Annotated in this window: 123 protein-coding genes, 4 pseudogenes and 1 other annotated feature (2 of these 128 only partly in view); of the genes and pseudogenes, 105 read left to right on the top strand and 22 right to left on the bottom strand. The window is 34.7% G+C overall.

Going from position 1 to position 115,343, the window contains the following annotated elements; genetic code table 11:
- From epsC to B9Y54_RS03450, 6 genes are all read left to right on the top strand, one after another.
- On the top strand, positions 1 to 304 hold the 3' portion of the coding sequence (gene epsC / locus B9Y54_RS03425) for a serine O-acetyltransferase EpsC (protein ID WP_085558970.1). 212 nt of this gene lie to the left of the window's left edge; only the last 304 of its 516 coding nucleotides appear in the window; its start codon lies beyond the left edge, outside the window; the stop codon is at positions 302 to 304.
- Positions 305 to 345: 41 nt separating this feature from the next.
- A complete protein-coding gene (gene cysS / locus B9Y54_RS03430) occupies positions 346 to 1,755 on the top strand; it encodes a cysteine--tRNA ligase (RefSeq protein ID WP_085558971.1) in 1,410 nt (469 codons plus the stop codon).
- Entirely contained in the window at positions 1,715 to 2,173 is a 459-nt protein-coding gene (locus B9Y54_RS03435) for a Mini-ribonuclease 3 (RefSeq protein WP_085558972.1), read from the top strand. Before cysS ends, B9Y54_RS03435 begins: the two co-directional genes overlap by 41 nt.
- Positions 2,174 to 2,261: 88 nt before the next feature.
- Positions 2,262 to 3,014 (top strand): 23S rRNA (guanosine(2251)-2'-O)-methyltransferase RlmB, encoded by a 753-nt coding sequence (rlmB, locus tag B9Y54_RS03440; RefSeq protein ID WP_234987932.1) that lies wholly within the window; start codon positions 2,262 to 2,264, stop codon positions 3,012 to 3,014.
- A 35-nt stretch (positions 3,015 to 3,049) separates the two neighbouring features.
- Entirely contained in the window at positions 3,050 to 3,574 is a 525-nt protein-coding gene (locus B9Y54_RS03445; protein WP_085558974.1) for an NYN domain-containing protein, read from the top strand.
- A gap of 99 nt (positions 3,575 to 3,673) precedes the next feature.
- A complete protein-coding gene (locus tag B9Y54_RS03450) occupies positions 3,674 to 4,270 on the top strand; it encodes a sigma-70 family RNA polymerase sigma factor (RefSeq protein ID WP_085558975.1) in 597 nt (198 codons plus the stop codon).
- Between the two features lie 157 nt (positions 4,271 to 4,427).
- Here B9Y54_RS03450 and B9Y54_RS03455 read toward each other — a convergent pair whose 3' ends face one another.
- From B9Y54_RS03455 to B9Y54_RS03465, 3 genes are all read right to left on the bottom strand, one after another.
- Complete coding sequence (locus tag B9Y54_RS03455; RefSeq protein WP_085558976.1) at positions 4,428 to 5,408, bottom strand: polyprenyl synthetase family protein; 981 nt, start codon at positions 5,406 to 5,408, stop codon at positions 4,428 to 4,430.
- 42 nt (positions 5,409 to 5,450) lie between these two features.
- Positions 5,451 to 5,990: a Gx transporter family protein gene (locus tag B9Y54_RS03460; protein WP_085558977.1), complete on the bottom strand. Its 540-nt coding sequence runs from the start codon at positions 5,988 to 5,990 to the stop codon at positions 5,451 to 5,453.
- Positions 5,991 to 6,070: 80 nt separating this feature from the next.
- On the bottom strand, positions 6,071 to 7,930 hold the full coding sequence (locus B9Y54_RS03465; protein WP_085560497.1) for an NAD(P)/FAD-dependent oxidoreductase: 1,860 nt from the start codon (positions 7,928 to 7,930) through the stop codon (positions 6,071 to 6,073).
- Positions 7,931 to 8,541: 611 nt separating this feature from the next.
- Here B9Y54_RS03465 and B9Y54_RS12275 point away from each other — a divergent pair.
- The 3 genes and pseudogenes from B9Y54_RS12275 (at position 8,542) to menA (ending at position 10,946) form a co-directional block, all read left to right on the top strand.
- A complete protein-coding gene (locus B9Y54_RS12275) occupies positions 8,542 to 8,706 on the top strand; it encodes a hypothetical protein (RefSeq protein WP_159446045.1) in 165 nt (54 codons plus the stop codon).
- Between the two features lie 179 nt (positions 8,707 to 8,885).
- Positions 8,886 to 9,954: pseudogene (locus B9Y54_RS03470) on the top strand (FAD:protein FMN transferase).
- A 47-nt stretch (positions 9,955 to 10,001) separates the two neighbouring features.
- On the top strand, positions 10,002 to 10,946 hold the full coding sequence (menA, locus tag B9Y54_RS03475) for a 1,4-dihydroxy-2-naphthoate polyprenyltransferase (RefSeq protein WP_085558978.1): 945 nt from the start codon (positions 10,002 to 10,004) through the stop codon (positions 10,944 to 10,946).
- A 146-nt stretch (positions 10,947 to 11,092) separates the two neighbouring features.
- Here menA and B9Y54_RS03480 read toward each other — a convergent pair whose 3' ends face one another.
- Positions 11,093 to 12,478, bottom strand: a complete 1,386-nt coding sequence (locus B9Y54_RS03480) for an ISNCY family transposase (protein ID WP_085558979.1) — start codon at positions 12,476 to 12,478, stop codon at positions 11,093 to 11,095.
- A gap of 188 nt (positions 12,479 to 12,666) precedes the next feature.
- Between B9Y54_RS03480 and rpmG the strand changes: the two genes are divergently transcribed.
- The 4 genes from rpmG to B9Y54_RS03500 all read left to right on the top strand — a co-directional run bounded on the left by rpmG (position 12,667) and on the right by B9Y54_RS03500 (position 14,348).
- Positions 12,667 to 12,819: a 50S ribosomal protein L33 gene (gene rpmG / locus B9Y54_RS03485; protein ID WP_085558980.1), complete on the top strand. Its 153-nt coding sequence runs from the start codon at positions 12,667 to 12,669 to the stop codon at positions 12,817 to 12,819.
- A gap of 35 nt (positions 12,820 to 12,854) precedes the next feature.
- Positions 12,855 to 13,034 carry a preprotein translocase subunit SecE gene (secE, locus tag B9Y54_RS03490; RefSeq protein ID WP_085558981.1) on the top strand — a complete coding sequence of 60 codons (180 nt, stop codon included), beginning with the start codon at positions 12,855 to 12,857 and terminating at the stop codon, positions 13,032 to 13,034.
- Positions 13,035 to 13,204: 170 nt separating this feature from the next.
- Positions 13,205 to 13,753, top strand: a complete 549-nt coding sequence (nusG, locus tag B9Y54_RS03495) for a transcription termination/antitermination protein NusG (protein ID WP_085558982.1) — start codon at positions 13,205 to 13,207, stop codon at positions 13,751 to 13,753.
- A gap of 145 nt (positions 13,754 to 13,898) precedes the next feature.
- The gene (locus B9Y54_RS03500; RefSeq protein WP_085558983.1) at positions 13,899 to 14,348 is read left to right on the top strand and encodes a hypothetical protein; all 450 of its coding nucleotides are present in this window, start codon (positions 13,899 to 13,901) and stop codon (positions 14,346 to 14,348) included.
- Positions 14,349 to 14,558: 210 nt separating this feature from the next.
- Here the strand turns inward: B9Y54_RS03500 and B9Y54_RS03505 are convergent, their stop codons facing one another.
- Positions 14,559 to 15,968 (bottom strand): ISNCY family transposase, encoded by a 1,410-nt coding sequence (locus tag B9Y54_RS03505; protein ID WP_085558984.1) that lies wholly within the window; start codon positions 15,966 to 15,968, stop codon positions 14,559 to 14,561.
- Between the two features lie 222 nt (positions 15,969 to 16,190).
- Positions 16,191 to 17,576 (bottom strand): ISNCY family transposase, encoded by a 1,386-nt coding sequence (locus tag B9Y54_RS03510; RefSeq protein WP_085558985.1) that lies wholly within the window; start codon positions 17,574 to 17,576, stop codon positions 16,191 to 16,193.
- A gap of 237 nt (positions 17,577 to 17,813) precedes the next feature.
- On the opposite strand from B9Y54_RS03510, the gene rplK reads away from it, so the two are divergent.
- The 10 genes and pseudogenes from rplK to B9Y54_RS12480 all read left to right on the top strand — a co-directional run bounded on the left by rplK (position 17,814) and on the right by B9Y54_RS12480 (position 30,682).
- A complete protein-coding gene (gene rplK, locus B9Y54_RS03515; RefSeq protein WP_143062498.1) occupies positions 17,814 to 18,239 on the top strand; it encodes a 50S ribosomal protein L11 in 426 nt (141 codons plus the stop codon).
- A 97-nt stretch (positions 18,240 to 18,336) separates the two neighbouring features.
- A complete protein-coding gene (rplA, locus tag B9Y54_RS03520; protein WP_085558987.1) occupies positions 18,337 to 19,029 on the top strand; it encodes a 50S ribosomal protein L1 in 693 nt (230 codons plus the stop codon).
- A 47-nt stretch (positions 19,030 to 19,076) separates the two neighbouring features.
- Positions 19,077 to 19,204 (top strand) — a sequence feature (ribosomal protein L10 leader region).
- A gap of 58 nt (positions 19,205 to 19,262) precedes the next feature.
- Positions 19,263 to 19,766 carry a 50S ribosomal protein L10 gene (rplJ, locus tag B9Y54_RS03525; protein WP_085558988.1) on the top strand — a complete coding sequence of 168 codons (504 nt, stop codon included), beginning with the start codon at positions 19,263 to 19,265 and terminating at the stop codon, positions 19,764 to 19,766.
- 76 nt (positions 19,767 to 19,842) lie between these two features.
- Positions 19,843 to 20,208 carry a 50S ribosomal protein L7/L12 gene (rplL, locus tag B9Y54_RS03530; RefSeq protein WP_085558989.1) on the top strand — a complete coding sequence of 122 codons (366 nt, stop codon included), beginning with the start codon at positions 19,843 to 19,845 and terminating at the stop codon, positions 20,206 to 20,208.
- A gap of 90 nt (positions 20,209 to 20,298) precedes the next feature.
- A complete protein-coding gene (locus tag B9Y54_RS03535) occupies positions 20,299 to 20,904 on the top strand; it encodes a class I SAM-dependent methyltransferase (protein WP_085558990.1) in 606 nt (201 codons plus the stop codon).
- A gap of 319 nt (positions 20,905 to 21,223) precedes the next feature.
- Entirely contained in the window at positions 21,224 to 24,787 is a 3,564-nt protein-coding gene (gene rpoB / locus B9Y54_RS03540) for a DNA-directed RNA polymerase subunit beta (RefSeq protein WP_085558991.1), read from the top strand.
- Between the two features lie 181 nt (positions 24,788 to 24,968).
- Positions 24,969 to 28,580, top strand: a complete 3,612-nt coding sequence (gene rpoC / locus B9Y54_RS03545; RefSeq protein WP_085558992.1) for a DNA-directed RNA polymerase subunit beta' — start codon at positions 24,969 to 24,971, stop codon at positions 28,578 to 28,580.
- A gap of 768 nt (positions 28,581 to 29,348) precedes the next feature.
- Complete coding sequence (locus B9Y54_RS12460) at positions 29,349 to 29,579, top strand: hypothetical protein (RefSeq protein ID WP_200805347.1); 231 nt, start codon at positions 29,349 to 29,351, stop codon at positions 29,577 to 29,579.
- Between the two features lie 2 nt (positions 29,580 to 29,581).
- Positions 29,582 to 30,337, top strand: a pseudogene (locus B9Y54_RS12705) (hypothetical protein).
- A 99-nt stretch (positions 30,338 to 30,436) separates the two neighbouring features.
- Positions 30,437 to 30,682 (top strand): hypothetical protein, encoded by a 246-nt coding sequence (locus B9Y54_RS12480; RefSeq protein WP_200805350.1) that lies wholly within the window; start codon positions 30,437 to 30,439, stop codon positions 30,680 to 30,682.
- Between the two features lie 221 nt (positions 30,683 to 30,903).
- Here the strand turns inward: B9Y54_RS12480 and B9Y54_RS03555 are convergent, their stop codons facing one another.
- A complete protein-coding gene (locus tag B9Y54_RS03555; protein WP_085558993.1) occupies positions 30,904 to 31,662 on the bottom strand; it encodes a prepilin peptidase in 759 nt (252 codons plus the stop codon).
- Between the two features lie 312 nt (positions 31,663 to 31,974).
- Here B9Y54_RS03555 and rpsL point away from each other — a divergent pair, with 312 nt between their 5' ends.
- The 44 genes from rpsL to ltrA all read left to right on the top strand — a co-directional run bounded on the left by rpsL (position 31,975) and on the right by ltrA (position 59,835).
- Positions 31,975 to 32,388 (top strand): 30S ribosomal protein S12, encoded by a 414-nt coding sequence (gene rpsL, locus B9Y54_RS03560; RefSeq protein ID WP_085558994.1) that lies wholly within the window; start codon positions 31,975 to 31,977, stop codon positions 32,386 to 32,388.
- A 65-nt stretch (positions 32,389 to 32,453) separates the two neighbouring features.
- On the top strand, positions 32,454 to 32,924 hold the full coding sequence (rpsG, locus tag B9Y54_RS03565) for a 30S ribosomal protein S7 (protein ID WP_085558995.1): 471 nt from the start codon (positions 32,454 to 32,456) through the stop codon (positions 32,922 to 32,924).
- Between the two features lie 114 nt (positions 32,925 to 33,038).
- On the top strand, positions 33,039 to 35,123 hold the full coding sequence (gene fusA, locus B9Y54_RS03570) for an elongation factor G (RefSeq protein WP_085558996.1): 2,085 nt from the start codon (positions 33,039 to 33,041) through the stop codon (positions 35,121 to 35,123).
- Positions 35,124 to 35,250: 127 nt separating this feature from the next.
- Positions 35,251 to 36,441 (top strand): elongation factor Tu, encoded by a 1,191-nt coding sequence (gene tuf, locus B9Y54_RS03575; protein ID WP_085558997.1) that lies wholly within the window; start codon positions 35,251 to 35,253, stop codon positions 36,439 to 36,441.
- A gap of 224 nt (positions 36,442 to 36,665) precedes the next feature.
- A complete protein-coding gene (locus B9Y54_RS03580; RefSeq protein WP_085558998.1) occupies positions 36,666 to 37,688 on the top strand; it encodes a branched-chain amino acid aminotransferase in 1,023 nt (340 codons plus the stop codon).
- A gap of 409 nt (positions 37,689 to 38,097) precedes the next feature.
- A complete protein-coding gene (rpsJ, locus tag B9Y54_RS03585; protein ID WP_085558999.1) occupies positions 38,098 to 38,406 on the top strand; it encodes a 30S ribosomal protein S10 in 309 nt (102 codons plus the stop codon).
- 28 nt (positions 38,407 to 38,434) lie between these two features.
- On the top strand, positions 38,435 to 39,070 hold the full coding sequence (gene rplC / locus B9Y54_RS03590) for a 50S ribosomal protein L3 (RefSeq protein WP_085559000.1): 636 nt from the start codon (positions 38,435 to 38,437) through the stop codon (positions 39,068 to 39,070).
- A 25-nt stretch (positions 39,071 to 39,095) separates the two neighbouring features.
- Complete coding sequence (gene rplD / locus B9Y54_RS03595) at positions 39,096 to 39,719, top strand: 50S ribosomal protein L4 (protein ID WP_085559001.1); 624 nt, start codon at positions 39,096 to 39,098, stop codon at positions 39,717 to 39,719.
- Positions 39,719 to 40,003: a 50S ribosomal protein L23 gene (gene rplW / locus B9Y54_RS03600; RefSeq protein ID WP_085559002.1), complete on the top strand. Its 285-nt coding sequence runs from the start codon at positions 39,719 to 39,721 to the stop codon at positions 40,001 to 40,003. Before rplD ends, rplW begins: the two co-directional genes overlap by 1 nt.
- Before the next feature lie 36 nt (positions 40,004 to 40,039).
- The gene (rplB, locus tag B9Y54_RS03605) at positions 40,040 to 40,873 is read left to right on the top strand and encodes a 50S ribosomal protein L2 (protein WP_085559003.1); all 834 of its coding nucleotides are present in this window, start codon (positions 40,040 to 40,042) and stop codon (positions 40,871 to 40,873) included.
- 53 nt (positions 40,874 to 40,926) lie between these two features.
- The gene (gene rpsS / locus B9Y54_RS03610; RefSeq protein ID WP_085559004.1) at positions 40,927 to 41,205 is read left to right on the top strand and encodes a 30S ribosomal protein S19; all 279 of its coding nucleotides are present in this window, start codon (positions 40,927 to 40,929) and stop codon (positions 41,203 to 41,205) included.
- Positions 41,206 to 41,225: 20 nt separating this feature from the next.
- Complete coding sequence (rplV, locus tag B9Y54_RS03615; RefSeq protein ID WP_085559005.1) at positions 41,226 to 41,582, top strand: 50S ribosomal protein L22; 357 nt, start codon at positions 41,226 to 41,228, stop codon at positions 41,580 to 41,582.
- A gap of 3 nt (positions 41,583 to 41,585) precedes the next feature.
- A complete protein-coding gene (gene rpsC / locus B9Y54_RS03620; protein WP_085559006.1) occupies positions 41,586 to 42,242 on the top strand; it encodes a 30S ribosomal protein S3 in 657 nt (218 codons plus the stop codon).
- A 2-nt stretch (positions 42,243 to 42,244) separates the two neighbouring features.
- A complete protein-coding gene (rplP, locus tag B9Y54_RS03625; RefSeq protein ID WP_085559007.1) occupies positions 42,245 to 42,679 on the top strand; it encodes a 50S ribosomal protein L16 in 435 nt (144 codons plus the stop codon).
- A complete protein-coding gene (rpmC, locus tag B9Y54_RS03630; RefSeq protein WP_034551718.1) occupies positions 42,669 to 42,863 on the top strand; it encodes a 50S ribosomal protein L29 in 195 nt (64 codons plus the stop codon). Before rplP ends, rpmC begins: the two co-directional genes overlap by 11 nt.
- 27 nt (positions 42,864 to 42,890) lie before the next feature.
- On the top strand, positions 42,891 to 43,157 hold the full coding sequence (rpsQ, locus tag B9Y54_RS03635) for a 30S ribosomal protein S17 (protein WP_085559008.1): 267 nt from the start codon (positions 42,891 to 42,893) through the stop codon (positions 43,155 to 43,157).
- A 52-nt stretch (positions 43,158 to 43,209) separates the two neighbouring features.
- The gene (gene rplN / locus B9Y54_RS03640; protein ID WP_085559009.1) at positions 43,210 to 43,578 is read left to right on the top strand and encodes a 50S ribosomal protein L14; all 369 of its coding nucleotides are present in this window, start codon (positions 43,210 to 43,212) and stop codon (positions 43,576 to 43,578) included.
- Between the two features lie 36 nt (positions 43,579 to 43,614).
- Entirely contained in the window at positions 43,615 to 43,926 is a 312-nt protein-coding gene (rplX, locus tag B9Y54_RS03645) for a 50S ribosomal protein L24 (RefSeq protein ID WP_085559010.1), read from the top strand.
- Between the two features lie 26 nt (positions 43,927 to 43,952).
- Positions 43,953 to 44,492 carry a 50S ribosomal protein L5 gene (gene rplE, locus B9Y54_RS03650; RefSeq protein WP_085559011.1) on the top strand — a complete coding sequence of 180 codons (540 nt, stop codon included), beginning with the start codon at positions 43,953 to 43,955 and terminating at the stop codon, positions 44,490 to 44,492.
- Positions 44,493 to 44,510: 18 nt separating this feature from the next.
- Positions 44,511 to 44,696, top strand: coding sequence for a type Z 30S ribosomal protein S14 (locus B9Y54_RS03655; protein WP_085559012.1), 186 nt, complete (start codon positions 44,511 to 44,513; stop codon positions 44,694 to 44,696).
- Positions 44,697 to 44,728: 32 nt separating this feature from the next.
- Positions 44,729 to 45,127, top strand: a complete 399-nt coding sequence (rpsH, locus tag B9Y54_RS03660) for a 30S ribosomal protein S8 (RefSeq protein WP_085559013.1) — start codon at positions 44,729 to 44,731, stop codon at positions 45,125 to 45,127.
- Between the two features lie 31 nt (positions 45,128 to 45,158).
- Positions 45,159 to 45,695 carry a 50S ribosomal protein L6 gene (gene rplF, locus B9Y54_RS03665; RefSeq protein WP_085559014.1) on the top strand — a complete coding sequence of 179 codons (537 nt, stop codon included), beginning with the start codon at positions 45,159 to 45,161 and terminating at the stop codon, positions 45,693 to 45,695.
- Positions 45,696 to 45,748: 53 nt separating this feature from the next.
- The gene (gene rplR / locus B9Y54_RS03670; RefSeq protein WP_085559015.1) at positions 45,749 to 46,108 is read left to right on the top strand and encodes a 50S ribosomal protein L18; all 360 of its coding nucleotides are present in this window, start codon (positions 45,749 to 45,751) and stop codon (positions 46,106 to 46,108) included.
- A 20-nt stretch (positions 46,109 to 46,128) separates the two neighbouring features.
- Positions 46,129 to 46,629 (top strand): 30S ribosomal protein S5, encoded by a 501-nt coding sequence (gene rpsE, locus B9Y54_RS03675; protein ID WP_085559016.1) that lies wholly within the window; start codon positions 46,129 to 46,131, stop codon positions 46,627 to 46,629.
- Between the two features lie 17 nt (positions 46,630 to 46,646).
- Complete coding sequence (gene rpmD, locus B9Y54_RS03680) at positions 46,647 to 46,826, top strand: 50S ribosomal protein L30 (RefSeq protein ID WP_085559017.1); 180 nt, start codon at positions 46,647 to 46,649, stop codon at positions 46,824 to 46,826.
- Positions 46,827 to 46,867: 41 nt separating this feature from the next.
- Positions 46,868 to 47,308 (top strand): 50S ribosomal protein L15, encoded by a 441-nt coding sequence (gene rplO, locus B9Y54_RS03685; protein ID WP_085559018.1) that lies wholly within the window; start codon positions 46,868 to 46,870, stop codon positions 47,306 to 47,308.
- Positions 47,308 to 48,606 (top strand): preprotein translocase subunit SecY, encoded by a 1,299-nt coding sequence (gene secY / locus B9Y54_RS03690; RefSeq protein WP_085559019.1) that lies wholly within the window; start codon positions 47,308 to 47,310, stop codon positions 48,604 to 48,606. Before rplO ends, secY begins: the two co-directional genes overlap by 1 nt.
- Positions 48,607 to 48,665: 59 nt before the next feature.
- Positions 48,666 to 49,319 (top strand): adenylate kinase, encoded by a 654-nt coding sequence (locus B9Y54_RS03695; protein ID WP_085559020.1) that lies wholly within the window; start codon positions 48,666 to 48,668, stop codon positions 49,317 to 49,319.
- 268 nt (positions 49,320 to 49,587) lie between these two features.
- The gene (gene infA, locus B9Y54_RS03700) at positions 49,588 to 49,806 is read left to right on the top strand and encodes a translation initiation factor IF-1 (RefSeq protein ID WP_034551736.1); all 219 of its coding nucleotides are present in this window, start codon (positions 49,588 to 49,590) and stop codon (positions 49,804 to 49,806) included.
- A gap of 35 nt (positions 49,807 to 49,841) precedes the next feature.
- On the top strand, positions 49,842 to 49,955 hold the full coding sequence (rpmJ, locus tag B9Y54_RS03705) for a 50S ribosomal protein L36 (RefSeq protein WP_047393235.1): 114 nt from the start codon (positions 49,842 to 49,844) through the stop codon (positions 49,953 to 49,955).
- Between the two features lie 29 nt (positions 49,956 to 49,984).
- Positions 49,985 to 50,350 (top strand): 30S ribosomal protein S13, encoded by a 366-nt coding sequence (gene rpsM, locus B9Y54_RS03710; protein ID WP_085559021.1) that lies wholly within the window; start codon positions 49,985 to 49,987, stop codon positions 50,348 to 50,350.
- A 25-nt stretch (positions 50,351 to 50,375) separates the two neighbouring features.
- Positions 50,376 to 50,762, top strand: coding sequence for a 30S ribosomal protein S11 (gene rpsK, locus B9Y54_RS03715; protein ID WP_085559022.1), 387 nt, complete (start codon positions 50,376 to 50,378; stop codon positions 50,760 to 50,762).
- A gap of 73 nt (positions 50,763 to 50,835) precedes the next feature.
- Entirely contained in the window at positions 50,836 to 51,780 is a 945-nt protein-coding gene (locus B9Y54_RS03720; RefSeq protein WP_085559023.1) for a DNA-directed RNA polymerase subunit alpha, read from the top strand.
- A 26-nt stretch (positions 51,781 to 51,806) separates the two neighbouring features.
- Positions 51,807 to 52,187, top strand: a complete 381-nt coding sequence (gene rplQ, locus B9Y54_RS03725) for a 50S ribosomal protein L17 (RefSeq protein WP_034551741.1) — start codon at positions 51,807 to 51,809, stop codon at positions 52,185 to 52,187.
- Positions 52,188 to 52,582: 395 nt separating this feature from the next.
- On the top strand, positions 52,583 to 53,422 hold the full coding sequence (locus tag B9Y54_RS03730) for an energy-coupling factor ABC transporter ATP-binding protein (protein ID WP_085559024.1): 840 nt from the start codon (positions 52,583 to 52,585) through the stop codon (positions 53,420 to 53,422).
- Positions 53,398 to 54,276, top strand: a complete 879-nt coding sequence (locus B9Y54_RS03735) for an energy-coupling factor ABC transporter ATP-binding protein (protein WP_085559025.1) — start codon at positions 53,398 to 53,400, stop codon at positions 54,274 to 54,276. The genes B9Y54_RS03730 and B9Y54_RS03735 overlap by 25 nt, the downstream gene beginning before the upstream one ends.
- On the top strand, positions 54,273 to 55,070 hold the full coding sequence (locus tag B9Y54_RS03740) for an energy-coupling factor transporter transmembrane component T family protein (protein ID WP_085559026.1): 798 nt from the start codon (positions 54,273 to 54,275) through the stop codon (positions 55,068 to 55,070). The genes B9Y54_RS03735 and B9Y54_RS03740 overlap by 4 nt, the downstream gene beginning before the upstream one ends.
- 85 nt (positions 55,071 to 55,155) lie before the next feature.
- Positions 55,156 to 56,004, top strand: coding sequence for a tRNA pseudouridine(38-40) synthase TruA (truA, locus tag B9Y54_RS03745; RefSeq protein WP_085559027.1), 849 nt, complete (start codon positions 55,156 to 55,158; stop codon positions 56,002 to 56,004).
- A complete protein-coding gene (locus B9Y54_RS03750; RefSeq protein WP_085559028.1) occupies positions 55,970 to 56,476 on the top strand; it encodes a GNAT family N-acetyltransferase in 507 nt (168 codons plus the stop codon). Before truA ends, B9Y54_RS03750 begins: the two co-directional genes overlap by 35 nt.
- Before the next feature lie 66 nt (positions 56,477 to 56,542).
- Positions 56,543 to 56,776, top strand: coding sequence for a hypothetical protein (locus B9Y54_RS03755; protein WP_085559029.1), 234 nt, complete (start codon positions 56,543 to 56,545; stop codon positions 56,774 to 56,776).
- 50 nt (positions 56,777 to 56,826) lie between these two features.
- Positions 56,827 to 56,997: a hypothetical protein gene (locus B9Y54_RS12280; RefSeq protein WP_159446046.1), complete on the top strand. Its 171-nt coding sequence runs from the start codon at positions 56,827 to 56,829 to the stop codon at positions 56,995 to 56,997.
- Between the two features lie 154 nt (positions 56,998 to 57,151).
- A complete protein-coding gene (gene rplM, locus B9Y54_RS03760; protein ID WP_085559030.1) occupies positions 57,152 to 57,595 on the top strand; it encodes a 50S ribosomal protein L13 in 444 nt (147 codons plus the stop codon).
- A gap of 13 nt (positions 57,596 to 57,608) precedes the next feature.
- The gene (gene rpsI, locus B9Y54_RS03765) at positions 57,609 to 58,001 is read left to right on the top strand and encodes a 30S ribosomal protein S9 (RefSeq protein ID WP_034551750.1); all 393 of its coding nucleotides are present in this window, start codon (positions 57,609 to 57,611) and stop codon (positions 57,999 to 58,001) included.
- Between the two features lie 550 nt (positions 58,002 to 58,551).
- A complete protein-coding gene (gene ltrA, locus B9Y54_RS03775; protein ID WP_085559032.1) occupies positions 58,552 to 59,835 on the top strand; it encodes a group II intron reverse transcriptase/maturase in 1,284 nt (427 codons plus the stop codon).
- A 300-nt stretch (positions 59,836 to 60,135) separates the two neighbouring features.
- Here the strand turns inward: ltrA and B9Y54_RS03780 are convergent, their stop codons facing one another.
- The gene (locus tag B9Y54_RS03780) at positions 60,136 to 60,456 is read right to left on the bottom strand and encodes a hypothetical protein (RefSeq protein WP_085559033.1); all 321 of its coding nucleotides are present in this window, start codon (positions 60,454 to 60,456) and stop codon (positions 60,136 to 60,138) included.
- 281 nt (positions 60,457 to 60,737) lie between these two features.
- Here B9Y54_RS03780 and B9Y54_RS03785 point away from each other — a divergent pair, with 281 nt between their 5' ends.
- From B9Y54_RS03785 to B9Y54_RS03815, 7 genes are all read left to right on the top strand, one after another.
- The gene (locus B9Y54_RS03785; RefSeq protein WP_085559034.1) at positions 60,738 to 61,283 is read left to right on the top strand and encodes a hypothetical protein; all 546 of its coding nucleotides are present in this window, start codon (positions 60,738 to 60,740) and stop codon (positions 61,281 to 61,283) included.
- 20 nt (positions 61,284 to 61,303) lie between these two features.
- The gene (locus tag B9Y54_RS03790; protein WP_085559035.1) at positions 61,304 to 62,695 is read left to right on the top strand and encodes a hypothetical protein; all 1,392 of its coding nucleotides are present in this window, start codon (positions 61,304 to 61,306) and stop codon (positions 62,693 to 62,695) included.
- Positions 62,696 to 63,008: 313 nt separating this feature from the next.
- Positions 63,009 to 64,340, top strand: a complete 1,332-nt coding sequence (locus B9Y54_RS03795; RefSeq protein WP_085559036.1) for an MATE family efflux transporter — start codon at positions 63,009 to 63,011, stop codon at positions 64,338 to 64,340.
- A 313-nt stretch (positions 64,341 to 64,653) separates the two neighbouring features.
- The gene (locus tag B9Y54_RS03800) at positions 64,654 to 65,697 is read left to right on the top strand and encodes an NAD(P)/FAD-dependent oxidoreductase (protein WP_085559037.1); all 1,044 of its coding nucleotides are present in this window, start codon (positions 64,654 to 64,656) and stop codon (positions 65,695 to 65,697) included.
- A 25-nt stretch (positions 65,698 to 65,722) separates the two neighbouring features.
- Positions 65,723 to 66,745: an ABC transporter substrate-binding protein gene (locus tag B9Y54_RS03805; RefSeq protein ID WP_085559038.1), complete on the top strand. Its 1,023-nt coding sequence runs from the start codon at positions 65,723 to 65,725 to the stop codon at positions 66,743 to 66,745.
- Between the two features lie 25 nt (positions 66,746 to 66,770).
- Positions 66,771 to 67,838, top strand: coding sequence for a FecCD family ABC transporter permease (locus tag B9Y54_RS03810; RefSeq protein WP_085559039.1), 1,068 nt, complete (start codon positions 66,771 to 66,773; stop codon positions 67,836 to 67,838).
- A gap of 3 nt (positions 67,839 to 67,841) precedes the next feature.
- Positions 67,842 to 68,600, top strand: a complete 759-nt coding sequence (locus B9Y54_RS03815; protein WP_085559040.1) for an ABC transporter ATP-binding protein — start codon at positions 67,842 to 67,844, stop codon at positions 68,598 to 68,600.
- Positions 68,601 to 68,746: 146 nt separating this feature from the next.
- Here the strand turns inward: B9Y54_RS03815 and B9Y54_RS03820 are convergent, their stop codons facing one another.
- Complete coding sequence (locus B9Y54_RS03820) at positions 68,747 to 69,979, bottom strand: MFS transporter (protein ID WP_085559041.1); 1,233 nt, start codon at positions 69,977 to 69,979, stop codon at positions 68,747 to 68,749.
- A gap of 334 nt (positions 69,980 to 70,313) precedes the next feature.
- Positions 70,314 to 70,904, bottom strand: coding sequence for a hypothetical protein (locus B9Y54_RS03825; RefSeq protein WP_085559042.1), 591 nt, complete (start codon positions 70,902 to 70,904; stop codon positions 70,314 to 70,316).
- Positions 70,905 to 71,160: 256 nt separating this feature from the next.
- On the opposite strand from B9Y54_RS03825, the gene B9Y54_RS03830 reads away from it, so the two are divergent.
- A complete protein-coding gene (locus B9Y54_RS03830; protein ID WP_234987804.1) occupies positions 71,161 to 71,544 on the top strand; it encodes a helix-turn-helix domain-containing protein in 384 nt (127 codons plus the stop codon).
- A 486-nt stretch (positions 71,545 to 72,030) separates the two neighbouring features.
- Here the strand turns inward: B9Y54_RS03830 and B9Y54_RS03835 are convergent, their stop codons facing one another.
- The gene (locus B9Y54_RS03835) at positions 72,031 to 72,879 is read right to left on the bottom strand and encodes a MurR/RpiR family transcriptional regulator (protein ID WP_085559043.1); all 849 of its coding nucleotides are present in this window, start codon (positions 72,877 to 72,879) and stop codon (positions 72,031 to 72,033) included.
- Between the two features lie 694 nt (positions 72,880 to 73,573).
- Between B9Y54_RS03835 and B9Y54_RS03840 the strand changes: the two genes are divergently transcribed.
- From B9Y54_RS03840 to B9Y54_RS03890, 11 genes and pseudogenes are all read left to right on the top strand, one after another.
- Positions 73,574 to 74,572 (top strand): D-isomer specific 2-hydroxyacid dehydrogenase family protein, encoded by a 999-nt coding sequence (locus tag B9Y54_RS03840; protein ID WP_085559044.1) that lies wholly within the window; start codon positions 73,574 to 73,576, stop codon positions 74,570 to 74,572.
- A gap of 17 nt (positions 74,573 to 74,589) precedes the next feature.
- Positions 74,590 to 75,693 (top strand): iron-containing alcohol dehydrogenase family protein, encoded by a 1,104-nt coding sequence (locus tag B9Y54_RS03845; RefSeq protein WP_085559045.1) that lies wholly within the window; start codon positions 74,590 to 74,592, stop codon positions 75,691 to 75,693.
- Positions 75,694 to 75,704: 11 nt separating this feature from the next.
- Positions 75,705 to 76,541, top strand: a complete 837-nt coding sequence (locus tag B9Y54_RS03850) for a PTS mannose/fructose/sorbose/N-acetylgalactosamine transporter subunit IIC (RefSeq protein WP_085559046.1) — start codon at positions 75,705 to 75,707, stop codon at positions 76,539 to 76,541.
- A gap of 19 nt (positions 76,542 to 76,560) precedes the next feature.
- Positions 76,561 to 77,417 (top strand): annotated as a pseudogene (locus tag B9Y54_RS03855) (PTS system mannose/fructose/sorbose family transporter subunit IID).
- Between the two features lie 23 nt (positions 77,418 to 77,440).
- Positions 77,441 to 77,947, top strand: a complete 507-nt coding sequence (locus B9Y54_RS03860) for a PTS sugar transporter subunit IIB (protein ID WP_085559047.1) — start codon at positions 77,441 to 77,443, stop codon at positions 77,945 to 77,947.
- 84 nt (positions 77,948 to 78,031) lie between these two features.
- Positions 78,032 to 78,913 carry a Yip1 family protein gene (locus B9Y54_RS03865; RefSeq protein ID WP_085559048.1) on the top strand — a complete coding sequence of 294 codons (882 nt, stop codon included), beginning with the start codon at positions 78,032 to 78,034 and terminating at the stop codon, positions 78,911 to 78,913.
- A gap of 88 nt (positions 78,914 to 79,001) precedes the next feature.
- Complete coding sequence (locus B9Y54_RS03870; protein WP_085559049.1) at positions 79,002 to 79,445, top strand: PTS sugar transporter subunit IIA; 444 nt, start codon at positions 79,002 to 79,004, stop codon at positions 79,443 to 79,445.
- A gap of 19 nt (positions 79,446 to 79,464) precedes the next feature.
- Positions 79,465 to 80,535: a mannonate dehydratase gene (gene uxuA, locus B9Y54_RS03875; protein ID WP_085559050.1), complete on the top strand. Its 1,071-nt coding sequence runs from the start codon at positions 79,465 to 79,467 to the stop codon at positions 80,533 to 80,535.
- A 32-nt stretch (positions 80,536 to 80,567) separates the two neighbouring features.
- Positions 80,568 to 81,215, top strand: a complete 648-nt coding sequence (locus B9Y54_RS03880; protein WP_085559051.1) for a bifunctional 4-hydroxy-2-oxoglutarate aldolase/2-dehydro-3-deoxy-phosphogluconate aldolase — start codon at positions 80,568 to 80,570, stop codon at positions 81,213 to 81,215.
- Between the two features lie 229 nt (positions 81,216 to 81,444).
- Positions 81,445 to 82,167, top strand: coding sequence for an HAD family hydrolase (locus B9Y54_RS03885; protein WP_085559052.1), 723 nt, complete (start codon positions 81,445 to 81,447; stop codon positions 82,165 to 82,167).
- A 275-nt stretch (positions 82,168 to 82,442) separates the two neighbouring features.
- Positions 82,443 to 82,625, top strand: coding sequence for a hypothetical protein (locus tag B9Y54_RS03890; protein WP_090005141.1), 183 nt, complete (start codon positions 82,443 to 82,445; stop codon positions 82,623 to 82,625).
- A gap of 393 nt (positions 82,626 to 83,018) precedes the next feature.
- Here B9Y54_RS03890 and B9Y54_RS03900 read toward each other — a convergent pair whose 3' ends face one another.
- Together B9Y54_RS03900 and B9Y54_RS03905 are read right to left on the bottom strand one after the other, a co-directional pair.
- Positions 83,019 to 83,768: a TraX family protein gene (locus tag B9Y54_RS03900; RefSeq protein WP_338064580.1), complete on the bottom strand. Its 750-nt coding sequence runs from the start codon at positions 83,766 to 83,768 to the stop codon at positions 83,019 to 83,021.
- A gap of 157 nt (positions 83,769 to 83,925) precedes the next feature.
- Entirely contained in the window at positions 83,926 to 84,510 is a 585-nt protein-coding gene (locus B9Y54_RS03905) for a GNAT family N-acetyltransferase (protein ID WP_085559056.1), read from the bottom strand.
- Positions 84,511 to 85,042: 532 nt separating this feature from the next.
- Here B9Y54_RS03905 and B9Y54_RS03910 point away from each other — a divergent pair.
- Both B9Y54_RS03910 and B9Y54_RS12285 read left to right on the top strand, forming a co-directional pair.
- Complete coding sequence (locus tag B9Y54_RS03910; protein WP_085560498.1) at positions 85,043 to 86,392, top strand: MATE family efflux transporter; 1,350 nt, start codon at positions 85,043 to 85,045, stop codon at positions 86,390 to 86,392.
- Between the two features lie 245 nt (positions 86,393 to 86,637).
- Positions 86,638 to 86,778 carry a hypothetical protein gene (locus B9Y54_RS12285; protein ID WP_159446047.1) on the top strand — a complete coding sequence of 47 codons (141 nt, stop codon included), beginning with the start codon at positions 86,638 to 86,640 and terminating at the stop codon, positions 86,776 to 86,778.
- A gap of 314 nt (positions 86,779 to 87,092) precedes the next feature.
- Here the strand turns inward: B9Y54_RS12285 and B9Y54_RS03915 are convergent, their stop codons facing one another.
- Both B9Y54_RS03915 and B9Y54_RS03920 read right to left on the bottom strand, forming a co-directional pair.
- Entirely contained in the window at positions 87,093 to 88,565 is a 1,473-nt protein-coding gene (locus B9Y54_RS03915) for a C69 family dipeptidase (RefSeq protein WP_085559057.1), read from the bottom strand.
- 402 nt (positions 88,566 to 88,967) lie between these two features.
- Positions 88,968 to 89,570: a nitroreductase family protein gene (locus tag B9Y54_RS03920; protein WP_085559058.1), complete on the bottom strand. Its 603-nt coding sequence runs from the start codon at positions 89,568 to 89,570 to the stop codon at positions 88,968 to 88,970.
- Between the two features lie 151 nt (positions 89,571 to 89,721).
- Between B9Y54_RS03920 and B9Y54_RS03925 the strand changes: the two genes are divergently transcribed.
- Positions 89,722 to 90,159, top strand: coding sequence for a MarR family winged helix-turn-helix transcriptional regulator (locus B9Y54_RS03925; protein ID WP_085559059.1), 438 nt, complete (start codon positions 89,722 to 89,724; stop codon positions 90,157 to 90,159).
- 138 nt (positions 90,160 to 90,297) lie between these two features.
- On the opposite strand, the gene B9Y54_RS03930 is transcribed toward B9Y54_RS03925, so the two are convergent.
- Positions 90,298 to 91,542 carry a dicarboxylate/amino acid:cation symporter gene (locus tag B9Y54_RS03930; protein ID WP_085559060.1) on the bottom strand — a complete coding sequence of 415 codons (1,245 nt, stop codon included), beginning with the start codon at positions 91,540 to 91,542 and terminating at the stop codon, positions 90,298 to 90,300.
- Between the two features lie 409 nt (positions 91,543 to 91,951).
- Here B9Y54_RS03930 and B9Y54_RS12145 point away from each other — a divergent pair, with 409 nt between their 5' ends.
- Complete coding sequence (locus B9Y54_RS12145) at positions 91,952 to 92,155, top strand: hypothetical protein (protein WP_090005139.1); 204 nt, start codon at positions 91,952 to 91,954, stop codon at positions 92,153 to 92,155.
- A 338-nt stretch (positions 92,156 to 92,493) separates the two neighbouring features.
- Here the strand turns inward: B9Y54_RS12145 and efaA are convergent, their stop codons facing one another.
- The gene (efaA, locus tag B9Y54_RS03935) at positions 92,494 to 93,417 is read right to left on the bottom strand and encodes an Mn/Fe ABC transporter substrate-binding lipoprotein EfaA (RefSeq protein WP_085559061.1); all 924 of its coding nucleotides are present in this window, start codon (positions 93,415 to 93,417) and stop codon (positions 92,494 to 92,496) included.
- A 214-nt stretch (positions 93,418 to 93,631) separates the two neighbouring features.
- Between efaA and B9Y54_RS03940 the strand changes: the two genes are divergently transcribed.
- Positions 93,632 to 94,507, top strand: a complete 876-nt coding sequence (locus tag B9Y54_RS03940) for a DUF1295 domain-containing protein (RefSeq protein WP_085559062.1) — start codon at positions 93,632 to 93,634, stop codon at positions 94,505 to 94,507.
- A gap of 441 nt (positions 94,508 to 94,948) precedes the next feature.
- Here B9Y54_RS03940 and B9Y54_RS03945 read toward each other — a convergent pair whose 3' ends face one another.
- The gene (locus B9Y54_RS03945) at positions 94,949 to 95,992 is read right to left on the bottom strand and encodes a response regulator transcription factor (protein ID WP_159446048.1); all 1,044 of its coding nucleotides are present in this window, start codon (positions 95,990 to 95,992) and stop codon (positions 94,949 to 94,951) included.
- 328 nt (positions 95,993 to 96,320) lie between these two features.
- Here B9Y54_RS03945 and ptcA point away from each other — a divergent pair, with 328 nt between their 5' ends.
- The 7 genes from ptcA (at position 96,321) to B9Y54_RS03980 (ending at position 105,815) form a co-directional block, all read left to right on the top strand.
- Complete coding sequence (ptcA, locus tag B9Y54_RS03950) at positions 96,321 to 97,319, top strand: putrescine carbamoyltransferase (RefSeq protein WP_085559064.1); 999 nt, start codon at positions 96,321 to 96,323, stop codon at positions 97,317 to 97,319.
- 137 nt (positions 97,320 to 97,456) lie between these two features.
- Positions 97,457 to 98,818 carry an APC family permease gene (locus B9Y54_RS03955; protein WP_177173730.1) on the top strand — a complete coding sequence of 454 codons (1,362 nt, stop codon included), beginning with the start codon at positions 97,457 to 97,459 and terminating at the stop codon, positions 98,816 to 98,818.
- Between the two features lie 17 nt (positions 98,819 to 98,835).
- Complete coding sequence (gene aguA / locus B9Y54_RS03960) at positions 98,836 to 99,936, top strand: agmatine deiminase (protein WP_085559065.1); 1,101 nt, start codon at positions 98,836 to 98,838, stop codon at positions 99,934 to 99,936.
- A 489-nt stretch (positions 99,937 to 100,425) separates the two neighbouring features.
- Positions 100,426 to 101,439, top strand: coding sequence for a LacI family DNA-binding transcriptional regulator (locus B9Y54_RS03965; RefSeq protein WP_085559066.1), 1,014 nt, complete (start codon positions 100,426 to 100,428; stop codon positions 101,437 to 101,439).
- Positions 101,440 to 101,522: 83 nt separating this feature from the next.
- Positions 101,523 to 101,687: a hypothetical protein gene (locus B9Y54_RS03970; RefSeq protein ID WP_177173728.1), complete on the top strand. Its 165-nt coding sequence runs from the start codon at positions 101,523 to 101,525 to the stop codon at positions 101,685 to 101,687.
- A gap of 54 nt (positions 101,688 to 101,741) precedes the next feature.
- Positions 101,742 to 103,361, top strand: a complete 1,620-nt coding sequence (locus B9Y54_RS03975) for a glycoside hydrolase family 13 protein (protein WP_085559067.1) — start codon at positions 101,742 to 101,744, stop codon at positions 103,359 to 103,361.
- Positions 103,362 to 103,484: 123 nt separating this feature from the next.
- Entirely contained in the window at positions 103,485 to 105,815 is a 2,331-nt protein-coding gene (locus B9Y54_RS03980; protein WP_085559068.1) for a glycoside hydrolase family 65 protein, read from the top strand.
- 109 nt (positions 105,816 to 105,924) lie between these two features.
- Here the strand turns inward: B9Y54_RS03980 and B9Y54_RS03985 are convergent, their stop codons facing one another.
- Positions 105,925 to 106,563, bottom strand: a complete 639-nt coding sequence (locus B9Y54_RS03985; RefSeq protein ID WP_085559069.1) for a YczE/YyaS/YitT family protein — start codon at positions 106,561 to 106,563, stop codon at positions 105,925 to 105,927.
- A 44-nt stretch (positions 106,564 to 106,607) separates the two neighbouring features.
- The gene (zwf, locus tag B9Y54_RS03990; protein WP_085559070.1) at positions 106,608 to 108,062 is read right to left on the bottom strand and encodes a glucose-6-phosphate dehydrogenase; all 1,455 of its coding nucleotides are present in this window, start codon (positions 108,060 to 108,062) and stop codon (positions 106,608 to 106,610) included.
- Positions 108,063 to 108,413: 351 nt separating this feature from the next.
- Here zwf and B9Y54_RS03995 point away from each other — a divergent pair, with 351 nt between their 5' ends.
- The 5 genes from B9Y54_RS03995 to B9Y54_RS04005 all read left to right on the top strand — a co-directional run bounded on the left by B9Y54_RS03995 (position 108,414) and on the right by B9Y54_RS04005 (position 111,090).
- Positions 108,414 to 109,325, top strand: a complete 912-nt coding sequence (locus B9Y54_RS03995; protein ID WP_085559071.1) for an AEC family transporter — start codon at positions 108,414 to 108,416, stop codon at positions 109,323 to 109,325.
- Positions 109,326 to 109,659: 334 nt separating this feature from the next.
- Complete coding sequence (locus B9Y54_RS12150) at positions 109,660 to 109,839, top strand: hypothetical protein (RefSeq protein WP_090005060.1); 180 nt, start codon at positions 109,660 to 109,662, stop codon at positions 109,837 to 109,839.
- A 176-nt stretch (positions 109,840 to 110,015) separates the two neighbouring features.
- A complete protein-coding gene (locus B9Y54_RS13130) occupies positions 110,016 to 110,156 on the top strand; it encodes a sigma factor-like helix-turn-helix DNA-binding protein (protein WP_200805351.1) in 141 nt (46 codons plus the stop codon).
- A complete protein-coding gene (locus tag B9Y54_RS12485) occupies positions 110,149 to 110,403 on the top strand; it encodes a sigma factor regulator N-terminal domain-containing protein (protein WP_200805352.1) in 255 nt (84 codons plus the stop codon). The genes B9Y54_RS13130 and B9Y54_RS12485 overlap by 8 nt, the downstream gene beginning before the upstream one ends.
- A gap of 24 nt (positions 110,404 to 110,427) precedes the next feature.
- Entirely contained in the window at positions 110,428 to 111,090 is a 663-nt protein-coding gene (locus tag B9Y54_RS04005) for an anti sigma factor C-terminal domain-containing protein (RefSeq protein WP_200805353.1), read from the top strand.
- Between the two features lie 177 nt (positions 111,091 to 111,267).
- On the opposite strand, the gene B9Y54_RS12290 is transcribed toward B9Y54_RS04005, so the two are convergent.
- Positions 111,268 to 111,675 (bottom strand): hypothetical protein, encoded by a 408-nt coding sequence (locus B9Y54_RS12290; RefSeq protein WP_085559072.1) that lies wholly within the window; start codon positions 111,673 to 111,675, stop codon positions 111,268 to 111,270.
- A 1,337-nt stretch (positions 111,676 to 113,012) separates the two neighbouring features.
- On the opposite strand from B9Y54_RS12290, the pseudogene B9Y54_RS04015 reads away from it, so the two are divergent.
- Positions 113,013 to 113,567 (top strand): annotated as a pseudogene (locus B9Y54_RS04015) (tyrosine-type recombinase/integrase).
- A gap of 678 nt (positions 113,568 to 114,245) precedes the next feature.
- On the opposite strand, the gene B9Y54_RS04025 reads toward B9Y54_RS04015, so the two are convergent.
- Entirely contained in the window at positions 114,246 to 114,920 is a 675-nt protein-coding gene (locus tag B9Y54_RS04025; protein ID WP_085560500.1) for a serine/threonine protein kinase, read from the bottom strand.
- 382 nt (positions 114,921 to 115,302) lie between these two features.
- On the opposite strand from B9Y54_RS04025, the gene B9Y54_RS12910 reads away from it, so the two are divergent.
- Positions 115,303 to 115,343 carry the 5' end (the start) of an ATP-binding protein gene (locus B9Y54_RS12910; protein WP_256205824.1) on the top strand. It continues 259 nt past the right edge of the window, so 41 of the gene's 300 nt are visible here — the first part of the coding sequence; it begins with the start codon at positions 115,303 to 115,305; its stop codon lies beyond the right edge, outside the window.

Below are 115,343 nucleotides of genomic sequence, written 5' to 3' on the forward strand. Positions count from 1 at the left end.
GATTATTGGAAGAAGATTATTTATTGATCATGGAATGGGAGTTGTAGTAGGAGAAACAGCTATTATTGGTGACGATGTTGTGATGTTTCACGGAGTAACATTAGGTGGAACTGGCAAAGACGAAGGGAAGAGACACCCAACTATTGGCAACAATGTCTTGCTTTCAGCTCATGTCCAAGTTATTGGACCGATTACTATTGGGAATAACACTAAAATTGGTGCATCAGCTGTTGTATTGAAATCTATGCCTGCAGATGTAACAGCTGTCGGAATGCCAGCTGAGATAGTGAGATGGCATAAATAAATGAATAATTATCTGATACTTTTAAAGTGAGGAGATTAATAATGATAAAAATATACAATACTTTAACAAGAGAAAAAGAGGTTTTTACGCCGTTAGAACCAGGTAAAGTAAAGATGTATGTTTGTGGTCCAACAGTGTATAATTACATTCACATCGGAAATGCTCGTAGTACAGTAGCATTTGATACCGTAAGACGTTATCTAGAATACCGAGATTATGAAGTAAGATTTATCTCTAACTTTACGGATGTAGATAACAAAATCATTCGTGCAGCTAAAGAACTTAATGTAACAGCTCCAGAGGTAGCTGATCGTTTTATTGAGGCTTATTATAAAGATACTAAAGCTCTAGGTGTTAGAGACGCAACAGCTAATCCGCGAGTAATGGACAATATTCCTGAAATAGTCGACTTTATAGCGGTTCTAATTGAAAAAGGATACGCATATGCCGTTGATGGAGATGTATATTATAGAACGCGTAAATTCAAAAAATATGGAAGATTAAGTGGGATATCTATTGATGAATTAGAAGTTGGAGCTAGTAAACGAACGGAATCGAGTGAGAATGATAAGAAAGAAGATCCTTTAGATTTTGCTTTATGGAAGGCTGTCAAGGCAGATGAAATTAATTGGGAATCTCCTTGGGGGCCTGGTCGACCGGGTTGGCATATTGAGTGTTCAGTGATGGCAACTAAATACCTGGGTGACACCATTGATATTCACGCAGGAGGACAAGATTTATCTTTTCCACATCATGAAAATGAGATAGCTCAAAGTGAAGCTAAAACGGGTCACACATTTGCTAATTATTGGATGCATAACGGATTTGTGACAATGGATAACGAAAAAATGAGTAAGTCTCTTGGAAACTTTGTGTTGGTGCATGATATGATAAAAGAAATGGATCCTCAGATTCTGCGATTCTTCATGGCTACTACGCAATATAGAAGACCGATTAGTTACAACGAGGCGACGATTGAAGAGGCTAAAACGAATTTAAATAAACTAAGAAGAGCATTTGATAATATTTCTTACCGTTTAATAGATGCGTCGAAAGCTTTACTTAGCGATTCAGATTATTTAAAACAACTAGCAGTAATAAAAAACCAGTTTATTGAAGAAATGGACGATGATTTTAATTCAGCAAATGGAATTACAGTTATTTATGAACTAGTAAAATTAATGAATATCTACAGTGAACAAGATAACGTTTCAGAAGTAGTTTTAAAAGCTATGCTTTCACAATTCAAAGAGCTAATGCAAATTTTTGGCATTACTTTTGGTACAGAAGAATTGGTTGATAATAAAATTGAAGAATTAATTGAAGAAAGAAATACTGCGCGATTAAATAAAGATTTTAAACGAAGTGATGAAATTAGAGATTTACTAAAAAAGGAAGGAATTATTTTAGATGATACCCCACAAGGAACAAGATGGAGAAGAGAACAATAAAGAAGAAATAAATAAAGATTGGTCTTTATTAAATGGTCTAGCCTTAGCGTATGTAGGAGATGCTATTTACGAAATTTACATTCGTGATCATTTAGTTGAAATTGGATTTACACGTCCTAATCAATTGCATAAAACGGCAACGAAGTATGTTTCAGCTAAAGCACAAAATATGCTGATGCATGAAATGTTAGATGAAAAAGAGTTGTTGACTGAAAAAGAAATCGAGATGTATAAGCGTGGCCGAAATTCAAAAAGCCATACAACAGCAAAAAATGCAGATGTTATCACGTATCGTACCTCGACAGGGTTTGAAGCATTGATGGGATATTTGCATTTATCAAAGCAAACAAAACGACTGGAAGAATTAATTAATTGGTGTATTCACACTGTGGAGGTAAAAAATAATGTCCAAAGATAAACGTACATTTAACAAGCAAAATACCAATCAAAAGAGGCCATCTAAACCTGTTAGAGCTGGAAGAGAAGAAAATGCACCAATTGAATCTATGGAGGAAGAAGAGCATCAACAAGATTTAGTTGCAGGTCGACTACCTGCAATAGAAGTCTTGAAATCTGAACGAGATATTAATAAAGTCTTCATTCAAGAAGGGTTAAGCGGCTCTAAAATGGATGAAATTCAAAAACTTTCTAAAAAAAGAAATGTTCAAATTTCTTATGTACCGAAAACGAAACTAGACCGATTAGTAGAAGGTGTGGTACATCAAGGAGTAGTTATTGCCGCTGCAGCATTTCAGTATGCAACAATCGATGACTTATTTGCTGCTGCTGCTGCAAAAGGAGAAGATCCGTTCTTTATTATTTTAGACGGTGTGGAAGATCCTCATAACCTGGGTTCAATTATGCGTACGGCTGATGCAAGTGGAGCTCATGGAATCATTATTCCTAAGAGACGTGCTGTTGGTTTAACCGCAACGGTTGCCAAAGCTTCAACTGGAGCAATAGAACACGTCCCTGTAGCTCGCGTAACGAATTTAACTCAAACAATTAAAGAATTAAAAGAACGAGGAATTTGGTTTTATGGAACAGATATGGAAGGTCAAGATTACCGTAAATGGGAAACAAGTATACCATTAGCATTAATAATCGGAAACGAGGGAAAAGGTATCACTCGGCTGGTTAAAGAACAGATGGACGGTATGTTAACTATACCGATGACCGGTCACGTTCAAAGCTTAAATGCTAGTGTTGCTGCAAGCTTATTGATGTATGAAGTTTTTAGAGGTCGTCATAAAATCTGAATGAGAAAATGATGAGGAAAGGAGGGGGAAATTTCATGAAAAAAGAATTGTTAATTATTGACGGATATAATATGATAGGTTCGTGGCCAGAATTAGTGAAATTAAAAGATAAAGATAAGATGGAAGACGCTAGAGAACTGTTGCTTCATGAATTAGCGAATTATCAACAATATACAGGTATTGAAACCCGTATAATATTCGGTGCTCAACTTGTTCCTGGCATCCAAAAATCATATAAAAAATATACATTAACGGTTGTTTTCACGAAAGAAGGAGAAACCGCGGATAGTTATATTGAAAGGATTATTGGAGAAGAAAATTTATTAATTACGCAAGTGACAGTTGCAACAAGTGATCTTGCGGAGCAGTGGTTGGTTTTTCAAAAAGGAGCACTACGTAAATCTGCTAACGAACTCTATAAAGATTTACAAACGGCTAAAAAAGCGATTGCTTCAGATGCAAAGGAATATCATTTTCAGCAATACCGTCGCAACTCACCATGGAACCGCCTTCAACTGGATAAACTGGAAAAACTGAGAGATGATTTGACTAAAAGATAAATGAGGTTTGTCTCATTTTTTAGAAACTTTCGAGAATAGTAGACTCAAAAAAATTATTTTTTTGAATTTTACAGTTAATTATCTTAAGGAGGAAAATAAATGCTAGAGAACGATGACCTTTTTACACAAATGAGTGATAACGAAATAATAACGGTTATAAAAAATGGAGATAATACTCCTTTTGATGTTATTTTTAGGCGCTACCATGCTTTGTCTGTAAAGATAACGAAAGATTTTTATTTGAAAAGTTTTGAGTCAGATGATTTTTTGCAAGAAGCTAGAATGGTTTTTAACAAAACCATTCATACTTTCAATAGTGAAAAAGGTCACACGTTCGGTAATTTTTATAAACTAAACTTAAAACATCATATATATAGTCTTGTTCGTAAAGACATGGCAAAGAAAAGAATAATTGAAAAAAATGCTGAATCACTAGAAGAAATGTTAGAAAGCCAACAAGGTATGCAGTACATACTACAAGGGAAGGATCAATTGCCAACAATCGAAATACTTCAAGTTCGAGAAAGACTGGCTGATTATCAAGATACATTATCAGAATTCGAACAACGTGTATTTTTAGATTTTATTCACAATAAAGATGTTGAGTCAATTTCATCTAATTTGAATTGCGACGCTTTACAAGTTAAGAATGCTTTAGATCGTTGTAAGCGTAAGCTAAAACAATTACTTGAGTAAGAATAGATGCTGAAAATGAAAGCGTATACTTTCTTGATTTAGAATAATATCATTTAAGCAAAAAAATGTCTACTATTCTTGCAAGTTTTTAAATAATAAGAGCCTTATAAAAGATGGATATCTTTTATAAGGCTCTTATTATTTAACTAGCCATTGGCTAGATATGACGCTCTAATAAAGATAATGTTATTTTTTTTATTTGTTCCTTTTCTTTTTGATCAGGCAACTGTTCTATTCGTTTCATCGCTTTTTGAGTATATTTTTCAGCCAATTGTTTTGCTTTCTCTAAACCATTTAGTCTAATGACTAACTGCTGAATTTCTTTAGCATCTGATTCAGTTAGTTGTGCTTCTTTATCGATAAGTTCTTTTAGACGTGCATTCTTTTCTTGAAGTGCAAAAATCAAAGGAGCGGTATAAATACCTTGACGAACATCTTCTAAAACAGGTTTTCCAAAGACGATAGAGGTTTGAGAATAATCTAAGATGTCATCAATTATTTGAAAGGCCATTCCAATATGACTACCAATATAATAGCTATTTCTAGAAAATTTTTCTGTTTGTCCACCATTCAAGGCACCTGAGTAACAAGCAAGAGCGAATAATTGGGCCGTTTTCCCAGAAACTTGAGTTAAATAACTTCGAATAGATATATTTTTATTATAGCGTAAATACATTTGATCTAACTCACCCATTAGAATGCGTTCCATACCGCGAGTATTTACTTCAACTTGTTCTGTTGGATCAGCATAGTTAGATAAGAGACGAAAACAAACAGTGAAGAGGTAATCTCCAGCATAGACGGCTACATCTTTTCCGTATTGAGCTTGGAGACTAGGTACTCCTCGTCTTAGAGGAGAGTCATCAACAATATCGTCATGAATTAACGTAGCTGTATGGAGGAGCTCGACTGCAGCTGAAAGTGCAAGAGTTCGCTCTACTTGTTGATTGTCACCAAATTTTGAGAAAAGTAATGTATAAGCTGGACGGATCATTTTTCCACCGCGATAAATACTCTCTAAAAGTACGGTCTCGATTTCTTTATTGCGTAAACGAATTTGTTTAGCCATTAAGTGTGTAACTGATTCTAATTCTGCTTGCAATTCTGAATAAGGTTCCCAGAAGGAGGACACAGACATCCTTAACAACTCCTTTCTATGTTTGAGTGAATGAGTCATTTTTTAACTGTTAATTTTATCGTAATAAATAACTCTAAATTCTCTAAGTGTTTGAACATGTTCCATTAAGTAATTGGCTGCAATTCCGATAGCAATACCAGATAAAATACCCATAAAGGATAAGATAGGTAAGTACAGCATAACTGTCCAAGTTTGAGAGATCCAGCTAGCAACAGCTAATTGTCCAGTATTGTGTAAAATTCCTCCGGTTGCACTAATTCCAATGATGCTAACATACTTTGGTCCCAATTGTTTCACTGCTAACATGCCTAAATAACTTAATAGGGTACCAGCAAAGCTGTATAAAAAAGTTGAGAGTGTACCTCCTAATAAAGTTGTCATAATCAATCGAATCCAAACAACAGTAAAACTATCTTTTAAAGGAAGAGTGAACAACGCGATAATCGTAATTAAGTTAGCAATTCCTAGTTTTGCTCCTGGAGCAAATGTAAATGGAAAAGGAATGCTTCGCTCAACTAAACCCAAAATAACAGCTTGAGCAGCTAACAAAGCAATGTAAACAATTTTTTGGTTTTTTGTCATCGGAATAGTTTCCCTTCTTTTTAAAAATTAAAATAGAGTGAAGGCAGATGTAAACTGCACCCACTCTATTCGTGTAAAACCTATGCTTTTTTATTATACAATGAAGACGGTGTTCCGTACCACCATTTTCCTGCTATTTTTTGAAGCCATGGAATAATGTAGTAATCTAAACCAAATGCACGCCCAGAACCGTTCATTAATGCAATGGCAACGAAAACAAACCAGATATTAACCCAATAAAACATTCCTGATAAAGAGAAACTTGCAACTAGAATAATTGTTAAAGCACTTAATAACCAAACAAGTAGCCCACCAATAAGAGCTAAACCAATAGCAATTTCAAGAAGCGTCATTACTTTTTGAAAAATCAAAGCAACTTCTGGCGTAGGAATCATAACTTTCATAATACTTTCAAACCACTCGGGCGATTTTGAGAAGACCGTCATCGGTTCTTCTCCATAAGCATAGCTTAAGCCAAAGATTGGTTTGGCTGCTTCAGCTTCTGTGTAAGTGGCTGAAGCACCAGCTGTAGCGTCCTGTAACCAAGAGAAAGGTAGGGCAACTTTACTACCAAACCAACTATCTGTTCCGAATAAACCGAAGGCTTTTTTAAGTCCTTCAAAAAGCCACATGCTACCATAAAATATCCGTAAAGGAACACTCCAAAGAACATTTCCATAACGTGATAGATGGCCACGGAATAGATTGCGCTGATCTTTAATATGGAAAAATTCATGGAAGATGTATTGTGCCGCATAATAACCAGAACGAATGCCAAAGAAATAATATAAGTTGACTAAATGTTTCATTAAAATAGCAAAGAATCCACTTAAATGAATAACGTCTCCTAAATGTGCAACACCATAAGTTGAACCGATTGAGACCATAAATCCTTGATATTTACCTGAATAGACTTTCTTTTCCGTTTGTTCAATATCAGCAATAATATTATCAGCAGCCGTATGACCAGTTTGTTCAGCAGCTTGAACAATTTGAGGTGTTGGTGTGTCTTTAAATTCTTCATAATAAACTAAATCTCCAACAACGTACACTTGCTTTAGTCCTTTAGCTTCCATATATTCGTTAGCCACTAAGCGACCTGCGCGGGCCGCTTCCATTTCGAAACTTTCAGTATCTGTATTGGCTTTAACACCAGCAGTCCAAATTAAAGTGTGTGTCGGTATTTTCTCATTTGACTTCAAAACAATATGATCTGACTCAACAGCAATAATAGGAGAATTTTTCAATAATTTAATACCTTTTTTAGCCATATAAACTTCCGCTTTATCTGCATCTTTACGAGTAATCATATTTAAAATGGTTGGAGCAGCTTCAACGACCATCAAATTAATTTCAGAAGAATCAATTTTATTATCTTTTGCTAATCGCTTCTTCCAATCCATTAATTCACCAATCATTTCAATTCCTGTAAAACCAGAACCACAAACAACAAAGTTCAACATGGCTTTCCGCTTAACCGCGTCTCTTTCAACAGCAGCAAGAGCAACCGTTTCTTTTATATGATGTCTTATTTTTAAAGCGTCTTCTAATGACCATAGTGTAAAGGCATTTTCTTTTACTCCGGGAGTTCCAAAATCATTAGGCTCTCCACCCATAGCTAAAACAAGGTAATCAAAAGGAAATGCACCGTTCTCTGTTAAGACGATTCTTTTATCTTGATCAATTTCAGTTACGCTATCTGTAACTAAAGAAATATTTTTTAATCGGCAAAATAACCGTTGCAAATCAAATTTAATGGCATCTTCTTCCACTCTATCACCGGCTACCTCATGTAATTCGGTCATGTATGTTTGATAAGAATAGCGATCAATTAGAGTAATGTTTATCTCTGGATTTTTTTTAAAACGTTTAGCTAATTTTTTTGTAGCAGCGAGGCCTGCAAAACCCGCACCAACAACAACAATATTTTTCGAAGCTATTTTTTCCACCCCTTATTATTATAATAATGGTTAAGTAAATAAAATATCCATTGTAACTAATGGGATAAGTATAAAACGAGCGATTTAAGTTAGTTAATTAATTCACAAACTATATAAAAGTAAGTATACTAAAAAATAACGTCTTTGTCTATATTCATTTGGGTCAAAAAATAAAAATGATGGAAAAAATCTATTTTCAAAAAAATTGTAAAAAATGTATAAAACTAAACAGTGATCAATGATACTACTTTTAGGTGTTCCTTTACTTCTTGTGAATAAAATATTAATGTGGGGAAGAATAGACTGAAAAAAGGGTGGTAAATCATTATGAAAATTAAAAAAGATTTAAGTTAACGAATGTTATTTTTTCAATGATTTTCTTAGTTGCTTGTGGTAGCAATGACAAAACAAAAGAAGAAAGTTCAAAAGTAGCTGTTGGAGAATCGTAAGACGGTACATACAAATTAGAAGAGAAGAATTTAGATGAAAATGCCGTGAAAGTTGATTTCTCACTAATTGTTAAAGACGGAAAATTAAGAGAATCATTTAGGTATGATTCTCTTAATAAAGACGACAAATTAAAAATATAAAACGAAGTTTATCAAGTAGCAATGGTAGAAAAATTAGGAACAGGTCCTGCTGATTATACTCCTGAATTAAATAATGACTTAGTAGCTGAAGGTGATTCAGTTGAAGGTGAGGTTGTTACAGGAGCAACTCATTCAGCAGAAGCATTTAAAACATGCGCACAACAACTAGTTGATGCAGCTAAATGAGGCAATACAAAACTAATCATAGTAGACAACAAAGTAGAAGAATAGTCTTTTCTTTTTTTATTTAATAAACTAAACTGACAAGGTCTTAGATTAATTATTCAGATTTTGTTGAAATTTTCTGTTCACTTTAATCAGTAATTTTGATAGGATGGTTTAAACTAAACAAAGGAGCGAGCGCAATGAAAGTTGAAAAAAATTGGAAGGGGTTACTTCTTTTATTTAGTGTAGGACTCATTATTTCTGGGTGTAGTATGAAAGAGAAAAAAGAAGTAAGCGGTCTAGTGAATGAACCATATAGTAGAACAGAATTTTTAATGGGGACAGTAGTAAATGTGAAAATTTACGACAAAGGCAAACAAGAAGTGTTAGCAAGTGTCTTTGATCGAATTGAAGAGCTATCTGAAAAGATTACAGTAAATGATGGAGAATCAGAAGTTGAAAAGATAAATAATCAAGCCGGTATCGAGCCAATAGAAGTCTCTGACGATGTTTATTCTTTATTAAAAGCTGCATATAGATATAGTAGTGATAGCGATGGTACTTTTGATATGACAATCGGTCCGTTAACGAACTTGTGGCGCGTTGGCTTTGAAGATGCTAAAAAACCAACCCAACAAGAAATTGAGACTTCATTAGCTTTAATAGACTACAAAAAAGTAACATTAGATGATGAGAAACAAACAATTTTTCTAAAAGTCTGATAAAAAAATGCGTTTAGACTTAGGCGCTATTGCAAAAGGATATATTACAGATGAAGCAGTAAGTAACTTGAAAGCCAACGGAGTAAACACGGCAATTGTTGATCTAGGAGGTAATATCTATGTTTTAGGGAATAGCCCTCGGGCTAAAGGCGCTGACTGGAATGTAGGAATTCAAAACCCTTTTGAGGCACGTGGCGAAGTAGTAGGTTCGATTCCAATAAGTGATAAAACGGTAGTGACATCGGGTATTTATGAGCGTTTTATTGAAGCAGATGGAAAAAAATACCATCATTTACTTGATCCGAAAACAGGATACCCTTTTGATAATAGTCTAGCTGGAGTTAGTATTGTTGCAGAAAAATCGATAGACGGTGATGGACTTTCAACGGAAGCTTTTTCTAAAGGATTAGAAGGCGGACTGAACTTTATTAACCAAAGTAAGGAGATAGAGGCTGTTTTTATAACAAAAGATAAATCTATCTATTTATCTAAAGGACTGAAGGATCTTTTTAGAATAAATGATGACGAGTTTATTTTGAAAAATTAACTGCAAAAAGAATTTAATACCATTCTTACGAAAGAAGGAGTACTTCATTGACACTGACTGTTTTTTTAAAACTTGTTGAGATACAGACAAAAATTGCTAGTTTATTTCCATTTTTATTAGGCGCTTTATTCTCTCGCACATATTTTAAGTCTTTTAATTTAGTGAATACACTTATGTTTTTTACAGCGATGCTGCTATTTGATAGGACGACAACAGCTATTAATAATTTGATCGATTATCAAAAAGCGAAAGATAATACGTACAAGAAAGAAGTCAATATTATCGGACAACAGAATATTTCTGAAAAAATAGTAATTCGGATAATCATTATTATGCTAAGTATTGCTTCACTACTAGGTCTATGGTTAGTCTATCAAACAACAATCTTGTTGCTCTTTATGGGAGGAGCCTGTTTCATTATCGGTATTTTCTACACATTTGGTCCGGTTCCAATTTCAAGAATGCCATTGGGAGAAATACTTTCTGGATTAGTTATGGGATTTGGGATTTTCTTTATTACGGTTTATGTAAATATAGAGTCGAGTGTGCTGTTAGACTTAGTTTTTCAAGGAACGACGTTTCTTCTAATAGGCAACTACCTCGCTATTGCAAAAATAGCATTTGTTTCACTGCCAACAGTCTTTTTAATTGCAAATATTATGTTAGCTAATAATATATGTGACTTAAATCAGGATATAGGTAACCATCGGTATACATTGCCTTTTTATATAGGTAAAAAGAATGCTGTTTTATTATTCAATCTGTTAATGTATGTTTCCTACGTCATTATTATTTTAGTAGTAGCTTTCAAATTAATGCACCCGTTAGTACTGTTGATCTTAGTTACAGTTATTCCGATTAAGAAAAATCTTCATGAATTTAATCAAGAACAGATAAAAGAAAAAACATTTTCTGTTGCGATTAAAAATATTTCCATCTTTAGTGGAGCAGAAGTTTTACTTTTAACTGCTAGTTTATTATTTGTTCAATAGGCAAAATAACTTTTTTGTTATTTTAAAAAATAAAAAGAATAATGTCAAGCGAAAGAGAAAATGTCCTAAAACCAAGGGTCACATTAATGCAAGCTTTTACTTCGCAAAAGCTTGCATTAATGTGACCAAATTTGTTAAAATTAGTCTTAAGCTGTTTGTTCAGCTTCATACTCTTCGAGTGTTTTTCCGACACTACGAAGATATCTTTTGAAAGACTCTAGTTTCCACGGGTGAGATTGTAGGGGAATATACTGGCGTCTTTCTTTTTTTTGCTCTGGAATCGAATCAAATTCTTGTGAGTAGTAGTCATGTTCTTTCAGTCTCCTTGTTGTGTATATTTTTTCAGCTATATTTACATAGATATTTCCATTAAACGCTTCGATAATTAGCACCTTTGATCTTCGCGTAAAGTATCTATCTTCACTATCTTCCGTAGGCAGGTAATAGTTATTTTGATAACGAATATGATGCCCACTATCCACTTTTCTATTAGCTACTCGTGCTAATAATAAATTGATTTCTGATTTAGTTGGTGCATTTTCATAGATGGATTCCTTCGTTTTATTACCAAACTTCTTATTAAAAGTTCTAACCCATTTTATTAAAAAGTGATTGGCTTCCTCCATAGACTGTATTCCAGCTAATTCTAAATCTACAGGAAGTCGCGATTGAACAGTCCCGTTTAAACGCTCTACACGGCCCTTAGCTTGTGGTATAGACGTGGTATTAACCTCAATACCGAGTTGATGACAGGCAAAACCAAACTGGGTAAATGTATCTTCTTCAACCGCTCTCATGGCTTTTGATGTGTATTCAAAAACAGTTCGTTTATCTGTTAAAAAAGCTAAGGGGATGCCTTGTTTCGTTAGGATTTGATTGAGCACATGATAATAGCCCTTGAGTGTTTCTTGCGTATCGAAATAAGCCCCAACGATGTTACCAGAAGCGTCATCAATAGCTAAATGAAGATGTGCCACATCTTTACCAAACCAGTTATAGGAGCTGGCATCCATTTGAATAAGCTCCCCCTGATATTTCTTTCTAGGACGGCTAGGATGGCTTTTTTCGGGTAACTCCATTTGATCTTCTGCTCTTGGAACCAGTGGGTTCTCAACCTCTTTTTTTCCTTTCATTGATTTAGCTTTGATTCGAGCTTTTATTTTCTTACGCGTTTTTCTTTGAGTTTTAGGTGATAGAATATGAGCTTGATATAAAATACGGCGAATAGTCGTATCAGTGTAACAGATGTCATGATCTTCCTTCAAAATTTCAGTAAAATGCTTCACGTTAGGTTTTATCTTAAAACTTTGATAGAGCTCAATTACTTGTTTTTTTGTTTCCTTAGGCACGGCGTGCTTAGCTATTTTTCCTCTATTACCGTGTGAAAAAACACCTTTTCCTCCTTCTTGATATTCTTGAATTAATCTGTTGACTTGCCTCATCGAGAGCCCAAGTTCAATACAAGCTCTCTTTTTGTCCTTTCTTTTTTCTGCCACAGCTTTTATTGCTTTATATTTCTTATCTTCATTCATCGTTAGTAGGATCCTTTTCATTAGTTTATTTTATCATTTTGGGACATTTTATGCTTCGACCTACTTAGGACATTATCACGTTCGAACGATATTATTTTAAAAAATAAAAAGAATAATTGACACTTTAGCAAAGTGGTGTTAAATTTAATGAGATTTCACTCGTTAAAATAGAAAGTATAGGTGAAAAAATGACTGTTAAAAAATCTGCCCTAGCTTGTTCGATTTGTGGATCTAGAAACTATTCTAAAAAAGTGAATAGTGCTGGACGTACGGAAAGACTAGAAGTAAAGAAATTTTGTAAATATTGTAATCAGCACACGATACATCGTGAAACGAAATAAAAAGTAGTTTAATGAATTGTTCGGAGGGAATAGACATGAGTAAAATAAAAGGTTTTTTGGGTGGCGTAAGTCGTGAAATGAAAGCTGTCACTTGGCCGACAAGTAAAGAATTAAAAAGAAACACAATTATTGTGTTTGGAGTTTGTCTGTTATTTACGATTTTCTTTATGGTTGTTGACTTCGGAATTGATTCTATTCTTGATTTAATTTTATAAAACGGCCAAAATTACTGGTGAGTTCACCTGAAAGATGGTATACTTGCTGCAAATAAAGGGCTTGCCAAAACCTTCCTAGTCTTAACGAAGGTTTTTTTGTATGACTTAAACTAATGACAAGTTTTGACAATAAAAACGAATAAGGTAACGAATAGATAGGAGAGATAATAGTGGAACAAGTTGAAATTGAAAAACACTGGTATGTTTTACATACCTATTCAGGCTACGAAAATAAAGTGAAACAAAATATTGAGTCACGTGCGAATAGTATGGGAATGGAAGATTATATCTTCCGCGTTGTTATCCCTGAGGAAGAAGAAACAGAAAAGAAAAATGGGAAAGATAAAGTAACAATGAAAAAAACATTCCCCGGGTATGTACTAGTAGAAATGATTATGTCTGATGATTCTTGGTATGTGGTTCGTAATACTCCAGGTGTAACAGGTTTTGTCGGTTCTCACGGAGCTGGGAGTAAGCCAGCTCCGCTACTAAAAGAAGAAATTGAAGTTATCTTACGTCGTTTAGGAATCAGTTCACGCCATAAAGAAGTTGAATTCGAAGTAGGCGAGTCTGTTACTATTATCGAAGGTGCTTTCAGTGGAATGGTCGGTAAAATTACTGAAATTGAACGAGAAAAAGCTAAATTAAAAGTAAATGTAGAGATGTTTGGTCGCGAAACAAGTACAGAACTTGATTTTGAACAAGCAGATAAACTTTAAAAAAGACTACTAGCCTTTTGTGAAAAGTGATAAAACCAGAATGAAATGGTTTCTTCTCATTTTGCAAAAGGTTTTTGTTGTCATCCTGATAGAGTAGTTGGCTTTGATCTGAAGGATAAAGACGAGTTAGAAGCGGAGGAACTTTATGAAGGCTCTTATTTTATGGTTGGCTAGTTTAGTTAATGAAATACATGATCAAATTTCTTTGCGGGTCGGAATACAAATGACAGATAAAGAATTGCATTTTTGGGTAATCGGACTAGTAGGTATTGCATTCTTTCTATTAGTTTATCCTATTTTTAAGTGGATTGATAAGTTTAAATTTAAAACGACGATACTAGCATTTATCTACACATTTACTGTAATGATTGTTTTAGTTTTTGCGATTGAAATCCAACAAGCTATTACTGATCGAGGACAGATGGAGTTTAGTGACGCTGTAGTAGGGCTTTGGGGATTTATAGTACTCTTTTTTATCTATAGCATAGTTGCGGGGATTGTCTACGGCTTCGTTCAATTCCTAAAAAGACCAAAAAATAAAAAGACTACTAGCGAATCAACAACACCTTTGAAAAAATTTCGTTCAAAAAAATAAAAAAGGTGAATTAAGACTGTCAATGATAAATGAAAATGTCCCGTTTTTATATAATAATGAGTTTGGATTATCAACCCTTTTTACTCGCTTTCGCAGATTAACGACCGCGCTTCGCTTGCTAAAGTTGTTCAGGATAATTCCTTCAAAAACCATGAAGCAACCATCCTAAACAACTGCTATAAAAAAGCTATACAAAATTGGTTCGCTACTTTATTTGAGTAAAGCACCTTTTTTTATAGCTTCTTTTTGTTTTTTATTTCTAAGATAACGATCATAGGATGGTTTTTTCCAAGGATGAGATAAGGCCGGTATTACTAATTGAGTCTTTCTCGCTCTTACAGGTTCATCTAATTCTTTCGATACTTCTTCATGTAATAAAATTTCTTGTAAGGAAAACACCGAATTATCAACGCTAGCGTATAACTCATTTCCCTTTGTATGGATAATCATGACGCTTGTTTTTGGAGTAAGTAAAACCTGCTGGTTTTGATCATGCAAGCGATAAAGCTTATTTTGATACTTCACGCCATGACCTTTTTGGATAATTCGTTGCGAAAATCGAGCGAGTATATGATCCAAAATGACTGTTTTTGGTAGCTTTTCAAAAGCACTTTTGCTATCCTTGAGCTGTAAAGCAAATTTGGCATTATATGTAGGAATGTAATGCTTCAAAAATAGATTTGCTTCATCGATTGATTGGATAGAACATAAGGCCATTTCTTGAAGGAGACGATCTTGGAGTGTATTCCAAAGCCGTTCTATTTTTCCTTTTGCTTGAGGGATACTAGTTGTACGTAAGTTTATTCCTAAAGTATGGCAGGCATATCCAAATTGTGTAAAAGTATCCTTTTCTTCAGAAGGGTGCTTTTCTTGTTTATAGATAAAAACCGTACGGTTATCTGTTAAAATTTCGTAAGGAATACCGTAGTTGGTCAAAAATTGCTCCGTCACTTCATAATAAGCGTCTAGCGTCTCCTCCTTATCAAAACGGGCTCCTACTATAATCCCAGTTGCGTCATCGATTGCAGCGTGTAAATGAGCATATGACCCGTTTTTAAACCAATCATGAGAGGAAGCGTCCATTTGAAGCTGTTCGCCAAAGTATTTCTTGCGAGAACGACTTGGATGAGCCTTCAATGTATCTACATAATCTAATTCATTTAATACCTGACATTTTTTTTTTGTTAGTACTTGTTTATGTTGTTCCTTTTCTTGCAATTCCTTATGTTTTTTTCTTTTTGTTTGTCGAAAAGCACGTGGGGATAAGAGATTTTTTTCATACAATAAGTTTCGTACCGTTGTGTATGAGACTTGGATATTTTCTACTTCAACTAATTTCTCAGTAAAGTGTGTAAGATTGAACGCTTCATATTTCTTGTTGTAAAGCGTAATAATTTTTTTCTTAGTTTCAGGTGTTAAACCAGTAGAAGGTTTCCGATTCTGATTCCCATGTCTAAAGCCGCTTTTACCTTCTGTCTGATAAACCCGAATTAATCGATTGATTTGTCTACGAGATAGAGCTAACTCGACTCCTGCACGAGCTTTGGAAATTTGTCCATTGTTTATTTTTTTTATGGTCTTATATTTTTGTTCTTCAAACATCTTTAGGTGAACTCCCATCAAATCACTCCAATCCTTCTAGATTAGAGTAACGTAGTTACGGGACATTTTCATTTGTTAACTATTAAGACATTATCATTTGTTAATGACAAAAAAAATAAAAAAGGTGAATTAAGACTGTCAAGCGAAAGAGAAAATGTCCTAAAACCAAGGGTCACATTAATGCAAGCTTTTACTTCGCAAAAGCTTGCATTAATGTGACCAAATTTGTTAAAATTAGTCTTAAGCTGTTTGTTCAGCTTCATACTCTTCGAGTGTTTTTTCGACACTACGAAGATATCTTTTGAAAGACTCTAGTTTCCACGGGTGAGATTGTAGGGGAATATACTGGCGTCTTTCTTTTTTTTGCTCTGGAATCGAATCAAATTCTTGTGAGTAGTAGTCATGTTCTTTCAGTCTCCTTGTTGTGTATATTTTTTCAGCTATATTTACATAGATATTTCCATTAAACGCTTCGATAATTAGCACCTTTGATCTTCGCGTAAAGTATCTATCTTCACTACCTTCCGTAGGCAGGTAATAGTTATTTTGATAACGAATATGATGCCCACTATCCACTTTTCTATTAGCTACTCGTGCTAATAATAAATTGATTTCTGATTTAGTTGGTGTATTTTCATAGATGGATTCCTTCGTTTTATTACCAAACTTCTTATTAAAAGTTCTAACCCATTTTATTAAAAAGTGATTGGCTTCCTCCATAGACTGTATTCCAGCTAATTCTAAATCTACAGGAAGTCGCGATTGAACAGTCCCGTTTAAACGCTCTACACGGCCCTTAGCTTGTGGTATAGACGTGGTATTAACCTCAATACCGAGTTGATGACAGGCAAAACCAAACTGGGTAAATGTATCTTCTTCAACCGCTCTCATGGCTTTTGATGTGTATTCAAAAACAGTTCGTTTATCTGTTAAAAAAGCTAAGGGGATGCCTTGTTTCGTTAGGATTTGATTGAGCACATGATAATAGCCCTTGAGTGTTTCTTGCGTATCGAAATAAGCCCCAACGATGTTACCAGAAGCGTCATCAATAGCTAAATAAAGATGTGCCACATCTTTACCAAACCAGTTATAGGAGCTGGCATCCATTTGAATAAGCTCCCCCTGATATTTCTTTCTAGGACGGCTAGGATGGCTTTTTTCGGGTAACTCCATTTGATCTTCTGCTCTTGGAACCAGTGGGTTCTCAACCTCTTTTTTTCCTTTCATTGATTTAGCTTTGATTCGAGCTTTTATTTTCTTACGCGTTTTTCTTTGAGTTTTAGGTGATAGAATATGAGCTTGATATAAAATACGGCGAATAGTCGTATCAGTGTAACAGATGTCATGATCTTCCTTCAAAATTTCAGTAAAATGCTTCACGTTAGGTTTTATCTTAAAACTTTGATAGAGCTCAATTACTTGTTTTTTTGTTTCCTTAGGCACGGCGTGCTTAGCTATTTTTCCTCTATTACCGTGTGAAAAAACACCTTTTCCTCCTTCTTGATATTCTTGAATTAATCTGTTGACTTGCCTCATCGAGAGCCCAAGTTCAATACAAGCTCTCTTTTTGTCCTTTCTTTTTTCTGCCACAGCTTTTATTGCTTTATATTTCTTATCTTCATTCATCGTTAGTAGGATCCTTTCATTAGTTTATTTTATCATTTTGGGACATTTTATGCTTCGACCTACTTAGGACATTATCACGTTCGAACGATAAAAAAATAAAAAAGGTGAATTAAGACTTGTTCTATGGCATTAAAGATGCTATAGTCAATTAGTACGTTTTTACGTATGAAAAAATGTGGGAGGGGAAATCTTAGCCCCATTAACCACATCGCGGACTCATTCAAGGAGGTATGTCACGTGGCCAAAAAAGTTGTTAAGTTAGTTAAATTGCAGATTCCTGCAGGAAAAGCAAGTCCAGCTCCACCAGTAGGTCCAGCTTTAGGTCAAGCGCAAGTGAACATCATGGGATTCTGTAAAGAATTCAATGCACGTACGCAAGATTTAGGTGGATTACTGACACCAGTTGTTATTTCTGTATATGAAGATCGTTCATTTACATTTATTACAAAAACACCGCCTGCGGCTGTTTTGCTTAAAAAAGCTGCTGGTATTGAAAAAGCATCCGGTGAACCAAACAAGAAAAAAGTTGCAACCGTTACAAGTGCACAAGTACAAGAAATCGCTGAAACAAAAATGCCTGACCTAAATGCTGCAACTGTTGAAGCTGCTATGCAAATGGTAGAAGGTACTGCACGAAGCATGGGAATTACTGTCGAAGGTTAATCCCGAAATACGCTTCTCAGTGTCTCTCGTCTAGAATAAGACGAGGATCAAGTGGGAGGTAAAACCGTTATAACCACAATCAAGGAGGAATAAAAACATGGCTAAAAAAGGTAAACAATATTTAGCAGCTTTAGAAAAAGTAGATGTTGAAAAACTTTATACTGTAGAAGAAGCTGTAGCTTTGATAAAAGAAACTAGCTTTGCTAAATTTGATGAAACTATTGAAGTAGCATATAGACTTGGTGTAGATCCTAAGAAAGCTGACCAACAAATTCGTGGTGCAGTTGTTCTTCCAAACGGAACGGGTAAAACACAAAAAGTTCTAGTTTTCGCTAAAGGCGACAAAGCAAAAGAAGCAGAAGCAGCTGGAGCAGACTATGTCGGCGAAGCTGAATTAGTTCAAAAAATCAATGGTGGATGGTTTGATTTTGACGTTGTTGTAGCAACACCAGACATGATGGCTGAAGTTGGCCGTTTAGGACGCGTTTTAGGACCCAAAGGTTTAATGCCTAACCCTAAAACAGGTACTGTTACAATGGATGTTACAAAAGCAATCAATGAAATTAAAGCTGGTAAAGTTACTTACCGCGTAGACAAAGCAGGAAACGTTCATGCTCCTATCGGAAAAGTATCATTTGATACAGCTAAATTAATTGAAAACTTTGGTACAATCAATGACACAATGCTTAAAGTAAAACCTTCAACTGCTAAAGGTCAATATATCAAAAATATATCAATCACTAGCACATTTGGACCTGGCGTTAAAGTTGACGCTAATACATTTGCATAAAAAATAATAAATGTCTTGACCTAGGCGATTTGTCTTGTTAAAATCGTCTAAGTTAAGTACTATTACCGAAGACAGTAGGTGGCCTTGTGCCTTAAATTCCTGCCGAGGATGATATGTGAAAGCATACAACACTCCCTCTATGTCTACGGTGACATGGAGTTTTTGCGTTGTGCAGACTGTTTAAGTTGGCTACACGAAAAGATTCCATCAATCGATCGGGAGGTGAAAATTTAATGAGTCAAGCAGCAATCGCAGAAAAACAATTGCTTGTTGAAACAGCAATGACACAATTCCAAAATGCAGCATCAGTTGTAGTAATGGATTACCGTGGATTAACTGTTCAAGAAGTAACTGAATTACGTAAACAATTACGTGATGCAGGTGTTGTAATGCAAGTAATCAAAAATTCTGTTTTAAGTCGTGCAGCGCAAGCAGCAGGTTTAGAAGGAATGGACGATGTTTTCAAAGGACCTACAGCTATTGCTTTTAGTAATGAAGATGTTATTGCACCTGCAAAAATTATTGCAGAATTCGCTAAGGTGGCATCAGCTTTAGAAATTAAAGGTGGCGTAATCGAAGGCAAAGTATCATCAGTAGAAGAAATGAACGCTCTTGCAACATTACCAAATCGCGATGGTTTACTATCAATGTTACTATCTGTACTTCAAGCTCCAATTCGCAATACTGCTCTTATTATCAAAGCAGTTGCAGAATCAAAAGAAGAAGAAGTAGCTTAATAAAAAAAACCGTTCTTTTGGCAATATGAAAAGAAAAAGTACAAAAAAAACTAACCAATAATGGAGGAATATAACAATGTCATTAAACATTGAACAAATCATTGCTGATTTGAAAGAATCAACAGTATTAGAATTAAACGACTTAGTAAAAGCTATCGAAGAAGAATTTGGCGTAACTGCTGCAGCTCCTGTAGCTGCTGCTGGTGGAGCAGAATCTGCTGCTGCTGAGCAAACAGAATTCACAGTTGAATTAACAGCTGTTGGAGACGCAAAAATTAAAGTAATCAAAGCAGTTCGCGAAGCAACTGGCTTAGGTTTGAAAGAAGCTAAAGCTTTAGTTGACGGCGCACCTGCAGCAATTAAAGAAGATATTTCTAAAGAAGACGCTGAAGCAATGAAAGAAGCTCTTGAAGCTGCTGGCGCAACTGTAACAGTTAAATAATTCAACCACTTATGTTGAAAATTTTTGAGACACGCAGTTCGCTGCGTGTCTTTTTTAATCATAAAAAGTAGAATAAGGAGTTTTTTTAAAATGGCAGATCATTACTTTACAAACAAACCTAATACTGAAAGTGAACAGTCAGCTTGGACATACAAATTACGCGGACATACGTTTAAATTTGTAACAGATTTAGGTGTTTTTTCTAAAAAAACCGTTGATTTTGGCTCTCGTTTGTTAATTGAAACAATTGACTTAGATAACATGGTGGAAGGTGACATTCTAGATATAGGCTGTGGATATGGACCGATGGGACTTTCTTTAGCTAAAGAAGCTTCTGAAAGAATGGTCGAGATGGTAGATGTTAATGAACGTGCGTTAGGGTTAGCGAAACAAAATGCTTCTAACAATCGGATTAGCAATGCGAAAATTCATCCTTCTAATATTTATCAACAAGTAAAAGGCGATTCTTTTGCTGCAATTATCAGCAATCCGCCCATTCGTGCAGGGAAAAAAGTTGTTCACGAAATATTGACAGGGTCTTTCGATCGCTTAAGAACGCAAGGAACATTAACTATCGTCATTCAAAAGAAGCAAGGAGCGCCTAGCGCAAAAGAAAAGATGATAGAGACCTTTGGAAATGCAGAAATTTTAATAAAAGATAAAGGATATTGGATTATTCAAAGCATAAAGAATTAAAATAGAGAACAAGGCAATTTTAATTTCGTCTTGACTGTTTGATTTATTTGATGTAAAATAATCTAATGCAATCAGTGTGTAGATTAGAGTAAGAGTGTTCTGAAATATTGTCCAGAACACGCTTTTTAACGAAAACAAAAGAAAATGTGATTTTTATTTTAAAGTTCACGACTCTTTTGGTTTTTTTTTGTCAAAAAATAGGTTAATTTATGCGATGTTACGCAATGTTAATATTTGACATTTAAATGTAATATAAGCGAATGAACTAATTTTGATTTTCTGAAAAGCACATTCAAAACAATTTTAAGGGGTGAATAGGTTGGCAGGCCACTTAGTAAATTACGGAAAACACCGTACACGTAAAAGTTTTGCGCGAATCAGCGAAGTTTTAGAACTTCCAAATTTGATTGAAATTCAAACCAATTCCTACCAATGGTTCTTAGACGAAGGCTTACGCGAGATGTTTAAAGACATTTCTCCGATAGAAGACTTCGCAGGAAACCTTTCATTAGAGTTCTTGGACTATCAATTACAAGAGTCAAAATATACAGTTGAAGAAGCTCGTTCTCATGATGCTAATTACTCAGCGCCTATTTATGTAAAGTTACGTCTAATTAATAAAGTAACAGGAGAAGTTAAAGATCAAGAAGTTTTCTTTGGCGACTTCCCACTGATGACAGATATGGGTACTTTTGTTATCAACGGAGCTGAACGAGTCATTGTTTCTCAATTGGTTCGTTCACCAGGTGTTTACTTTAATAGTAAATTAGATAAGAATGGTAAAGAAAATTTTGGAACAACTTTGATTCCAAACCGTGGAGCATGGTTAGAATATGAAACAGATGCAAAAGATATTTCTTATGTCCGCATTGACCGTACTCGTAAAATTCCTTTATCTGTTCTAGTTCGTGCATTAGGCTTTGGCTCAGATGACCAAATTTTTGAAATCTTTGGTGATAATGAAAGTCTTCGCTTAACAATAGAAAAAGATTTGCACAAAAATGCAAGTGATTCACGTACAGAAGAAGCCTTAAAAGATGTGTATGAGCGTCTACGTCCAGGCGAACCAAAAACAGCAGATAGCTCAAGAAGTTTATTAACTGCTCGTTTCTTTGATCCAAAACGTTATGACTTAGCTAATGTAGGCCGTTACAAAGTAAACAAAAAGTTGAATTTAAAAACACGCCTATTCAATCTGACATTAGCTGAAACGCTAATTGATCCAGAAACTGGCGAAATATTAATCGAACAAGGAACACTTTTAGATCGCGATCATATGGATATTTTAGATCCTTACCTTGATGCTGGTTTAAACAGTGTAACTTACTATCCATCAGAGGACGCGGTAGTAAAAGATCCAATTTTATTACAAGTTGTAAAAGTAGTCTCTCCAAAAGATCCTGAGCGCGTAGTTAATGTTATCGGGAACAGTGTGATTTCAACAGAGATAAAAAATGCTACACCTGCTGATATTATTGCTTCAATGAACTACTTCTTTAATTTGCAAGAAGGAATTGGCCACGTAGATGATATTGACCATTTAGGCAATCGTCGTATTCGTTCAGTTGGTGAGTTATTACAAAACCAATATCGTATTGGCTTGTCTCGTATGGAACGTGTGGTTCGTGAAAGAATGTCTATTCAAGATATGGCAACTGTTACACCACAACAATTAATCAACATTCGTCCAGTAGTTGCAGCAATTAAAGAGTTCTTCGGTTCTTCTCAATTGTCACAATTTATGGATCAAACCAATCCTTTAGGCGAGTTAACACACAAACGTCGTTTATCGGCCCTAGGACCCGGTGGTTTAACTAGAGACCGTGCCGGTTATGAAGTTCGAGACGTGCATTACTCGCATTATGGCCGTATGTGCCCGATTGAAACTCCTGAAGGACCAAACATTGGATTAATTAACAGTCTATCAAGTTACGCTAAAATAAATAAATTTGGTTTTATTGAAACACCTTATCGTCGTGTAGACCGTGAAACGGGTAAAGTAACCAATCAAATTGATTATTTAACAGCCGATGAAGAAGATGCTTATGTAGTAGCTCAAGCAAATGCAAAATTAAATGATGATGGCACATTTGCGAATGAAAATGTTCTTGCTCGTTATGTTGAAGAAAACTTGGAAGTCCCTATTAGCCGAGTGGACTACATGGACGTATCACCTAAGCAAGTAGTAGCAGTCGCAACAGCTTGTATTCCTTTCTTGGAAAATGATGATAGTAACCGTGCCCTAATGGGAGCCAACATGCAACGTCAAGCGGTTCCTTTGGTCAATCCGCAAGCTCCTTTAGTAGGAACAGGTATGGAATACGTAGCCGCAAAAGACTCAGGTGCTGCAATTATCTGTCAAAATGATGGAATAGTTGAGTACGTAGATGCTAAACAAATTCGCATCCGTCAAAGCAATGGTGCATTAGATAAGTACGCTGTCACAAAATTTCGTCGTTCAAATGCTGGAACTTGTTACAACCAACGCCCAATTGTTGCTAAAGGTGATCGCGTAGATAAAGGCGAAATTTTAGCAGATGGATCTTCAATGGAAAATGGGGAAATGGCATTAGGTCAAAACCCACTAGTAGCCTTCATGACTTGGGAAGGGTATAACTACGAAGATGCGATTATCATGAGTGAACGTTTGGTTAAAGATGATGTGTACACTTCTATCCATATTGAAGAATATGAATCAGAAGCTCGTGATACAAAACTTGGACCTGAAGAAATCACTCGCGAAATTCCAAACGTTGGAGAAGACGCATTAAAAGATTTAGATGAAATGGGTATCATTCGTATTGGTGCTGAGGTACGCGATGGCGATTTATTAGTTGGTAAAGTAACACCTAAGGGAGTAACTGAACTATCTGCTGAAGAACGCTTATTGCATGCTATTTTTGGAGAAAAAGCTCGTGAAGTACGTGATACTTCTTTACGTGTACCACATGGTGGAGGCGGAACGGTTCATGATGTGAAAATCTTTACACGTGAAGCTGGCGATGAATTATCTCCAGGAGTAAATATGCTTGCTCGTGTGTATATTGTTCAAAAACGTAAAATCAATGAAGGAGATAAAATGGCTGGACGTCATGGTAATAAAGGGGTTGTCTCTTTAATCATGCCAGAAGAAGATATGCCATTTATGCCTGATGGAACACCAGTAGATATCATGCTGAACCCATTAGGAGTTCCTTCACGGATGAACATTGGACAAGTGCTAGAGTTGCATATCGGTATGGCTGCTCGTCAATTGGGTATTCATATCGCTACACCAGTATTTGATGGAGCGAACGACCAAGATGTCTGGGAAACCGTTAAAGAAGCAGGAATGGCTGCAGACGCTAAGACTGTTTTATACGATGGAAGAACAGGACAACCGTTTGATAACCGTATTTCTGTTGGAGTTATGTATATGATTAAGTTAGCCCACATGGTTGACGATAAATTACATGCACGTTCAACTGGACCTTACTCATTAGTTACACAACAACCATTGGGTGGTAAAGCTCAATTTGGTGGACAACGTTTTGGAGAGATGGAAGTTTGGGCGCTTGAAGCATATGGGGCAGCTTATACGTTACAAGAAATCCTTACCTACAAATCAGATGATGTCGTTGGTCGTGTGAAAACTTATGAAGCTATCGTTAAAGGCGAACCGATTCCGAAACCAGGAGTTCCTGAATCATTCCGTGTACTAGTTAAAGAATTACAGGCATTAGGATTAGATATGAAAGTATTAAATGCTGATGATGAGGAAATCGAACTACGTGACATGGATGATGACGATGACATTGTAAACATTGATGCTTTAAGTAAATACGCTGAAGAACAAGAAAAAGTTCGTGCAGCTGCAGCTGAAGTAGAAAGACTAAAAGATTAAGACGCTGAACGCTCTATCAAGCTCTGAGAGAAAAATGGAAAAATACCTTAAGAGGCAACTGCTTCGAGGATAGTTTTTCATTTTTCTCTTAGAGCAAGAGTGTGAAGTTTAATTTAAAAATAATCCAGAAAAAAGAGAGCAAGATAGGGCAGCTCGAAAAAAATAAAGGGAGGTAGGCCCCTTGATAGACGTTAATAATTTTAATAGTATGCAAATAGGCTTGGCTTCTCCAGATAAGATCCGCAGTTGGTCTTATGGAGAAGTAAAAAAACCAGAAACCATTAACTATCGCACATTAAAACCTGAACGTGATGGACTATTCTGTGAACGTATTTTTGGACCTTCAAAGGACTGGGAATGTGCTTGTGGAAAGTACAAACGGATTCGTTACAAAGGGATTGTTTGTGATCGCTGTGGGGTTGAAGTTACTCGCTCAAAAGTACGTCGTGAGCGTATGGGACACATCGAATTAGCAGCGCCAGTTACTCATATCTGGTATTTCAAAGGAATTCCAAGTCGAATGGGACTTGTCTTAGACATGAGCCCGCGTGCACTTGAAGAAGTTATTTATTTTGCTTCTTACGTGGTTACTGAACCTGGAAACACTCCAATGGAAAGAAAACAGTTGTTAACCGAAAGAGAATACCGTGAACGCCGTGAACAATACGGAAATGAATTCCAAGCTGCAATGGGAGCAGAAGCTATCAAGCAATTGCTAGATGACGTAAACGTAGAAAAAGAAGTTGGCGAGCTAAAAGAAGAACTAAAAACAGCTCAAGGACAAAAACGAACACGTGCTATTCGTCGTTTAGATATCTTAGAAGCATTCCGTAACTCAGGAAATCATCCTTCATGGATGGTTATGGACGTTATTCCAATTATCCCTCCAGAAATCCGCCCAATGGTTCAATTAGAAGGCGGACGTTTCGCAACAAGTGATTTAAATGACTTGTATCGTCGTGTTATCAATCGTAATAACCGTCTAAAACGTCTATTAGACTTAATGGCTCCAAATATTATTGTTCAAAATGAAAAACGTATGTTACAAGAAGCCGTTGATGCTTTGATTGATAATGGTCGCCGTGGTCGCCCTGTTACTGGACCAGGAAACCGTCCTTTAAAATCGTTATCTCATATGTTAAAAGGGAAACAAGGGCGTTTTCGTCAAAACTTACTAGGAAAACGTGTCGACTATTCTGGCCGTTCAGTTATCGTAGTTGGTCCAACTTTGAAAATGTATCAATGTGGCTTGCCTAAACAAATGGCTATTGAACTATTCAAACCATTTGTTATGCGTGAATTAGTTGCCCGCGATATTGCTAGCAATATTAAGAATGCTAAACGCAAAATTGATCGTCAAGATGACGCTATCTGGCCTGTTTTAGAAGAAGTTATCCGTGAACATCCAGTACTATTAAACCGAGCACCGACACTTCATAGATTAGGTATCCAAGCATTTGAGCCTATCTTAGTTGAAGGTAAAGCGATTCGTCTTCACCCACTAGTTTGTGAAGCTTATAATGCCGATTTCGATGGTGATCAAATGGCTGTCCATGTACCATTAAGTGACGAAGCACAAGCTGAAGCACGTATGTTGATGCTAGCTGCTCATAACATCTTGAACCCTAAAGATGGTAAACCAGTTGTTACTCCATCACAAGATATGGTTTTAGGTAACTACTATTTAACGATGGAAGAAGAAGAGCGCGAAGGCGAAGGTATGACATTTAGTAGTTTAAATGAAGCCTTAATCGCTTACCAAAGTGGCTATGTACATTTACATTCACGTGTTGGTATTCGTTCAATCGATATTCCAGGTAAACCATTTACTGAATGGCAAAAAGATAAAATGCTAATTACAACAGTTGGTAAATTAATTTTTAACGAAATCATGCCAAATGAATTCCCATATTTGAATGAGCCAACACAAAGCAACCTTGAAGTTGCCACACCAGATAATTATTTTGTTGAAATGGGAACAGATATTCCAGCTCATATTAAAGAGCAAGAATTAGTTAAACCATTTAAGAAAAAAAATCTGGGTAATATCATTGCTGAAGTCTTCAAACGATTTAAAATCGCTGAAACTTCAAAAATGTTAGATAAGATGAAAGATTTAGGATACAAGTATTCTACAATTGCTGGAATCACTGTAGGTATCTCTGATATTGTTGTTTTAGAAGAAAAGCAACACATATTAGAGGAAGCTCATGGCCAAGTAGATAACATAATAAAACAATTCCGTCGTGGTCTGATTACGGATGAAGAGCGTTACGAACGTGTTATCGCTGTTTGGAATGCTACAAAAGATCGCATCCAAGTCCGACTGATGGAAAGTTTAGATGACCGCAACCCAATCTTTATGATGAGTGACTCTGGTGCCCGTGGTAACATTTCCAACTTTACACAGCTTGCTGGTATGCGTGGATTAATGGCAGCACCGAATGGTCAAATCATGGAGTTACCTATTACATCTAACTTCCGTGAAGGTCTCTCTGTTTTAGAAATGTTTATCTCTACTCATGGAGCCCGTAAAGGAATGACCGATACAGCTCTAAAAACGGCTGACTCAGGTTACTTGACTCGTCGTTTAGTAGACGTAGCACAAGACGTTATTATTCGTGAAACAGATTGTGGAACGGATAGTGGACTTGAAATTATGGCAATTAAAGACGGAAATGAAGTCATTGAGCCTCTTGAAGAGCGTTTATTAGGTCGTTACACTCGTAAAACAGTTATAAATCCTAATGATGGATCAGTTATCATTAAGAGCAATGAGATTATTACAGAAGATATTGCTAAACAAATCATCGATGCTGGAATTGAATCGATTACGATTCGTTCAGTCTTCACATGTAATACTAAACATGGCGTATGTAAGTACTGTTATGGTCGTAACTTAGCAACTGGTTCTGAAGTTGAAGTTGGTGAAGCAGTTGGAACAATCGCTGCTCAATCAATTGGTGAGCCAGGAACCCAGTTGACAATGCGTACATTCCATACCGGTGGAGTTGCTGGAGATGATATTACTCAAGGGCTACCTCGTATCCAAGAGATATTTGAAGCTCGTCATCCTAAAGGACAATCAGTCATTACTGAAGTAACAGGGGAAGTTATCTCAATCGATGAAAATCCTGCAGATCGTACTAAAGAGGTAACTATTAAAGGTGAAACAGATACGCGTAGTTATCAAGTTCCGTTTATCTCACGCATGAAAGTGGCTGAAGGAGATATCATTGAACGCGGTACTCGCTTAATTGAAGGTTCAATTGATCCTAAGCAATTACTAAGCGTAAGCGATGTTCTATCTGTTGAAAATTACTTGTTAGGTCAAGTTCAGAAAGTATACCGTATGCAAGGAGTAGAAATCGGAGATAAACATATCGAAGTAATGGTCCGTCAAATGTTACGTAAAGTTCGTATCATGGATCCAGGTGAAACAGATGTTTTACCAGGTACTTTAATCGATATTCATGACTTTACAGAAGAAAATAACAAGACATTAATGGCCGGTGGCGTGCCAGCTACAGCTCGTCCAGTCTTATTAGGAATCACAAAAGCATCATTAGAAACAAACAGTTTCTTATCTGCTGCATCATTCCAAGAAACGACTCGTGTCTTAACAGATGCTGCAATCCGCGGCAAGCGCGATCCGTTATTAGGATTGAAAGAAAATGTTATCATCGGTAAAATTATTCCGGCTGGTACTGGAATGGCTAAATACCGTAAAATGGAGCCTAAAGGTGTTGGCGTCGTAAGTGAAAATGTTTACAGCATCAATGATACTAAGTAAGGCGAAATAAATTGAATAATGATGAAAAGCAGTTCAACTGATTCCTAGAATCGGTTGAACTGCTTTTTTTTGGTTCGATAAAAAAACGAACATTTAATTGTTAAGAGTCGTTTAATATTAACTAAATGTTATATTTTTTCTTAACAAAGGACATTGTTTTGATGAAAATAAGATCATTACTTTGAAAAGAAAATGCTTTCGAACACATGTATATATTAGTGACTTACAAATTTTTACAAGGTAGGAAACTAGAAGAATTGGACACTTATTTACATTTTTATAAAATAAATAATAAAAGTATTCCTGATGAGATATAAAAAAGATTGGAGGGTTCTACAAGTGACCGATATAGTGAAATCAAGCGATTTAAAGTTTAGTAATTATCCGCAAAAATCAGATGGGGGAAGCTTGTTAATCGAGTTCTTGTAGGAGAAAAAAGATAAGAGGCACTTAAAAGAGACGAAATGCTTCCAAGAATCAGCGTTGATCTAGAAGCTGTCATTACGACAGAAATGATTATTATTGGTGTCTTGTCTCTAAACGAAGGATTTATGAACGAGAAAGACTATAAATGAGTCTTAACAAAAGGCAGATTAGAAAATGGAACAATTTGACCTGTTCCACTAAGTTTCGCACCAAAAGAAAAACAGAATAAAGGGATGATTCGTTCTTTAAAAGAAAATGCTTAGGTAGCTTTAATAAACAAGTATAATACGGTTATTACGCTACTACTTGTACAAGATATTTTTAACTGCGACAAAGAATTTCGTGCATTCCATCTATATTGGTACGACAAATCGTGATTATCTTGGTGTAGATGCTGTTCATCGCCGGATGGGCAATATTGCTCTTGGAGGACCAACTCAGTTAGTGAACCGTGTCATTTGGGGACCATTCAAAGACATCCGTATGGAAACTAACGATGCATGGTATAAATTTTATGAAAAAATTTCGTTCTGTTGCTGGTCTTATTACAGGAGCCAATCCTTTACATCGTAGACATGAATGTATTCATAAAAAATGTATTAGAAGAAGTGGATGGGCTATTGATTCAGCTACTTGTTGAAATGACAAAGAGGGAATATATATGTTATGAGCACCGTATGATGTCTTACAAAAGTGTTCTAGAAACCCATTATCCCAAAGAACGCACAATATTATCACCTCTTCGCGTGACCTATATATTTGCATGTCCTCGCGAAACGGTATTGCATGCATTAACTATGAAAAATTAGGGTTGTACACATGCTCTAATCGGGCGTGATCATGCAGGGATTGGTGATTACTACGATAAGTATGCTAGTCACTCAATTTTTGATTAGCATTCGCCTCAAGAGATAGGGATTAATATTCCTTTATACCATGAAGTGTTTTATTGCACTCACTGTGATAATCCAACTACAAACCAAACGCGTCCACATAATGAAAGTTACCGCATTAATATTTCTGGAACAGTACTTTATGATCTTTTACGCCATGGAATCATGCCACCAAGAGAAATCGTGCGCCCTGAATCTGTCCGAATCGCTATCCAAGGTGTTCAATCTAATGGCTTAAATGAGATTTATGAGGCAATGGTCCCAGTAGAAAAAACTTTAAGTAAAGTATTCCCATATTATATCGAACGTATTGGAATCGTCGGAGTAAAGCGGTATAAAAAAATAGTCATTGAAGATGTAACAAATTCAGATTTATTGCTCACGAATATAAATACGCGAGACCGTGCAAGTAGTGTCTATCAGGGTGTGTTTGACTAGCATAGTCATGTCTCTGATACAAATAGAAACATGCAGAATCCACGGATAGAAGAAGTGCATTTAAATATGAAATGCCAACAAGAAATTCTTATTTAAGATTTGAAAAAGAAAGCAGAACTAGCCTCAGATGTACCTTCTGATAAATTTATGTATCAAGATAAAGAAGAAACACAGCGAGAATTGGATGCAGCTCATCAAATTTTAAATGATCTTCCGTCTCCCTTAATCAAAGAAGAAGTTAACTACCGTAAGTGTAACACCCCTTCACATGCCCGGTATCGTGGAGACGACGAACCAGATGTGTCAATAAAAAGTAAAAAAACAAAAGTTAGCATTAAAGGATAAATGGAAAAAAAGTTAGCCCGATTAATTTATCTGAGAAAGGAGTGGAATTTTCACTTCGCTTCTTTCTTAGATAATTGTGAATACTAGCATGTTCAAGTACTTGAAGAAACTAATTAACTAAAGCTTGAAAAGGCAACATGCCGACGCTAAATTACTTGGTGAGGTTTACTCGTGTTAACGGTAATAAAAGCGACAATCAATTCTTTCTTTAAATCAATTAATTAAAAAAGCGAGTAAAAAATAACTTGAAAATTTTCTCCGTAGAGCGCAACAATAAAAGAAGCTAAGAAGATAAATGGAGCAAATGGGAAAGGTGTATGTTTTGAAATTTTTTTAAGAGCAAAGAGACCGAGACCGAATACTAAACTGCTTAGACAAGCAATAAATAAAATGAATAAAGTTAACTCAAAACCAAAAAATAGACCTAAAATACCAAAAAGTTTTACATCCCCCCCTCCTATCCCTTGGCTAGTAAAGCAATAGAAAGCATAAAATAATAAGAAGAAACTAATGCCACTTATAAAGTAGTAATATAAAGGTAGAGGGTGAAACCACAAGCGCACAATTATGGTTGATGAAAAAAATAAAAGCATTAAAGAATCAGGTAATAGGAAATAATATAAATCACTGATAAAAAATATAATGCCAAAAGCAATTAAAAAAAAGAGTAATAGAATTTCTTTGGGTTGATTTATAAATCGAAAAAAAACTAAAACAAAAAGTAATCCGGTTAAAGCTTCGGTGAAAGGATATAAAAAAGAAAATTTTGTATGACAATGACGACAATGACCTTTTTGTATAACATAAGAAAAGAAGGGAATCAGTTCAAGAGTTCCAAGATAATGAAAGCAATTAGAGCAAGTTGACCGTGGATGAATTATGGAATGGCCAATTGGGAATCTTAATCCAATAACCATGAAAAAAGAACCGAAACAAGCTCCGATCATCCAAATAGAAAAAATAAGCAATATATGAATCATATTTTATTTCCTCTCCTATCTTTGAGAGTATAGTGTATCAATTTAAATATACGTTGTTGTCTTCAAGGAAATTTAAAAATTTGAAATAAAAAAAGTTGAAACATTTGTTGACAAAGAAAAAATGACGTGGTATGATTCACAAGGTGCTTTTGTATACAGATTCCTATCTATCGGTCGTTCTGACTGGTACAATGGCCAAACGTTCCATAAGCAAAGTTGGTTGCGATTTGCAGCACTATTTTTTTGCTGGAAAAAGAACCGCCTGGATGTGTGGACTAGAAAAGATAAATACAGGAAAGGAGGAAATTACCAATGCCTACTATTAATCAATTAGTTCGTAGCCCTCGCAAATCTAAAGTCGGAAAATCAGAATCTCCTGCTTTAAACAGAGGATACAACAGTAAAAGAAAAAAACAAACAATCGTAAACTCACCTCAAAAACGTGGTGTATGTACTCGTGTGGGAACTATGACTCCTAAAAAACCTAACTCAGCGTTACGTAAATATGCACGTGTTCGTTTATCTAACTTAATTGAAGTAACAGCATATATTCCGGGAGAAGGACACAACTTGCAAGAACATAGTGTTGTACTTATCCGTGGAGGACGTGTTAAAGATTTACCAGGAGTACGTTACCATATCGTTCGTGGTGCTTTAGATACATCTGGTGTTGCAGATCGTAAACAAAGTCGTTCTAAATACGGGACTAAAAAACCTAAGAAATAAGCTTTTTCTTAAACTAACTATAAAATATAACAAAACTAAAACTATTTTTGAAAGGAGGAATTTGGATGCCTCGTAAAGGTCCTATTACTAAACGTGATGTTTTACCAGATCCGATTTATAATTCTAAATTAGCTACTCGTCTAATCAACCGTTTAATGGTTGATGGAAAACGTGGAAAAGCTGCTACAATTCTTTACAACGCTCTTGAAGTAGTTAAAGAACAAACTGGCAACGATCCTATTGAAGTATTTGAACAAGCAATGAAAAATATCATGCCTGTTATTGAAGTTAAAGCTCGTCGTGTTGGGGGTTCTAACTACCAAGTGCCAGTTGAAGTTCGTCCAGACCGTCGTACTGCATTAGCATTACGTTGGTTAGTAAACTATTCACGTCTACGTGGAGAAGATACTATGGAACAACGCTTAGCTAAAGAAATTATGGATGCAGCAAACAATTCAGGTGCTGCTGTTAAGAAACGTGAAGAAACACATAAAGTAGCAGAAGCTAATAAAGCTTTCGCTCATTACCGCTGGTAAAATTTTCCAACAAAAGGCTTGGTTTTTGTTTTTTGAAGACCATGCCTTTATTGGAAAAAATGTGTTTTTTTTAATACAATAAAAATCTAAAAGAAAAAGGGGTGTTAGTGCAAAATGGCAAAAAGAGAGTTTACTCTAGAAAATACCCGTAATATTGGAATCATGGCCCATATCGATGCTGGTAAAACAACAACGACTGAGCGTGTCCTTTATTATACTGGCCGTATCCATAAGATTGGTGAAACCCATGAAGGGGCTTCACAAATGGACTGGATGGCACAAGAACAAGAACGTGGTATTACAATTACTTCTGCAGCTACAACTGCAGCTTGGAAAGGTCACCGTGTAAACATTATTGATACTCCAGGTCACGTTGACTTCACTGTTGAAGTTGAACGTTCTCTTCGCGTATTAGATGGTGCTGTTGCTTTACTAGATGCTCAATCAGGTGTTGAACCTCAAACTGAAACAGTTTGGCGTCAAGCAACAACTTACGGTGTACCTCGTATTGTTTTCATTAATAAAATGGATAAAACTGGAGCTGACTTCTTATATTCTGTAGGAACGATTCATGACCGTTTACAAGCTAACGCTCATCCAATCCAATTACCCATTGGTGCTGAAGATAACTTCACAGGGATCATTGATTTAGTGAAAATGAAGGCTGAAATCTATGAAGATGATTTAGGGATTAATATTCGTGAGGAAGAAATTCCTGCTGAATATCTAGAATTAGCTGAAGAATGGCGTTTGAAATTAGTTGAAGCGGTTGCTGAAACTGACGAAGACTTGATGGAAAGATACCTTGATGGGGAAGAAATTTCTCAAGAAGAATTGAAAAAAGCTATTCGCGTTGCAACGATAAAAGTTGATTTTTATCCAGTACTTTGTGGATCAGCATTTAAAAATAAGGGTGTTCAATTAATGCTTGATGCAGTTATTGATTACCTACCATCACCACTTGATGTTGAAGCTATTGAAGGTGTACTTGTTGGAGATGAAGAGCGTGTTTTACGTCATGCAGATGACAGCGAGCCTTTCTCAGCTCTTGCGTTTAAAGTTATGACAGATCCATTTGTTGGACGTTTGACTTTCTTCCGCGTATACTCAGGTACTTTACAAGCTGGTTCATATGTTCAAAACTCATCTAAAGGTAAACGTGAACGTGTTGGCCGTATCTTACAGATGCACGCTAACTCACGTAGCGAAATTCCTGAAGTGTTTGCTGGCGATATCGCTGCAGCTGTTGGATTGAAAAATACAACAACTGGTGACACTTTATGTGATGAAAAAGATCAAGTTATCTTAGAGTCAATGGAGTTCCCAGAACCCGTTATTCAAGTAGCTATCGAACCTAGATCTAAAGCTGATCAAGATAAAATGGGTGTTGCGTTACAAAAACTTGCTGAAGAAGATCCAACTTTCCGCGCTGAAACTGACCACGAAACTGGCGAAACAATTATTGCTGGTATGGGTGAGTTACACTTGGATATCATTGTAGACCGTATGAGACGTGAATTTAACGTTGACGCTACTGTTGGTGCTCCACAAGTTTCTTATCGTGAGACATTCCGTGGTTCTACTAAAGCCGAGGGTAAATTCGTTCGCCAATCTGGTGGTAAAGGTCAATACGGTCACGTATGGATTGAATTCTCACCAAATGATGAAGGAAAAGGTTTTGAGTTTGAAGATGCAATCGTTGGTGGTGTGGTTCCTCGTGAGTACATCCCAGCAGTTAAAGCAGGATTAGAAGCTTCATTAGATAACGGTGTTCTTGCTGGGTATCCATTAGTCGATATCAAAGCAAAACTTTATGATGGTTCATACCATGACGTTGACTCAAATGAGACAGCCTTTAAAGTTGCTGCATCAATGGCACTTAAGAACGCTTCTAAAAAAGCAAGCCCAGTAATTCTAGAACCAATGATGGCTGTTGAAATTACAGTTCCTGAAGAATATTTAGGGGATGTAATGGGACATATTTCTGCACGTCGCGGACGTATCGAAGGTTCTGAAGCACGTGGAAACACAACAATTGTTAAAGGAACAATTCCTTTGGCTGAGATGTTTGGCTATGCTACTTCTTTACGTTCTTCAACACAAGGTCGCGGAACTTTCTCTATGACATTTGATCATTACGAAGATGTTCCTAAATCTATTTCTGAAGAAATTATCAAGAAAAATGGTGGAGAAGCGTAAGCTTCTTTATCGATTGTTAAGTATTGCTTTTATTAGGAATACTAGGTATACTTTTTACGACTGATGAGATAAATTCAATTTTATTCATCAAAAAATTAAAACTCAATTCGAGGAGGAAATTACTAAAATGGCAAAAGAAAAATATGATCGCTCAAAACCACACGTTAACGTTGGAACTATCGGACACGTCGACCATGGTAAAACAACTTTAACAGCTGCTATTACAACTGTATTAGCTAAAAAAGGATTCAAAAGTACTGCTACAGACTACGCTTCTATTGATGGTGCTCCAGAAGAGCGCGAACGTGGAATCACAATTTCAACGTCTCACGTTGAATATGAGACTGCAGATCGTCACTACGCTCACGTAGACTGCCCAGGCCATGCTGACTATGTTAAAAACATGATCACTGGTGCTGCACAAATGGATGGAGCTATCTTAGTGGTATCTGCTGCTGATGGCCCTATGCCTCAAACACGTGAACACATTCTATTGTCTCGCCAAGTTGGTGTTCCATACATCGTTGTTTTCTTAAACAAAGTAGATATGGTTGATGACGAAGAATTACTAGAATTAGTTGAAATGGAAGTTCGTGACTTATTATCAGACTACGATTTCCCAGGAGACGACACTCCAGTTATTGCTGGTTCAGCTCTTAAAGCATTAGAAGGCGTTGCAGAGTACGAAGATAAAATCATGGACTTGATGGCAGCTGTAGATTCTTACATCCCAACACCAGTTCGTGATACTGAAAAACCATTCATGATGCCAGTTGAGGACGTATTCTCAATTACTGGACGTGGAACAGTTGCTACAGGTCGTGTAGAAACTGGACAAATCAAAGTCGGTGAAGAAATCGAAATCATCGGAATCCACGAAGCAACTACTAAATCAACTGTAACCGGAGTTGAAATGTTCCGTAAATTGTTAGATTTTGCTCAAGCAGGAGATAACATTGGTGCATTATTACGTGGAGTTGCACGTGAAGATATCCAACGTGGACAAGTATTAGCTAAACCAGGCTCAATTACTCCACATACAAAATTTACAGGTGAAGTTTATATCTTATCTAAAGAAGAGGGTGGACGTCATACTCCATTTTTCGCAAACTACCGCCCACAATTTTACTTCCGTACAACTGACGTAACTGGTGTTGTTGAGTTACCAGAAGGTACTGAAATGGTTATGCCAGGAGACAACGTTACAATTTCTGTTGACTTGATTGCTCCTATCGCTATTGATCCAGGTACTAAATTCACTATTCGTGAAGGTGGACGTACTGTTGGAGCCGGCGTTGTAGCATCAATCGAAAAATAATTAATTATTTTTTACAGTAATAAGGGACTTTGTCAAAAGGCAAAGCGTGATCATATGAAAAAAGACCGCATCGAATCTGATGCGGTCTTTTTATGTCTAATTTTAACTTAATAAATCAGCTACATAGATGAATAGTAGATAATAAAAAATGATAAATAAAATTAAATGATATTTTTTGCAAACATGTTATACTAAAATTTATCAGAAGATGAGGAGAATATAAAATGAAAAAATCTATAGAATTAGACTGGGCTAACTTAGGATTTAATTACATTAAAACAGACTATCGCTACATTTCATATTGGGGAAAAGGAGAATGGGATGGAGGAACTCTGACCGAAGATAATACGGTGCACATAAGTGAAGGTTCAACAGCATTGCATTATGGTCAAACAGTTTTTGAAGGGATGAAAGCTTACCGAGCAAAAGATGGCAGTATTAATTTGTTTCGTCCAGAAGAAAACGCAAAACGGATGCAGCGTAGTTGTAGAAGACTGTTGATGCCTGTAATTTTAACAGATGTTTTTGTTGAAGCAATAAAAAAAGTTGTAAAAGCAAATGAAGAATATATTCCGCCATATGGCACTGGCGGTTCATTATACATTAGACCTTATATGATTGGAATCGGTGATAATATCGGTGTCAAACCTGCGGAAGGTTACTTATTTTCAATCTTTTGTATGCCAGTAGGAGCTTATTTCAAAGAAGGATTGGTTCCAACAAATTTTTTAGTTTCGGAATACGATCGTGCTGCCGGAAATGGCACGGGGGCAGCTAAAGTTGGCGGAAATTATGGTGGAAGTTTACTTCCAGGAAGTCTAGCGCGTGAAAGAAACTTTAGTGATGCTATTTATCTTGATCCAATTACTCACACTAAGATAGAAGAAGTAGGAGCTGCTAATTTTTTTGGTATTACAAAAGATAACCAATTTATCACACCGTTATCTCCTTCAATTTTACCAAGTATTACGAAGTATTCTTTATTGTATCTAGCCGAGAAACGGCTAGGATTAGAAGCAAGAGAAGAAGATGTCTTCGTTAATCAATTAGATCGATTTACAGAAGCAGGAGCTTGTGGGACCGCAGCAGTGATAACGCCTATCGGTGGAATACAATATAAAGATGATTTCCATACGTTTTATAGCGAAACAGAAACTGGACCAATTATAAAAAAATTATATAATGAATTAACCGGTATTCAATATGGTGATGTTATAGCACCAGAAGGCTGGATTATAAAAGTTTAAAGATTTCGTGCTTAGTAAAAAAATAAGAAAAATAAGATTGTTTAAGTAGACAAATAAAGTATTGTGAGTTACGATAAGAGGCGTTGGCAAAATCTTATCGTGGCCTTTTATATTTGGGAGAAAAAACTTCTTCTATAGTATAGAATGTTACAGATAATAAGATGTTTTGGCAGAACATCAAAAAAAATAGAAAAATAATTAAAAAAGTCTTGAAAGATAAAGATACATCTTGTATAATTGGACAGGTGCAGATTTTATCGGATAAATCGTACTGGGTATTTCGAAAGAAAACCAACGGCTATGAAACGAGAAGTTGCGACACACCCGGCCGCTTTGCCACGGCGAGTGCATCGGAAAATTTTCGTGGAGCAAAGTCTAATTTCTAAGACTAGGCGAAGGAGGGAAAATGATGGCAAAACAAAAAATTCGTATTCGTTTAAAAGCGTATGAACATCGCATTTTAGACCAAGCAGCGGAGAAGATTGTAGAAACAGCAAAAAGAACTGGTGCTAGCGTGTCTGGTCCAATTCCATTACCGACAGAAAGAAGTCTTTATACCGTGATTCGTGCGACTCATAAATATAAAGATTCTCGTGAGCAATTTGAAATGCTTACACATAAACGTGTGATTGATGTTATCAATCCAACACCTAAAACTGTTGACGCGTTAACAAAACTTGATCTACCGTCAGGCGTAGATATCGAAATTAAACTTTAATAAAAATTAAAAAAATGGAGGTGTACTCATGACCAAAGGAATCTTAGGCAAAAAAGTAGGGATGACACAAGTGTTTACTGAATCAGGCGAATTAATCCCTGTAACAGTTATCGAAGCAACACCAAACGTTGTTTTACAAGTTAAAACAATGGAAAATGATGGATACGAAGCAATTCAATTGGGTTACCAAGACAAACGCGAAGTATTATCAAACAAACCTGCAAAAGGACATGTAGCAAAAGCAAATACTGCTCCTAAGCGCTTCATTCGTGAATTTGACGATGTTGAGCTTAGTGAATACGAAGTGGGTAAAGAAATTCGTGTTGATAGTTTCAAAGCTGGAGACATCGTTAACGTTACGGGGACAACAAAAGGTAAAGGATTCCAAGGTGTTATCAAACGTCACGGACATAGTCGTGGACCAATGTCTCACGGATCCCGTCACCACCGTCGTCCTGGTTCATTGGGTGACGCTAACGCAGCGCGCGTATTTAAACAAACATTATTACCTGGACGTATGGGCGGAAACCGTATAACAATTCAAAACCTTGAAGTTGTACGTGTAGATCTAGAGAAAAATGTTATCCTTATTAAAGGTAATGTGCCAGGAGCTAAAAAATCCTTAATCCAAATTAAATCTGCTTTTGAAAAAGTAGCTAAATAATTAACTAAGAGAGGAGGAACAAGGAATGCCAAAATTAGCATTATACAAACAAGATGGTACTCAAAATGGTGAAGTTACTTTAAACGACGCTATCTTCGGTATCGAACCAAACGAAAACGTTGTGTTTGATGCAATCATCATGCAACGTGCTTCATTAAGACAAGGGAATCATGCAGTTAAAAACCGTAGCGCAGTCTCCGGTGGTGGACGTAAACCATGGCGTCAAAAAGGAACTGGTCGTGCCCGTGCAGGGTCAACTAGATCTCCTATCTGGCGTGGTGGTGGAATTGTCTTCGGACCGACTCCACGTTCATACAGCTACAAACTTCCTAAAAAAGTTCGTCGTTTAGCAATTAAATCTGTTCTTTCTACTAAAGTAATTGATCAAGATTTAATCATTGTTGACGCGTTGAACTTTGATGCACCAAAAACTAAAGAGTTTGCACAAGTGTTAAAAAATCTAAACGTTGATACAAAAGTATTAGTAGTTGTTGAAGACGGTAATGATTTTACAATGTTATCAGCACGTAATCTTCCAGGTGTTACAGTAGTAGCAACTGACAACATTAGTGTATTGGATGTTGTATCTCATAACAAAATGATTTTGACACAAACTGCTCTTACTAAGGTAGAGGAGGTTCTTCAATAATGGATGCACAAGACGTAATCAAGCGCCCGGTTATCACTGAAGCTTCAATGGTAGCTCAAGAGGACAAGAAATTTACTTTTGAAGTAGATGTCCGCGCTAGCAAAACAGAAGTAAAAAAAGCAGTTGAAGAGATTTTTGACGTTAAAGTTAGAAAAGTAAATATTATGAACGTACGCGGAAAGTTAAAGCGTCAAGGTAAATTTGCTGGTTACACAAAAAAACGTCGTAAAGCAATTGTATCATTAACAGCTGATTCTAAAGAAATCCAATTTTTTGAAGCGTAAGTAAAGCTTTAAAATAATATTCAGGAGGGAAAACACGTGGCGATTAGAAAGTATAAACCTACTACAAACGGTCGTCGTAATATGACTGGTTCAGATTTCGCTGAGATCACTTCAACAACACCTGAAAAGACTTTGTTGGAGCCGAAAAAGAGAAACGCTGGTCGTAATAACGATGGTAAAATTACTGTCCGTCACCGCGGTGGTGGCCATAAACGCAATTACCGTGTGATCGACTTTAAACGTAACAAAGACAATGTCATGGGAATTGTTAAAACAATCGAATACGATCCAAACCGTTCTGCAAACATTGCATTAGTGCAATACACAGATGGAATTAAGACGTATATCATTGCACCAAAAGGAATAGAAGTTGGACAACACCTATATTCTGGAGAAGAAGCAGATATCAAAATTGGTAATGCGTTGCCTTTAGCAAATATTCCTGTTGGTACTGTTATTCACAACATTGAGTTAAAACCTGGAAAAGGTGGACAATTAGTACGTTCAGCTGGAACTAACGCACAAGTGTTAGGTAAAGAAGGCAAATACGTGTTGGTTCGTTTAAACTCAGGCGAAGTTCGTATGATCTTATCAACTTGTCGCGCAACGATTGGTTCAGTTGGTAATGAGCAACACGAATTAATTAATATTGGTAAAGCTGGACGTTCACGTTGGTTAGGTAAACGCTCAACTGTTCGTGGATCAGTAATGAACCCGAATGATCACCCACACGGTGGTGGTGAAGGTAAAGCTCCAATCGGACATGCCGGTCCAATGACTCCATGGGGCAAGCCTGCTCTTGGATTGAAAACTCGTAACAAAAAAGCTCAATCAGATAAATTCATTGTACGTAGACGCAAGAAAAAATAATTTGAGTAAATCAGCGTAAGCTGGTTTACTACTAGCGGAAAGGAGGTCCAAACATGGGTCGTAGTCTTAAAAAAGGACCTTTTGTAGATGATCACTTGATGAAAAAAATGGACGCATTAGCTAAAAGCGAAAAGAAATCAGTTGTTAAAACTTGGTCTCGTCGTTCAACAATTTTCCCGAGTTTCGTAGGATACACAATTGCTGTCTATGATGGACGCAAGCATGTTCCTGTTTATGTACAAGAAGACATGGTCGGACACAAATTAGGCGAATTCGCACCAACAAGAACATACCGCGGTCACGCTGCGGATGATAAAAGAACTAGACGTTAATATCGAGGGGAGGTATACTCATGCAAGAACAAATTACAGAAGCTACAGCTACAGCAAAAACTGTTCGTATTGCACCTCGTAAAGTTCGTCTAGTTGTCGATCTTATTAGAGGAAAAAGTGTTGGAGAAGCTATTTCGATTTTGAAATTCACTCCACGCGGGGCATCACCAGTAGTTGAAAAAGTGCTAATGTCAGCTATAGCGAATGCAGAACACAACTACGATTTAGATGTAGAAAACTTGGTAGTTAGCGAAGCTTACGTTAACGAAGGCGCAACGATGAAACGTTTCCGCCCTCGTGCAAAAGGTTCAGCAGCACCAATCTTGAAGCGTACAAGCCATATTACAGTAGTGGTATCAGAGAAAAAGGAGGGATAATCTGTGGGTCAAAAAATTAATCCAACGGGCTTACGTATAGGCATAATTCGTGATTGGGATGCTAAATGGTATGCAGAAAAAGAATATGCTAACTATTTACATGAAGATCTACGTATCCGTGAATACATTGCTAAAAAACTTAGTGACGCTTCAATTTCTCAAATTGAAATAGAACGCGCTGCTAATCGTGTAAATGTTTCACTTCATACTGCTAAACCGGGCATGGTTATCGGTAAAGGTGGTTCAGAAGTTGATTCTCTACGCAAAAAATTAAACGAGCTTACAGGCAAACGTGTCCACATCAACATCGTGGAAATTAAAAATCCTGATTTAGATGCTAAATTAGTTGCAGAAGGTATTACTACTCAACTAGAAAGCCGTGTTGCTTTCCGTCGTGCTCAAAAACAAGCAATCCAACGCACAATGCGTTCTGGCGCTAAAGGAATTAAAACAATGGTTTCAGGTCGTTTAAACGGTGCAGATATCGCTCGTAGCGAAACTCACTCTGAAGGATCAGTTCCATTACACACATTGCGTGCCGATATCGACTACGCATGGGAAGAAGCAGATACTACTTATGGTAAATTGGGCGTTAAAGTCTGGATTTATCGTGGAGAAATTCTTCCAACAAAAAAGAACGCTGAGAAAGGAGGGAAATAATCATGTTAGTACCTAAACGCGTGAAATTCCGTCGTGAATTTAGAGGTAAAATGCGTGGCGAAGCTAAGGGTGGAAAAGAAGTTTCTTTTGGAGAATACGGCTTACAAGCTATCGATTCACAATGGATTACTAACCGCCAGATTGAAGCAGCACGTATAGCAATGACACGTTATATGAAACGTGGTGGGAAAGTATGGATTAAAATTTTCCCTCATAAATCATACACGTCTAAAGCAATCGGAGTACGTATGGGTTCCGGTAAAGGAGCTCCTGAAGGATGGGTAGCACCAGTTAAACGTGGAAAAATCATGTTTGAAGTTGGTGGCGTATCTGAAGAAGTAGCTCGTGAAGCATTACGTTTAGCTTCTCACAAATTACCCGTAAAAACGAAAATTGTAAAACGTACAGAAATTGGTGGTGAATCGAATGAAGGCTAATGAACTTAAAGAGTTATCCACTGCTGAAATGGTTGAAAAAGAGAAAGAATATAAATCTGAACTGTTCAACTTGCGATTCCAATTAGCAACAGGCCAATTAGAAAACACTTCTCGTTTAAGTGAAGTTCGCAAATCGATTGCACGCATTAAAACTGCGTTACGTCAAGCTGAGTTACAAAAATAGTTGACTAGCAAAGGAGGTTACCAAGCAATGAATGAAGAACGTAATCAACGTAAAGTTTATCAGGGCCGTGTTCTTTCAGATAAAATGGATAAGACAATTGTTGTCGTAACAGAAACTCAAAAAAGACATAGTAAATATGGTAAACGTGTTAAATACTCTAAAAAATATAAAGCACATGATGAAAACAATGTAGCCAAAATTGGCGATATCGTAAAAATTATGGAAACTCGTCCATTATCTGCTACTAAACATTTCCGTTTATTAGAAGTGGTACAAGAATCAGTTATTATCTAATTGACTTTAAAGATAAGAAGTCAATTTTTAAATCCGAAAGGAGGATACTATTGTGATCCAATCAGAATCCCGTCTAAAAGTTGCAGATAATTCAGGAGCACGTGAAGTGCTAGCTATTAAAGTACTTGGCGGTTCAGGCCGTAAAGTAGCTAATATTGGTGACGTAATCGTTTGTAGTGTGAAGAACGCTACACCAGGCGGCGTTGTCAAAAAAGGTGAAGTTGTTAAAGCTGTTATTGTTCGTACCAAAACTGGCGCTCGTCGTGCAGATGGTTCTTACATCAAATTTGACGAAAATGCTTGTGTAATCATTCGTGACGATAAAAGTCCGCGTGGAACACGTATCTTTGGACCTGTTGCACGTGAACTACGTGAGAACAATTTCATGAAAATCATTTCGTTAGCACCAGAAGTTTTATAATATCCAACCATCCACTATAAGGAGGTGCAAGAAAACATGTACATCAAATCAGGCGATAAAGTTAAAGTGATTACTGGTAAAGATAAAGGAAAAGAAGGCATTATTTTAAAAGCTTTCCCTAAAAAAGATCAAGTAATTGTTGAATCAATTAACATGGTGAAAAAACACCAAAAACCTAGTCAATTGAACCCACAAGGTGGCATTATTGAAATGGAAGCTCCAGTTCACGTTTCAAACGTTATGCTAATCGACGCTTCAACAGGCGAACCAACACGTGTTGGTTATAAAGTTGAAGATGGTAAAAAAGTACGTATTTCTAAAAAAACTGGTGAAGTTTTAGATAAATAAACTATAAGGAAGGAGGGACAATCCGAATGAACCGCCTTAAAGAAAAATATACGAATGAAATTACACCATCTATGATGGAAAAATTTGATTACAAATCAATTATGGAAACTCCAAAAGTTGACAAAATTATTATTAACATGGGTGTCGGTGATGCCGTATCAAACGCTAAAAACCTAGATAAAGCTGTTGAAGAATTAACCGCTATTTCTGGACAAAAACCAATGATTACTAAGGCTAAAAAATCAATCGCTGCTTTCCGTTTACGTGAAGGTATGCCAATTGGTACTAAAGTTACTTTACGTGGAGAAAGAATGTATGATTTCTTAGACAAATTAGTTACTGTTTCTCTTCCTCGTGTACGTGACTTCCACGGCGTAAGCAAAAAAGCTTTCGACGGACGTGGGAACTACACTTTAGGAGTTAAAGAACAATTAATTTTCTTAGAAGTTGACTACGACAAAGTAGACAAAGTTCGAGGAATGGATATTGTTATTGTAACAACTGCTAAAACAGATGAAGAATCACGCGAACTTTTAACACAACTTGGAATGCCATTCCAAAAATAGAAAAAGGAGGCGAACTACGTGGCTAAAAAATCAATGATTGCTAAGAACAAACGTCCTGCAAGACACTCAACTCAAGAGTACACCCGTTGCGAACGTTGTGGACGTCCACACTCAGTTTATCGTAAATTTAGACTTTGCCGTATTTGCTTCCGCGAACTTGCCTATAAAGGACAAATTCCCGGCGTGAAGAAAGCAAGCTGGTAAGACGATACTTGCATAAAGGAGGCTAAAAACAAATGGTCATGACAGATCCAATCGCAGATTTTCTAACTCGCATTCGTAATGCCAACATGGCACGTCACGAATCATTAGAATTGCCTGCTTCAAAAATCAAAAAAGACATTGCTGAAATTTTAAAACGTGAAGGTTTTATTAAAAATGTTGAATATATGGAAGATGACAAACAAGGTGTTATCCGCGTTTTCTTAAAATACGGAAAAAACAACGAACGTGTTATCACTGGATTGAAACGTATTTCTAAACCTGGTTTGCGTGTTTACGCTAAATCTGGTGAAGTGCCTAAAGTTCTTAACGGACTAGGTATTGCAATCGTATCAACTTCTGAAGGTGTATTCACAGATAAAGAAGCTAGATCTAAAAATGTTGGCGGAGAAATCTTAGCTTACATTTGGTAATATAGATAAATAAACAAGGAGGTGCACAGCTGTGAGCCGTATCGGTAATAAAACAATCACTGTCCCTGAAAACGTAACTGTTACTCGTAATGAGAACGAAGTTACCGTTAAAGGACCAAAAGGTGAGTTGACTCGCTCTTTCAGCCCTGTTATTACAATGACTGTAGATGGTAACGAGATTTCTTTTTCACGTCCTAACGACTTAAAAGAAAATCGTGCGATGCACGGAACAATGCGTGCTAACCTAAACAACATGATTGTTGGTGTAACTGTAGGTTTTGAAAAAGTTTTAGAATTAATTGGTGTAGGGTACCGTGCGCAATTGCAAGGCAACAAACTTGTAATGAACGTTGGTTACTCTCATCCTGTAGAATTCGATATTGAAGAAGGAATTACTGTTGAAGTTCCTGCAAATACTAAAGTTATCATTAAAGGATCAAATAAAGAACGCGTTGGCGAATTAGCTGCGAATATTCGCGCTATCCGTCCACCAGAACCTTACAAAGGCAAAGGAATTCGTTATGTTGGCGAAGTCGTACGTCGCAAAGAAGGTAAAACAGGTAAGTAATTCTTATTACTTAGCTGCTTAAAACTAACAAAAAAGAAAAAGAGGTGACAATTGTGATTAATAAACCAGACAAAAACAAAGTACGTTTGAAGAGACATTCACGTGTACGTTCAAAAATTTCTGGTACTGCAGAGTGCCCACGTTTAAACGTTTTTCGTTCTAATAAAAATATCTACGCTCAATTAATTGATGACGTAGCGGGTGTAACGCTAGCAAGCGCATCTTCATTCGACAATAAAGACATATCAGGCGAAACTAAAGTGAACCAAGCGACAGTTGTTGGGGAAACAATAGCTAAATCAGCCGTTGAAAAAGGAATTAAAAAAGTAGTCTTTGACCGTGGTGGATACCTTTACCATGGCCGTGTGCAAGCTTTAGCTGAAGCTGCTCGCGAAAATGGACTAGAATTTTAAAAAAAGGAGGAATACCACACATGGTTTACATCGATCCAACACAATTGGACTTAGAAGATCGCGTTGTTTCTATCAACCGCGTAACTAAAGTTGTAAAAGGTGGACGTCGTCTACGCTTTGCTGCATTAGTTGTTGTAGGAGATAAAAACGGACACGTAGGTTTCGGTACTGGTAAAGCTCAAGAAGTTCCAGAAGCTATCCGTAAGGCAATTGAAGACGCTAAAAAAAATCTTATTCAAGTGCCTATGGTAGACACTACGATTCCTCATCAAGTTATCGGACGCTACAGTGGCGGTAACATTTTAATGAAACCTGCTAAAGAAGGTTCTGGAGTATCTGCTGGCGGACCTGTCCGTGCAATCTTAGAACTTGCTGGAGTATCAGACATTACAAGTAAATCTTTAGGCTCAAGCACACCAATTAATATGGTTCGTGCAACAGTTGATGGTTTAATGCAATTAAAACGCGTTGAAGAAGTTGCAAGACTTCGTAATAAATCTGTAGAAGAAATTCTAGGATAAAAGGAGGACAATAAGAAATGGCTAATTTAGAAATCACTTTAAAACGTAGCGTTATCGGACGTCCTCAAAACCAACGTGATACAGTAAAAGCTTTAGGTTTGAGAAAAACCAATAGTTCTGTAGTAAAGCCTGCTAATGAAGCTATCATTGGTATGGTAAAAACAATTTCACATTTAGTGGACGTTAAAGAAGTCTAAAAAAGAACGAAATCTTTTATTGAAGGAGGTGCCCAATCTATATGAAACTTCATGAATTAAAATCTGCCGAAGGTTCTCGTAAAGAACGCAATCGCGTTGGTCGTGGATCTTCATCAGGCAATGGTAAAACTTCAGGTCGTGGTCAAAAAGGACAAAACTCACGTTCAGGTGGTGGCGTACGTCTAGGATTCGAAGGTGGACAAACACCATTGTTCCGTCGTTTACCAAAACGTGGATTTACGAACATCAACCGCAAAGAATATGCAATTGTCAACCTTGAAACATTAAACCGTTTTGAAGATGGTACAGAAGTAACACCAGCAATGTTGGTCGAATCTGGTATCATTAAAGCTGAAAAATCTGGGATTAAAGTTTTGGGTAACGGCCAAGTTGAACGTAAACTAACCGTTAAGGCAAGCAAATTCTCTCAAGCAGCTAAAGAAGCTATCGAAGCTGCTGGTGGTTCAATCGAGGTGATTTAATGTTCACACTATTGAAGGATGCTTTTCAAGCAAAGGACATTAGGAAAAAAATTCTATTTACTCTTGGTATTTTAGTTATCTTTCGCATAGGAACTCATTTAACGGTTCCTGGCGTAGATGCGTCAGCTTTAAAAGGACTTGCTGATTCGTCAAACGGCCTTTTCAGTTTATTAAATACCTTTGGTGGTGGAGCGCTAAGCAGCTATTCTATTTTTGCATTAGGTGTTTCTCCATATATTACGGCTTCGATCGTTATTCAACTACTACAAATGGATATTATTCCTAAGTTTGTGGAATGGGCAAAACAAGGTGAGGTAGGACGTAGAAAATTAAATCAAGTAACGAGATATGTCACAATCGGTTTAGCTTTTGTTCAAGCGATTGGTATCTCTTTTGGGTTTAATGCTTTAACAGGTACGGGATTGATTAAAGATCCGAGTGTATCTACTTATCTTTCTATTGCACTTATCCTTACCGCTGGAACAATGTTGGTTATGTGGATGGGTGAACAAATTACGGTTAAAGGTTTTGGTAATGGAACATCAATGATCATCTTTTCAGGGATTATTGCAAAAATACCATCAGACGTTGTAACATATTACAATACTCAAATCCGCAATGCAGGGGATGAACTTACAGTAGCCATTTTGTTTACAGTAGCTTTATTGATTGCCATTGCTGCAGTTGTAATTATCGTTATTTATATTGAAAATGCTAAACGTAAAATTCCTATACAGTACTCAAAACGAGCAACTGGTAGCAACCAAAGTTCGTTTTTGCCTTTAAAAGTTAACTCGGCTGGAGTTATTCCGGTTATCTTTGCAAGTTCGTTTATTACAACACCACAAACATTATTAGGGTTTCTTACACAGAGCAATATTGATGCCTCGTGGTTTAACGTTTTAAACACAGTTTTTAACTTGGAAGAACCAATTGGTGCAGCTTTGTATACATTGTTGATTGTGCTATTCACTTACTTCTATGCATTCATTCAAGTGAATCCAGAAAAAGTAGCTGAAAACTTACAAAAACAAGGTGGTTATATTCCAAGCGTGCGTCCTGGTAAACCAACACAAAACTTTATCTCAAGAACGTTAACGAACTTGAGTACAGTGGGTGCTATTTACCTAGGAGTAATCGCATTGCTGCCGATTATCGCTTCCAATTTATGGGATTTACCTTCTTCTCTAGCGCTAGGTGGAACCAGTCTATTAATTGTAGTTGGTGTTGCTTTAGATTCAGTTAGACAATTAGAAGGTCAAATGATTAAAAGAAGTTACCAAGGCTTTATACAATAAGAAGAACGTGTTGGGGATTATCCTCAACACCAATTCTTACATTAGTAGGAGGGAAAATGATGAATCTCATTTTAGTAGGTCTTCCTGGTGCAGGAAAAGGAACACAAGCTGAGAAAATTGTCGACACATACCATGTGCCACATATTTCAACCGGTGATATGTTTCGTGCTGCTATCAAAAATGAAACTGCCTTAGGAATAGAAGCAAAAACATTTATGGACAAAGGTGAATTAGTTCCTGATGAAGTGACAAACGGGATTGTAAAAGAACGTTTAGCTGAAGCAGATACAAAAGACGGCTTTTTATTAGATGGTTATCCAAGAACGCTTAACCAAGCGAACGTTTTGGAAGGAATTTTAAAGGATTTAAACAAGAAATTAGATGCTGTTGTTTACATTAACGTGAACAAAGACATTTTAATGGAACGTTTGACTGGAAGGATTATCTGTCGTTCATGTGGTGCAACTTATCATAAAGTCTACAACCCGCCAAAGGTTGAAGGTACGTGTGATCGTTGTGGTAAACATGAATTCTATCAAAGAGAAGACGATAAACCTGAAACCGTTGAAAACCGAATAAATGTTAACCTTGAATCTACAAATACTCTTGTAGACTTTTATTCAAAGCGCAATGTCTTGCATACCGTAAATGGTGAAGATGATTTTCAAGATGTGTTCAAAGATATTCAAACAATCATTTCTGATGTTGAATAAACTCAATACTAACTTGATTGAGACTAGTTTTGAGACGTTTTGAACAATATCTCGCATTAAAGTGGTTAGCAGAAATAAGCATAGCGATAGTCTGCAGCAAACTTGTTACTATATTGATTTTATGGTATAATGTGCCAGATGTTGATTCCTCAATACTGTTATGTTTTGATATAATTAATAGGTTAAGATGAAACAGAAAAGTGAGGGCTAATGCTGCTCACTGTTTATCGCGTTTAAAATGCGAAACACTTTTAAGGAGGTACTAGGCGTGGCGAAAGACGATGTCATTGAAATAGAAGGAACAGTCGTTGAAACTTTGCCGAATGCAATGTTTAAAGTTGAACTTGAAAATGGCCATATTGTATTGGCTCATGTTTCAGGGAAAATTCGGATGCACTATATTAGAATTCTGCCTGGAGACAAAGTAACAGTTGAATTGTCCCCATACGATCTAACCCGTGGTCGCATTACTTATCGCTTTAAATAATTGTACTCCGTCAATTAAAATAGGAGGTATAATTCATGAAAGTAAGACCATCAGTTAAGAAAATTTGTGATAAATGTAAAATTATCCGACGTAATGGTCGTGTTATGGTGATTTGTGAGAATCCTAAACACAAACAACGTCAAGGTTAATCAGTTAAATTAACAGGAGGTGTAAATAAATGGCTCGTATTGCTGGTGTAGATATTCCACGTGATAAACGTGTAGTAATTTCTTTAACATATATATTCGGAATCGGTAAAACAACAGCACAAAAAGTCTTAAAAGCTGCTGACGTTTCTGAAGAAATTCGTGTAATCAATTTAACAAATGATCAATTAGATGCTATTCGTGCAGAAATTGATAAATTAAAAATTGAAGGTGACCTTCGTCGTGAAGTAAGCCAAAATATTAAACGTTTGCTTGAAATTGGTTCATACAGAGGTATGCGTCACCGTCGTGGTTTACCCGTTCGTGGACAAAACACGAAAAATAACGCACGTACTCGTAAAGGCCCATCTAAATCAATCGCAGGTAAGAAAAAATAATAATTAAGTAAGGAGGTCAACCTTCATGGTAAAAAAAGTTGTACGTAAACGCCGTGTGAAAAAAAATATCGAAAGTGGGGTTGCTCACATTCGTTCTACTTTTAATAACACAATTGTAATGATCACAGATGTTCATGGTAACGCTATTGCATGGTCATCTGCTGGAGCTCTAGGTTTCCGTGGATCAAAAAAATCAACACCATTTGCAGCACAAATGGCTGCAGAAGCTGCAGCAAAAGTTTGTATGGAAAATGGTATGAAAACTGTAGAAGTAGCCGTTAAAGGTCCTGGTTCAGGTCGTGAAGCAGCTATCCGTTCTCTACAAGCAACTGGTTTAGAAGTTACTGCTATTCGTGACGTAACACCTATTCCTCATAATGGATGCCGCCCTCCTAAACGCCGTCGTGTATAATTGAGAGCTAGTTCGTTTTTTAGTTTTGCACTCGGTAACATGAACTTCACGTTTTGAAAGGGGTATAGATAGAATGATCGAAATTGAAAAGCCAAGAATCGAAACGATTGAGATCAGCGATGATGCTAAATTCGGCAAATTCGTTGTAGAGCCACTTGAACGCGGTTATGGAACTACGTTAGGAAATTCTCTACGTCGTATCTTGTTGTCTTCACTACCGGGAGCAGCAGTAACCACTATTCAAATCGATGGTATCTTACATGAATTTTCAGCTATTGATGGTGTTCTTGAAGATGTAACGTCAATTATTTTGAACGTGAAAAAACTTGCACTCAAGTTATATTCTGGTGAAGATAAAACGATTGAAATCGATGTAAATGGTCCAGCAATTGTAACAGCAGCCGATATCATTTATGATAGCGATGTTGAAATACTAAACCCTGATTTGTATATTTGTACAGTAGCAGAAGGTGCACGTTTCCACGTACGCATGACCGCTAAAACAGGTAGAGGTTACGCAAGAGCTGAACACAATAAACAAGATGATATGCCTATTGGTGTATTACCTGTCGATTCGATTTACACCCCAGTTAGTCGTGTAAACTACCAAGTAGAAAACGCACGAGTGGGTCAGAAAGATATTTTTGACAAATTAACACTTGATGTTTGGGCAGATGGTTCAATCAGTCCTGAAGAAGCTGTCAGTCTTGCAGCTAAAATTATGACAGAACACTTGAATATCTTTGTAAATCTAACTGACGAAGCTCGTAAGGCTGAAATCATGGTAGAAAAAGAAGAGACTCATAAAGAAAAAATGCTTGAAATGACAATAGAAGAACTAGATTTATCTGTACGTTCATACAATTGTTTGAAACGTGCTGGTATTAATTCTGTTCAAGAGTTGACTGACAAGTCTGAAGCTGAAATGATTAAAGTACGCAATCTAGGACGTAAATCACTTGAAGAAGTTAAGTATAAATTAGCTGAACTCAATTTAAATCTACGCCAAGACGATTAGTACTGTAACAAGGGAGGAAAATCAAAATGGGTTACCGTAAATTAGGCCGTACAAGCTCACAACGTAAAGCAATGTTACGTGATTTAACATCTGATTTAATCATTAACGAACGTATTGTAACAACTGAAGCTCGCGCTAAAGAAGTTCGCAAAACAACTGAAAAAATGATTACTTTAGGCAAAAAAGGCGACTTGCACGCACGTCGTCAAGCAGCAGCTTACATTCGTAATGAAGTAGCAGCTATTAAAGAAGAAGACGATGCAGTTGTCATCCAATCTGCTTTACAAAAATTATTTAGTGATATCGCACCTCGTTACGCTGAGCGTCAAGGCGGATACACGCGTATTATGAAAACAGAACCACGTCGCGGCGATGCTGCACCAATGGTTATTATTGAATTAGTTTAATTTCAGACATCGTTTTGTGACTTCAGTCAATAGAAACAATGCTTCTTAATTACACAACATTCAAACAAGTTTACTTTTTTGATGTATGTAAAGAGTGTTACGATGATGGAAAGCCATTTAGGTTTCTCCAAGTCTAGCTCGAAACTTCTCTTAGATGAAAATGGGTTTCATCTAAGAGAGGTAAATTCATCGAGGAAAGTGATTTTTTTTGTCTTAAAACAGGCAACAAATAAATGGGTTTGTCCCTTTATTTGTTGCCTGTTTTAGTATATAAAAATAAAAGAGTATACTATACTGATGAAGATAAAACGGGACAATATGATTTATTGCATGAAAGTTACTTTTTTGATAGTCTTATAGAGAACCGAAATTAATAAGAACGTGAGGAATGTTCAATGGATAAAGTTATAACGTTAAAAAACATTTCGTATCAATACCATACAACAGACACTAAGCCTGCTTTAAATAACATCTCACTCTCTATTGAGGCGGGAGAATGGGTAGCTATTATTGGCCATAATGGCTCTGGGAAGTCTACTTTAGCTAAAACAATTAACGGGTTAATTGCCCCTAACCAAGGTGAAGTAACGGTTGGTGGATTAATCTTGAGTGAACAAAACATTTGGGAAATCAGAAAATTAGTTGGGATGGTTTTCCAAAATCCTGATAATCAATTTGTTGGCTCTACCGTGCAAGATGATGTCGCATTTGGATTAGAAAATCAAGGTATTCCAAGAGATGAGATGATTGATCGTGTCATCGATGCAATTGAACGTGTAAAAATGACTGAATTTATAGAAAAAGAACCTGCTAGACTTTCTGGAGGACAAAAACAACGTGTAGCCATTGCTGGCGTAGTTGCTTTGCGTCCAGCTATTATTATTTTAGATGAAGCTACAAGTATGCTAGACCCACAAGGACGTCAAGAAGTTTTAACTACAGTCAAGGCCATTAAAGAAAAAGCAAACTTAACCGTTATTTCGATTACTCATGACATTGATGAAGCAGCTAATGCTAATCGAATTATGGTTATTAAAGATGGAGAATTAATCCAAGAAGGTACACCAGAGGAGATTTTTATGTCTGGTGAAAAATTAATTGAAATGGGATTAGATTTACCTTTTCCCGAAAAATTAAAATTATCTTTAAAGGAACGTGGCATTGATGTACCAGCAAATTATCTGACAGAAGAAGGGATGGTGGACTGGCTATGGACATTATTTTCGACAAAGTAGGCTACACGTACCAAAAAGGTACACCTTTTGAAAATCGTGCCTTATATGATATTGATATGATTATAAAAGAAGGCAGTTTTACTGCTTTAGTTGGTCATACAGGTAGTGGGAAATCGACTGTTTTACAACACTTGAATGCATTAATGAAACCTTCAGAAGGTACGGTAACAATAGGGGACCGAGTAATTACAACAGAAACGAACAATAAGAATCTTAAATCTATCCGTAAACAAGTGGGTATTGTTTTTCAATTTCCAGAAGCACAACTCTTTGAAGAAACGGTTGCAAAGGATATTGCTTTTGGTCCAAAAAACTTTGGTGCCCCCGATGAAGAAGCAACAGAACTAGCTAGAAAGATGCTTCCTTTAGTCGGCTTGGACGAAAGTTTCATGGAACGTTCACCGTTTGATTTATCTGGTGGACAGATGCGTCGAGTTGCGATTGCAGGTGTTTTAGCAATGGAGCCAACTATACTTGTTTTAGATGAACCAACTGCCGGTTTAGATCCACAAGGCCGCAGAGAAATGATGGATATGTTCTATCGTTTGCATAAAGAAAAAGGATTAACGATTGTTTTAGTGACACATTTAATGGATGACGTTGCAGATTATGCAGATCATATGATTATTTTAGAAAAAGGCACTGTCATTAAAGAAGGCACGCCACGCGAAATTTTCCAAGAAGAAGCATGGTTAAAATCAAAACAATTAGGTGTGCCGGCTGCAGTGTCCTTTAGCAATCGATTAGATGCCAAACTAGGCTTCTTGAACACTCAGTCTGCACTAACAGCTACAGAATTAGCTGATCTAATTGCTGAGCGCGTAAAGGCCTTAAAAGCAGGTGAAACTAAATGATGGGAAAATTGATTTTTGGCCGTTATATCCCTGGGGACTCGCTAATTCATAAATTGGACCCGAGAGCTAAGTTAATGGGCAGTATGTTTTTTATCGGGATTATCTTTTTAGCTAATAATTGGCAATCATATGGGTTATTATTTCTTTTTACCGTAGCTGTGATTTATCTCTCTAAAATAAAATTGAGCTTTTTTATTAACGGTGTTAAACCACTAATTTGGTTGATTTTATTTACGGTTATTTTACAAGTTTTATTTACAGGCGGCGGAACGATTTACTTTTCATGGGGCCCAATCACGGTATCTCAAGAAGGCATTTTAAACGGCGTATACATCTTTTGTCGTTTCGTGTTAATCATATTCATGTCGACGTTACTAACGCTAACAACGATGCCTCTTTCGCTTACAGATGCTATTGAGTTCTTGTTGCGTCCTTTGTTAGCAGTAAAAGTACCTGTTTATGAAATTGCGCTGATGCTATCTATTGCTTTGCGTTTTGTTCCAACATTAATGGACGAAACAGAAAAAATAATGAATGCGCAGCGTGCACGAGGAGTAGATTTTGGTGAAGGCAACATTTTTCAACAAATGAAAGCAATTGTACCGTTACTAATTCCTTTATTTGTGAGTTCGTTTAACCGAGCGGAAGAACTTGCAACAGCCATGGAAGCTCGTGGGTATCAAGGTGGCGAAGGTCGAAGCAAATACCGCTTGTTAAAATGGGAACCGCGTGACACATTTGTTATCATCGCCTATGCTCTTTTAACTATTGGGTTAATTATTTTAAGAAAATAAAGTAGGATAAAGACTTGTTCAATAATCAATCGAACAGTCTTTTTCTGTTTTGAAACGAAAACTAAATCTCTAGGAGTCAGATAAAATGAAAAAAAAACGTTATAAGATTATAATCCAATATGATGGAACGAATTTTAATGGTTTTCAAATTCAAGCTAAAGGCCGAACGGTTCAAGGTGAAATTCAAAGAGTTTTAAAAATCATGTCTAAAGGAATAGATATCAAAATACATGGTTCGGGTAGAACCGATTCAGGTGTACATGCGTTAGGACAAGTAATTCATTTTGATTACCCCTTTCCTATGCCAGTCGAAAATATGCAACGAGCGATGAATAGTCTAACAACCGATGAAATTGAAGTCTACCATGTTGAAATGGTCGATTCAGATTTTCACGCAAGGTATCTGGCAAAGGGGAAAAAATACATTTACCGAGTAGATACAAGTGAAAATACGAATCCATTTAAACGATTATATGCAAAGCACCACGAATACCCTATTAACTTACCTGTATTAAAACAAGCCTTAAAGGATATTGAAGGAACTCATGATTTTTCTAGTTTTTGTGCAACTAATAGTGGACGTGAAAATAAAGTCAGAACGGTTTATGAAGCAAGTGTGATAGAAGATAAAGAAAAAGGCGAATTAGTTTTTACATTTAGGGGAAATGGCTTTTTGTATAATATGGTTCGTATTTTTATTGGCACATTGCTTCAAATAGCGAATGGCAGAAGACCTGCTGACGATATGAAGCGCTTGTTAGAAGTTAAAGATCGCCGTCAAGCTGGTCCGACGGCCTCACCACAGGGACTGTATTTAGTTGAAGTTTTTTATGATAATAAAAAAGCAACGAAAGGTACAATTTTTGAAACGTTAGTAGCCGACAGAACGGAGAGATCTGATGACAATCCAAATACGACCAAGTCAGTGGTCTGATTATCCTGATTTGATTGCGATTGAAAATCAATTGTGGAATGAAAGCAATACACCACAGGTAGTTACGTATTCTTCACCAGAGGCTTATAAAGTACAGTACCCTGTTGGGACGCATTTAGTAGCCTTTAGCGAATCTGAAGAAAAAGTTGTTGGATTTATAGGCTTTCATCCTCCATCGCACTTAAAGGCCCATGAACGGACGTGGATAATTGATATAGGTGTAGATCCAACACTACAAAGCAGTGGAGTGGGTAAAAAGCTAGTAGATGCTGTTAAAGAAGCAGCAGCAAAAAAAGATATTCATAAATTAAGCCTACGCGTTTTAGGAACCAATCAACGGGCTGTTCAATTTTATCAAAAAAACGGTTTTGTTATTGAAGGAATCTTAAAAGAAGAATTTTGGTTAAATAATCGATTTGTAGACGATATTCTGATGAGTTTTACTTTGAAAAGTAAACTTAATTTGTTGTAATGCCGAAATGAGTACAAAGGTTCATCGAATAGAAACAGAAAAATAAATAAGAGAAAAGAATAAAAAATGAATAAGAAAATAATGGTCTTTTTTATCACAGTATTTATTTTAGGCGGTTGCAGCACACAAGCAGCTGAGGAATCAGTGGTAGAATCTTCTAATTCGGCTACTCAATCTAGTGAAGAAATTATGGCAGAAAGTGTAGCTGTTGAGAGTTCAGTAGTCACTGAATCTTTTACTCAAGAAGATGAAGATACGGCTCCGGTTAGTGAAGAAGCAGCAGCAATAGCTGAAAAGTAACGGACACAACTCAATATGAAGAGTCAGCCTATGCTAAAGATACAATTGAGTTGTCTCGTTATGAAAGTCGCTTACTAACAGATAACCAAGGAACACGCGTGATGCTGTTTTCAAAAAATAACGAGCAACTTTACAAAACAGTTCTTGTAAAAAATAATAACTGGTTAAAAGTAATCGATTTGAAAGCAGATAACCTAGTACTAGATGGAAAAATAAAGTAAGCTAAAAATAAAATAAAATAAAGCATTTAGAAACATTGACATTTATCTTTTAAAACGGTAAAATGTTAGATGGTATTGTTTGCCACCACATAATGAGCCCCGGAAACTTATATTGTGCTTCAAACAAACAGATAAGAATATGGAGGAATAAATCGTGCGTACAACTTATATGGCTAAACCTAGCGAAGTAGAACGTAAATGGTATGTGGTAGACGCAACCGATATCCCAATGGGACGTTTGTCTACTGTAGTAGCATCTATTCTACGCGGTAAAAATAAACCAACTTTCACACCCCACATTGACACTGGTGACTTTGTGATTGTTATTAATGCAGAAAAAATCAAATTAACTGGTAAAAAAGCAACGGACAAAATTTATTATCACCACACGGGTTTCATTGGTGGCATAAAGCAAGTCTCAGCTGGAGAATTACGTTCTAATAACCCACGTAAATTGATTGAAATGTCAGTTAAAGGCATGTTACCTAAAAACACTTTAGGCCGTGCACAAGGCATGAAATTACATGTTTACGCTGGTACAGAACATACTCACCAAGCACAACAACCAGAAGTATTAGACATTACTAACCTAATTTAAGGAGGGAAATTCTTTGGCACAAGTACAATATACCGGCACAGGCCGTCGTAAAAACTCAACAGCTCGCGTACGTTTAGTACCCGGAACTGGTAAAATTATCATGAACAAAAAAGACATTACTGAATACATGCCTTTCCCATATCTTTATGTAATCGTTAAACAACCTTTAGCAGTTACAGAAACAATGGAAAACTATGACATTCACGTAAATGTAAATGGCGGTGGATATACTGGACAAGCTGGCGCTACACGTCACGGTATCGCTCGCGCGTTACTACAAGTAGATCCAGATTTCCGTGCTCCTTTAAAAGCTGCAGGCCTATTAACACGTGACCCACGTATGGTTGAACGTAAGAAACCAGGTCTTAAAAAAGCTCGTAAAGCTTCACAATTCTCAAAACGTTAATTCGTTATTATATCAACGTTTCAAGACATCTTCCATTTATTTGGAGGATGTTTTTTGTTCGCCCAGCATGGGCAAACTCTAACAGGTGAAAGTCCTGAGTGCGACCGATTAGCGGTAAGCATGTAGCTAAAAGCAAGGGTGTCCACCGTGAGGTGGAATCTGAAGGAAGCTCGAGGCAAATCTCTGGTCTGACGAACAGAAATCATATAGGAGGCAGTGCACGAGGATAAGGTTGCAAAAGAAGCTGAAGTCCAATAGCTAATGTATCAATCGTGTGATGTAGATATGGCAGATAGATGGAGAGAAAGAGTTCGCACCTTAACTGGGGAGGTCTTCTGTTCTTATTTCAAAAACTTGTAGTGATACAAGCCTGAGACAGGAGAAGTCAGCAGAAGCCGTAGTAGTGAAGACAGCTAGTGAAAGTTAGACAGAGCGAAGGGCTGAACCGTTTTATCGTTATGGAAATCAATATTGGAAGAGGAAATAGACCGCTGGTCAAAAGACGAGAAAGTGGATACCGACTTCACGAGAAGGAAAGGAAATAACAAACATGTATGAAAGAAAAATCCTTGAGCGTATCTTAGATAAAGAGAATTTGACTGTAGCATTCGAACAAGTAAGACGAAATAAAGGTGTCGCAGGTGTGGATGGCATGACAATTGACGAGCTAGGAATATATTTTCTTCGAAACAAAGAAGAAGTTATGGCTCAGATTCGTCAAAGAAACTACCAAACCTCACCCGTTCTTCGAGTGGAGATTCCTAAACCAAATGGTGGTGTTCGTTTACTAGGAATCCCGACAGTTAAAGACCGTATGATTCAACAAGCCATTGCACAAGTATTGACTCCCTTATTCGATAAAGGTTTTAGTAACTATAGTTACGGTTTTCGACCAAACCGGCAAGCTGAAATGGCGATTAATCAGGCGTTAGTGTACTTCAATGAAGGATATGACTGGATTGTTGATATCGATCTTGAACGTTTCTTTGATACGGTGCAATATGACCGATTGATGAATTTAGTCTCTAGAACAATCTCCGATGGAGATGTAATTTCGCTGATTCGTAAATTTCTTGTCAGTGGAGTACAAGTTAATGGGATTATTCAAGATACTAGCATTGGAACTCCGCAAGGAGGGAACCTTTCACCGCTATTGAGCAATATCATGCTTAATGAACTTGATAAGGAACTGGAAAAACGAAACCTCCGTTTCGTTCGTTACGCTGATGATTGTATCATTATGGTTAAGAGTGAAATGTCAGCGAGAAGAGTGATGCGTTCCGTTACAAAATTTATCGAAGAAAAGTTAGGATTGATTGTTAATAGTACAAAATCTAAGATTACGAAGCCAAATAATCCAGAAATGAAATTTTTAGGATTCGGTTTTTACCGAGATTTTAATAAGAAAACCTATCAAGCGAAACCACATAAAATCTCAGTAGAAAACTTTCGATATAAACTTAAAGTACTTACACGTAAGAATTGGAGTATTGATACGAAATATCAAGTGGAACGACTGAATCAAGTGATTCGAGGGTGGATAAACTACTATAAAATAGGTTCAATGAAAAGCATTTTAAAGAAAATTGACTCTCATTTGAGAGTCCGTCTCAGAATGTGTATTTGGCATAAATGGAAAACAGCTAAGAATCGGCGAAAGAACTTAATAAAATTAGGGATGGACAAATACAGTGCCTATAAAAATAGTCACACTAGTAAGGGTGTCGTACGTATTGCCTATTCTTGGATTTTAACAACGACTATCACAAACAAGAGACTTGCCCAATTTGGCCTAGTCTCTTGTGTAGAGCATTACGATAAAATACATGTTTAGTATAAAATGGAACCGCCGTATACCGAACGGTACGTACGGTGGTGTGAGAGGTCGGAGCCGTGAGGCTCCTCCTACTCGATTTGTTTTTTAGAATATATTATTGAGATTATACTTTTTTGTAAACCTGATTAAAATTATTATATATATCTCAGTACTTGAGTGATTCATATTTTTTAGAAAATCTAGTATAGTTTGTCCTTTATCATTTATTTCAAAAAATTTCCTGTTAAACCATCAAAAGCTACCACTGGATGATAGCCATTCATTTGACAGTGAAGATTATAATTCGGATTTTGTCAATTAAAGCTTAAGAGGTGATTTCTCTTTGCCTAAAATACTTTGGCAAATTAGATTTTTTGATAAGATATCAGCAGAATAATCCGCCTTACATCCTACAATTAATTTTGATAAATAATTATTGTGCTCATAATATAAGCGACTATCTTTAACAATTAGTTTTTCTTTCAGTACTTTTATGAAATTAGTTGTGTGCATAAACTCTTTAGTCAATATTAATTTAGAATCAGTTGGAAAAATTTTATCATTTGTTGAAATGGATAGTTTAAAATTGCAAAGCAAATGATATTCGTTTAATGCAACTATTAGAAGAATCTCTTTCATGATTTAGTGTAGTCATTTCAACTACAACAAATTTTTTTCTTTTGTTACAATAAGAGATGTAACGAAATTAAATATAAAGTAGGAATACAGTACATATCGAGTAGCTATTGAAAAATTATATAAAAATGAAAAAACGATTGTAATATGTCTTGTATAAAGATATTATTGAGCTAATTAATAGATAACAGATAACTTACTTATAGTTAAATAAAGTAGATAACTCTTAAAGATATTAGTCAAAATAAAACATAAAACTAAATATAATAAAGGAGGTATTATGAATGGGAGAATATGTTAAGTCTAAGAAAAATATGAATTTTCAAAGTCAAGATTCACTAAAAACAGTACAAAATGTTATTTCTGATGCTGATGAGGCACTTAAAGAAAAAACTAGAAGGATAAAAGACTCTCCAATAGGGGAAGCAGTAGCAGGAGCGATTGGAGTTAGTACCGGAGCAGGTGTTGGATTTGCAAGTCTTTATCTAGGCGGTTCAGTTGTCGGACTAAGTGCAGCTGGAATTACGAGTGGTTTAGCAGCAGCAGGTTCATTAATTGGTGGTGGAATGGTTGCTGGAATTGCTGTATTAGCCGCTCCTGCTGTTATATTAGGTGGTGCTAGTATGGGGATGGCATCGCATTTTAAGAATAAAAAATTACGTGAAGCAAAAGAATTAATATATAAAAATGCTATCGCTAAGCAAAGTGCTATTCTTAGAGCATTAGATGCAGAAAAAAATGCGGATAAAGATAGAATCGATTATTTAACTGGATTAAATATTCTATTACAATCTGCTATCAAAGATTTGAAGCAAGACTTAGGCGTTTAATATGAGGGGAGAGAGTTGAAGTGAGTAGGTTCAAATATTCTGGTGAAGAAATGGATTTAAATAAAGTTTTGAAAATGAATCAAGATATATCTAAATCATTTCTTAAGGATTCAGATATTTTTTTGACTAAAAAGAAAGCAGATATGAATATATCTGCTTCTATGGAGTTATTATACTCGCTTGGAGAGGGTGCTTCTATTGAAGAGTTATCCCTAGAAATCACAACAAAAGATAAAAAACTAAAAAATCGACCTATTTTGGAGGAGTGGGATAAGGTTGTAAATCAGGCAAATGAGTGTATCTCAACAGCAGTAGTTATAGAAGATATCGTATCCGAAAGTGAGATTAAAGAAGCATTTCAAGAATTAGATGAGATTAACCAGATGTTTTCTAGAAAGACAACTATTACTAATAAGACGGATTTATCTTTTCTTGCTATTGCTGTAGCAATACAAGTCTTAAAAAGTTTAATTTTCCCTCATGTTGCAGAGAAATTTCATTATGGAGAAAGTTTTGATGAATCTGGGAGATTAAAACATAATGATAAATCTATTGAGCAAGCACATCGGAAATCTAATTCTGATTTTCGTGATAAGAAATTAAAAAAACATGAAGCAGGTCATTGGATTAATATTTTATATCAAACTCCTGCATACGATATAACAAAAGGATCAAAAGGTTTAAATATTAATATGGGGGGTGCATATCATAGAATGTATACTCTCGGACACGATCCTGTTTTAGGATGGGTCTTTGGTACAATGAATATTTTAACTGATATTATTACTCTTAATACCTTTAAATCGTATAGGATAATGAGAAATCCTATGAAAATTACAAATGAAGTTGTTCCTATGGGATTACTGTTTAAAGAAAGTTATGAATGGAAAAAAGATGACCCCTTAAATTTACCAGCAGCAATATTTGCTCAAGCACAACATCTGAAATCTGATGAGTATACAAAACTTGGCCTCCCGATTCCTATATTATCAAGTGTTAACGAGATGCTCGCTAGTAAACTTTATAAGAAAAATTACGATGCAATATGTTTAGCTAGAGATTTGAAGGTTGTAGGATCTTCATTGATGGTATCGAGAATTTTTGATACAATAATTTCTTTAGTCCATGGTTTTTTCCGTAAAGAAGACGAACTAAAAGATTTATATGAAGTTAGAACAAGGAAAATTTTATTGATTTCAAACTCAATTGCATCTACTAGTACAATATTAAACGCAAAAATTACATCAAATCCTAAAAATCTTGATATTGGTATGTTACTTAACACAGTTACACATTTGTTTATGGATATCAGATTTATTGAAAAAATAAAACAAGAATTTATTGAAAGTGAGATATCTGATAGATTAAAAAAAGAACTTGATGAGATTGATAGATTATACGAAGAGATATAATAGATAAAATTTTTTAAATTTAAATAAAGTAGTGAAAAAATGACATTATTACTTATATGTACTAAAGAGAATTGTTTAATGGCAATTCTCTTTTTTGAATATAGCTATATTAAAAATATGATGAAGTAGTCAATACTTCTAACTTGCCTGTTTACAGATGGTAAATAAAATGTAACTATTGAAAGAGAAAATAACAAATAGCTATTTAAAATAATTACTGTAAAGAATGAGTCTATTTATTTAAAATAGTTTTAAATAAATATTTTCTTTCGTACTAATAAAAGTTTATTTATAAAAGAGAGGGCAAAGATTTATGGCTGAAAAGAAAAAATTATTTTCCTTAACGTTTCCAATTTTTTTAGAGAGTTTATTGTTTTCTATTATCGGAAGTGTTGATACTATTATGCTCTCTCGCTACAATGACTCTGCTGTAGGAGCTGTGGGCGTGGTCAATCAAATGATATTCCTGATTCTTATTGCAGGGAACATTATTCTTTCTGGTACAGGTATTTTACTTGCACAAGCTATTGGAGCAAAAAGGGCAAAAGATCATCTTCAAAAATTGACTTTAACAGCGATACTAATTAACCTATTCATGGGACTTCTTTTTAGTCTAGCTTTTATGGCTTTTTCTGGAAGCGTTTTAAGTATTATGAACTTACAAGGAGAAATGCTGATTTTTGCAAAACAATACTTGGTCATTGTGGGCGGGTTTATTTTCATGCAACTTCTAGCTATGACATTTTCTATGTTTCTTCGTTCCTTTGGTAAAACGAAAGCAACATTAATGATTTCCATTATTACTAACTTAACCAACGTGTTATTAAATTATCTTTTGATTTACGGCCATTTAGGTTTCGCGGCCATGGGAGTAAGAGGAGCTGCTATCGCTACGATTATAAGTCGAGCTTTAGGGATGATTATTTTAGGTTATCTAGTCTATAATTTAATTTTCAAACCTAAAATGGTCTCCTTTACGATAGGTGATTTCAAAGAGAATATTCCGGCTATTTTAAAGTTTGGTCTTCCTGCAGCTGGAGAACAAATTTCTTACAATCTAGCCCGCTTTGTCATGATGCTTATGATTACGAGACTCGGAGAAGTTGCTATTACTGCTTATTCTTACAGCAATACTTTAGTTAGTTTTGTTTATATTTTTGCTGTTTCCTTAGGGCAAGGTACCTCTATTATGATCGGTTGGCACGTTGGTGCGAAAAATTATATGAAAACCAAGGACCTAACCTCCTTTGCTTCTAAAGCTTCCTTTGTGATTAGTATGCTAGCCTGTTTGGTGCTCGTTTTGTTTAGAGTTCCCCTGCTAGGTTTACTTACTGATAACGTAGAAATTATTACTTTAGCTAGCCAAGTTTTAGTCTTTAATTTTATTTTAGAAGCAGGAAGAAGCCAGAATTTAATTTATGTAAGTGCATTAAGAGCTTCCTCAGATGTGCAGTTCCCCTTTTACGTAGGTGTTTTATCGATGTGGAGTGTTGGAGTCTTTCTTGCTTACTTATTCTCTTTCCCGCTGCAAATGGGTTTGGTAGGAATCTGGTTAGCTTTAGGATTAGATGAAATTGTTCGAGCTATTTTTATGAGACTCAGATGGCGAAAAAACATGAAGAAAATTTTTCTTGAACGGTCTTGATAAAGTTGCATTTAACTATCTTTATAGCTCTTATTCTTAAATAGTATGAATCAACTTTATTTTGATGGACAGATTTAAACTGAATAGTTATTTGAGCAGACGACTCTTTTAAGGTTGTCTGCTCTATTTGTGAATAATTTCTCATTGCTATTTACTTTGATGAAAAACAATCATATAATTGATAATGAAAATCATTCTCAATTGAAGTGAGTGCCTTAGTGGTAAAGCTAGGTTTCTTATTTAACAACTAAGTTCTGGATGAAATGAAAGAATCGATAAATAAAAAAAATCATTATTAGGAGAGGAAGAGAGTATGGAAGTATATGATGTGACGATAATCGGTGGAGGACCTGCAGGACTTTACAGTTCTTTCTATTCGGGGCTACGCGAGATGAAGGTCCAGATAATTGAAGCTCAACCTTATTTAGGTGGTAAACTAAATCTATATTCTGAAAAGATTGTCTGGGATGCAGGTGGGATTCCACCGATGCCTGCAGGTCAATTTATTCAACACTTGATCAATCAAGCAAAAACCTTTCAACCAACTATACGCACAGGCGAAAAAGTTAATGGGATTAAAAAAAAAGTAGACGGGAATTTTCAATTACAAACGACAAAAGGCAAGACATATTTAACTAAAACACTTTTACTAGCGGTTGGTAATGGTATTTTAGATCCTACTCCAACACCATTTTTTACGAATGAGGGAAGACAATTAAAAAATGTCCAGATAGCCGTTATTGATTTTGAAGCTATGAAACAAAAAAGAGTTTTCATTTCTGGTGGTGGGCAATCAGCGATTGATTGGGCGAAAACCTTAGCGCCAATTGCCAAAGAGGTTATCCTGGTCTATCGAAGAGAAGCATTTAAAGGACATGAATCAGAAATTAAAAGAGTAACAAATGGCCCAGTGAGATGTATAGTAAAAGCGGATCTAGTAGAAAAAAAGTTGACTCCAGATGGCTCAACTATTGAGGCGGTAACGATTCTTCATAAAGAGACAGATAAAGAAGAGACGATTTTAGTAGACGAAGTTATTGTGTGTCATGGTTTTAATCAAAAAAATGAGTTATTTGAACAAAATGATATTGGCCTAGAGGTGTTCAATGACTATTACGTTCAAACGACACCACAAACTAAAACCGTAATCCCTGGCGTTTTTGCTTTAGGAGATGCAGCAAGTTATACGGGTAAAGTTCATTTGATAGCTGGGGCTTTTCACGATGCTATTAATGCTGTCAATGCTGCAAAATTATACATTGATCCAAAGGCGGATGCAATAGGAACCGTCTCAACTTATGCTGATAATCTAAAATCAAAAGTAGCGACCGTTTGGAAACAATATGCAACGGAATAAAAAATAGATTAATGGAGGAATAAAAATGAATGGATTAAAGAAGGTAAAATATTTAGGACTAGTGGCAGTGGCAACAGTACTGCTGGGTGCGTGCGGACAGACCGATTCTACGAACAATCAAGCTAGCACGAATAAGGATTCTGCAGCGTTTCCTTTAACGCTAGATAATTATACGGTTTCTCCAGAAGGAGCCGAGTTTTCTGCAAAAGAAATAACCTATAAGTCTCGTCCCACATCTATCGTTGCCAATAACCAAGGAACCGCAGAATTGCTTCTACAGCTTGGATTAGTAAAAGATATCACAGGTGTCGCGGCCTTATACGGCGAAGGGGATAAAACAGTAGCGGAAGATTTCTCCAAAATTCCAGTGTTATCTAAAGAATATGTCGGAAAAGAATTGGTTGTGGGTGCGGATCCAGATATCGTTGTCGGACGAGGCCAGCTGTTCGCGAGTGCTGAGTGGGGAACTGGTACGGTTGAAGAATTAAATGAATTAGGCATTCAAACCTACATTCAAGCAACATCAACGAGTGAGGCTACTTTTGATGACTTATACGCAGATATTAAGAATCTGGGCAAATTATTTACTGTCCAAGAGAAAGCCCAGAAATTTTCGGATGAGGTACGAAAACGGATGGATAAATTAGTCGAAGCTATTCCTGATGATCAAGAAACAAGCGACTATGCGTATATCTTTGATGCAGAAGGCACGAACGTGAACATTTATAGTGGCGCAACCGATACTTATTTAAACGATGCATTGAGTTATATGAAGTTAAACAATGCCTTTTCAGATGCAACAGGTGAAATTAGCGTAGAAGCTTTGTTAGAAGCTAATCCAGACGTTTTGTTGCTAGTCAATTATACTGGCGGACGTGATCCTAAAGAGAGTCTAGCTGATTTAAAAGCGAATGAGGTTCTTTCAAGTCTAACAGCTATTAAAGAAGACCGTATTTATACTGTCGACTACAATCAATTTTGGAGTTATGGTTATCAAATTTTAAGTGGAATGGAGCAACTCAGTACCCAAGTGTATGAAACCAATTAATGCCTAGCCAGAAAGGAAGAAAGTGATGAGCCGCATCGACAAGCAACGTCAATTATTTTATATAAGTTTACTCCTATTTACCGTATTGATTATTCTTTCGATGGGGATTGGTGTTACGGTCGGACAAGTCGCTGTCCCTCTCACAGAATCTTTTCAAATTTTAACGAATCATCTTTCAGGAGGATTAATCGGTGATTTAGCCCATCTTTCTTCTAGTGCTCATGAAAACATTATCTGGCAAATCCGTTTTCCGAGAGTACTTTTAGCGATGCTTACAGGTATGGGGTTGTCATTAGCAGGTGCAGTTATGCAGACAACGGTCCAAAATCCACTGGCAGACCCTTATATTTTGGGAATCTCATCTGGTGCTTCTCTAGGTGCAACGTTTGCTATCATGATTGGCTTTGGTGGAACGAGTGTATTAGCTCAGTTAGGTTTATCTTTTTGGGCATTCCTAGGAGCGGTAACAGCTGCTTTTCTAGTCTTACTTTTATCAAATGTAGGCGGACAAGTTAATTCTATTAAGCTTATTTTATCTGGCATGGTATTAAATGCTCTGTTTACCGCATTTTCAAATTTTATTATCTATATAGCCAATGATGCAGAAGGGATTCGTTCGATAACATTTTGGATGATGGGAAGTCTGGCAGGAGCGAGTTGGTCTAAGCTGCCTTTAACTGCGGCAGTCGTCCTAATTTGTTTTCTATTCTTCGTAACCCAAGAACGGGTGCTAAATATCATGCTACTGGGCGATGAAGCAGCGATTACGCTGGGTGTTAATTTAAACTTTTACCGTAAACTGTATTTAGTTATTGCGGCAATTTTGACAGGGATTATTGTTGCAAATGCTGGAATGATAGGTTTTGTTGGATTAATTATTCCACATATCGTCCGTGGAATCGTAGGCTCTAATCATCGTTACTTTTTACCGTTATCGGTTTTTTCAGGATCTTTATTTATGGTTTGGTCAGATATTTTATCGCGTATCATCTTACCAACAATTGAATTACCTATTGGTATTTTAACTTCATTAATTGGTGCTCCATTGTTTATTTATATCTTTGTTAAAAAAGGCTACAAGTTTGGAGGGTGAAAAATGAAATTAACGGTTGATAATGTATCGGTATCGATTACTTCTAAAAAAATTATAGAAGAGATTTCTTTGCAAGTTAGTGAGAATCAATTTGTTGGTTTGATTGGACCAAATGGGTGCGGGAAATCAACTTTATTAAAAAGTATTTCAAAAATACTCGAACCTGATATGGGAATGATCACTTTGGATAATGAAAACGTCCAAGAACTCTCAAACAAGCAACTGGCAAAAAAATTAGGTGTAGTAGGACAATTTCATCAAGTCAACTTTGATTTTTCCGTTCGCCAAATGTTACTGCTTGGACGATCGCCACACAAAGGGTTGATGGAGAGAGACAATGCGTTAGATTATGACATAGTTGAAAAAGTACTCCAGCAAATGGATTTACAAATACTCGCTGATAGGAGTTTTTTATCCCTCTCAGGTGGAGAAAAACAACGAGTAATTTTAGGGAGAACGTTGGTACAACAGCCTAAATTTTTAGTTTTAGATGAACCAACGAATCATTTGGATATTAAACACCAATTGAGTATTTTAAAAATAGTCAGTGCCTTGCCCATTGGTGTTTTAGCAGCGTTACATGATTTGAATTTAGCTGCTCGCTTTACCGATTACTTGTATGCTATGAAAAATGGACGGATAATCAAACAAGGAACACCGGAAGAAGTTATAACAGAAACCGTTATTTCCGAATTGTATGAAGTCGATTGTCGGACGTATACGAATCCTATTTTAGGTAAGCAGACTATTGAATTTCTATAAAGAGCTCTTTTAAAAGTATAAAAGAGCTCTTTTTTTGGATTCTTTTACTCCTACGATGCATGGATCTTTGCATGTAAGAAATTAAAAAAACCTAGCTCACGTAATAAGGTCAGCAATAAGATAAGTTACTGATACGAAGTGAAAAGTTATTTAACCCCTTTTGAGGGTGATTTTTTAAAGCCATACAAGCTAGAAACGACAAAATAAATACCAGCTACTCCTAAAATAATAATATACCCACTAATCAAACCTGCTGTAAAATAGCCACCTAAGGTTAGTCCAACAGCTGCTAAAAGTTGAGAACCTTGAAAGGATAGGGCACCAAAACTTAAATAAGAAGCTTGTTTATCTTCTGGAATTAAATCAACTTTTCGAGCGCTTAAGATAGGAGCTGAGGCTAGCTCTCCTAGCGTAGCTAGAATCATTAAGGGAATCAAAAAGTAAATACTATTTGCTGAAGCCATTAAACCATATCCGCTAATATAGATAAATAAACCAATAATGACAACCGTTCGTTCTGTTTTTTTCTCCGTTATTTTTGAAACAATAAAAGTAAAACAAACGACCATGATAGTATTAATTACTTGTAAGATACTCAACATTCTGACTCCATCAATGGGGATTGAAAAAAGAGTCAGTGAGTCAAACTCTTTTGATAACTGGACGCCGGTATAATTTTGTAAAGAGATTTCAGCAGCATTATAAAGAGCAAAGCCTAAAACTAAAATCACCCAGCGTTTGTCTTTAGCTGCAATGTAATAGTTAGTAAAGAGATCATGAAAAATCGTTTTTCCTTTAATATGCGAAATAGCATTTTTATAGTTAAGATTTTTTTGAAAAAAAGCCGAAACGGCAAATTGTAAAAAAGCGGCTCCTAAAAATAAATAAATCAAGTAGTGTTTAAATAGGAAACCACCAATAGAAGCCCCTAAAGCCATTGATAAGTTAAAGGTCCAATATTGTAGTTGGTAAACTTTTTTTCTTTCGTGTAGGACCGTTGAGTCAAGTAAGATGGCATCAGATGCAGAGCGATACAAATTATAAGCCATCCCGCAGATTAGGTAACCACCAATCAACCAAAAAGATTGTGGCAGGATTCCTGTGAAGTTTAAGGCGATAATAAATAAGGAAATGCCGTATAAGTTTTGGAAAATAAGTAAAACTTTTTTACGCTGAAAATTATCTGCTAGGTAACCACCAACGATTCCAGCAATAAAGGATAGAATAACACTTATCATAACTAAAAATCCCAGTGTTTCTTTACTGAACAGACTGGCTAAGTAAATAATAAGGTAAGGAATTGTACAAGCATAGACTAAGCTACTAAAAAAAGAAGCAATTAAGGTCGATTGAATATTTTTTGAAAAAGAGGATAGCATAAAAAATCTCCTGACAAGGTAGAGGAACAGTTAATAAGGTATTGATACCTCTCCTTCATTCATTTTGACTCACTAAATAACAGTGAGTCAAAATAGCTTAGCATAATTATGAGAATATGGGAATAATAAACTAAGAAAACACTAAGAAAGATAAGTGGAAATAGCTAAACTGTTCAAGTAAGTAGGTATAAGTTTTTTATATAAAAATTTAGATTCAATAATAAATGACTCTTTAGCCGTTAGAAAATAAAGAAAGCCACAAAACAGAGAAAAATTGTTTTGTAGCTTTCTTTATTCAAACCGTTAATTTTAGTAAGAGTAATGAATAAAGTAACTACGGATTTGACATTATTTCTTTTAATAATCCTTCATCATCATTTATATTGAGCGAGTTGATTTTTCCGTCATCCATTTCAACTCTGCCATTTAGGACACGAGTTCCTTCGTCATTTTTTTCATCAATGTACTTCACGGTTACATCAAATTCGTAACGCTGGTCGTTTTTTTCATCTTGAATAATACTAATGTCTTCGGGCGCTAGCGTATAGTTGGCCTTATCTGCCTCATCAGAGTACCGATATCCTTCTCCACTAGTTATAAAAAACTTTTCAAACCCGTAATCAGTAAAATATTCGCCGTAGTTTTCTTCTATATACTGATCAAAATCATTTTCTTTTTCTTGAACAGAAGAAGTGCTTGATTGTTCATCTTGGTTAATAATCGTAGCATTATCAGAATCGTAAAGTTTGGATAACAGTACCTTATCAGGTGCATTAAGAGTTTTCTCTAAAACGACTTCTATAACTTCTTTATTTTTATCGTCTTCATTATTTAAAGTTTCACCAGAACCATTTCCACAACCCAATAAAGTGAAAATAGCTAGGGTATTTAATAGAATTAATGAATACATAGACGTTTTTTTCACATCACTCATCCTTTCTTAGTTATGTAACTCAATCTTTAACAGATTGGTTTAACGTTTTTCCTCTTTTTACTTTCCTCCTTATCGTGATGATTTAAGTATAACCATTATAATAATAAATACTAGAACGCATTAGTTTACCTATTAGCAACCATTAGTTGCATAGATAATTCTAAAGAGATTTATTGGAATTTAAGCTAATAGTAAAGACTTTCTTATTTAGGTATGATAAAAAAAAGCAAAAGATAAGGTGGAAACTATGGAGCATGGAGAAAGATTAAAAAAAGGTAGAATGAATATAGGATTTTCGCAAGGAAATGTAGCAGATCATTTATCTATTTCAAGACAATCCATTTCAAAATGGGAAAATGGAAATAGTTACCCTGATTTGGATAATTTAGTGAAATTGAGCGAATACTATGACGTTTCAGCTGACGAATTACTAAAAGGAAATCAAGAACTAAAAAATAAAAACAAGATAAAAGAGATTGAAATAGGAAATAAATTCCAATCAGATACAAGTATAAAAGATGAACGATTAATTTTATTAGTTTTGATTTTTCTTAGTTTCTTAATAGCTCCTGTAGGCTTATTTATTTCTCCTATTTTAATAAATAGAAATAAAAAAACAAACACATCTTAAAAGCTAATCTACTTAGCATGTGTTTGCTGTATAGCCTTTAATTTATTCCTTGTATATAGTTTTTTAGGAGATTTTTTTGGTTGGGGAACCACGACTGTTGAATATCTAGGATAATCAATAAGATTTACGGATTTAGATTACATTAGAAATTGAATCTATCAATCAACAGAATCTCTTTAAGGATAGTTCTACTGAATTTACATTTTGTAAGCAAGTAAGTAAGTAGGTAGAAATAGTAAATAGACCTAAAAGTTGATGACTAATTAAGTAATTGACATATGGGTTTGAAACTAATGATGCATTCCAAGAGAGCTTAAGACTTTTACATATGAGACTTCCTATAAAAGTAAGAAAATAAAAATTATTAGTATTAGCTAACCAAAAGATGATAGGCAAATTAATTATCTACCGCCTTTTTGTTAATTAGTTATACAGTAATAAAACAATTTATTTAGCATCTTATTAAATGGATTATATAGAGTCACTTTATTTTTTAATTCCTGAAATTACATGACGAACTTTAGTGATAGATTTTTCTGACTTTTCTTGATTAAAAAATCTAAAGATAACATACAACGAATCTATAATGCTTAGTTGTGCAATACGAGAAGCCAATGCTTCAGAGCGAAATTCAGTTTCTTCAGAAAGCGAAAGGAAAACAACATCTCCTAGTTTAGCTAAAGGAGAGCTTGCTTGACTTGTCACAACAATAATTTTAGCACCAGACTCTTTCACAAATTTAGCGATACATATTGTTTCTTTAGATCTCCCTGTGTGGGATATTATGATTGCACAATCTTCATTCGTCATTAAAGAAACTTCCATTAGTTGAATATGGTAATCTGTACTATGGAAGACTGGAATAGGGGAACGTAAAAATTTATGATAAGCATCTGTAGCAACAATTTCAGATCCTCCGACACCAAAAAGAAATAAACGTTTAGAACTATTAATAATATTTCCTGCTTGTTTTAAATCTTCTTCTCGTAATAATTTTCTAGTATCAGTTAATGTTGAAATATTAGAATCAAATACTTTTTGTGCCATCGTTAACTCAGTATCATCTTTTTGAATATTTTCATGGATTGAGATAGCGGATAAATCATTTTCTTGAATCAGCATGGCGATTTTAAAATCTTTGAATCCGTTAAAACCTATTTTTTTTGTAAATTGAAAAAAAGTTGAATCAGCAATTTCTAATTCATTTGCTAAGTCACTAATAGAACTATGGCCTACTTTACCCGAATTTTCTAAAATATAATCAGCAATTGCTTGTTCTTTTATACTAAAGTCATTATACATAGTTTTGATTTGTAATCGAATAGAGACAGTCATTATTATTCCTCCTTGAGATAATATTTATCTCTTTTTTAGGTTAGTACAACGATACAGTAATTTTTTTGAAAAGGCAAAAAAATTTTTCCATATATTTATTAATAAAAATATATCATTTTTATTAATAAATTGTTAGTAATAAGTAGTTCAAATAAAAAGATAGTATAAGAACAAAAATATTTAATTGTTTACAATATAAAAATTCTCATATTTTTGAGAAATTATAAATCTAATATACGAGTAACTACCTTTTGCTGTTATTCTCTGTTTTATAGAAGAAAAAATATTTTAGTTTTATTTAAGTGGGAATAGTTTATTTATACTATTTGTTAAAATAATGAGAAGAGATTACTTTGTAGATTAAAAGTTAAAAGTAAGTAATAAAAATGTTTAAGATAGAAAGAAGCTAAAGTCTCCTATAAATAAAAAAAACTTTTATTTATAGGGTTGACAAAAAAATATTTTTTGTATAATTAAGTTATAAAGATTGGAGGCGCTATCATTAGAGGCTAATATTATAAGCCTAGAAAAAATAAAATCTTACATTCTACCCAAAAGAGTATTTGTAAGATGTAAAAATAATAGTTAGATGATTATAAGCTTTGAATGCTACTAAAAAAGTACATGAAGAATTTATTTTATAGGAAGATGTTTTAGGGTATTCAATAGCAAAAAAAGTGAAGGAGTATCGAAGATGTCAAAATATAATATCGCAATTGTTAATTCAAGTAGTTTTGGAAAAATTTTTCCAGAACATATAGAACGACTTCAAAAGCTAGGGTCGGTCAACCATTTTACTGTTGATGGAGATATTACTGGGAAAGATTTAGCAGAAATTCTTCATGGATACAATGTTATCATAGCTAGTGTTACACCATTCTTTACACAGGATTTTTTTGACCATAAAGATGAACTTATTTTAATTACTAGGCATGGAATTGGGTATAATAATATCGATATTGAAGCTGCTAAAGAACACGATACACTTGTTACAATTATTCCGGCACTTGTAGAAAGAGATGCAGTTGCAGAAAATAATGTGACTAATTTATTAGCAACTTTACGTTGTACAGTTGAAGCAAATACAGGAGTTAAAAATGGACTTTGGGTAGATCGTGCTCAATTTGTTGGAAGAACATTATTTAATAAAACAGTAGGAGTAATTGGTGTAGGAAATACTGGAAGCGGTGTCGTAGAAATTATTCGTAATGGTTTTCGCTGCGACGTGCTAGCCTATGATCCTTATAAATCTGCAATGCATATTGAAAGTCATGGTGCAAAGAAAGTAGGGCTGGATCGATTACTAAAAACGTCAGATATTATTTGCCTATGTGCTAATTTAACAGAGGAAAATTATCATATGATATCCACAAAAGAAATTGAAAAAATGAAAAATAATGTTTATATTTCTAATAGTGCAAGAGGTGCTTTAGTAGATGAAAAAGCAATCGTAAGTGGTTTAAATTCAGGGAAAATTGCTGGATTTGCGACAGATGTTTTAGAAGAAGAACCCGGGTATAAAAACCATCCATATCTGGCGTTTGATAATGTAGTTGTGACACCACATACTTCAGCCTATACAATGGAATGTTTAGAAGAAATGGGAAATAAATGCGTTCGCGATGTTGAAAATATTGTTGGAAGAAAACTACCTGAGCGAGCCGTACAAGAGTATAGTAAATATCTTGTTTAAAAAAGGAAGTTGAAATAATGCTAAATGATTTGAAAGTTAAAGTAGGACCACAATTTTATCGCTATCACATTGGTGCGATTGATTTTGTACCTGATGTTTTAGTGGAGTATGATGCAAAAAACATACTGATCATTCATGGAACAGTTTCTTGGGAAAAAGCTCAACCTAAACTAAATTTTCTACAAGATAGTCGTTATACATTTTCTTACCATCAATATACTGGTGAATGTAGTTATTATGGTACGGGTAAGATTGCTACGATAGTAAAAGAAGAAAATATTGACTTTATTATCGGTGTAGGTGGAGGAAAACTAGTAGATTTAGTTGGTTATGCAGCACATATAGTTAATATAAATTTTGGTGTGATCCCTACTTTAGCTAGTAATTGTGCTCCGTGGACACCATTGTCAGTCATGTACAAAGAAAGTGGAGAAGCAGAGGGGAAAACAGAACACTACCTAAGGCAAGCTTCATTTTTCATCACAGATCCTGAACTTATAATAGATTCACCTGTTGAATATTTTATTGCAGGTCTAGCAGATACATTAGCTAAATGGTATGAATCAGACGCTATACTACAACAAGAATATTTACAGAATGAACCATTTTTACAAATGGCAAGTCATACTTCACAACTTTGCAAAGATACGATTACTAGTAATGCAACTAAAGCAATTACTGATATGAAAAATTTAGAAGTGACAGAAGAGTTTGTTCATCTTTCTGAAATTATCTTTGCCGTTGCTGGCTTAGTTGGAGGTTTAGGCGATAAGTATGCAAGAAATGCTGCTGCACATGCTATGCACGACGCTATGAGTAAATTCATACCTGATAGTCACCGTTTCCTTCATGGTGAAAAAGTTGCGTATGGTATTTTTTATCAACTAGCGATTGAAAAAAAATGGGGAATGATTGATGCATTATTACCGTTTTACCAGGAATTAAATTTACCAGTATCTTTACATCAAATGGGTATTTTTCCAAAAGATGAGGCAATTCTTAATCAATTGGTTGAATTTATTGACTCAAAAGAAAAGGTTCACCTGATACCAGTTCTCATTACGAAAGAATTACTATTGGATTCAATTTTAGAATTAGAAAAATACACTACTAAGATTTAAGAGGAGGACATATGGAAACTTTAAGTATAGTACAAAGTTTATTAATCGCTTTATGGACTGCAGCCGTAATGTCAAGATGGCTAGGAGGAGGGGCAACATTAACCCTGCGTTTCTCTCCATTAATGACAGGACTTGTTGTAGGTATTGTAATGGACGATGTTGCGCAAGCGATGATCGTAACAGCAGCACTACAAATGATTTACATGGGTATCTTCTCACCAGGCGGAACAATGCCTGCAGAGCCATCAATTGCTGCAGCCATTGCTGTACCAGTAGCTTTAATGGGAAACCTTACGCCAGAAGCGGCTATTGCAGTAGCCGTTCCAGTAGGACTTTTGGGAAGTTATTTATATCAATTCCGTTTCTTTATTAATACGTTCTTAGGTAAATATACAGACAGAGCCGTAGAAAAGCTAAATTCAAAAGGCATTTCACGTTCGATTATTCTCTATCCAACGATAGCATCATTTTTGCTATTTACACCATTAGTATTTTTTGCTCTTTATTTAGGAGCACCTATTATCGCAGATCTTATTGTAGCTCTTGAAGGAACGGTGATTATTCATATTTTAGAAGTTGTCGGTGGTGGATTGGCAGCAATCGGAATCGCAACAACTGTTTATGTCATTGGACGTAAAGATTACATGGTCTTCTTCTTTCTTGCATACTTTATGAGCGTAATTTTAATGCCACTGGAAATTACGATGGTTGCATACGCAGTCTTTGGTGTTATATTCGCATTGATTTTTGTTCAATCCCAAAGTGGAAAAAATGGAAAAGTAGCAAGTAGCACAGGAAATGATAGTATTTCTTTTTCTGAAGACGATGAGTATGACGATGGATTTTAATCTACAAGGAGGGAATAAAATGACAGAATTATCAAAAAATAAAAATCTTACACCAGAAGAAATTACAACAAAAGATGTTACTAAAGCCTATCTTAGATGGCACTTTGCAAATGAAATACCCCATTCATTCGAGCGTTACTTGGCTCCATCGTTGCTGTATGCGATGATGCCGATATTAAAAAAATTATATAAAGACGATGATGCATTGAGAGCAGCATATAAACGTCAATTGTTATTCTTCAATACTCAACTTAGTTGGGGGGGGGGGTTATTACCGGCCTGATGTCTTCTATGGAACAGCAACGTGCTGAAGAAGAGAGTGGGAACAAAGAGATTTTGATGCAAGATGATTTATTGTATAACACAAAGGCTGGTTTAATGGGTGCTCTTGCAGGAATTGGAGATGCGATTGATTCAGGTACTGTTCAATACATTTTTATTGCGATTGCACTTCCATGGGCTCAACAAGGAAGTCCTTTAGGGGCGCTATTCCCATTTGTAGCTTTTGCACTTTATCAAGTAATTTTAGGATTATTCTTTGCAAGACAATCTTTTGCAATGGGTCGGAGTGCAGCAGGTCTAATGCAAAGTTCGGGTATCCAAAAAGCAATTGAAACACTTTCAGTTCTAGGTCTATTCATGATGGGGATTCTAGCTGGAAACTATGTAAAAGTTTCGTCAGCATTAAAATTTGATATTTCTGGTAAAGAATTCATCATTCAAGATATTCTTGACCAAATTATTCCAGGAATATTACCGTTAGCAGTCGTAATGGGCGTTTATTGGTTCTATACAAAGAAAGGGTTGAAAGTAACCCAAGCCTTGTTATGGCTGACAGGAATACTGATTGTTTTAGCTGGTGTCGGAATTCTATAATTTAAAAAAGGGTGTGTTCAATAATGGGAGAAGTAAATTTGGCACGTGTCGATGAACGTCTAATCCACGGACAAGTAATGATGACATTGTCACAAAAACAAGGAATAAATTCAATTTTTGTTGTAGACGAAGTAGTTGCAAAAGATAAATTTATGCGTGAGCTATACAAAAATGCCGGAAGTCGTACAGGACAAAAGACTATTGTCGTTACGCCAGAAAAAGCACAGTTTTACTGGGACGAATATAAATTTAAAGAATACAATTGCATTTTAATTACTAAAACAATTAGTGTCATTTATGATTTAGTTAAAAATGGTGTGCCTATGAAAGAATTAAATATTGGTGGAATTGCGCAAAAAAATCCAGAAACAGATATTTTTGTAACTAAGTCTGTTTATTTGAATAAATCTGATGCTGGAAAATTAAAGGAACTAAATGAGCAATATGGGGTTGAGGATATTTATTTCCAAGCGACACCATCCGGACCAAAATCAAGCTTAAAAGATGTATTAAAACAATTTGATTTATAAAATAATATTGACATTGAAGTAGGTACTAAAAACACCTACTTTTCTCTATAGAGGATACAGTGACCAGGATAGGTGGTAAATACTATGCAGCAAAATGAAAAATTTAAAGATTGGTTATTTCGATATCAATACATTTATCGGATACGGAGTACTGATAAGAGTAAAGGACGATTTCTTTCAGCATTAGTGACGGATATATCTGAAATGAGAGAAGATGTACAAGTGGTTGAGTACAATCGTCATAAAAAATATGCTTTGAGAAATGTTTACGTTGGTAATATCGAAAAAGCAGATCGGATCATTTGCACATATTATGATACGCCTCCTAAAAGCTATGGTGCTTATGAATTATTCAATTTAAAAGAACAGAAGAAACGAACGCTTAGTTTCATTTTAGTTAGTTCTATTTTGATGATTCTATTAGGAATTGTTGGAACACTTGTTTATATGCAATATGCAACGAATGCCTTTGATTTAACTTCGTTTTCGACTATTTTAATTGTTCTTATTTACGGTATCTATTTCCTATTATTAGGTAAGGTTGCGAAAGGATTACCAAGTCGAAAGACGCTTGTTCGTAATACCTCATCAATTCTTGCACTATTAGAAATAATTAGTGAAACAAAAGATGAAAAAACAGCCTTTGCTTTTATAGATGAAGGAAGTTTTGGAGAAGTCGGTCTAGAAGCGTTAAGTGCTTCTCATAAAGAGAAAGCAACTATGTTCATTTTGGATAGCATAGGCTCAGAAGCACCATTGCACATTTCAGGAAACGATTTCTCTAAGAAAAAAGTTGCAGAATTAAAAATTGATCATCCTTCATCGAATCAAAACTTTAATTATGTTTTTAGCGCAAGGATATTGGAAAAGGAATCAGAGAGTAACTATTATTTAGAAAAATCAGATTTAAAACGAAAGACTTTAAATATGCAAAATTTAACAAAAGTTGTAGAACTATTTAAATAAGTTTTTCTGATTCTTCGGTGTAATCGTTGTCGGGAGAAAAAGGACTAGTTTTTTTTAAAATTATTTTACAATATAAGGAGGATTATTAATGCTAGGGATTGTCATTGCAACACATGGGAAATTAAGTGATGGATTGAAAGATTCAGCAGAAGTGATTATGGGTGAAACTAATAATATTACGACAGTAAATTTGAATTCAGGAGACGATGTTCAAGAATTAGGCGCAAAAATTAAAGTGGCAATACATGAAGTTAATGAAAGTGAAGGTGTCATCGTATTAGCAGACTTAGTAAGTGCTAGTCCTTATAACCAATCAGTTATTGTTACAAATAGTCTAGATAAAAAATTGCAAGATTCAGTTTATGTTATCGGTGGAGTTAATCTTCCAATGTTATTAGAAACAATTAACCATCAAATTTTATCAACGCCAGTAGAACAAATTGCAGAAGCTGTAATCAAACAAGCAACCGATAGTCTAGGTGTATGGCACGTATCGATGATAAGTGATGACCAAGATGAGGATGACTTTTAATGAGAGGAAGAGAGATATAATGAAGTGGGGATTTAGATGGTACGGGGAAAAAAATGACACTATTCCGTTGGGAAATGTCAAACAAATACCTGGGATGAATGGGATTGTGGGTACACTATTGAACAAACTACCAGGAGATATATGGGAAGTTCCTGAAATTCAAGAGCTAAAAGAATCAGTTGAAAAGAAAGGCTTAGAATTTTTAGGGATAGAGAGCGTAGCCGTTCATGATGCAATAAAAGCTGGAACATCTGAAAGAGATCAATATATTGAAAATTATATTCAAACAATTAGAAATTTATCTGAATGCGGTGTTAACATGATTTGTTATAGCTTCAAACCAATTTTCGGTTGGGCCAAAACAGATTTATTTTATGAGAATAGTGATGGTAGTTTCTCTCTTGTTTACGATCAAGCTGTTGTAGATAATATAGAAGCGAGTGACATGTTCAAACTTATCCATAGCCAATCTAAAGGATTTAGCCTACCTGGTTGGGAAGAAGAGCGTTTGAATAAATTTAGTAGTTTAGTAGAGACTTACGAAGGAGTAACAGAAGAAATATTATTTGATAACCTTACTTATTTCTTACAGAAAATAATTCCAGTATGTGAGGAAGTAGATGTTAAGATGGCGATTCATCCAGATGATCCACCATTTGAAATATTTGGATTCCCTCGTATCACGAAGAATTCAGAAGACTTGAAAAAGATTCTTAGTATTATAGATTCTCCATATAATGGTATTACTATGTGTACAGGTTCACTTGGAGCAAATCCAGAAAATGATTTAGTCAAAATTATTCACGAAGTTGGAGATAAAATCAATTTTGTTCATTTCCGTAATGTTAAATTTTTAGGTGAGCGTCACTTCAAGGAATCAGCGCATTTGAGTATTGAAGGATCATTAGATATGTATTCAATAATGAAAGCTTTGCTAGATGTAGGCTTCGATGGAGTCGTTCGCCCAGATCATGGTCGTACTGTGTGGGGCGAAGTTGCAATGCCTGGTTATGGTCTCTATGATCGCGCAATGGGTCTTAGTTATATGCAAGGTCTACATGAAGCTATTCTTAAGTCAAAAGAAAAGTAAAGGTTCTTTATACTAGAAAGCGAGAGATTATTATGTTAGCAAATATGGGAAATGAAATTTATCGAAAAATTGAGCAAGTAAAGTTGTTACCTCTTTATACTGCAACAGACCTTACTTATTTAGATCGCTTAGAGGATATTTTAGTTAAAAATAACGTGCGGTTTATTGAAGTAACATTTAGAAGTGATTTAGCAATAGAAGCTATTAAAAAATTATCTCAGTCTAATGAGTTAATTGTTGGAGCAGGAACTGTAAGAACACAGAAAGAAGCAAAAGATGCTATCGAAAATGGTGCGAAATTCGTTGTTTCACCAGCAGTTGTTCCTGAAGTTATTGAATATTGTATAGAACAAGACGTTCCAGTTTTTCCAGGAACGGCAACACCTGGAGATATTCAACGTGCTATGGAATATGGTATCAAGGTGGTCAAGTTTTTCCCTGCAGATATTTATGGTGGATTAAAAGCAATTAATGCGTTGAGTGGTCCCTTCTATGATGTTAAGTTTTTACCAACAGGTGGTATTAATGAAGAAAACTTTATGGAATATGTTCAAAATGACCATATAGTAGCAGTTGGGGGTTCATTTATCATCTCTGAATCTTTGATTAAAAAAGATGATGGAGAAACAGCTGATAAAGCATTAAAATCATTAATAGATAAAATTAATTTACAGAAATAGAGACTCTAAAGTATTTTTAAAAATAGTAGTGTAATAGCACATAAGTGTTGTTGCACTATTTTTTAAGTTTTTATCATAATTTTATCAAACAAAATTTTTTTTGAGATAAAGAATACGTAAAGAATGTGATTAAATAACCATAGAATTTTAATGCAATTAAATAAAAAAATAATCAAAAGTAATACAATTTACTCAATTTTAAAAAATAAATTAGTTAGTAGGTATGTATATGAATAAGATTGAATTACTTATTTTTGATATGGATGGTTTAATGTTTGATACAGGTCGGTTAGCTTATCGTGCTTATCTTGAATCAGCAAAAAAACATGATTTTGAAGTTACTCATAATGTATATTATTATTTAACAGGACGGACAGAAAAAGGTATCCGTCAGCATATGGAAGAACTGTACGGTAATGATGTTTCTCATGATGAGTGGCGTGATTCAATCAATATGTTTAAAGATGAAATTTTAGCACATGAGAAGCGTGTATATAAGAAAAAAGGGTTAGTAGATTTACTAGAATTCACTAAAAATAATGGAATTAAAATTGCTATTGCTTCATCATCAGATCGAGAAAAAGTAAACTATTACTTAGAAATTGAAGGGATTTCTGAATACTTTGATATAATTATAGCGGGAGACGAGGTAATAAATAGTAAACCTGATCCTGAAATTTTTTTGTCCGCATGTAAAAAAAGTGAAATTACTTGTAGTAATGCCATTGTACTCGAAGATTCTGCTGCTGGTATTGAAGCAGCTCATAGTGCAGGGATTGTTTCATTCTTAGTTGAAGATGACATCACCTATCTTCCTACTAGAAAAGGTCATCATAAATTAAAAAAAGATTTATCTCGTTTAAAAGAGAAAAAAGTACCAGCAGATTATCAATTTCTTGATCTTTTACAAGTTAGAGATTTTTTAGAAAAAACAAAAAACACTGAATTTTAAGAGGGTTTATGGAAAAGAATACTCGAGAATGAAATTTTATCCTTAAAGTTAGATATTGAAAATTTAAAGACAAGTGATGAAGAGTATTCACTAGCAATAATTGCACACGTTACTTCTTTGGAAGTAAATAACGCTAGTCATAAAAAGCTATTGATTCTGTAACCTTGACTCGAGACAATGCCCTTACTGCTGGATAAAATACAACGACGATAACTGAAGCTAATGCTACATGTTTAATAGCTAAAAAGGCAATGGATACCGCACGAAGAACGACAATGAGTTTAGCAGATACAGAAATTATAGCTACCTTGAAAGAAAGAGAAGCCAGTTCAAATATAGTGAATGCAAATCTTATAATAGTTAATATGGACTTAGTTAAAGCTAATGAAGATTTGGATAAAACCAATAGAAATTTAATTCGTAAATTTAATTGCTACAATCTCAAATTTAAAAGATAAAAGTTTTGAACAAGAGATCCACCTTAATAAGGTGCTTTTCGATATAAAGACTATTGAAATAAAATTACTAAATTTAACCAATAAGATTCAAATGCGTGAGTCTAAAATAAGAAAAAGTTCCATTGTAAAGTTAATGGAACTTTTTTATATCAAGTTCAAAGAATTCTTTGAACGAGAAGAATACCTACTAGTAGATGTTTTTATATTTATATCCATAAAGGTAAAGTCTAATTTTTTTTCTATACAAAGTTTTTAAATATCTATTCATCAGATAATATTTGCTTCTACGTGAATACTCTATTGCTATTTATTTTTGAGCATTTATGAAGGAAAGTGCGTAAAATATTTTCTGGAAAATTAAAAAATTTAATATGCTATTGTCGTTACTTGAAATCAGGCAATGAAAATCATCCGAATTAGAAACAATAAAATAAGGTGACCAGGATAAAAAAGATAAAAGAAAGTTTTATTTTGTTTACCTCTTTTTCCATTGTAAAGTTGAATAGGAATGAAAGAAAAAATAGCTGTAAGATTCATTAAAAATAATGGACCATTTAAGATTGTTCTCAATAGAACGTGGTCATGAAAATAATAAAAGATAAAGATACTTAATATACCGATTATAGAGTAATCTACTTTTAAAAGTTCACTAATGAGAAGCGCTAAAAGAAGTATGATCCACTTGCTATCTTGTTTTTTATCGAATAAATCAAAAATAGCGATACATAAAAGACCAATAAATAGCGTAAAGAAAATATTTTGATGAGAAAATTCGAGTAAGACACCTTTACTTGCCAGATCAAATGGAATTTCTGATAGCAGAGCGAACAGTCCCAATTGACTAATGTATTTTTTTAAGTGACGCGTATAGAGGAATTCTTCTACAAGAAGAAAGGCAAAAATAGGAAAAGATAATCTTCCAATCAGTCTAAAAATCACATATGTTTGATAAAGCAAGTAATAAGAACTACCTGTTGGCAAATCGGTTGCTAAAAATAGTGAGACAGTATTTACTCCCTGACTCAATAAATAAGGTTCAATTAAAAAAGCGCCGATATGGTCGATTAACATGGTAACGATGGCAATCCATTTTAGCGTGCTACCGGTAAAAGACAGCTTACTTAATTTAGCTGATTTTTTTATAAAAAATCTCCTCCTTTTATTGTTACTTTACTATTTAAACTACTCTAGCTAGAATAAGGAATCAAAAAATAAATTAAGTAATGGTAGTACATAATATTTTATACATAAAACGAAATGATTGCTACTATGAATCAATTAATTACCATAAACCTTACAACTAGCTATTATTTTGGTTTTTTAACTCAGCTAAAATAAGCAATGTTTTTTCGTAATCTAGATTAGGGCTTCCGTCTAGATTTTTACTTGAGATTTCAAATCCAAAATATTCGTATAGTCGAATAGCAATATGACTCCAAGTTTGCGTATGGAGATAAACAGGAGAAGTATGCTCAAGACTTTGTAATAGCTTGAGAGTGTGGGTCATCATAGCTTTTGCAATCCCTTTTCCTTGATAGCTAGGTTTCACAGCAACCCAATGAATAAGCGGATAACGTTCTTTATTAGGTGTCTCTTTCCACCAAGCCGAGCAGGTTCCTATTTTTTCTCCTGAGGAATTTATGACAAATACCATACGTTTTTGTAATTCTTTTAAGTGTGGTGCAAACTTCTCTTCAAAATAATCCAGTGCTTGGACTGTATCCTCAAATTCAGAAACAGCTGTTTCAATAGCTGCCCATTCAACTTCATCATCTTCTTGGTAAAATGCAAAGTGAAAGCCCTCAGGTAAGTGTTGTTCGATAACCGGGAGTTCTAGTAAACGGATCATCCAAATTTCTGCATACGGTATTGTCTTATCCAACAAAAAAGCCCTCCTCTCTTTTTGTAAAAATAAATCTTAGTTAAATACTATCACAAAATTAGCTAGAAGAATGAATAAATTAATATTTGTACATCTAATAAACTAGCTTAACGATAAATAATTCTAGAAAGAAACTGCGTTAATACACTAAAAGTAATGAGTTTTTTTGTAAAGAGATGTTTTTTAGTTTTTTAAATCTAGTGAAAATAGTTCTTTCTTTATTTTTATGATTTGAACGGTAGTTAAGCATTCAAGTTGACTTAGTTCTAAAGCTGTATTACCATCACACTACTAAGACTAAAAAAAGGATACATAGTTTTATTTAAAAAACTTAGATAAGTAAGGATACGTTAAACGAATTTTTCATTAAATAGAGGTATTTTTGAATATCTGTTTAGTGATGTGTTGTTTTGTATGATTATTTAGTTAATGATATTTGTAGTAGTAACCATGAAATAATTAATTCGTCTACTTTAATCTGAAAAAATAGTCCGATATCTTCAATAGAACAAATAGAAAAGGATTTGAAGTGGCGATGGGAAGAAAAGAAATAGTAAATAATTTAGATACAGAATCAGTAGGGAAATCTTTCTTGAGGTATTTAGTTCCGTCCGTTGTCGGTATGTTGTTAATGGCTGTTAATATTATTATTGATGGAATTATGGTTGGCAATAAGCTCGGATCAGTTGCTCTAGCAGGTGTCGGTATTGCTGTACCTGTTTACAGTATTTTTGTGGCGATGTCACTATGGATAGGTGTGGGTGCTGCAACTCGTTATTCCGTTATGATGGGTGCTAAACGGCCAGATCAAGCACGTATTATTTTTTCACATGCGATTAGTACGATATTAGTCCTGACGATAATTATTGGATTCACTGCTTTCATCTTTAGAACAGAACTTGCTTATTTATTAGGCGCAAATGCAGATACGATTGGATATACATCAGATTATCTGAATATTTTATTGCTTTTTGGATTTATCTTTACAGCAGAGAATACTTTTAGTATTTTAGTACGTAATGATGGCGGTCCAAATACAGCAATGACTGCTCTTATAGCTACGTCAGTTGTTAATATTATTTTAAACTATGTATTTTTATTTATATTTGATTTTGGTGTGAAAGGTACCGCTACTGCAACACTGATTGGTGCACTTGTAGGACTTATTATCCTTAGTACGCATTTTTTTAGGAAAAAAAATAATTTGCATTTTGTGCGTTTCAGCTTCGATAAAAGGTTGATTGCTCTCATTTTAGTTATCGGTTTTCCAAGTTTTCTTGCAGAAGTAGGTATTTCCTTTTTTACAGTTTCACATAATATCGTATTTGAAAATCTTGCAGGAACAGTTGGTGTATCTGCCTTTGCGATATTGAATTATGTTCATAGTGTCATGTTGTTGCTGTTTTTAGGAATGGGATCGGCTATTCAACCTTTAATTAGTTATTACAAAGGAGCTAAGGATGAAAAGAAGATACAAAAAACAATTCAACTCGCAATTGGAACAGCTTTGATAGCAGGCATCTTATTTATGCTCATTGGTCAGTTTGCAGCAACACAAATCGTCAGATTGTTTGGTGACTTCCCTGAAGAAGTCGTAGTATTAGCAGTATCAGGTATTAAATTATTTTTTATTGCCTATCTCTTCATGGGAACCAACTTTGTTATGATGACTTATTATCAATCTATCGGACAAATTCGAATGGCAACATGGATTACTGCAGCACGTGGTATAATCGTTTTACTGATTATGCTTATGATTCTGCCTAAATTATTTGGTTTGACAGGTTTATGGCTTGCCGTTCCAGCATCGGAATTTATTGTTCTTTTGACTATTTATTATTACCATAAAAGATGGCACAGTAAAAATAGCCATTCGACATTATAGAATAAAAAGCAGTAACTAAAATTGTGCAGTAGTAAAAGCTACTCTGCTCATTTAGTTGCTGTTTTTAGTTTTTTAGTAGAATAAATGAGTCTTAACATCGTGATGGATACTTACAATAACTTGTTTTCCCATTCGCTTTAAGAAATAATGAAGTCGTTAACAACACTAGTGAAAATGAGCTGATTCTTTAAGGTGAACAGATGAAATAGTTTGTTATTTATTAATTTAAGGAGGGGGAGATAAAGATGACTACCACTACGTTTATAGTATTTCTTATATTAGCAAGTGTAGTCTATAATAGCTTATGTACAGTAAAATTAAAAGAAGAAGATAATAAACTGAAAAAAGAAATAGAAATCTTGAAAAAAAGCATATCGAATCAATGAGTAATCTATAATTTAAAAGAAGTAAATTTAAAAAATGAGAGACAATCAAAAAATAGAATGAATAAACCAACCAGGATACTTTTAAGTACGTTCTCTTTAGAATCGTTTTTATAAAAAGCATACATATTAATTATATTGCATATCAAATCAGCAAAAAAAGAACCTTGAATGGATACAAGGTTCTGATAAAATGATTTTATTTATTCATAAAGCAAAAGTTAATTTTTACTAGCTAATCATATGGGACTTATTTAGTGAATTAGTGTCCTTCTTTTTTAAAATCTATCGCACGAATGAGTCACAATGAGTCAATTCTAGAGCTCTTCATTGTGTCTAACATTCGTTTTTTCAGTCATTTTCTTAATAAGATTTCTATTGACTTGTTTGTATTCTTTTAGTGAGTAATCAGATAGTTCTTTTGTTTTTTTATTTAAATAAGAATCCAATTTTTTAGGGTTTTTTTCAGCCATTTTTCCTGCTTCTTTATCTATTTTTTCTACAGCTTCAGTCATGTGATCCCAGACCTTTTCTTGTACCGGTGCAATTATTTCAGTTTTAAATTCATCATGGTACGGATTAGTCAAAGCGTTGGTTGTTCGATATGTCCAATAGGCAGATTTTTCATCAGGTTCGTCGGTACCTATCTGGTATTCTTTAGGCGTTTCTGTTATCCCACTATAGAATGGAATATAGTTGCTTGTATCTGGTACACCTAGCGCTAACCAGTGAATAGCACTTATTTCATCTGGCACATTGTTTCTAATTTGGAGAATATGAGATTCCATCGTATTCGGTACACTTATAGGGCGGTATTTATCTGATTCTTTTTCTCCAAAAGTATCATAGTCGGTATTATTGTAATGAGAACCTAAGATACCAGCGATTGCTTGTGTGGTAATTGGCTCATCTGCTTTTACAAAAAGTTTGAAATCTGTATCGTCAATTTTTTTATCTGATTCTGTTAGCATTTTCTGGCCATACCATATCCGCGGAGTATTATACTGAGCATCATCTTTAGTATCAGCAAAAGTCTCCCTGATTGATATGTTTTTTAAGTCGTCAGTTAGCTTGTTATCACTGACAAATTCTTGTAAATTTTTAGAATAAAGGAAATTAGCAGAATCGTCCCAATCAAACTCTTGAATAGAAATCGTGTTTGCAATAACAGCATAACTATCATCTGGTACTCTCGTTGCTACCCAATGGTGTCCAGTAAGTATCTCCATATACCAGATATCGTTATTATCAGAAAAAATAATTCCATTTGTCTCTGCCGCACCTTTATCCTCGACAATCTTACCTAATCTCTCAATTCCTTCTTTAGCCGAATTGATATAGGGCAATACAACTGTTACTATTGCATCTTCAGCGATTCCTTTTTCTACTAAAGGATCAAGTTCTAAGACATTCTCCTTAGCTGTAGTAGATTCTGTTCCACTCATCGCAATATTATTGCTATTGATCCCCGCTTCTTCATATAAGCCCTCTGAGACATCCCATTCAGGAGTAGCTGTGTACTTTAATTGCTTTTTAGGCAAATTAATAGAAAATCCATTTCCTTCTGATACAAATTTAGCTTTATTTTTATTTGCTTCTCTCACAAAAAAATGCTTAGTCCAAGCAGTCCCCATATCTTCATTTCGTGCGATCATAGTGGAGCCATCTTTTGAAGCATCTTTTCCTACTAACACAGTTGTACAGGCCTCAGCTGTTGTGTAACTAGTTATGAATAATAGACCGGTTGTTACAAGAACGCAGGCGCTTTTTACTAATAGTTTTGTCCTCATTTTTGTTTTCCTCCCCAATGTACTATCATTGATATAAGTAATTTCTATGTGCTTATCAAAAAATCTGCTAGATAAAATAAACAGCCTCCTCTCGCAGTAATCATTTTCTTTCTCTTAGCAGCATTCTTTTTTAAAGTTAGAACGTATGTAAAAGCTTTTGCTTCTTATTTCACAAGTCAATAATAGCGCTTACACAATCAGAAGTAAATCATTTACAAAAATTTAACTCGTTATATTAAGTTATGAAAAGTATTTGATGAGATACGTCTTATTTAAAAGGAGATAAGCTATAAATAGCGACTGGTAGTCTCTTACTTACAGCTTAACCTAGCTGAAAGACCGATAAAATAAAGAGCCAAACATTAGCCGTAATTAGCTAGTGTTTGGCTCTTTACTTGATAATTAATTAAATGAAAGAACGCGCTCGTCATCGTTCATGTATTCTTTATCTTGAGTAGGTGCTTCAATGGAGCCAAATGGCATTTGCGCACGTAACTTCCAGTTAGCAGATAGATTCCATTCTGAGCGAACAGCATCATCAATCAATGGGTTGTAGTGTTGTAAGCTAGCGCCGATATTTTCGATTGCTAATGTAGTCCAGACAGAGTGTTGCGCCATGCCAGAAGCTTGTTCTGACCAAACTGGGAAGTTATCGGCATACAGTGCAAATCGTTCTTGTAGATTTTTAACAATGCTCATTTCTTCAAAGAATAAAATCGTTCCATATCCAGCGCGAAAAGAGTTTAATTTTCCAACTGTTGGAGCAAAATCTTGTCCTTCAGGAATGACTTCTTTCAAAGCAGCTTCCGTTAAATCCCATAACGTTTCGTGAGAGTCTCCAAACAAAACAATTGCACGTGAAGTTTGGGAATTGAATGAAGACGGGCTTTCTTTGATTGCTTTTTTGACTAATTCCATGATTTGTTCGTTAGATAGGGAAACCTTTTTACCTAGCGCATAAATGGAGCGACGTTCTTTTAATAAATCAATGTATTGATTGTTCATAAACTGTATTCCTCCTCAAATGATCTTGCTTACGAATTAAACATAAATATATCTTTATATTAAGATATATTTATGGTATATTTATCTTAACACAAAGATATTGAAAAAGATAGAAAATAAGCACTTAAGATTATTTAGCGGAGGGAAAACAATGACGACAAATATTAAATTAATGGTTGTATTTGGAAAAATGGCTCGTACACTCCAAGAGAACTTGAGTAAAAACCTTGAAGAGTTAGGTATGCCATTCAGTTTGTATCCTATTTTAGCTTATTTAAATGAAGTCGAGAAGGCTAAAACTCAAAAACTTGGTGAAGTAGCTGTTATTAGCAGTGGAACAATAACTCATACAGTTAATAAATTGCTTAAATTAAACTATGTAGAAAAAATCCAAGATGAGCAAGATAAACGCGTCTTCTGGATTCAGATTACAAAAGAGGGTAAAAAAAGATTTATGGAAGTTCATTTAAAACATATGGAATACCTAGATGAATTACTAAAAGAATTTAGTGAAGAAGATAAAACGGCATTAATCGAATTAATGAAACTATTTGGAAAAGGAATAACAAAAACGAGTGAGTCAGAATAAAAGGAAGTTGTCAGATTTTAAAGAATACTAAACCTCATAATTTTATGCTACTCTAGATTTTGATGGATTTATTTATAAGAAAAGAATAAAAAAGAAGCTGAGCAAATTTTTGCCTAGCTTCTTTTTTATTGAAATAAGTTAATTACTGATTTGACTAGACACATTTTCTTCAAAAGGCTTTTCTTTTTTCACAATATATTTATGATAAACTTTATCGATTACAAGTGCGATAGCATTGTCCCCAGAAACGTTCGCTGCTGTTCCAAAACTATCTTGAGTAATATAAAGAGAGATGAGCAAATTACCTAACGAACCAGTTGGATCAATACCAACCATATAAACAAATGGAATAGCACTCATAATTGCCCCCCCAGGAGCACCAGGTGCAGCAACAAGTGCAACACCTAAAGTAGCGATAAAGCCAGCCATCATACCAAAGCTATGAGGCATATCAAACATCAATAACACAGCTGTTACACATGAAGTGATAGTAACCACACTGCCCATAAGATGAATGGTGGCACTTAACGGGATAACAAATTCCCTAATTTCTTTTGATACCCCATTTTTGCGGGCGCATTCCATATTAACAGGAATAGTAGCGGCAGAAGACTGCGTACCTAAAGCTGTAAAGTAGCCAGGCAATTGATTTTTTAATAAAGTAAGTGGGTTTTTTCCAGTATAAAGTCCAGCGAGTATAAACAATAGAATAATAAGCAATAATTGCAGACCAATTACGACGATGAATACTTTCCAAAAGACAGATAGAAGAGAAAATACTGCACCACTATAACTTAAATTTAAAAAATTTCCAAAAATATAAATCGGTAGACCTGGAATAATAAGTGTTTTTAAAATTTGAGTAATAATTTCACCAAATTCAGTGAAGAAGTGATACATCACTTCGCCTTTCTTTTCTTTGCGTAACCAAGAAATAAAGACTCCGAATAAGAAAGCAAAGACAATTGCTGACGTAACTCCAAATAAAGGTTCTAAGGGTAAAGTAAAGAGTGGAGTCAATTCAGTCCCTTCAGTTTGGACGGTTTCTCTTATAGAAGCGTCAATAAATAACGGGAAAAGACTTGAGGCTAATAAATAAGCGATAAATCCACCAATTAAAGTATTAGAATAAGCCATCAAAACATTAAGGCCAAGTAATTTTCCAGCTCCATCTGATAAATCAGAAATACCCTTGATAACATAACCAACAATCATTAAAGGGATAATAAAAGCTAATAATTGGCTAAATAAAGCGGATAAAGTAACAGGGATTTGAAGTAAGAATTCTGGTATAAAGGTCAATTGTCCCACCAGGACCCCTAAACCGATAGCAATTAACAGTTTTGGTACAAGACCAATTTTAAATTTCTTTTGTTTATCTATACTAACTCCTCCATTCGTGACTTAATTCTATATAGAATACTATTTAAACAGTGAATTGTCAAAGTAATAATAAAGATTATAGGTAAAATGAATGATTTAATCTGAATGTAGTTATCTACTTGTCTACATCTTTCATTACGTATAATTTTTTATTGATTTAAAATAGCTTTATTAAAATAAAGCTACTTATTATTCTAGTTGTTATTTAAAGGCTATACAAGAGTAAATTAAAATCATATAATCATCTGTTAACGGAGATTTTTTATGAAAAAACTTTATTTAATAGCTTCTACTATGCTGTGACAGCAACACTAATGAAACTATTTTTGTAAATGGAAATGAATTTTATACTGGATCGACAAAAGAAAAACTTAAAGAAAATATTAAAATTAATAGACCTTCTAAACTGATGGTAGCTAGCGATAGCCACTTTATCACTAGTTCCATACTTGAAATAGGTGGAAAAGATAAAAGTGCAGTAAATAAATTACTGCAAGCTCGTGACTATATGAGAAAAAAGCGTATAAAGGTCATCCAAAATACGATATTATTGAACGTAATCCAAATGGAGATTGAACAGATGCAGTTATTTCAGTTAAATATGGTGATTTAAATATAAAAAATACTAGTGGTAACGTATCAGCGGACTATTATTTTGAAGTTTTGCGAAAGATAGTAGTAGAAGACCAATTGGTTTTTTAAGAATGACTTAATATAGAAAGAGAATCTTTTTATTAAAAAATTCTCTTTTATCTATTCTTTTTTGATGTCATTAGATTGTTTTTTGGTCTAGATATAAATTAAATGACTTCAACTCTAGTAATACTAGGAAATAAAATTAGATTTTTATAAATTAAAGAATACTTTAAAGTAAAATAAAAAATAGACTAACCTTCAAAAAGTTAGATTTTTAGTCAAACTTTCTGAAGATTAGTACAATAAACGATTTGGTTATTTATTTAGACCTTCGTGAATTTTTGTTAGATTCCATTCCATCATATCATAGTAACTGTCTCCATTTTCTCCTTCTTTTGCAACGGAATCAGTAAAAAGCGTTTCATAAATTGGAACTCCTGTTTCTTTTGAAACACTTTGCATGCTCCGGTTATCAACACTTGTTTCTACAAATAATGATGGGACCTTGCTCTCTCTAATAGTATCAATGATCGTACTCATTTGTTCTGGTGTTCCTTGGCTATCTGTATTGATTTCCCAGATATAATCACCAGTCACCCCATAAGCGGCTGAGAAGTACTTAAAGGCACCTTCACTAGTAACCAATAATTTTTGATCTTCAGGGATATCTTCAAATTCTTTTTTTGCTTTAGTATCTAATGCTGTTAATTTTTCAATATAGGCATCTGAATTGTTTTGATAGTCTGCTTTATTATCTGGATCTTTTTCCATCAAAACTTCAGTAATATTTTTAACGTACTGAATGCCGTTACTAATATCTAACCACGCATGAGGATCTTGTTCAGATTCTTGCCCCGCAGAAGTTAGAAACATTGGCTGAACTCCTTCGCTTGTAGAAAAATAATCTTCTCCTTCAATTTTCTTAGACGTTTCCATCAAGTTAACAAACCAGCCATCTCCACCAGTTTCTAAGTTCAAACCATTATAAAAAATAACGTCTGAATCTGTTGATTTTTCAATATCTGCAGGAAGTACTTCGTACTGATGGGGGTCTGTACCGACTGGAACAAGACTGTGTAACTCAATATTATCGCCTGCTACATTTTTAATCATATCCGCTAAGATAGAGTTTGTCGCGACAACTTGTAGTTTGCCACTTTCTACTGCTTCGTCATTTCCACAAGCTGCTATGAAAACTACCAACGTTAATAAAGCTAAAATTAATTTTATTTTTTTCATTTTATAGCCTTCTTTCTTTTTTATTATCTAACCTTTTTAAGGCTCGCCTAAAACTTTATTAAAGTATAACTAAATATATTGATTTTTACAAGACTTTTTTAAAAAATGAACAAATAATTTATTTGTTGGACTTTATTATAAATCATTAGTAAGCACATAAATTTACTTTACTTAAGGGTATGGTATAATTTATAAAAATGGAAAGAGGTGCGTTATGGATAAAAAAAGAATTGTTATTTATACTATTTTATTTTTTGCGACATTAGCAATAGCAACACAAGGATTTACTAATATAGGCTTAGACGGATTATTAGTTCCGTTGATTTTTACCTTTGCTTATTTTATAACAATATTTATTATAGCAACTATTATTAAAAATAATTCGATTGTTGATATCGGATGGGGTATGGGCTTTGTTGTTGGAAGTTGGCTTACGTTATTTGTAACTGAAAACCCTACAATTTTATCTTATGCCATTGTTGGACTTATTACTGTATGGGGATTAAGATTATCTTTACGTTTACTAAAAAGAAATTACGGAAAACCGGAAGATTTCAGATACGCACAATGGCGTAAAGAGTGGGGCGATAAAGTCGTTATTATTGCATTCTTTAGAGTCTTTATGGTTCAAGGTATTATCAATTTTGTTGTTGGATCTGCAAGTTATTCTGTAATCAAGTACAATGAATTTAGTTTCAATTCAGGACACCAGTATTTCGTCTACGCTGCATTGCTTGTTTCACTAATAGGGTTATTCTTTGAAGTAGTCGGTGACGAACAATTAAGACAACACATTAGTAAAGGATCAGGCAAACTTTTACAAACAGGGCTATGGTCTGTTACACGTCATCCAAACTATTTTGGAGAAATATTAATATGGGTTGGATTATATGTTAGTGGTATTACATTATTTTTTACGGGTTCTGTGAATCCATTTTACTATATAGCTTTAGTTATCTCACCTGTTTTAATGAGTACGGTATTAATCAAAATTTCTACTCCATTATTAGAGAAAAATATGGAGAAATACGATGATTGGGAAGAATACACAAAAAAAGTTCCAATGCTTTTTCCTTGGGCTAAAAAATAATAGTTAATAGTTAGAAACACTTTATTAAGTAAAGTTCAAGAAGCTTTGTCCGTGGAATGAGTTATTTATTCTTCTTACAAAGCTTTTTTTATGCTTAAAAAGTTTGACTAGAGTATAAAAAATGGAGGGAAACAAATTTTTTTCATGGAATTCTCATAGCTGTTAATAACAATCTTTAATCTATTGCTCCGTTTTACAGATATTTAGATAGAAATAAGAAATAGACTGTATAAAACTATCACTTAAAAATAGACGTTTTCATAGAATACGATTAGCAAAAGGTTTCAGACTGATAGGACGTTTAGGATAGAAATAAAAGAAAAAAGAACCTTAATTCAATAAGATTCTTAATACATAGATGTACCTAATATCATGCAATTGGTTTGAACATATTTATACCAAAGCTTTCAGAACTATTATTTTGATTTTAAATTTATGAATTTATTTATCTTCCTGGTGATAAATTTGTACAAGTTGAGTTCGCTTATTAACTCCAGCCTTTTGATAAATATTGTGGGTATGTGTTTTTACTGTACCCACAGAAATAAATAACTCCTGACTGATTTCTTCATTGCTCTTAGCCTCTAATATTTTGTAAAAAACATCTTTTTCTCTATTAGTAAATTGATATTTTCCACAAAATGTATCTTGTGGATCTTGACAGTTGTCTTCAATATTTTTTTTTTCACAATCAGTCATAGTAGAAGCTCTCATAGACGACTTATAGTCTATAGGATTGACTTCCTCAAAAATATTACTATGAAGAGGTCCATCGATAGCCGGTTTTTTTGTAGATACGTTTGAAGAACTTAAGTATTTAAAGGAGTGGATAATAATTACATTTGCATAGATAATACTGAGTAAGTCTTCAGATAGACTACGATTATTTATTTTTACTAATAAGGAACTATAGCTATCGAAGTTAAAAATAACAATAGTATCTTCTATCAAAATTAAGACAGAAAACAATAAAGATAGTTTGAGTAGAATTTTGTAGTTATGGTAAAAAGCGTCTGAATAAAGAACAGGTTCCTTTTTTACTTTTATCAAACTAGATAGGGCTAGATAACCAAGATAAAGTTGTGCAGGTAAATAATAAAGCCAAACGTTTAAAGCACTATCCGGAAACATAGGAATGAAAAGTAAGTATATAGCGAAAGCTAAAAGTACAAAATAGTCAATAGATCTCTTTTTAATCTGTAGTACTTCATTATTAATTGTATTGTATAAATAAGCGGTACCTAATACAATGATTGTTTTAAACGCGGGGACATCCATGAAACCATTATCATACTGTTGACTGAAATTTTGTAAAAACTCTGTCATATAAATAACTGTATTATCTGAGATAAATAATAATAATAATAAGGCCGTATAAAGATAAGTTTTTCTTTTACTTTTTATATAAAGTGCAAAAATACAGGTTAATGCAGTAGAAAAAAGAATAAGCAAAAAGATATTATACAAGAAAGTAATCGTTGTCATAATTATTCTCCTCAATCTAAATGAAATCATGGGCAATATAAGATTATCTTACAGTAAAAAAAAAATTACTTCAAGTATGTTTGTAAGGCAAAAAAATAAAAGATAATTATTAATATAAAATAGAAGTTTAGATAGGTTTAGACTAGTTTAGTAATAACTTGATTAAGATTATAGCGACAATCACAAATAATAAACCGCTTACATAATAGGGTTTATATATATTTCTACCTTAAGATCTATTCTCAACTCCATATTTTAGCAGTAAAGTTAAGATGCTTTTGAAAGCGATTTCTAGAAACTGTTATTATTATACTAGGAGGAATAGAATATGACAAAGGTTAAAGATTTTATTACTACAGAAGATTTTACTAAAGAGGAATTGATGAATATTATAGATCTCTCTTTAAAAATAAAAAAAGCAATTAACGCTGGTTATTATCCTCAATTATTAAAAAATAAGACATTAGGAATGATATTTCAGCAATCTTCTACTAGAACAAGGGTATCGTTTGAAACAGCAATGGAGCAATTAGGTGGTCATGCACAGTACTTAGCTCCTGGACAAATTCAGTTAGGAGGTCACGAAACAATAGAAGATACCAGTGTAGTTCTTTCTAAACTAGTAGACATCTTAATGGCTCGTGTAGATAAACATAAAAGTGTAAATGATTTAGCAAATAATGCAACGATACCAGTAATCAACGCTATGTCTGATTACAACCATCCTACTCAAGAGATGGGTGACCTTTGTACTATGATAGAAGCTTTGCCGAAAGGGAAAAAATTAGAAGACTGTAAAGTAGTATTTGTAGGAGACGCTACCCAAGTTTGTACTTCACTAATGATGATTACAACAAAAATTGGAATGGATTTTGTACAATATGGTCCAAAAAAATATCAATTAACTGAAAATTTACAGGAAATCGCTAAGAATAATTGTAAAGTTTCTGGTGGTTCATTTATGATGACAGAAGATGAAGAAAAAGCAATGAAAGATGCTGATTTCATTTATACAGATGTGTGGTACGGCTTATATGATGCTGAACTTTCTGAAGAAGAACGATTGGCTATCTTCTATCCTAAGTATCAAGTAACAGACGAAATGATAAAGAAAGCTTCTAAAGATGCTAAATTCATGCACTGTTTACCTGCGTCTAGAGGAGAAGAGGTAACAGATGAAGTCTTAGATGCTGACTACTCAATTGCCTTTGAGGAAGCTGGTAACCGTCTAACTGCGATGAGAGGCTTACTCGTTTACTTTATGGGTATAGCTGAAAAACAAGAACCAATAGATGAAAAGAAAAAGAAATGGCTAAAGAAACGTTAGATGACATGTTAAGACAATTAGATTTAGATTTTATGTATAAAAAATAGAAGAATAAAGAAACGATCTTTTCCGGTTTGATACTATAAAAAGCTGGAAAAGATTAGTTTAATAAGTGAGAGGTGATTCTATTGGATGAAATAAAAGGTAAAAAAAAATTCAGAATGATAGATGCAATTCTTTCAGTAATTTGTGTTGTATTTGTAGCTGAAGCAGCAGCTCCTGTTGCAGCAATAGGAAATTCGCAATATTTTTGGTGGATCTTTTTAATGATTGGCTTCTTGCTTCCTTATGGACTAATTGCTTCTGAATTAGGTACAACATTTGATGGTGAAGGTGGGCTATATGACTGGGTCAGAAAGGCTTTTGGATCTAAAATGGGAGGACGAGTAGCTTGGTATTATTGGATCAACTTCCCTTTATGGATGGCCGCTTTGGCTGTTATTTTCCCAGAAATGATTGAGTTAATCACTGGGATAGAAATTAATATTGCGGTAGCTATTATGATTGAGTTAGCATTTATCTGGATTGTGACGCTGATTGCATTCTTTCCAATTAGTGATAGTGTCTGGATTTTAAACGGAGCTGCTATTATTAAAGTTTTCTTAGCAGTGGTAGTAGGTGCGTTGGGGGTTTATGTAGCAATTACACAAGGAGTAGCAAATGAGTATACTTTAACTTCAATGTTACCCTCATTTGACGTGAATAGTCTATCGTTTGTTTCAGTTATTATATTCAATTTTTTGGGCTTTGAAGTAATCACTACAATGGCTGATGATATGGAAGATCCTAAAAAACAAATACCCCAAGCAATCGTTATTGGCGGTATAGTTATTGCAGCAATCTATATTTTTTCAGCATTTGGTATTGGGGTAGCTATCCCTACTGAGGAAATTAGCACAAGTAGCGGCTTAATTGAAAGTTTACAGCTTTTAACGGGAAATCCAACGAGTCTATTCATTACTGTAGCAGCTATATTATTCTTGTTAACCCTTTTCGGAAATATGATTTCTTGGTCTCAAGGTGTTAATAGCGTAGCGGCTTACGCTGCCGACATGGAAGATATGCCAAGTGTGTTTAAAAAAAGAAGAAAAAATGGTATCCCCTCTGGTGCACCTATAATGAACGGAATCGTCGCTTCGATAGTTATATTGCTAGCACCAATTATTCCAAATGAAGATTTGTTTTGGAGCTTCTTTGCTCTTAATTTAGTCATGTTCTTACTTTCATATATACCTGTTTTTCCTGCGTTTTTGAAATTAAGAGAAATTGATCCTGACAGAGAAAGACCTTTCAAAGTCAAAGGTAGTAAAGGATTTTTGAAAGTGTTAGCTTACATTCCAATGATATTAATTATTATCGCTCTAATTTTTATTGCCATTCCGATGGATACTAGTGCAGAGACATTGAGTAGTACTTTGCCAATCACAATAGGAGCGGTTATTTTCATCATTATTGGAGAAATAATTATTAGAATAAAACACAAATCACCTAAAATATAAGAAAGAAGGAATTGTCGATGAAAAAATTAGAGACTATACCTCAAACCGATGGATTTAGAATGCCTGGAGAATTTGAACAACACGACGGTTGTTGGATGATCTGGCCTGAAAGACCAGATAACTGGAGATTAGGCGGTAAACCAGCTCAAATAGCCTTCGCAGAAGTAGCTAAAGCTATCAGTGAATTTGAGCTAGTGACCATGTGTGTTAGTAGCGAACAATATGCTAATGCTAAAAATATGCTTTCAGATACGGTTAGGGTCGTTGAAATGACTAACGATGATTCTTGGATGCGTGATGTTGGCGCAACCTTTATAATTAACGATAAAGAAGTAAGAGGTGTGGATTGGGTTTTTAATGCCTGGGGTGGCTTAGTCGATGGTCTTTACTTCCCATGGGACAAAGACGATCAAATAGCAGATAAAATGTGTGAAATAGAAAAATTAAGTCGTTACCGTTTAGATGATTTCGTTTTAGAAGGTGGCTCTATTCACGTCGACGGAGAAGGTACGCTAGTTGTTACAGAGGAATGCCTATTAAGCAAGGGGCGTAACCCAGATTTATCAAAAGAAGAAATAGAAAATAGATTGAAAGAATATTTAGATTTAGAAAAAATTATTTGGATTCCTCGTGGTATCTATAACGACGAAACCAATGGTCACGTAGACAACATCATGCATTATGTAGCGCCAGGCAAAATTGTACTTGCTTGGACAGACGATGAATCAGATCCTCAATACGAGATTTGTCAAGAAGCCTATGAGGTATTAAGCAAATCAACGGACGCAAAAGGTCGCAAAATTGAAATCACTAAATTAACTCTACCTGCAAATATCTTAATCACTAAGGAAGAAAGTGAAGGTGTAGACGCAATTGAAGGAACCCTCCCACGTGAAGAAGGAGACCGTTTAGCAGCTTCATATGCTAACTTCTATATCGCTAACGGTGGAGTTATTGTTCCTGCATTTGATGACCCCAATGATAAAAAAGCTGTTGAAACACTTCAACAGGTATTTCCAAATCATAAAATAGTGAGTGTATACGCTAGAGAAATTCTTTTAGGTGGAGGAAACGTCCATTGTATTACGCAACAACAGCCTAGTGTCTCACAAAAATGACTATTCTAAGAATAGCAATATAGCAACCACGACGGTGGAAACTATACTGCTATTTTTTTGTATTAATAGGTTTGACTAATAAAACATAAAAAAAGTGGCTCTAATTAAGATGATTAAAGACATTAAATTAATACGACGGTAAACAGGGAAGTTGAATTACTTATACTCGATATTAGTATGGAGAAGAATTGGTAGTCTTTTATTAGAATAAAGTCTATTTGATCGAAAAGAAAATGAGACTCACTGATTAAAAAAATAATGAAATAGATGAGCTAATTAAATTATCCTAATTCTGTTCTAGTTTCGTATAAAAATGATCGTCTATACAGTACTCAAAGAGTTAATTCGGTGTCAAATTTTGATAATGATAATAATTAATTTAAATAATAGAAAAAAAGATGTTGAGAACGCTAACAAAATATGTTATTGTCAATTTGAGTAAACGTTTACGTTGAGGTCAATTAAAGATAGAATAGGAAGTGAAAAAAGATGGTTACCATTCGTGATGTTGCCTTAAAAGCGAAAACCTCTATTGCGACAGTTTCTCGCGTAATAAATAATAAACCTGGTTTTTCAGAAGAAACAAAGCAAAAAGTTCAACAAGCCATGAAAGAATTAGATTATGAGACTAATGAAATTGCTCGTAGCTTAATCACAAATAAGACCAATACTATTGGTGTTATCGTACCAAATATTGCAAGTATGCTTACGCACGATTTACTTAATGGAATTGAAAACCTTTCTCAGTCAAGAAAGTATAGCATTATCGTTTGCTACACCTATTCAAACCACGAAAGAACAATGGAATATTTAAAGACATTAAAAGAAAAAAGAGTGGATGGTATTATCTTTACAAGTGAAAATTTAACGGATAAAAATATTGAATATATCAAAAAAATAAATATTCCAATCGTATTATTGTCTACGTTTTCAGAAAAATACAAGTTGCCTTTCGTAAAAGTTGATGATTATCAAGCTTCCTATGCTGCTGTAGAATATTTAATTGGTAAGGGACATAAAAATATAGGTATGCTAAGTGGTGATCCTAACGATAAGATTGCTGGAGAACCAAGAATCAAAGGATACAAAGATGCGTTGAAAAAGCATCATCTATTCTCTAATGAGGAACATATTGTTGTCGGAAATAATTTTAGCTTTGAAGATGGTAGAACGAATCTTGTAACACTTTTAGAAAAATTTCCGGAAATGACCGCAATCTTTTCTGCTAGTGATGAAATGGCTGCTGGAGCAATTGCAACGGCACATGAAAAAAAGATTAATATACCTGAAGAGTTATCTATAATTGGCTATGATAATATCTTAGTATCACAGATGGTCTACCCACCGTTGACAACAATTGAGCAGCCTTTGTATGATATGGGATACACCGCTGCAGAAATGTTATTTCAGCAGATAGATGAAAAAGAACTGATAAATAAAGAAGTGTATCTTCCATTTAAAATCATTGAAAGAGAGAGCGTTAAAGTTATGGATTCACTTTAATTGGTGATCATATCATTAGCGCAATGTTTGTTCCATTCTCTATAATCATGCTTCCATTAGTTATTTTGAGTGGGAATAGTGATATGGCAACATTCCCTCTAACTCAATATATTTTTGAATCTCAATTTAGTACAAATTATACTTTAGCATTTTCATCTTATTTATTAGCTATTTTACCTATGCTAATTGTGTACATCATTGCACAAAAATGGATTATCAGTGGGGTTACACAGGGTGCAATTAAATAAACTAACCTTAAAAGAGAATAATAAAAAAAACTTAAAGAAATGAGGAATTAAAGTATGAAATGGTGGCAGAATGCAGTAGTCTATCAAATCTATCCAAGGAGTTTCCAAGACTCTAATGGAGATGGAATAGGTGATTTGCAAGGAATTATCAAACGTTTGAATTATTTAGAGTTATTAGGGATTAATGCTATATGGCTTAGTCCTGTTTACCAATCTCCAAACGATGACAATGGCTATGACATCAGTAATTATCAAGCCATTAACGCTGAGTTCGGAACAATGAAAGACATGGATGAGTTGATAGAAAAAGCTAGAAAAAAGGGAATCCATATTATAATGGACCTAGTAGTCAATCACACATCAGATGAACATAACTGGTTTGTAGAATCAAAACAAAGTAGAGACAACGAATACCGTGAATATTACATCTGGCGAGATCCCGTTGATGGAAAAAGACCAAGTGATTTAACCTCATCTTTTAGCGGTTCTGCTTGGGAGTTTGATGAAGAAAGCGGACAATATTACTTGCACATGTTTAGCAAAAAACAGCCTGATCTGAATTGGGAAAACCCAGCTGTAAGAAAAGATATTTATGAGATGATGAATTTTTGGTTAGATAAGGGAATTGGTGGATTCCGCATGGATGTTATCGATCAGATTAGCAAAGACTTAGAAAATAACGTTACAAATAACGGTCCTCGACTTCACGAGTTTATTCAAGAAATGAACCAAGAAACAATCAGGCAGTATGACGTGATGACAGTAGGCGAAACATGGGGTGCTACAATTGATAGTGGTAAGAAATTTTCTGATCCCAAAAGAAATGAACTATCAATGATTTTTCAATTTGAACACATAACTCTAGATGAGCAACCGGGGAAAAGTAAATGGGACTTGAAGCCTCTTAATTTAGTAGAACTAAAAAAAGTCTTAGCTAAGTGGCAAGTAGAACTTGGTGATTCTGGGTGGAACAGCTTATTTTGGAACAATCATGATACACCTAGAATTGTTTCACGGTGGGGAAACGACCAAAATTATCGAGTAGAGAGCGCTAAAATGTTTGCAATTTTACTGCATTTTATGAAAGGAACCCCCTATATTTATCAAGGAGAAGAAATTGGAATGACCAATCAGCCAATCAAAGATATTTCGGAGGCAAGCGATATTGAGACGGTTAATTTATACCGTGAACGTTTAGAACTGGGTTATAATAAAGAAGAGATAATAAAATCAATTAACACAAAAGGGCGAGATAATGCTCGTAGACCGATGCAATGGGATAATACCCAACAGGCTGATTTTACTACTAGCATACCTTGGCTTTCAGTAAACCCAAATTACGATAGAATTAATGTCAAACAAGCTTTAGAAGATAAAAGCTCTATTTTTTATACGTATCAGCAATTAATTAAACTACGTAAAGAAAATCCATCACTTGTATTTGGTGATTTTAAGTTGTTGTTACCCGATCATCCAGCGATTTTTGCTTATGAAAGGACGTATCAAAATGAGACGTGGTTGGTTGTTGCAAACTTTTCTGAAGAGCCAACTAGCTTATCGTTGACTGACCAATCAGACAAAAGTCAACTAATTATTTCAAATAGTACAAGAAAATCTTATGATTTAAGTGACTTGTATTTGGAACCTTATGAAACGTTTTGTATAAAAAAATAGGATTCTTCTAATAAGGACTGCAAACTTTTTGTAGTTATACGTAGTTACTAAATTAAATAGACAATAGATAGATAAATTAGATTAATTTTAATTAAAAATACGTGTAAAAGAAGGAGAAAATAAATGGACCAGTTACTGAAAGGAACAGAATGGGAAATTTGGGAAGAAAATATAGAGCCTGACCTAATAAGGCACAATGAAACTCTTTTTTCGTTAGGAAATGGACACATTGGAACGCGAGGTAGTTTAGAAGAAGGGTTTTTAAATAAAAAATTCATCATAAATGAAGGAACCTATGCAAATGGCTTTTTTGAAACAGCACCTATTATTTATGGGGAAACAGCCTATGGATATGCAAAAAATGCCCAAACTATTTGCCAGATTCCTAATGGAAAAGAAATGAGTTTTGCGATTGATGGAGAGTGGTTTCAGCTAGAAACAGGTACTGTATCAAAACACAAGCGTATCTTAAATATGAAAGAAGGAATTCTTAAACGCTCTTTTACATGGGAAAGTTCAGATGGAAAAGTAATCGATGTAGCTATCGAACGATTTATTTCCTATGATATTCCCGAAATACTGGCCGTTTCTTATCAATTAACACCGGTAAATTTTACTGGAGAACTAACATTCAAGACTTGTGTAGATGGTAAGGTCAGCTTACCATCTACTGTGGAGACTTTAATAGATGATCCTCGAGTAATTAAGCGTGAAAAACTTGATTTTCGTACTCATTTAGCCTATGAAGAAAACCAAGCATTTTTAGTTGTAGTGACAAAAGAAAGCAACTTACGGTTAGTAGTAGGGCAAAAAATTAATAGCTCATCCAACAAAAAAAGCCACTGCATAAAGACAGATGAAAGGATTATAAATGAACTCATTATAAAAGGTACTGAAGGAAAAACGGAAAGAATTGCGGTTTTAACCGGTTATAGTTCATCTTATTCTGAGTCTGAACAAGATAAGACTAATATTAAACAATTAGGAGAGACGTTACAAGAAGTAGAGAAAATGGGCTATGAAAAACTTAAAGAGAAGCACTTGAAAACGATGGATTCTTTTTGGGAGCAAAGCGACATTCAAATTAAAGGCGACGATTTATTACAAAAAGGACTGCGTTTTAATTTATTTCATTTAAATCAAGCAGCGGGACGTGACGGGTTAACTAATATTCCAGCTAAAGGACTAACTGGTGACGGGTATGAAGGTCATTATTTCTGGGATACAGAAATGTATATGCTTCCCTTTTTTGTTTATACTCAACCTAAAACTGCCAAGTCGTTACTCTTATATCGCTATTCTATTTTAGAAAAAGCAAGAAATCGAGCTAGAGAAATGGGAGTTGAACAAGGAGTCTTATTCCCATGGCGGACAATCAATGGAGAAGAATGTAGTGCTTATTATCCAGCAGGTACAGCACAGTTTCATATTAATGCTGATATTGCCTACGGAGTAAAGCTGTATTTAGAAGCTACAAACGACAAAGATTTCAGATACGCTGAAGGATTCGAGATTTTAGTTGAAACAGCTCGATTTTGGATGGAGTTTGGAGATTACATCCCTGGAAAAGAGAACACGTTTTGTATTAATGGCGTGACTGGTCCGGATGAATATACTGCTCTTGTTAATAATAATTATTACACTAATCGTATGGTGAAAACAAATTTAGAATACGCTGCTAAACTAGCTAAAGAAATGTTAAGTCGACCAAAAAAAGAATTAATTGAGAAAACCAAAACAATAGTTGTTGAAAAAAATGAAATTCAGCTTTGGGAAAACGCTGCAAAAAAAATGAATTCACCGTTTGACGAAGAAAAACAATTAACGAAACAAGACGATACATTTTTTGATAAAACGGTATGGGACTTTGAAAACACGCCTAAAGAAAAATATCCTTTGCTACAGCATTATCATCCATTAATGATTTATCGTTACCAAGTCAACAAACAAGCAGATGTTGTATTAGCGCAATTGCTGCACTCTAAACAAATTTCACAAGAACAAAAAACTCGGGATTATCATTATTATGAAGCAATCACAACCCATGATTCTTCTTTATCCAGATCTGTTTTTGGAATGATGGCAAGCGAAATAGGTGAAAAAGAAAAAGCGTATCGTTACTTCATGGATACAGCTTTAATGGATCTTACTGATCAACAAGGAAATACAAAAGACGGCATTCACGCTGCTAATATGGGTGGGACGTGGATGAGCATGGTGTATGGATTTGCAGGAGTAGCATTACAAGAAGACGAATTATCTTTTTCTCCTCGGTTACCTAAAGAATGGCAAGAGTTGAGTTTTAAAATTCATTTTAGGGGTAGTAGGCTTAAGGTTACATTATCTGGAAGACAAACGGTGTATGAATTACTATCAGGTGAAAAGTTAATTTTCAGGCATCACAATAAAAAAGTCTCTCTTGAGGAGACGCTAACGATTAGGAATGAAGACTAATCTATTAACGATTTTTTGTTTACGAAAGAAAAATTCATAGACCCCTGCAAGTTATACAGATACTTTTGTATAACTTGCAGGGGTCTAAATACTATTCTCAATGATATAATTAAGACAGTTTTCCTAATTTTTCTATAAGTGGCTGAGATATTTTTTTAGAAAAGAAAGAAATAAGTGGCCCAGCGAAGAAACCAGTAATAATAGTAGAGATTCCGACAGGTCCAGCAAGTAAATAAGCTCCTAGAACGATAAACAGATCTTGTCCTACTCGAACAGGTGTGTAGTTCCAACCTGTTCGATCAGTTATGACCGGTGTTATTGCATCGTAGGGAGAGACCCCTAATTTTGTATCCATATATAAGGCCACACCGAGAGTGAAAATCATGATAGCTACAACAGCAATGATAAGACGAATAGCTAAATTTATTTCTCCTATATTAAAAAAGTTTTTGAATAGATCACCAAAAAAACTAACTTGATAGCCTATTAAAATCATATTGTAAATAGTTCCCCAACCGATTAACGATCGTTTTAAGAAAAATACAATCGCTAAAATGATAAGATTTAAGCCGAGTTGGTAGTTTCCTAAACTAAAGCCTAGTAAAGATGAAGCACCTTTGTTTAGTGCAGTAAATGGATCTAATCCCATATCCATTGATTCACTTAGAGCAGCACCAAAACTGATAAAAGTAATTCCGATGATAGATGCTAATGAGCGTAAAATAAAGTCTTTCCAATTGATTGACATAATTTCCTCCATTTTTAGAAATTTAATAATTGATTTTAGTATTTTTAGATACGTTTTATCCAGGCATGATTATTTTTAGTCAGCAATTCTTCAGCTTCAAGTGGACCAAATGTATTTGCTTGATAATTTGGAAAAGGAGGTGCTGGTAGTTGCTCCCAAGCGGATAGAATACTGTCTGTAATGCGCCATTGTTCTTTGATTTCTGGAAAAGTTGGAAAATAGATTCGCTCCCCAGCTAAAGCATCATGAATCATATTTTCGTAAGGGTGGGCAATGTATTTGTCTTTGAATGTCTTTCTATCAGGACCGATAAAGGTAGTCAAGGGTTCGTATTTATTATTTGGCGTTTTTTGATTTAAAACTAGAGAAAAACCTTGTGTAGGTTCGGCCATAAAAGTTAGTCTTGTAGGCACATCTAAAGCTTTTTTGCCAGTTGGCTTCAATAAGATATCAATTGCGGTGTAGTCTTCTATTAAAGCTTTTCCTGTTCGCAAATAAAAGGGTACACCTTTCCACCGAGGTGTATCAATAGCTAATTCTATTGCTACATACGTATCTGTATTACTGTCACTGGGGACGTTTTTCTCATCACGGTAACTCTTGAATTCTCCCAAGCTATCTGCTTTGTATTGTCCACGAACGACTTTTTTTTCAACTTGTTCTTTTGTAAATAGTGGTAAATTTTTTAAAATTGCTAACTTGTTAGCATGAATAGACTCGGTTGTTAATTTATCCGGTAACTCCATAGCGACTAAAGACAAAATTTGTAGCAAATGATTTTGAAACATATCTAATAAGACACCGGTTTTATCATAGTAGTTGCCACGTGTTCCGATAGATAAGTTTTCTGGTAGGGAAATTTGAATATTTTCGATAAATTGGTTGTTCCATATACCTTCAATAAACGGATTGAAAAACCGTGTAGCTAAAATATTTTGGATGAAATCCATTCCAGGAAAATGATCCATATAATAGATATTTTTTTCATCGAAGACGTCTAAAAAGAGATGGTGGTACTTTTTTGCAGCCTTTAAACTGTCTCCAACAGGTTTTTCTACAATAACTCGGTGATTTCCTTTTAATTCAGTAATTTGTGCTTTTTTAATATTATTGGTTGTTTCACCGTATAATTCAGGTGAGATAGAGTAGTAATAGATATATTCTTCAGGTGTTTCAAATTCTTTTGATAATTGTTTTAGTTTTTTTCGTAGCTCTTTTAAGTCTTCAATATTTGTATTATCCGTAGCCAAATAACGACAATGGTCTAAGAATGCCTCGTTTAGTTTCGTAAAGTTAGGTCCATTTTCAACAGACTTCTTTACGTATTTTTGAAATGCTTCATCTGACATAGTTGTACGTGCAGCACCTATTAGAGCGAAGTTTTCTGAAAGCAATCCTCTTTGATATAATTGATGTAAAGCAGGTAGTAACATGCGACTAGTTAAATCTCCCGTAGCACCAAATAAAACTATTAAGCCTCCACTTTGTTCTTCTGACATCTTTATCTCATCCTTTCATTAAATTTTGTATTTATTGACGTCAACGATTCCTTGTTCTCACTGGTTATATGAATAAGGGTTATATCTACACAATACCATGTATTGATCAACTAGTCAGAAACGATGCTCAGTCTAGATTTTATTAAAGAGCTATAGCTTTTGTTTAACCAACTAGTGACTAATTATTTTAACAGGGTGTGTAGCAGTATCCTTTTTTGATTTATCTTTTTAAATTTGTCATAATAGATAAAGTGTACAAGTTTAAATAAACTATTCTTTTTTACATACAGACTTAAGAGATAAAAAATAGAAATATCAAATTAATTTAAAATAAAAGGAGTAGAATCATTCATGGGAGCTGTACTTACACAAGCGATTAGTTTTTTATTAGTTATTCTAGCAGCGTATCTTTTCAAAGTTGCGAATATATTAGAAGGAAAAGATGGACGTACCATTTCAAAAATTATATTGAACTTAACTTTACCCGCAACAATCATTATTGGGTTTAACTCAGTAGAATTAAATAAGATATTATTCATTATGATAGGATTAGGATTATCGGCTAATATTATCTTTATAACGTTTGGAGGACTTATTTGGCGTAAAAGAAAAACGTCTGATCAAGCGTTGATGATCTTCAGTCAAGGTGGATACAATATTGGGAATTTTACAATTCCATTTGTACAAGGTTTCTTCCCGCAAGCTATTCCATTTATTGGAAGTTTTGATACAGGAAATGCGTTAATGCTTTTTGGAGGGACTCCTATTCTAGCAGATAAACTTACTGGCCAAAATCGTGGCGCGAGAGGGATCGGAGAAGTTGTTTTCCGACTTTTTCGTTCTCCAACTTTTACAACGTATATTATCATGATTCTATTAGCATTAATTAATATCACTATTCCAGAAAATATTCTTTCAGTAGTTAAATTATTCGCTAGTGGCAATGCCTTTTTATCTATGTTTATGATTGGTCTGTATTTAGAACTTACTATTTCTCGAAGCGATTTAAAAAAAGTAGCACAGCTTCTTTTCACACGTTATACTATCGGAATTTCATTTGCACTAGTCTCTTACTTTTTACTGCCTTTACCAGAGATTGTTCGTTTATCTTTAGTTCTTTTAGCACTTGCTCCAATAGCTACGGTTTCTACAATTAACATGGTCGTTTATGGCAATAAAGAATCTCTTTCTGGCTTTTTATCTTCCGCTAGTATTATTCTTTCATTGCTATTTATGACACTTGCTCTTGCTTTGATTATGTAAAAATAAATAGTGGTAATCTAATTCTTCTCGATGCTATTTTTTGTAGATGGAAATAAAAGATACTAATCAAGATAGAAAAGAAGACTACCTAATCTTTAGTTTGATTAGGTAGTCTTTTAAGATTTTTTTTGCTAAAAAACGTTAATAGGTGAAGTATCGTCTTAACTTTAGACTAGTTAATAACTTACGGGATTTTATTTTCTGGAAAACGGTATAGACTAGTTTAACTAATTCTCTATTTTCTGAATTTCTTTTTGTTTTATTGTAAACTTTTTTAAGGAAATAGACTCTTTAATAGTGAAGGGCATTACGAGGATGTTAGAAAGGAGTAGTCATGGATTCAAAATTATTGTTAGAATTATACAATAAACAAGCAAAAATGATTTATTTTTATTTGAAAAAGAATAGTTGTAGCCATGAAGATATTGTTCAAGAGAGCTATATGAAGTACATCATCTATAGTAGCGATGTTTCTTCTGATAAAGCTTTATCGTATATTTTACCATTTCTTTAAACGAATTTAGAAAACTAACGAAGAAAAAAGGAAAAGAACGAATAATTTCAATTGATGATGATGCTTTTTGGAGTCATTTTTCAAGTGATCAAGAAACTGAATCTAGTGTTTTACATATTGAGACAAGTTAGGAAATCGTAGAAACACTAAAAAATACAAAGGAAGTTTTTAGACACTTGCTGCTTTTAAAATATGAGCTAAACCTCAGTTATAAAGAAATAGCTCTTTTGCTGGGTATGAAAGTAGAAACGGTTAGAACTTATTTATTTAGGGCAAGAATCGAATTTCAAGAAATCTGGAGGAATTTATATGAATGAATTTGAAGAAGATATTTTTGATGAGTCAAAGATAGAAAAGGCAATAAAAAAAGGGAAAAGAAAAACAATTGTAGTTATCGTTTTTATTTCGATTATTGTTTTTTTTGTACTTAATCTAGTTTATTTTTTTATTTATTCCTACTTTAGTCAACAGGCATTTGAGCAATGGGACTCCTACATTCAACTTAGTACTCCAAATGGTTTTATTAGTGAAACAATAGAGACTAGGGGTTTTTTAGGCGGATAGACCCAATAAAAAGTGTCTAAAGATATGAAAATTAAGTCTGTAGCGATGGAACAAAAGCAATATAAATTTGGTTTGAGTCCCTCTAATTCGATATCACGAAATATGAGCGGAAGTATCGGAACCAATGGTGAAGATTGGCAAATGACTTACAAAGAGAATGGTTGGCGTAATTTATTGTTTTTCCATCCAGCTGTTTCTTATAAAGAATACAAGCAAGATAAAGACCTTATTAATCAGATGGAAGGAGAAAAAATATATGAAGTAGCTCTATCTTTTGATAAACCATACAAGCAGAGTGAATTACCTTTATATGAACTTCCTGCAATGACTTGGTTTTGGATAAATACCTATACGGATAGCCAATTAAACCAGTTCCAGCAAGAAACAAAAGAAAATGATTGGTCTTCAACCTTTATTAGAGAAAATGAAGCTCTAGGACTATCTGTAAACTCTTCTATATTTTCAAGTATTGAACTAGATCAGGAAAACAAAGACTTTTTAAGGCTCTTAAAAACAAGTATTTCCGATGAACACACTAGCGTTTACAAAACGATGAAAGATAAAAATATCAATGATGTAGAAATATTAGGAATGGTTGTTTACGGTACAAAAGAAGAAGTGGCAACCTTTATAGATAACCCCATCGTTAAATCCTCTTCACTAGGAGGATTTATTGGTAACCACTGATATTTTTTCAAAACGCATTTTTTTGGTGAAAATGAGATGGATAAAAGCTATAATTTTATTTGCGTAGACATTGATAAGTATAAAAAATGTTTGATTTAAATACATAAAAAATCTCAGGTAAGATTAATTCAAGATAGATAAAATGATAAGGTAAAATAAAGTTAAGCATTAAAAAAATTAGTTGTACTTATTCCTTTTGGATTTTTCTTTTGAAAAGAGTATATCTAAAAAAGTTAGACTAAAGGCAATACCTAGACCGCTGGAAAAACTTTTTAATAAATCGACTTTTGAGGATTTAATAACAAGATCAAAGAGAGAAGTTAAGGCAATAAATAAGAGCAATAGGGCTACAAATTTAACGAATCTTTTTCTTAGGTCACTCCAGCTATACTTTCTCGCATTCATAAAAGTCATGAATGGAACGTATATCAGGAGAAAGAACGTAAGGCATACATATCCTGTCAGAAAATGAAAAGAAAGAGGATGATCGCTATCTGTATAAACAATAAAAAGCGAAAAGATAGTTGCCAAGGTGAATAAGCTGAACAGAATTTTTGTAAAAAATATTGTTTTATTTTTTTTCATTTTGAACCTCTCTCACATAAGGATTATTTAATAATCTAGAACTGTCTTTATAAATAATTTAATTTTCATCTTTAAAACAGACGAATTCGCCATTCGCGACTCGCTTAGCAAGGACTACTGTTTTACCGGTGACTGCAAAGCCATGAATTTATAAGTTTTTAGAAGGACTGCTTTCTGATAATTGAAGTTGTTTCTTAGAATAATTTATTCGTTTGCCAATTCTTAGTTCGTGATAGGAGGGACGAAGCATATCTTTTAGTGGTCTGTATATTTCTGTTGTGAAATAACTAGAAGTATAGCCAGTATAAAAATAAGATTTCTTCAACAAATTATGTAACTTAATTTCAAGTCTGTCTTTTGAGAATAAGGTTAGATGATTCGTATCGTAAATACCCAGATTCTTTTTAACCTTTTCTAAGTCTTTTTCAGCGTAATGATGGAATTAAACCAAGCACTGTATGACACCATAATTATTTTGATGTCTAACCAATTCTCTACGATATAGCTCAGGGGCATGAAATCTTATCGTATTTTTTTGTATCTTTTTACTTGTTCGATTGGCGATAAGATAACGCTTTTATTTTTTGCGAACACCACTGTTTTTTTTCGTTTATATAATAATGCTGTGAATTGTAATCTTTCACTTCAGTAATGAGTATGCCAGCATTTTTTCTTAATAAATATATCGGGTCGATCACTATTTAATAAGGATTGAAAATGAATTTTGATTGAGCCATCTTGAGCGAATTCGTTTTTTAAGGTATGAAGTAAATGACGTTCTCCTTTTGTTGGTTTTACTTTTAATTAAATGATTTCGTTAAGTGTAGGGGAAAATTCGGTCATGAAAAGCCTCCTATTTAGTAGAAATAGTTTTTGAAAAGTGTAGCCTTAATCTACTTTATCGATAGCGTTTATCCATTCTTTAGTTGCAATTAAAGAATAGACTAAATAAGAGTACAACAGGTTAAAAGCCTATAGTTATATTATAACCTATCTTAAATAATATAACTCAATCTAATTCAAAAAATGAACAGAAAGCAACCTATCCATTTTTTGGATTTCTTATCGTATGCCATTATTTTTTACGATTTTTTATAATATAGTAAAAGTACCATATAAACAATAATATCTCTATTGAAAGGAAGATTCACATGAAAAAACAAAGTTCTAATACAACAATTAATCTCTTTTTTTCTAAATTATTTAAATACATAAAATCGTATATTCGGAATCCTATTTTTATAGGGTTCTTTTTTTATAGGGGTCTCTAATATATGATTGTGCAATATACTATATAAAATCATGTATCATTTTTGTGAAAGGAAAGAGCTTTTTAAATGAGCTATAACGTCCACCTATTACGTATGCAACAAGAAATAAACGACTTTTTATTCTGTTTACGACCCAATCAGCATGCCGAACGCGATGTGTTTCTGTTTTTGATCGGTATTAATAGCGGATTACGCATGTCGGATATCGTTAATATTGAAGAAACAGGACATTTTAACATCAAAAAATCCCCGTTTTGTGGAAAAAAAGACGGGGAAAACACGCATACTGTATTTAGGGAGCCTTCAGAATCTTATTCAGGACTACGCGAAAAAAATAAATCCGAACGATTATTTATTCCCCAGCAGCAAAGGAGGCCATTTGGAAGTCAATACGGTTTACCAGATTTTTCAAAAGGTCGCTAAGCTGTTAGGAAGAGATGATATTGGCACGCACACGCTGCGGAATACGTTTGGTTACCATTACACTATAAGAAAACCAAAGAGGTGGCCACCCTCATGGAAATATTCGGTCACAGCAGCGAGAAAACCACCAAGCGCTATATTGGGATAAATGAATACGAGATCAGCGAGACATTATTGAATTTCAGACTAGGTTTTTAGTTTTTTAAGTTACATTGAGAATGAATGAATCTATTTTATAGTTTCCGAACGGGTTTTTTTCTTATATTTTTCCTAATTAACATATGAAATACTGTAAATTAAATGTTCATACATTGTTTCTAATAGGAAATCTCGATACCCAGTCGGATCGATATGAACCCGATTTAAATGGATTCAATCCAGGAGATGCTCGCGACACTAGTACACCGAAAACTCTTGCCACTATCATTCGGGCGTTTGCGCTAAGTGACTTGCTTCCAGATGATAAGCGTACACTGTTCACAGATTGGCTATAGGGAAATGCTATAGGAGGTACGCTCACTCGTGCGGGCGTACCTCAAAACTAGCTGGTCGGTGATAAAAGTGGGGCTAGAAGTTATGGAACTAAAAAATGACATTGCAGTTGTTTGGCCACCAAATAGAGAACCCATTGTTATCGCAATTCTTTCCAGCCAAGATAGAGAAGATGCCACATGTAATGATCAACTAATTGCTCGGGCTACTGGGGTTGTCATTAACGCCCTGAAGTGAATGCAAAAAGTAGAGTAGTTTGAGTAAGTTCGGAGCTTCATAGTCTTAAAAGTGTACGATCTAAATAGACAAAGAACATACGTGAAAGCCTTACCAACTTGTTGACTATAAATTCATGCAATTCTTTGGTTGAAGGAGGGTGTTCTTCTATTTTTTAGACATAAATTTCACTATAAGTTTTATAAACTCCTCGTATGAAGAAGTGTATTTATTTCGTTGGTTATAACACTTTCGAATCGTTTCCACTAACCAAAATGGTACAGGATTTCCATCGATCAAATGATAATATTGTTCATATCCTTTTTTTAGATCTTCCCACCTGAAATCATTACCTGGCAGTATATATTCAGAGACATCGAGTATTTTTGCTCTTCCGTTTTGAAGTAAAATATTTTTTAAATGGATATCACGTGGGTTAAGGTCCTTAGTACGAATATATTCTCTTGCATCCTCCACGTCACTGATAACTTGTGCTGGAATGTGAATCCCTAGTAGCAGACAGTCAAAGAGAGTATTTCCTTCTTCGTAGCTTAAAATGAGGCATTCGTCATCAGAAGCAAAATAGGTTGCAAATAAAGGTGAATCTCCTAATATCTCATAAACAGTTGCTTCAACTTTTACTTTAGCCTTTTTGTCCTCAGCATATTTTTTAAACGCAAAACCTGGAATGTTTACCGATTGAAAAACGGCCGCATCTGTCCCCAAACCTATACATTTCAGGTCATCGGCGCTTCCACTTATAGTTACAGGATCGTTATTTGGATGTGAAAAAACAGTCATTTTAGAAAGCGAATCCATTGCTTTATCCCAATCGTTTTCCATATAATCTTTCCTTTCATTAACCTTGAATAAAACGAACGAATCTAATAACCTAAAACCCGTTGTTTCGGTTCCCACAATCCCATTAATTTCACTTCATATTCTCTTGATTCTCCATGTGTAGGATATGTTAAAATTTTCTTGTGTATTGTTCATAATCAAGAGAGTAAGGAACACCTATTTTTTTCTATCGCCTAACATACCATATGATTATCCCAAAGGCAACAGGCCCATTATTCGGTGATTATAAAATATCTAGAAAACACAATCATTGGTTCCACATTCAGAGTCCTGCACAATTAATGGATTGAAATAAATCTAATTTACTTTGGCTACACGATTTGACATGGAGCGTAACGACGGTGTTTCTTGATAAGATCTTCTTTTGATTGAAAGAACTGTCGACTATAGAAACGTTCAACGTCA

Origin of the sequence: Carnobacterium iners, assembly GCF_900177385.1 — a bacterium.
GTDB lineage: Bacteria > Bacillota > Bacilli > Lactobacillales > Carnobacteriaceae > Carnobacterium_A > Carnobacterium_A iners.

What these genes read in the sequence shown, in the direction of transcription:
- rplJ (WP_085558988.1), top strand. Translation starts at nt 19,263, where the DNA reads ATGAGTCAAGCAGCAATCGCAGAAAAACAATTGCTTGTTGAAACAGCA.
- rplL (WP_085558989.1), top strand. Translation starts at nt 19,843, where the DNA reads ATGTCATTAAACATTGAACAAATCATTGCTGATTTGAAAGAATCAACA.
- B9Y54_RS03850 (WP_085559046.1), top strand. Translation starts at nt 75,705, where the DNA reads ATGGAAACTTTAAGTATAGTACAAAGTTTATTAATCGCTTTATGGACT.
- B9Y54_RS12290 (WP_085559072.1), bottom strand. Translation starts at nt 111,675, where the DNA reads ATGAAAAAAAATAAAACAATATTTTTTACAAAAATTCTGTTCAGCTTA.
- B9Y54_RS03740 (WP_085559026.1), top strand. Translation starts at nt 54,273, where the DNA reads ATGATGGGAAAATTGATTTTTGGCCGTTATATCCCTGGGGACTCGCTA.
- rpsJ (WP_085558999.1), top strand. Translation starts at nt 38,098, where the DNA reads ATGGCAAAACAAAAAATTCGTATTCGTTTAAAAGCGTATGAACATCGC.
- B9Y54_RS12145 (WP_090005139.1), top strand. Translation starts at nt 91,952, where the DNA reads ATGGTAGCTAGCGATAGCCACTTTATCACTAGTTCCATACTTGAAATA.
- B9Y54_RS03920 (WP_085559058.1), bottom strand. Translation starts at nt 89,570, where the DNA reads ATGAACAATCAATACATTGATTTATTAAAAGAACGTCGCTCCATTTAT.
- B9Y54_RS03735 (WP_085559025.1), top strand. Translation starts at nt 53,398, where the DNA reads ATGGACATTATTTTCGACAAAGTAGGCTACACGTACCAAAAAGGTACA.
- B9Y54_RS03870 (WP_085559049.1), top strand. Translation starts at nt 79,002, where the DNA reads ATGCTAGGGATTGTCATTGCAACACATGGGAAATTAAGTGATGGATTG.
- B9Y54_RS03460 (WP_085558977.1), bottom strand. Translation starts at nt 5,990, where the DNA reads ATGACAAAAAACCAAAAAATTGTTTACATTGCTTTGTTAGCTGCTCAA.
- rpsG (WP_085558995.1), top strand. Translation starts at nt 32,454, where the DNA reads ATGCCTCGTAAAGGTCCTATTACTAAACGTGATGTTTTACCAGATCCG.
- B9Y54_RS03995 (WP_085559071.1), top strand. Translation starts at nt 108,414, where the DNA reads ATGGGAGCTGTACTTACACAAGCGATTAGTTTTTTATTAGTTATTCTA.
- rplD (WP_085559001.1), top strand. Translation starts at nt 39,096, where the DNA reads ATGCCAAAATTAGCATTATACAAACAAGATGGTACTCAAAATGGTGAA.
- efaA (WP_085559061.1), bottom strand. Translation starts at nt 93,417, where the DNA reads ATGAAAAAAATAAAATTAATTTTAGCTTTATTAACGTTGGTAGTTTTC.
- B9Y54_RS12150 (WP_090005060.1), top strand. Translation starts at nt 109,660, where the DNA reads ATGGATTCAAAATTATTGTTAGAATTATACAATAAACAAGCAAAAATG.
- B9Y54_RS03965 (WP_085559066.1), top strand. Translation starts at nt 100,426, where the DNA reads ATGGTTACCATTCGTGATGTTGCCTTAAAAGCGAAAACCTCTATTGCG.
- rplV (WP_085559005.1), top strand. Translation starts at nt 41,226, where the DNA reads ATGCAAGAACAAATTACAGAAGCTACAGCTACAGCAAAAACTGTTCGT.
- B9Y54_RS03845 (WP_085559045.1), top strand. Translation starts at nt 74,590, where the DNA reads ATGCTAAATGATTTGAAAGTTAAAGTAGGACCACAATTTTATCGCTAT.
- rpmJ (WP_047393235.1), top strand. Translation starts at nt 49,842, where the DNA reads ATGAAAGTAAGACCATCAGTTAAGAAAATTTGTGATAAATGTAAAATT.
- B9Y54_RS12285 (WP_159446047.1), top strand. Translation starts at nt 86,638, where the DNA reads ATGACTACCACTACGTTTATAGTATTTCTTATATTAGCAAGTGTAGTC.
- B9Y54_RS03980 (WP_085559068.1), top strand. Translation starts at nt 103,485, where the DNA reads ATGGACCAGTTACTGAAAGGAACAGAATGGGAAATTTGGGAAGAAAAT.
- ltrA (WP_085559032.1), top strand. Translation starts at nt 58,552, where the DNA reads ATGTATGAAAGAAAAATCCTTGAGCGTATCTTAGATAAAGAGAATTTG.
- B9Y54_RS04005 (WP_200805353.1), top strand. Translation starts at nt 110,428, where the DNA reads ATGAAAATTAAGTCTGTAGCGATGGAACAAAAGCAATATAAATTTGGT.
- B9Y54_RS03755 (WP_085559029.1), top strand. Translation starts at nt 56,543, where the DNA reads ATGAATAAGAAAATAATGGTCTTTTTTATCACAGTATTTATTTTAGGC.
- rplA (WP_085558987.1), top strand. Translation starts at nt 18,337, where the DNA reads ATGGCTAAAAAAGGTAAACAATATTTAGCAGCTTTAGAAAAAGTAGAT.
- B9Y54_RS03865 (WP_085559048.1), top strand. Translation starts at nt 78,032, where the DNA reads ATGCAGCAAAATGAAAAATTTAAAGATTGGTTATTTCGATATCAATAC.
- B9Y54_RS03880 (WP_085559051.1), top strand. Translation starts at nt 80,568, where the DNA reads ATGTTAGCAAATATGGGAAATGAAATTTATCGAAAAATTGAGCAAGTA.
- cysS (WP_085558971.1), top strand. Translation starts at nt 346, where the DNA reads ATGATAAAAATATACAATACTTTAACAAGAGAAAAAGAGGTTTTTACG.
- B9Y54_RS03455 (WP_085558976.1), bottom strand. Translation starts at nt 5,408, where the DNA reads ATGTCTGTGTCCTCCTTCTGGGAACCTTATTCAGAATTGCAAGCAGAA.
- B9Y54_RS03860 (WP_085559047.1), top strand. Translation starts at nt 77,441, where the DNA reads ATGGGAGAAGTAAATTTGGCACGTGTCGATGAACGTCTAATCCACGGA.
- B9Y54_RS03910 (WP_085560498.1), top strand. Translation starts at nt 85,043, where the DNA reads ATGGGAAGAAAAGAAATAGTAAATAATTTAGATACAGAATCAGTAGGG.
- B9Y54_RS03695 (WP_085559020.1), top strand. Translation starts at nt 48,666, where the DNA reads ATGAATCTCATTTTAGTAGGTCTTCCTGGTGCAGGAAAAGGAACACAA.
- B9Y54_RS03835 (WP_085559043.1), bottom strand. Translation starts at nt 72,879, where the DNA reads ATGACTGTCTCTATTCGATTACAAATCAAAACTATGTATAATGACTTT.
- rplE (WP_085559011.1), top strand. Translation starts at nt 43,953, where the DNA reads ATGAACCGCCTTAAAGAAAAATATACGAATGAAATTACACCATCTATG.
- B9Y54_RS03805 (WP_085559038.1), top strand. Translation starts at nt 65,723, where the DNA reads ATGAATGGATTAAAGAAGGTAAAATATTTAGGACTAGTGGCAGTGGCA.
- rplP (WP_085559007.1), top strand. Translation starts at nt 42,245, where the DNA reads ATGTTAGTACCTAAACGCGTGAAATTCCGTCGTGAATTTAGAGGTAAA.
- B9Y54_RS03800 (WP_085559037.1), top strand. Translation starts at nt 64,654, where the DNA reads ATGGAAGTATATGATGTGACGATAATCGGTGGAGGACCTGCAGGACTT.
- rpsE (WP_085559016.1), top strand. Translation starts at nt 46,129, where the DNA reads ATGGTTTACATCGATCCAACACAATTGGACTTAGAAGATCGCGTTGTT.
- B9Y54_RS03500 (WP_085558983.1), top strand. Translation starts at nt 13,899, where the DNA reads ATGAAGGCTCTTATTTTATGGTTGGCTAGTTTAGTTAATGAAATACAT.
- B9Y54_RS03730 (WP_085559024.1), top strand. Translation starts at nt 52,583, where the DNA reads ATGGATAAAGTTATAACGTTAAAAAACATTTCGTATCAATACCATACA.
- B9Y54_RS03510 (WP_085558985.1), bottom strand. Translation starts at nt 17,576, where the DNA reads ATGAATGAAGATAAGAAATATAAAGCAATAAAAGCTGTGGCAGAAAAA.
- B9Y54_RS03785 (WP_085559034.1), top strand. Translation starts at nt 60,738, where the DNA reads ATGGGAGAATATGTTAAGTCTAAGAAAAATATGAATTTTCAAAGTCAA.
- B9Y54_RS03435 (WP_085558972.1), top strand. Translation starts at nt 1,715, where the DNA reads ATGATACCCCACAAGGAACAAGATGGAGAAGAGAACAATAAAGAAGAA.
- aguA (WP_085559065.1), top strand. Translation starts at nt 98,836, where the DNA reads ATGAAAAAATTAGAGACTATACCTCAAACCGATGGATTTAGAATGCCT.
- truA (WP_085559027.1), top strand. Translation starts at nt 55,156, where the DNA reads ATGAAAAAAAAACGTTATAAGATTATAATCCAATATGATGGAACGAAT.
- uxuA (WP_085559050.1), top strand. Translation starts at nt 79,465, where the DNA reads ATGAAGTGGGGATTTAGATGGTACGGGGAAAAAAATGACACTATTCCG.
- B9Y54_RS03720 (WP_085559023.1), top strand. Translation starts at nt 50,836, where the DNA reads ATGATCGAAATTGAAAAGCCAAGAATCGAAACGATTGAGATCAGCGAT.
- rpmC (WP_034551718.1), top strand. Translation starts at nt 42,669, where the DNA reads ATGAAGGCTAATGAACTTAAAGAGTTATCCACTGCTGAAATGGTTGAA.
- B9Y54_RS03985 (WP_085559069.1), bottom strand. Translation starts at nt 106,563, where the DNA reads ATGTCAATCAATTGGAAAGACTTTATTTTACGCTCATTAGCATCTATC.
- fusA (WP_085558996.1), top strand. Translation starts at nt 33,039, where the DNA reads ATGGCAAAAAGAGAGTTTACTCTAGAAAATACCCGTAATATTGGAATC.
- B9Y54_RS03505 (WP_085558984.1), bottom strand. Translation starts at nt 15,968, where the DNA reads ATGGGAGTTCACCTAAAGATGTTTGAAGAACAAAAATATAAGACCATA.
- rlmB (WP_234987932.1), top strand. Translation starts at nt 2,262, where the DNA reads ATGGAGGAAGAAGAGCATCAACAAGATTTAGTTGCAGGTCGACTACCT.
- B9Y54_RS03445 (WP_085558974.1), top strand. Translation starts at nt 3,050, where the DNA reads ATGAAAAAAGAATTGTTAATTATTGACGGATATAATATGATAGGTTCG.
- B9Y54_RS03555 (WP_085558993.1), bottom strand. Translation starts at nt 31,662, where the DNA reads ATGATTCATATATTGCTTATTTTTTCTATTTGGATGATCGGAGCTTGT.
- secE (WP_085558981.1), top strand. Translation starts at nt 12,855, where the DNA reads ATGAGTAAAATAAAAGGTTTTTTGGGTGGCGTAAGTCGTGAAATGAAA.
- rpsQ (WP_085559008.1), top strand. Translation starts at nt 42,891, where the DNA reads ATGAATGAAGAACGTAATCAACGTAAAGTTTATCAGGGCCGTGTTCTT.
- B9Y54_RS03820 (WP_085559041.1), bottom strand. Translation starts at nt 69,979, where the DNA reads ATGCTATCCTCTTTTTCAAAAAATATTCAATCGACCTTAATTGCTTCT.
- zwf (WP_085559070.1), bottom strand. Translation starts at nt 108,062, where the DNA reads ATGTCAGAAGAACAAAGTGGAGGCTTAATAGTTTTATTTGGTGCTACG.
- rpsL (WP_085558994.1), top strand. Translation starts at nt 31,975, where the DNA reads ATGCCTACTATTAATCAATTAGTTCGTAGCCCTCGCAAATCTAAAGTC.
- rpsS (WP_085559004.1), top strand. Translation starts at nt 40,927, where the DNA reads ATGGGTCGTAGTCTTAAAAAAGGACCTTTTGTAGATGATCACTTGATG.
- B9Y54_RS03915 (WP_085559057.1), bottom strand. Translation starts at nt 88,565, where the DNA reads ATGAGGACAAAACTATTAGTAAAAAGCGCCTGCGTTCTTGTAACAACC.
- secY (WP_085559019.1), top strand. Translation starts at nt 47,308, where the DNA reads ATGTTCACACTATTGAAGGATGCTTTTCAAGCAAAGGACATTAGGAAA.
- rpsM (WP_085559021.1), top strand. Translation starts at nt 49,985, where the DNA reads ATGGCTCGTATTGCTGGTGTAGATATTCCACGTGATAAACGTGTAGTA.
- B9Y54_RS03940 (WP_085559062.1), top strand. Translation starts at nt 93,632, where the DNA reads ATGGATAAAAAAAGAATTGTTATTTATACTATTTTATTTTTTGCGACA.
- rplW (WP_085559002.1), top strand. Translation starts at nt 39,719, where the DNA reads ATGGATGCACAAGACGTAATCAAGCGCCCGGTTATCACTGAAGCTTCA.
- B9Y54_RS03840 (WP_085559044.1), top strand. Translation starts at nt 73,574, where the DNA reads ATGTCAAAATATAATATCGCAATTGTTAATTCAAGTAGTTTTGGAAAA.
- ptcA (WP_085559064.1), top strand. Translation starts at nt 96,321, where the DNA reads ATGACAAAGGTTAAAGATTTTATTACTACAGAAGATTTTACTAAAGAG.
- B9Y54_RS04025 (WP_085560500.1), bottom strand. Translation starts at nt 114,920, where the DNA reads ATGGAAAACGATTGGGATAAAGCAATGGATTCGCTTTCTAAAATGACT.
- B9Y54_RS03890 (WP_090005141.1), top strand. Translation starts at nt 82,443, where the DNA reads ATGAGTTTAGCAGATACAGAAATTATAGCTACCTTGAAAGAAAGAGAA.
- B9Y54_RS03885 (WP_085559052.1), top strand. Translation starts at nt 81,445, where the DNA reads ATGAATAAGATTGAATTACTTATTTTTGATATGGATGGTTTAATGTTT.
- B9Y54_RS03925 (WP_085559059.1), top strand. Translation starts at nt 89,722, where the DNA reads ATGACGACAAATATTAAATTAATGGTTGTATTTGGAAAAATGGCTCGT.
- B9Y54_RS03815 (WP_085559040.1), top strand. Translation starts at nt 67,842, where the DNA reads ATGAAATTAACGGTTGATAATGTATCGGTATCGATTACTTCTAAAAAA.
- rpsK (WP_085559022.1), top strand. Translation starts at nt 50,376, where the DNA reads ATGGTAAAAAAAGTTGTACGTAAACGCCGTGTGAAAAAAAATATCGAA.
- rpmD (WP_085559017.1), top strand. Translation starts at nt 46,647, where the DNA reads ATGGCTAATTTAGAAATCACTTTAAAACGTAGCGTTATCGGACGTCCT.
- B9Y54_RS03450 (WP_085558975.1), top strand. Translation starts at nt 3,674, where the DNA reads ATGCTAGAGAACGATGACCTTTTTACACAAATGAGTGATAACGAAATA.
- rpmG (WP_085558980.1), top strand. Translation starts at nt 12,667, where the DNA reads ATGACTGTTAAAAAATCTGCCCTAGCTTGTTCGATTTGTGGATCTAGA.
- B9Y54_RS03975 (WP_085559067.1), top strand. Translation starts at nt 101,742, where the DNA reads ATGAAATGGTGGCAGAATGCAGTAGTCTATCAAATCTATCCAAGGAGT.
- rplO (WP_085559018.1), top strand. Translation starts at nt 46,868, where the DNA reads ATGAAACTTCATGAATTAAAATCTGCCGAAGGTTCTCGTAAAGAACGC.
- rpsH (WP_085559013.1), top strand. Translation starts at nt 44,729, where the DNA reads ATGGTCATGACAGATCCAATCGCAGATTTTCTAACTCGCATTCGTAAT.
- rplX (WP_085559010.1), top strand. Translation starts at nt 43,615, where the DNA reads ATGTACATCAAATCAGGCGATAAAGTTAAAGTGATTACTGGTAAAGAT.
- rplC (WP_085559000.1), top strand. Translation starts at nt 38,435, where the DNA reads ATGACCAAAGGAATCTTAGGCAAAAAAGTAGGGATGACACAAGTGTTT.
- B9Y54_RS12275 (WP_159446045.1), top strand. Translation starts at nt 8,542, where the DNA reads ATGGTAGAAAAATTAGGAACAGGTCCTGCTGATTATACTCCTGAATTA.
- B9Y54_RS03535 (WP_085558990.1), top strand. Translation starts at nt 20,299, where the DNA reads ATGGCAGATCATTACTTTACAAACAAACCTAATACTGAAAGTGAACAG.
- B9Y54_RS03750 (WP_085559028.1), top strand. Translation starts at nt 55,970, where the DNA reads ATGACAATCCAAATACGACCAAGTCAGTGGTCTGATTATCCTGATTTG.
- B9Y54_RS03810 (WP_085559039.1), top strand. Translation starts at nt 66,771, where the DNA reads ATGAGCCGCATCGACAAGCAACGTCAATTATTTTATATAAGTTTACTC.
- B9Y54_RS03830 (WP_234987804.1), top strand. Translation starts at nt 71,161, where the DNA reads ATGGAGCATGGAGAAAGATTAAAAAAAGGTAGAATGAATATAGGATTT.
- B9Y54_RS03945 (WP_159446048.1), bottom strand. Translation starts at nt 95,992, where the DNA reads ATGACAACGATTACTTTCTTGTATAATATCTTTTTGCTTATTCTTTTT.
- B9Y54_RS03795 (WP_085559036.1), top strand. Translation starts at nt 63,009, where the DNA reads ATGGCTGAAAAGAAAAAATTATTTTCCTTAACGTTTCCAATTTTTTTA.
- tuf (WP_085558997.1), top strand. Translation starts at nt 35,251, where the DNA reads ATGGCAAAAGAAAAATATGATCGCTCAAAACCACACGTTAACGTTGGA.
- rplQ (WP_034551741.1), top strand. Translation starts at nt 51,807, where the DNA reads ATGGGTTACCGTAAATTAGGCCGTACAAGCTCACAACGTAAAGCAATG.
- B9Y54_RS03480 (WP_085558979.1), bottom strand. Translation starts at nt 12,478, where the DNA reads ATGAATGAAGATAAGAAATATAAAGCAATAAAAGCTGTGGCAGAAAAA.
- B9Y54_RS12485 (WP_200805352.1), top strand. Translation starts at nt 110,149, where the DNA reads ATGAATGAATTTGAAGAAGATATTTTTGATGAGTCAAAGATAGAAAAG.
- B9Y54_RS03970 (WP_177173728.1), top strand. Translation starts at nt 101,523, where the DNA reads ATGGCAACATTCCCTCTAACTCAATATATTTTTGAATCTCAATTTAGT.
- B9Y54_RS03580 (WP_085558998.1), top strand. Translation starts at nt 36,666, where the DNA reads ATGAAAAAATCTATAGAATTAGACTGGGCTAACTTAGGATTTAATTAC.
- B9Y54_RS03780 (WP_085559033.1), bottom strand. Translation starts at nt 60,456, where the DNA reads ATGAAAGAGATTCTTCTAATAGTTGCATTAAACGAATATCATTTGCTT.